The sequence below is a fragment of the Leptospira bouyouniensis genome, from assembly GCF_004769525.1.
Classification (GTDB): Bacteria; Spirochaetota; Leptospiria; order Leptospirales; family Leptospiraceae; genus Leptospira_A; species Leptospira_A bouyouniensis.
This window is the reverse complement of sequence record NZ_RQFT01000012.1, coordinates 553,015-668,357: the sequence shown is the minus strand read 5'-3', so window position 1 is coordinate 668,357 and position 115,343 is coordinate 553,015. Positions and strand designations below refer to the sequence as shown.

At 38.7% G+C, this 115,343-nt stretch carries 109 protein-coding genes, 3 tRNA genes and 2 pseudogenes (2 of these 114 only partly in view); 52 read left to right on the top strand and 62 right to left on the bottom strand.

Annotated elements, in window-relative coordinates; genetic code table 11:
• On the bottom strand, positions 1–90 hold the beginning of the coding sequence (locus EHQ43_RS17305) for a YbjN domain-containing protein (RefSeq protein WP_244242877.1). 399 nt of this gene lie to the left of the window's left edge; only the first 90 of its 489 coding nucleotides appear in the window; its start codon is at positions 88–90; the stop codon falls past the left edge of the window.
• A gap of 209 nt (positions 91–299) precedes the next feature.
• Here EHQ43_RS17305 and EHQ43_RS17300 point away from each other — a divergent pair, with 209 nt between their 5' ends.
• Both EHQ43_RS17300 and EHQ43_RS17295 read left to right on the top strand, forming a co-directional pair.
• Positions 300–1,799: a S41 family peptidase gene (locus EHQ43_RS17300; protein WP_135771829.1), complete on the top strand. Its 1,500-nt coding sequence runs from the start codon at positions 300–302 to the stop codon at positions 1,797–1,799.
• Positions 1,800–2,410: 611 nt separating this feature from the next.
• On the top strand, positions 2,411–3,985 hold the full coding sequence (locus EHQ43_RS17295; protein WP_135771828.1) for a hypothetical protein: 1,575 nt from the start codon (positions 2,411–2,413) through the stop codon (positions 3,983–3,985).
• Here the strand turns inward: EHQ43_RS17295 and EHQ43_RS17290 are convergent.
• From EHQ43_RS17290 to EHQ43_RS19765, 4 genes are read right to left on the bottom strand one after another with little or no spacing between them, the layout of a single operon-like run.
• Positions 3,956–6,709 carry a PAS domain S-box protein gene (locus EHQ43_RS17290; protein WP_135771827.1) on the bottom strand — a complete coding sequence of 918 codons (2,754 nt, stop codon included), beginning with the start codon at positions 6,707–6,709 and terminating at the stop codon, positions 3,956–3,958. The two genes, EHQ43_RS17295 and EHQ43_RS17290, sit on opposite strands and share 30 nt — an antisense overlap.
• 15 nt (positions 6,710–6,724) lie before the next feature.
• Positions 6,725–7,282 (bottom strand): Tll0287-like domain-containing protein, encoded by a 558-nt coding sequence (locus EHQ43_RS17285; RefSeq protein WP_135741783.1) that lies wholly within the window; start codon positions 7,280–7,282, stop codon positions 6,725–6,727.
• A 3-nt stretch (positions 7,283–7,285) separates the two neighbouring features.
• Positions 7,286–8,467 (bottom strand): sensor histidine kinase, encoded by a 1,182-nt coding sequence (locus EHQ43_RS17280; protein ID WP_244242876.1) that lies wholly within the window; start codon positions 8,465–8,467, stop codon positions 7,286–7,288.
• An 11-nt stretch (positions 8,468–8,478) separates the two neighbouring features.
• Entirely contained in the window at positions 8,479–8,877 is a 399-nt protein-coding gene (locus tag EHQ43_RS19765) for a hypothetical protein (protein ID WP_244242875.1), read from the bottom strand.
• A gap of 126 nt (positions 8,878–9,003) precedes the next feature.
• Here EHQ43_RS19765 and argC point away from each other — a divergent pair, with 126 nt between their 5' ends.
• Positions 9,004–10,026, top strand: a complete 1,023-nt coding sequence (argC, locus tag EHQ43_RS17275) for an N-acetyl-gamma-glutamyl-phosphate reductase (RefSeq protein WP_135771826.1) — start codon at positions 9,004–9,006, stop codon at positions 10,024–10,026.
• A complete protein-coding gene (locus EHQ43_RS17270) occupies positions 10,013–10,606 on the top strand; it encodes a phosphorylase (RefSeq protein ID WP_135771825.1) in 594 nt (197 codons plus the stop codon). The genes argC and EHQ43_RS17270 overlap by 14 nt, the downstream gene beginning before the upstream one ends.
• 19 nt (positions 10,607–10,625) lie before the next feature.
• Here the strand turns inward: EHQ43_RS17270 and EHQ43_RS17265 are convergent, their stop codons facing one another.
• Together EHQ43_RS17265 and EHQ43_RS17260 are read right to left on the bottom strand one after the other, a co-directional pair.
• The gene (locus EHQ43_RS17265) at positions 10,626–11,234 is read right to left on the bottom strand and encodes a glutathione S-transferase family protein (RefSeq protein ID WP_135741779.1); all 609 of its coding nucleotides are present in this window, start codon (positions 11,232–11,234) and stop codon (positions 10,626–10,628) included.
• A 36-nt stretch (positions 11,235–11,270) separates the two neighbouring features.
• Entirely contained in the window at positions 11,271–12,440 is a 1,170-nt protein-coding gene (locus EHQ43_RS17260; protein ID WP_135741778.1) for a deoxyguanosinetriphosphate triphosphohydrolase, read from the bottom strand.
• Between the two features lie 49 nt (positions 12,441–12,489).
• Here EHQ43_RS17260 and EHQ43_RS17255 point away from each other — a divergent pair, with 49 nt between their 5' ends.
• The 6 genes from EHQ43_RS17255 (at position 12,490) to EHQ43_RS17230 (ending at position 17,702) form a co-directional block, all read left to right on the top strand.
• Entirely contained in the window at positions 12,490–13,110 is a 621-nt protein-coding gene (locus EHQ43_RS17255) for a DedA family protein (protein WP_135754011.1), read from the top strand.
• Positions 13,107–13,586: an LIC11661 family lipoprotein gene (locus EHQ43_RS17250; protein WP_135771824.1), complete on the top strand. Its 480-nt coding sequence runs from the start codon at positions 13,107–13,109 to the stop codon at positions 13,584–13,586. Before EHQ43_RS17255 ends, EHQ43_RS17250 begins: the two co-directional genes overlap by 4 nt.
• Before the next feature lie 167 nt (positions 13,587–13,753).
• Positions 13,754–14,656: a TRAP transporter TatT component family protein gene (locus tag EHQ43_RS17245; RefSeq protein WP_135771823.1), complete on the top strand. Its 903-nt coding sequence runs from the start codon at positions 13,754–13,756 to the stop codon at positions 14,654–14,656.
• Between the two features lie 20 nt (positions 14,657–14,676).
• Positions 14,677–15,684, top strand: coding sequence for a TRAP transporter substrate-binding protein DctP (gene dctP, locus EHQ43_RS17240; RefSeq protein ID WP_135754008.1), 1,008 nt, complete (start codon positions 14,677–14,679; stop codon positions 15,682–15,684).
• A 21-nt stretch (positions 15,685–15,705) separates the two neighbouring features.
• Positions 15,706–16,401, top strand: coding sequence for a TRAP transporter small permease (locus tag EHQ43_RS17235; RefSeq protein WP_135741773.1), 696 nt, complete (start codon positions 15,706–15,708; stop codon positions 16,399–16,401).
• Positions 16,401–17,702: a TRAP transporter large permease gene (locus tag EHQ43_RS17230; RefSeq protein WP_135771822.1), complete on the top strand. Its 1,302-nt coding sequence runs from the start codon at positions 16,401–16,403 to the stop codon at positions 17,700–17,702. The genes EHQ43_RS17235 and EHQ43_RS17230 overlap by 1 nt, the downstream gene beginning before the upstream one ends.
• 104 nt (positions 17,703–17,806) lie before the next feature.
• On the opposite strand, the gene EHQ43_RS17225 is transcribed toward EHQ43_RS17230, so the two are convergent.
• From EHQ43_RS17225 to fliS, 3 genes are read right to left on the bottom strand one after another with little or no spacing between them, the layout of a single operon-like run.
• Positions 17,807–18,391, bottom strand: a complete 585-nt coding sequence (locus EHQ43_RS17225; protein ID WP_135771821.1) for a DnaJ domain-containing protein — start codon at positions 18,389–18,391, stop codon at positions 17,807–17,809.
• Positions 18,370–18,777 carry a flagellar protein FlgN gene (locus tag EHQ43_RS17220; protein ID WP_208731110.1) on the bottom strand — a complete coding sequence of 136 codons (408 nt, stop codon included), beginning with the start codon at positions 18,775–18,777 and terminating at the stop codon, positions 18,370–18,372. Before EHQ43_RS17220 ends, EHQ43_RS17225 begins: the two co-directional genes overlap by 22 nt.
• 21 nt (positions 18,778–18,798) lie before the next feature.
• Positions 18,799–19,245 (bottom strand): flagellar export chaperone FliS, encoded by a 447-nt coding sequence (gene fliS, locus EHQ43_RS17215; protein ID WP_135754004.1) that lies wholly within the window; start codon positions 19,243–19,245, stop codon positions 18,799–18,801.
• Between the two features lie 77 nt (positions 19,246–19,322).
• Here fliS and purN point away from each other — a divergent pair, with 77 nt between their 5' ends.
• From purN to fsa, 5 genes are read left to right on the top strand one after another with little or no spacing between them, the layout of a single operon-like run.
• Positions 19,323–19,937, top strand: a complete 615-nt coding sequence (purN, locus tag EHQ43_RS17210) for a phosphoribosylglycinamide formyltransferase (protein WP_135771820.1) — start codon at positions 19,323–19,325, stop codon at positions 19,935–19,937.
• Positions 19,934–21,475, top strand: a complete 1,542-nt coding sequence (purH, locus tag EHQ43_RS17205; protein ID WP_135771819.1) for a bifunctional phosphoribosylaminoimidazolecarboxamide formyltransferase/IMP cyclohydrolase — start codon at positions 19,934–19,936, stop codon at positions 21,473–21,475. The genes purN and purH overlap by 4 nt, the downstream gene beginning before the upstream one ends.
• Complete coding sequence (locus tag EHQ43_RS17200) at positions 21,475–22,188, top strand: hypothetical protein (RefSeq protein ID WP_135771818.1); 714 nt, start codon at positions 21,475–21,477, stop codon at positions 22,186–22,188. The genes purH and EHQ43_RS17200 overlap by 1 nt, the downstream gene beginning before the upstream one ends.
• A 43-nt stretch (positions 22,189–22,231) precedes the next feature.
• Positions 22,232–22,903 (top strand): hypothetical protein, encoded by a 672-nt coding sequence (locus tag EHQ43_RS17195; protein WP_135741765.1) that lies wholly within the window; start codon positions 22,232–22,234, stop codon positions 22,901–22,903.
• A 52-nt stretch (positions 22,904–22,955) separates the two neighbouring features.
• Positions 22,956–23,600, top strand: coding sequence for a fructose-6-phosphate aldolase (gene fsa / locus EHQ43_RS17190; protein ID WP_012388452.1), 645 nt, complete (start codon positions 22,956–22,958; stop codon positions 23,598–23,600).
• A gap of 1 nt (position 23,601) precedes the next feature.
• On the opposite strand, the gene EHQ43_RS17185 is transcribed toward fsa, so the two are convergent.
• From EHQ43_RS17185 to EHQ43_RS17175, 3 genes are read right to left on the bottom strand one after another with little or no spacing between them, the layout of a single operon-like run.
• Complete coding sequence (locus EHQ43_RS17185) at positions 23,602–24,081, bottom strand: HPP family protein (RefSeq protein ID WP_425269662.1); 480 nt, start codon at positions 24,079–24,081, stop codon at positions 23,602–23,604.
• A 34-nt stretch (positions 24,082–24,115) separates the two neighbouring features.
• A complete protein-coding gene (locus EHQ43_RS17180; RefSeq protein ID WP_135741763.1) occupies positions 24,116–25,141 on the bottom strand; it encodes a DUF1574 domain-containing protein in 1,026 nt (341 codons plus the stop codon).
• 56 nt (positions 25,142–25,197) lie between these two features.
• Positions 25,198–25,941 (bottom strand): pseudouridine synthase, encoded by a 744-nt coding sequence (locus EHQ43_RS17175; protein ID WP_135771817.1) that lies wholly within the window; start codon positions 25,939–25,941, stop codon positions 25,198–25,200.
• A 49-nt stretch (positions 25,942–25,990) separates the two neighbouring features.
• On the opposite strand from EHQ43_RS17175, the gene lipA reads away from it, so the two are divergent.
• Positions 25,991–26,911, top strand: coding sequence for a lipoyl synthase (gene lipA / locus EHQ43_RS17170; protein WP_167481814.1), 921 nt, complete (start codon positions 25,991–25,993; stop codon positions 26,909–26,911).
• Between the two features lie 2 nt (positions 26,912–26,913).
• A complete protein-coding gene (locus tag EHQ43_RS17165; protein ID WP_135741760.1) occupies positions 26,914–27,210 on the top strand; it encodes a hypothetical protein in 297 nt (98 codons plus the stop codon).
• A gap of 57 nt (positions 27,211–27,267) precedes the next feature.
• Here EHQ43_RS17165 and EHQ43_RS17160 read toward each other — a convergent pair whose 3' ends face one another.
• Complete coding sequence (locus tag EHQ43_RS17160) at positions 27,268–28,449, bottom strand: lipoprotein LipL45 (RefSeq protein WP_135741759.1); 1,182 nt, start codon at positions 28,447–28,449, stop codon at positions 27,268–27,270.
• 258 nt (positions 28,450–28,707) lie between these two features.
• Here EHQ43_RS17160 and EHQ43_RS17155 point away from each other — a divergent pair, with 258 nt between their 5' ends.
• Together EHQ43_RS17155 and EHQ43_RS17150 are read left to right on the top strand one after the other, a co-directional pair.
• Positions 28,708–30,030 carry a radical SAM protein gene (locus tag EHQ43_RS17155; RefSeq protein WP_135771881.1) on the top strand — a complete coding sequence of 441 codons (1,323 nt, stop codon included), beginning with the start codon at positions 28,708–28,710 and terminating at the stop codon, positions 30,028–30,030.
• Between the two features lie 38 nt (positions 30,031–30,068).
• Entirely contained in the window at positions 30,069–32,159 is a 2,091-nt protein-coding gene (locus tag EHQ43_RS17150; RefSeq protein ID WP_135771816.1) for a PP2C family protein-serine/threonine phosphatase, read from the top strand.
• Positions 32,160–32,202: 43 nt separating this feature from the next.
• Here EHQ43_RS17150 and EHQ43_RS17145 read toward each other — a convergent pair whose 3' ends face one another.
• Complete coding sequence (locus EHQ43_RS17145; protein ID WP_135771815.1) at positions 32,203–32,631, bottom strand: hypothetical protein; 429 nt, start codon at positions 32,629–32,631, stop codon at positions 32,203–32,205.
• A gap of 261 nt (positions 32,632–32,892) precedes the next feature.
• Positions 32,893–34,086, bottom strand: coding sequence for an aminotransferase-like domain-containing protein (locus tag EHQ43_RS17135; RefSeq protein ID WP_135771813.1), 1,194 nt, complete (start codon positions 34,084–34,086; stop codon positions 32,893–32,895).
• A 66-nt stretch (positions 34,087–34,152) separates the two neighbouring features.
• Between EHQ43_RS17135 and EHQ43_RS17130 the strand changes: the two genes are divergently transcribed.
• Positions 34,153–35,577 carry an aminotransferase-like domain-containing protein gene (locus EHQ43_RS17130; protein ID WP_135771812.1) on the top strand — a complete coding sequence of 475 codons (1,425 nt, stop codon included), beginning with the start codon at positions 34,153–34,155 and terminating at the stop codon, positions 35,575–35,577.
• A 36-nt stretch (positions 35,578–35,613) separates the two neighbouring features.
• Complete coding sequence (locus EHQ43_RS17125; protein ID WP_135741753.1) at positions 35,614–35,871, top strand: hypothetical protein; 258 nt, start codon at positions 35,614–35,616, stop codon at positions 35,869–35,871.
• A gap of 7 nt (positions 35,872–35,878) precedes the next feature.
• On the opposite strand, the gene EHQ43_RS17120 is transcribed toward EHQ43_RS17125, so the two are convergent.
• Positions 35,879–35,951, bottom strand: a tRNA-Phe gene (locus EHQ43_RS17120).
• A gap of 70 nt (positions 35,952–36,021) precedes the next feature.
• Between EHQ43_RS17120 and EHQ43_RS17115 the strand changes: the two genes are divergently transcribed.
• From EHQ43_RS17115 to EHQ43_RS17100, 4 genes are all read left to right on the top strand, one after another.
• On the top strand, positions 36,022–36,960 hold the full coding sequence (locus EHQ43_RS17115; protein ID WP_135771811.1) for an alpha/beta fold hydrolase: 939 nt from the start codon (positions 36,022–36,024) through the stop codon (positions 36,958–36,960).
• A gap of 82 nt (positions 36,961–37,042) precedes the next feature.
• The gene (gene coaE, locus EHQ43_RS17110) at positions 37,043–37,660 is read left to right on the top strand and encodes a dephospho-CoA kinase (protein WP_135741751.1); all 618 of its coding nucleotides are present in this window, start codon (positions 37,043–37,045) and stop codon (positions 37,658–37,660) included.
• Complete coding sequence (locus tag EHQ43_RS17105) at positions 37,657–38,460, top strand: SPOR domain-containing protein (RefSeq protein ID WP_135771810.1); 804 nt, start codon at positions 37,657–37,659, stop codon at positions 38,458–38,460. The genes coaE and EHQ43_RS17105 overlap by 4 nt, the downstream gene beginning before the upstream one ends.
• A gap of 184 nt (positions 38,461–38,644) precedes the next feature.
• Complete coding sequence (locus EHQ43_RS17100; RefSeq protein WP_135741749.1) at positions 38,645–39,049, top strand: DUF2452 domain-containing protein; 405 nt, start codon at positions 38,645–38,647, stop codon at positions 39,047–39,049.
• 30 nt (positions 39,050–39,079) lie between these two features.
• Here EHQ43_RS17100 and EHQ43_RS17095 read toward each other — a convergent pair whose 3' ends face one another.
• Positions 39,080–39,481 carry a YidB family protein gene (locus EHQ43_RS17095; protein WP_135741748.1) on the bottom strand — a complete coding sequence of 134 codons (402 nt, stop codon included), beginning with the start codon at positions 39,479–39,481 and terminating at the stop codon, positions 39,080–39,082.
• A 145-nt stretch (positions 39,482–39,626) separates the two neighbouring features.
• Here EHQ43_RS17095 and EHQ43_RS17090 point away from each other — a divergent pair, with 145 nt between their 5' ends.
• Positions 39,627–41,507, top strand: a complete 1,881-nt coding sequence (locus EHQ43_RS17090; RefSeq protein WP_135771809.1) for an FG-GAP-like repeat-containing protein — start codon at positions 39,627–39,629, stop codon at positions 41,505–41,507.
• A gap of 143 nt (positions 41,508–41,650) precedes the next feature.
• On the opposite strand, the gene EHQ43_RS17085 is transcribed toward EHQ43_RS17090, so the two are convergent.
• The 6 genes from EHQ43_RS17085 to EHQ43_RS17060 all read right to left on the bottom strand — a co-directional run bounded on the left by EHQ43_RS17085 (position 41,651) and on the right by EHQ43_RS17060 (position 45,831).
• Positions 41,651–42,094, bottom strand: a complete 444-nt coding sequence (locus tag EHQ43_RS17085) for a hypothetical protein (RefSeq protein ID WP_244242872.1) — start codon at positions 42,092–42,094, stop codon at positions 41,651–41,653.
• A gap of 109 nt (positions 42,095–42,203) precedes the next feature.
• A complete protein-coding gene (locus tag EHQ43_RS17080; protein WP_167481813.1) occupies positions 42,204–42,698 on the bottom strand; it encodes a VOC family protein in 495 nt (164 codons plus the stop codon).
• 81 nt (positions 42,699–42,779) lie between these two features.
• The gene (locus tag EHQ43_RS17075; protein WP_244242870.1) at positions 42,780–43,601 is read right to left on the bottom strand and encodes an AraC family transcriptional regulator; all 822 of its coding nucleotides are present in this window, start codon (positions 43,599–43,601) and stop codon (positions 42,780–42,782) included.
• Positions 43,602–43,604: 3 nt separating this feature from the next.
• Positions 43,605–43,988 carry a hypothetical protein gene (locus tag EHQ43_RS17070; RefSeq protein ID WP_135771806.1) on the bottom strand — a complete coding sequence of 128 codons (384 nt, stop codon included), beginning with the start codon at positions 43,986–43,988 and terminating at the stop codon, positions 43,605–43,607.
• Positions 43,985–44,668, bottom strand: a complete 684-nt coding sequence (locus tag EHQ43_RS17065) for a hypothetical protein (protein ID WP_244242869.1) — start codon at positions 44,666–44,668, stop codon at positions 43,985–43,987. Before EHQ43_RS17065 ends, EHQ43_RS17070 begins: the two co-directional genes overlap by 4 nt.
• 1,081 nt (positions 44,669–45,749) lie before the next feature.
• A tRNA-Leu gene (locus EHQ43_RS17060) sits at positions 45,750–45,831 on the bottom strand.
• 118 nt (positions 45,832–45,949) lie between these two features.
• Here EHQ43_RS17060 and EHQ43_RS17055 point away from each other — a divergent pair.
• From EHQ43_RS17055 to EHQ43_RS17045, 3 genes are read left to right on the top strand one after another with little or no spacing between them, the layout of a single operon-like run.
• The gene (locus tag EHQ43_RS17055) at positions 45,950–46,372 is read left to right on the top strand and encodes a cyclic nucleotide-binding domain-containing protein (protein WP_135741743.1); all 423 of its coding nucleotides are present in this window, start codon (positions 45,950–45,952) and stop codon (positions 46,370–46,372) included.
• A complete protein-coding gene (locus EHQ43_RS17050) occupies positions 46,369–46,914 on the top strand; it encodes a Crp/Fnr family transcriptional regulator (RefSeq protein ID WP_135771805.1) in 546 nt (181 codons plus the stop codon). The genes EHQ43_RS17055 and EHQ43_RS17050 overlap by 4 nt, the downstream gene beginning before the upstream one ends.
• 58 nt (positions 46,915–46,972) lie before the next feature.
• The gene (locus EHQ43_RS17045) at positions 46,973–48,067 is read left to right on the top strand and encodes a PilZ domain-containing protein (RefSeq protein ID WP_135741741.1); all 1,095 of its coding nucleotides are present in this window, start codon (positions 46,973–46,975) and stop codon (positions 48,065–48,067) included.
• 1 nt (position 48,068) lies between these two features.
• Here EHQ43_RS17045 and EHQ43_RS17040 read toward each other — a convergent pair whose 3' ends face one another.
• Positions 48,069–48,764: an IspD/TarI family cytidylyltransferase gene (locus tag EHQ43_RS17040; protein WP_135741740.1), complete on the bottom strand. Its 696-nt coding sequence runs from the start codon at positions 48,762–48,764 to the stop codon at positions 48,069–48,071.
• Complete coding sequence (locus EHQ43_RS17035) at positions 48,761–50,029, bottom strand: diaminopimelate decarboxylase (protein WP_135741739.1); 1,269 nt, start codon at positions 50,027–50,029, stop codon at positions 48,761–48,763. Before EHQ43_RS17035 ends, EHQ43_RS17040 begins: the two co-directional genes overlap by 4 nt.
• A gap of 57 nt (positions 50,030–50,086) precedes the next feature.
• Between EHQ43_RS17035 and EHQ43_RS17030 the strand changes: the two genes are divergently transcribed.
• From EHQ43_RS17030 to EHQ43_RS17010, 5 genes are read left to right on the top strand one after another with little or no spacing between them, the layout of a single operon-like run.
• A complete protein-coding gene (locus EHQ43_RS17030) occupies positions 50,087–51,157 on the top strand; it encodes a zinc dependent phospholipase C family protein (RefSeq protein WP_135741738.1) in 1,071 nt (356 codons plus the stop codon).
• Between the two features lie 24 nt (positions 51,158–51,181).
• On the top strand, positions 51,182–53,734 hold the full coding sequence (locus EHQ43_RS17025; protein ID WP_135771804.1) for a penicillin-binding protein 1A: 2,553 nt from the start codon (positions 51,182–51,184) through the stop codon (positions 53,732–53,734).
• 59 nt (positions 53,735–53,793) lie between these two features.
• Positions 53,794–54,198: a bactofilin family protein gene (locus tag EHQ43_RS17020; protein ID WP_012388418.1), complete on the top strand. Its 405-nt coding sequence runs from the start codon at positions 53,794–53,796 to the stop codon at positions 54,196–54,198.
• A gap of 19 nt (positions 54,199–54,217) precedes the next feature.
• The gene (locus EHQ43_RS17015; RefSeq protein WP_167481812.1) at positions 54,218–55,342 is read left to right on the top strand and encodes a M23 family metallopeptidase; all 1,125 of its coding nucleotides are present in this window, start codon (positions 54,218–54,220) and stop codon (positions 55,340–55,342) included.
• The gene (locus EHQ43_RS17010; protein WP_425269654.1) at positions 55,339–56,550 is read left to right on the top strand and encodes an alpha/beta hydrolase; all 1,212 of its coding nucleotides are present in this window, start codon (positions 55,339–55,341) and stop codon (positions 56,548–56,550) included. The genes EHQ43_RS17015 and EHQ43_RS17010 overlap by 4 nt, the downstream gene beginning before the upstream one ends.
• 20 nt (positions 56,551–56,570) lie before the next feature.
• Here EHQ43_RS17010 and EHQ43_RS17005 read toward each other — a convergent pair whose 3' ends face one another.
• Entirely contained in the window at positions 56,571–58,322 is a 1,752-nt protein-coding gene (locus tag EHQ43_RS17005; RefSeq protein WP_135771802.1) for a transglutaminase-like domain-containing protein, read from the bottom strand.
• Positions 58,323–58,371: 49 nt separating this feature from the next.
• On the opposite strand from EHQ43_RS17005, the gene EHQ43_RS17000 reads away from it, so the two are divergent.
• Positions 58,372–59,160 (top strand): helix-turn-helix transcriptional regulator, encoded by a 789-nt coding sequence (locus EHQ43_RS17000; protein ID WP_135771801.1) that lies wholly within the window; start codon positions 58,372–58,374, stop codon positions 59,158–59,160.
• Positions 59,161–59,186: 26 nt separating this feature from the next.
• Here EHQ43_RS17000 and EHQ43_RS16995 read toward each other — a convergent pair whose 3' ends face one another.
• From EHQ43_RS16995 to EHQ43_RS16985, 3 genes are all read right to left on the bottom strand, one after another.
• A complete protein-coding gene (locus EHQ43_RS16995; RefSeq protein ID WP_135771800.1) occupies positions 59,187–59,729 on the bottom strand; it encodes an Mpo1 family 2-hydroxy fatty acid dioxygenase in 543 nt (180 codons plus the stop codon).
• Positions 59,730–59,811: 82 nt separating this feature from the next.
• Positions 59,812–61,533 (bottom strand): 4-alpha-glucanotransferase, encoded by a 1,722-nt coding sequence (locus tag EHQ43_RS16990; RefSeq protein ID WP_135771799.1) that lies wholly within the window; start codon positions 61,531–61,533, stop codon positions 59,812–59,814.
• Positions 61,534–61,542: 9 nt separating this feature from the next.
• A complete protein-coding gene (locus EHQ43_RS16985; protein ID WP_135636627.1) occupies positions 61,543–62,607 on the bottom strand; it encodes a class I fructose-bisphosphate aldolase in 1,065 nt (354 codons plus the stop codon).
• Positions 62,608–62,735: 128 nt separating this feature from the next.
• Between EHQ43_RS16985 and EHQ43_RS16980 the strand changes: the two genes are divergently transcribed.
• The 3 genes from EHQ43_RS16980 to EHQ43_RS16970 are packed head-to-tail and all read left to right on the top strand — an operon-like array spanning position 62,736 to position 65,059.
• Complete coding sequence (locus EHQ43_RS16980) at positions 62,736–63,599, top strand: sensor histidine kinase (RefSeq protein ID WP_135741731.1); 864 nt, start codon at positions 62,736–62,738, stop codon at positions 63,597–63,599.
• Positions 63,596–64,276 (top strand): response regulator transcription factor, encoded by a 681-nt coding sequence (locus tag EHQ43_RS16975; protein ID WP_135741730.1) that lies wholly within the window; start codon positions 63,596–63,598, stop codon positions 64,274–64,276. Before EHQ43_RS16980 ends, EHQ43_RS16975 begins: the two co-directional genes overlap by 4 nt.
• A gap of 51 nt (positions 64,277–64,327) precedes the next feature.
• Entirely contained in the window at positions 64,328–65,059 is a 732-nt protein-coding gene (locus EHQ43_RS16970; protein WP_135741729.1) for a hypothetical protein, read from the top strand.
• 47 nt (positions 65,060–65,106) lie between these two features.
• On the opposite strand, the gene EHQ43_RS16965 is transcribed toward EHQ43_RS16970, so the two are convergent.
• Entirely contained in the window at positions 65,107–66,843 is a 1,737-nt protein-coding gene (locus tag EHQ43_RS16965; protein WP_135754917.1) for a PP2C family protein-serine/threonine phosphatase, read from the bottom strand.
• A gap of 360 nt (positions 66,844–67,203) precedes the next feature.
• Here EHQ43_RS16965 and glnA point away from each other — a divergent pair, with 360 nt between their 5' ends.
• The 3 genes from glnA (at position 67,204) to EHQ43_RS16950 (ending at position 69,163) form a co-directional block, all read left to right on the top strand.
• Positions 67,204–68,664: a type I glutamate--ammonia ligase gene (gene glnA, locus EHQ43_RS16960; RefSeq protein ID WP_135741727.1), complete on the top strand. Its 1,461-nt coding sequence runs from the start codon at positions 67,204–67,206 to the stop codon at positions 68,662–68,664.
• A gap of 112 nt (positions 68,665–68,776) precedes the next feature.
• Positions 68,777–68,853, top strand: a tRNA-Met gene (locus EHQ43_RS16955).
• Between the two features lie 19 nt (positions 68,854–68,872).
• Entirely contained in the window at positions 68,873–69,163 is a 291-nt protein-coding gene (locus tag EHQ43_RS16950) for a Cys-rich protein (RefSeq protein WP_135741726.1), read from the top strand.
• Positions 69,164–69,340: 177 nt separating this feature from the next.
• Here EHQ43_RS16950 and EHQ43_RS16945 read toward each other — a convergent pair whose 3' ends face one another.
• A complete protein-coding gene (locus EHQ43_RS16945; protein WP_135741725.1) occupies positions 69,341–72,124 on the bottom strand; it encodes a chromosome segregation SMC family protein in 2,784 nt (927 codons plus the stop codon).
• 78 nt (positions 72,125–72,202) lie between these two features.
• Between EHQ43_RS16945 and EHQ43_RS16940 the strand changes: the two genes are divergently transcribed.
• Positions 72,203–74,110, top strand: coding sequence for a motility associated factor glycosyltransferase family protein (locus tag EHQ43_RS16940; RefSeq protein ID WP_135771798.1), 1,908 nt, complete (start codon positions 72,203–72,205; stop codon positions 74,108–74,110).
• Here the strand turns inward: EHQ43_RS16940 and EHQ43_RS16935 are convergent.
• Genes EHQ43_RS16935 through EHQ43_RS16915 form a run of 5 tightly spaced genes read right to left on the bottom strand, consistent with a single transcriptional unit; the run spans position 74,074 to position 80,170 of the window.
• Entirely contained in the window at positions 74,074–74,703 is a 630-nt protein-coding gene (locus tag EHQ43_RS16935; RefSeq protein ID WP_135741723.1) for a hypothetical protein, read from the bottom strand. The two genes, EHQ43_RS16940 and EHQ43_RS16935, sit on opposite strands and share 37 nt — an antisense overlap.
• Positions 74,693–75,313 carry a glycerol-3-phosphate 1-O-acyltransferase PlsY gene (plsY, locus tag EHQ43_RS16930; protein WP_135771797.1) on the bottom strand — a complete coding sequence of 207 codons (621 nt, stop codon included), beginning with the start codon at positions 75,311–75,313 and terminating at the stop codon, positions 74,693–74,695. The genes EHQ43_RS16935 and plsY overlap by 11 nt, the downstream gene beginning before the upstream one ends.
• Positions 75,310–76,662 carry a ribosome biogenesis GTPase Der gene (der, locus tag EHQ43_RS16925; RefSeq protein ID WP_135771796.1) on the bottom strand — a complete coding sequence of 451 codons (1,353 nt, stop codon included), beginning with the start codon at positions 76,660–76,662 and terminating at the stop codon, positions 75,310–75,312. The genes plsY and der overlap by 4 nt, the downstream gene beginning before the upstream one ends.
• Positions 76,659–77,147, bottom strand: a complete 489-nt coding sequence (gene smpB, locus EHQ43_RS16920; RefSeq protein WP_002974168.1) for an SsrA-binding protein SmpB — start codon at positions 77,145–77,147, stop codon at positions 76,659–76,661. Before smpB ends, der begins: the two co-directional genes overlap by 4 nt.
• Positions 77,148–77,152: 5 nt before the next feature.
• Complete coding sequence (locus EHQ43_RS16915; RefSeq protein WP_135771795.1) at positions 77,153–80,170, bottom strand: AAA family ATPase; 3,018 nt, start codon at positions 80,168–80,170, stop codon at positions 77,153–77,155.
• An 81-nt stretch (positions 80,171–80,251) separates the two neighbouring features.
• On the opposite strand from EHQ43_RS16915, the gene EHQ43_RS16910 reads away from it, so the two are divergent.
• From EHQ43_RS16910 to pdxH, 3 genes are read left to right on the top strand one after another with little or no spacing between them, the layout of a single operon-like run.
• Complete coding sequence (locus EHQ43_RS16910) at positions 80,252–81,361, top strand: pyridoxal phosphate-dependent aminotransferase (RefSeq protein WP_208731136.1); 1,110 nt, start codon at positions 80,252–80,254, stop codon at positions 81,359–81,361.
• Positions 81,362–81,376: 15 nt separating this feature from the next.
• Positions 81,377–82,234, top strand: a complete 858-nt coding sequence (locus EHQ43_RS16905; protein WP_135771793.1) for a prepilin peptidase — start codon at positions 81,377–81,379, stop codon at positions 82,232–82,234.
• Positions 82,227–82,865: a pyridoxamine 5'-phosphate oxidase gene (gene pdxH, locus EHQ43_RS16900; protein ID WP_208731134.1), complete on the top strand. Its 639-nt coding sequence runs from the start codon at positions 82,227–82,229 to the stop codon at positions 82,863–82,865. Before EHQ43_RS16905 ends, pdxH begins: the two co-directional genes overlap by 8 nt.
• A gap of 41 nt (positions 82,866–82,906) precedes the next feature.
• Here the strand turns inward: pdxH and EHQ43_RS16895 are convergent, their stop codons facing one another.
• Positions 82,907–84,115 carry a bifunctional 3,4-dihydroxy-2-butanone-4-phosphate synthase/GTP cyclohydrolase II gene (locus tag EHQ43_RS16895; protein WP_135741717.1) on the bottom strand — a complete coding sequence of 403 codons (1,209 nt, stop codon included), beginning with the start codon at positions 84,113–84,115 and terminating at the stop codon, positions 82,907–82,909.
• A 118-nt stretch (positions 84,116–84,233) separates the two neighbouring features.
• On the opposite strand from EHQ43_RS16895, the gene EHQ43_RS16890 reads away from it, so the two are divergent.
• Complete coding sequence (locus tag EHQ43_RS16890; protein ID WP_135741716.1) at positions 84,234–84,611, top strand: STAS domain-containing protein; 378 nt, start codon at positions 84,234–84,236, stop codon at positions 84,609–84,611.
• A 6-nt stretch (positions 84,612–84,617) separates the two neighbouring features.
• Here EHQ43_RS16890 and EHQ43_RS16885 read toward each other — a convergent pair whose 3' ends face one another.
• The 18 genes and pseudogenes from EHQ43_RS16885 to rplM form a co-directional block, all read right to left on the bottom strand.
• Positions 84,618–85,223 (bottom strand): riboflavin synthase, encoded by a 606-nt coding sequence (locus EHQ43_RS16885; protein WP_135741715.1) that lies wholly within the window; start codon positions 85,221–85,223, stop codon positions 84,618–84,620.
• Positions 85,224–85,226: 3 nt separating this feature from the next.
• A complete protein-coding gene (locus tag EHQ43_RS16880) occupies positions 85,227–86,576 on the bottom strand; it encodes a bifunctional diaminohydroxyphosphoribosylaminopyrimidine deaminase/5-amino-6-(5-phosphoribosylamino)uracil reductase RibD (RefSeq protein WP_135771792.1) in 1,350 nt (449 codons plus the stop codon).
• A 10-nt stretch (positions 86,577–86,586) separates the two neighbouring features.
• Positions 86,587–87,525: a protein translocase subunit SecF gene (gene secF, locus EHQ43_RS16875; RefSeq protein ID WP_135771791.1), complete on the bottom strand. Its 939-nt coding sequence runs from the start codon at positions 87,523–87,525 to the stop codon at positions 86,587–86,589.
• Positions 87,518–89,452: a protein translocase subunit SecD gene (gene secD, locus EHQ43_RS16870; RefSeq protein WP_135754911.1), complete on the bottom strand. Its 1,935-nt coding sequence runs from the start codon at positions 89,450–89,452 to the stop codon at positions 87,518–87,520. The genes secF and secD overlap by 8 nt, the downstream gene beginning before the upstream one ends.
• 21 nt (positions 89,453–89,473) lie before the next feature.
• Positions 89,474–90,103 (bottom strand): SRP-less Sec system protein, encoded by a 630-nt coding sequence (locus EHQ43_RS16865; protein ID WP_135771790.1) that lies wholly within the window; start codon positions 90,101–90,103, stop codon positions 89,474–89,476.
• A gap of 1 nt (position 90,104) precedes the next feature.
• On the bottom strand, positions 90,105–90,428 hold the full coding sequence (gene yajC / locus EHQ43_RS16860; protein ID WP_135741710.1) for a preprotein translocase subunit YajC: 324 nt from the start codon (positions 90,426–90,428) through the stop codon (positions 90,105–90,107).
• A gap of 17 nt (positions 90,429–90,445) precedes the next feature.
• On the bottom strand, positions 90,446–91,483 hold the full coding sequence (gene trpD, locus EHQ43_RS16855) for an anthranilate phosphoribosyltransferase (protein WP_135754909.1): 1,038 nt from the start codon (positions 91,481–91,483) through the stop codon (positions 90,446–90,448).
• Entirely contained in the window at positions 91,464–92,210 is a 747-nt protein-coding gene (gene pgsA, locus EHQ43_RS16850) for a CDP-diacylglycerol--glycerol-3-phosphate 3-phosphatidyltransferase (RefSeq protein WP_135741708.1), read from the bottom strand. Before pgsA ends, trpD begins: the two co-directional genes overlap by 20 nt.
• On the bottom strand, positions 92,210–93,556 hold the full coding sequence (gene rimO, locus EHQ43_RS16845) for a 30S ribosomal protein S12 methylthiotransferase RimO (protein WP_135771789.1): 1,347 nt from the start codon (positions 93,554–93,556) through the stop codon (positions 92,210–92,212). Before rimO ends, pgsA begins: the two co-directional genes overlap by 1 nt.
• Positions 93,556–94,656, bottom strand: a complete 1,101-nt coding sequence (locus tag EHQ43_RS16840; RefSeq protein WP_135771788.1) for a helix-turn-helix domain-containing protein — start codon at positions 94,654–94,656, stop codon at positions 93,556–93,558. The genes rimO and EHQ43_RS16840 overlap by 1 nt, the downstream gene beginning before the upstream one ends.
• A gap of 18 nt (positions 94,657–94,674) precedes the next feature.
• Positions 94,675–95,376: a LolA family protein gene (locus EHQ43_RS16835; protein WP_135741705.1), complete on the bottom strand. Its 702-nt coding sequence runs from the start codon at positions 95,374–95,376 to the stop codon at positions 94,675–94,677.
• Between the two features lie 40 nt (positions 95,377–95,416).
• A pseudogene (locus tag EHQ43_RS19890) lies at positions 95,417–97,087 on the bottom strand (DNA translocase FtsK); the annotation flags it as partial.
• Positions 97,067–98,464 (bottom strand): annotated as a pseudogene (locus tag EHQ43_RS19905) (DNA translocase FtsK 4TM domain-containing protein); the annotation flags it as partial. The pseudogenes EHQ43_RS19905 and EHQ43_RS19890, both read right to left, overlap by 21 nt.
• A gap of 77 nt (positions 98,465–98,541) precedes the next feature.
• Positions 98,542–99,039, bottom strand: coding sequence for a YajQ family cyclic di-GMP-binding protein (locus EHQ43_RS16825; RefSeq protein ID WP_135641285.1), 498 nt, complete (start codon positions 99,037–99,039; stop codon positions 98,542–98,544).
• 20 nt (positions 99,040–99,059) lie between these two features.
• Entirely contained in the window at positions 99,060–101,819 is a 2,760-nt protein-coding gene (gene alaS / locus EHQ43_RS16820) for an alanine--tRNA ligase (protein WP_135771786.1), read from the bottom strand.
• 49 nt (positions 101,820–101,868) lie between these two features.
• Complete coding sequence (locus EHQ43_RS16815) at positions 101,869–103,122, bottom strand: MFS transporter (RefSeq protein WP_135771785.1); 1,254 nt, start codon at positions 103,120–103,122, stop codon at positions 101,869–101,871.
• Between the two features lie 83 nt (positions 103,123–103,205).
• On the bottom strand, positions 103,206–103,601 hold the full coding sequence (rpsI, locus tag EHQ43_RS16810) for a 30S ribosomal protein S9 (protein ID WP_135741701.1): 396 nt from the start codon (positions 103,599–103,601) through the stop codon (positions 103,206–103,208).
• A gap of 1 nt (position 103,602) precedes the next feature.
• Positions 103,603–104,055, bottom strand: coding sequence for a 50S ribosomal protein L13 (gene rplM, locus EHQ43_RS16805; protein ID WP_015675928.1), 453 nt, complete (start codon positions 104,053–104,055; stop codon positions 103,603–103,605).
• 78 nt (positions 104,056–104,133) lie between these two features.
• Between rplM and thiL the strand changes: the two genes are divergently transcribed.
• Complete coding sequence (thiL, locus tag EHQ43_RS16800) at positions 104,134–105,042, top strand: thiamine-phosphate kinase (protein ID WP_135754903.1); 909 nt, start codon at positions 104,134–104,136, stop codon at positions 105,040–105,042.
• Here the strand turns inward: thiL and EHQ43_RS16795 are convergent.
• Both EHQ43_RS16795 and pcnB read right to left on the bottom strand, forming a co-directional pair.
• A complete protein-coding gene (locus tag EHQ43_RS16795) occupies positions 105,021–106,295 on the bottom strand; it encodes a hybrid sensor histidine kinase/response regulator (RefSeq protein ID WP_135741699.1) in 1,275 nt (424 codons plus the stop codon). The genes thiL and EHQ43_RS16795 overlap by 22 nt on opposite strands.
• A 60-nt stretch (positions 106,296–106,355) precedes the next feature.
• Positions 106,356–107,831 carry a polynucleotide adenylyltransferase PcnB gene (gene pcnB, locus EHQ43_RS16790; RefSeq protein WP_135741698.1) on the bottom strand — a complete coding sequence of 492 codons (1,476 nt, stop codon included), beginning with the start codon at positions 107,829–107,831 and terminating at the stop codon, positions 106,356–106,358.
• A gap of 67 nt (positions 107,832–107,898) precedes the next feature.
• Here pcnB and EHQ43_RS16785 point away from each other — a divergent pair, with 67 nt between their 5' ends.
• On the top strand, positions 107,899–108,900 hold the full coding sequence (locus tag EHQ43_RS16785) for a M23 family metallopeptidase (protein WP_135741697.1): 1,002 nt from the start codon (positions 107,899–107,901) through the stop codon (positions 108,898–108,900).
• 253 nt (positions 108,901–109,153) lie between these two features.
• Here the strand turns inward: EHQ43_RS16785 and EHQ43_RS16780 are convergent, their stop codons facing one another.
• Positions 109,154–109,600, bottom strand: a complete 447-nt coding sequence (locus EHQ43_RS16780) for a DoxX family protein (RefSeq protein WP_015678844.1) — start codon at positions 109,598–109,600, stop codon at positions 109,154–109,156.
• 150 nt (positions 109,601–109,750) lie between these two features.
• On the opposite strand from EHQ43_RS16780, the gene EHQ43_RS16775 reads away from it, so the two are divergent.
• Both EHQ43_RS16775 and EHQ43_RS16770 read left to right on the top strand, forming a co-directional pair.
• Positions 109,751–110,677, top strand: a complete 927-nt coding sequence (locus tag EHQ43_RS16775; RefSeq protein ID WP_135741696.1) for a prolipoprotein diacylglyceryl transferase — start codon at positions 109,751–109,753, stop codon at positions 110,675–110,677.
• Positions 110,674–111,504, top strand: a complete 831-nt coding sequence (locus EHQ43_RS16770; protein ID WP_135771784.1) for a crotonase/enoyl-CoA hydratase family protein — start codon at positions 110,674–110,676, stop codon at positions 111,502–111,504. The genes EHQ43_RS16775 and EHQ43_RS16770 overlap by 4 nt, the downstream gene beginning before the upstream one ends.
• A gap of 17 nt (positions 111,505–111,521) precedes the next feature.
• Here EHQ43_RS16770 and EHQ43_RS19615 read toward each other — a convergent pair whose 3' ends face one another.
• Complete coding sequence (locus tag EHQ43_RS19615; RefSeq protein WP_167481811.1) at positions 111,522–111,677, bottom strand: hypothetical protein; 156 nt, start codon at positions 111,675–111,677, stop codon at positions 111,522–111,524.
• Positions 111,678–111,755: 78 nt separating this feature from the next.
• On the opposite strand from EHQ43_RS19615, the gene EHQ43_RS16765 reads away from it, so the two are divergent.
• Together EHQ43_RS16765 and EHQ43_RS16760 are read left to right on the top strand one after the other, a co-directional pair.
• Positions 111,756–112,607 carry a tetratricopeptide repeat protein gene (locus EHQ43_RS16765; protein ID WP_135771783.1) on the top strand — a complete coding sequence of 284 codons (852 nt, stop codon included), beginning with the start codon at positions 111,756–111,758 and terminating at the stop codon, positions 112,605–112,607.
• Positions 112,592–114,418 (top strand): AAA domain-containing protein, encoded by a 1,827-nt coding sequence (locus EHQ43_RS16760; RefSeq protein ID WP_135771782.1) that lies wholly within the window; start codon positions 112,592–112,594, stop codon positions 114,416–114,418. Before EHQ43_RS16765 ends, EHQ43_RS16760 begins: the two co-directional genes overlap by 16 nt.
• 65 nt (positions 114,419–114,483) lie before the next feature.
• Here EHQ43_RS16760 and EHQ43_RS16755 read toward each other — a convergent pair whose 3' ends face one another.
• Complete coding sequence (locus EHQ43_RS16755; protein WP_135742456.1) at positions 114,484–115,137, bottom strand: adenylate/guanylate cyclase domain-containing protein; 654 nt, start codon at positions 115,135–115,137, stop codon at positions 114,484–114,486.
• Between the two features lie 31 nt (positions 115,138–115,168).
• On the bottom strand, positions 115,169–115,343 hold the 3' portion of the coding sequence (locus EHQ43_RS16750; RefSeq protein ID WP_244242865.1) for a TetR/AcrR family transcriptional regulator. 470 nt of this gene lie beyond the right edge of the window; only the last 175 of its 645 coding nucleotides appear in the window; its start codon lies off the right edge, out of view; the stop codon is at positions 115,169–115,171.

Genomic DNA, 115,343 nt, shown 5'->3' with positions numbered 1-115,343 from the left:
GGATTCTTTTCCTTTGAGGGCCTGCGCGTTGACTGAAAAAACTGTGGAAAATACTACAAAAATTAAAAGAGAAGAAATAAACGATCTCACAAACTACCTCATTGGCACATAAAAATTATACCAGCTGCCACAATGAGAAAATTTCATTCTAACAAACTGTGATTAAGAGAATCTAAAATTCAATCTCTGGGATTTCAATCTATTTCTCCAGGAAAAGATTCGATTGGGAAAAAAAGTAGAAATTTGGACAGAAATTCATTTACTTTTGGCATCACCTAGGAACTGCTAATCCATAATCTATGAAATTTTCCATACCCTCCCTATTTTTATTTTCAATTCTTTCTTTCCAATTAATTTCCTGCAAACCTGCCCAAAACAAAACTTCAAACAAATCAAACCTAAAATTCGATTCGATCGAAACGTTAAAAAGTGAAAGCAAATACCCCTACCTCTATGTTGGGAAAATCAACTTAGAACATTTTATAAAATTAAAAAATGACATTACGATCCTACATCTAACTAGCGATAAAATCAGCGCCTCGGCATCTTTTGGAGGTGCAATCAAAAAAGCATACGAACTGCTCTCTATAGATTTTTATCCAAAAAGTTTTTATGACTTAAACAAAAATAATGGAAAAATAATCAGTCATGGAGTTTTAATCCCGTCCGAAGATACTGTCTTTGTACGCCTAAAACAAGAAAATTACGATCCAAAAGATATTACAGAATGGGAACCGAAAAAAAGAAAGGAACTCTCTCAGCATTTTGCATCTTTAAATCTTGAGTATTCAGACTTAGAAAAACACTTAGACACCGTTTACAATTTAGCAAAAAACGATACAACGATCACCAAGGACTTCAAAGATCAAAATATTTTATTAGAGAAAATCATTTTTAATGCCATGTTAGGATATGCAGAAGAGATCGACCCACACACAAAAGTTTACGATGCAAAAGAAATTAAAACGGAAACATCTTTCAATGTTCTTAATAATATTTCGCACAGAGTCTTTCCTGGTTACCCTGATATTCTCTACATAAAAATAAAAAATTTTTTGCAATTTAATGACAAATTTACAATCGCAAGTGCTGCAAAAAAAATCATTGAACACGAATTAAACGAAAAAAAGAAAAATCAAAATACAGTAGGCGCACTCCTTATAGATTTAAGAGAAAGTGAACAAGCAAATCTCATTGAGCTTCGAAAGTTTTTATCACTTTTAATTTCTTCTAAAAATTTATTTAGCATTAAAAATCGATATGAAGAAAATATATACCCCTCTTTCAAAGGTGATGCAATTGTTTGGGATGGTCCTATCGGAATTTTAGTAGGTCCAAAAACCACTGCAGGAGGAGAACTCGTTGCGGGAAGTCTTCGTGAAAATAAAAATGCCATCATACTTGGATCGAGAACCTTTGGGCAAGGTACGTTCCAAATGTTTTTTGAAGTTGGAACTAAAACAGGATATTTTTATGCTATCACCAATTCAAAAATGTATCTTCCTTCTGGTGAAGAAATCCAAGGATTTGGTATTATTCCCGATATCAATATAGATGATCCAAATAAAGCAAGCAACATCCCCCATGAAACAAAATTTTGGAATTGGATCAAACCAACAAAAGATAAAAATCCATACATTCCCAAAAACATACAATCGAAACTTGATGAACGCCTTAAACAAAACTCCACCTCCAATGGTTTGTTTGCAGAAGAAAACCCACTGGATTTAGATCCAGTTTTAACAGAATCCGTAGATTACTTTAAAACATATCTAAGTATGATGAAAGAATTGAAATAATCAAATGAATCAATGTCTACCTTCACTTACAATTTCGAGCTAAATAATAAAGAGATAGTTCGATTTGCGATTGCATTGATTTATTCATACTGGATTTTGTATTCATTTCCTGATGCAACAACATCGTTATCATCAGGAATTACTTTCCGTGTAATTGGATTTAAAAGTTCTTTCTCTGGACGACCATTACAAACATTGCTTTTTCGAGTTTCTAGTCAAATTCGACATTTTCTTTGATCGCCTCTACATCTTTCGCTGCATTTTGTTTCGTATCGATAACGTTAAGTAAGTGGATTGATGAGTCTTGAATATCAAAGTTAACTTAAATTTGTATGATGATAGATATGTCAGGACTTGATCATTAGAATCTCCTTTCGGTTCAAGAGCCTTTGCCTATCGGATTACATTTTGGTCTGCGGTGATAAGAATTGTTGTTTCCTTTGTACGTTCAAGAATGGAATCAATGGTTACTGATTTAGGTTCTAGAATTTTTACCATACCAAAACTTTTTAATTTTGAATTTGTAAATGTTTTCTTGCTAAAAGTAAAGTTTAAATAGAAGGTGTTCTAACGTTTTTTAGCCCAACACCACGCAAAGGATATATAACAATATGAAACATCTCTTTTTGGGTTTGATTTGTGTGGTTTGTTCTATTGGTTATCGATCAACCTTAATTGCTGAAACCAATTTTAAAGAGGAATCCATTCCAAAGGATGGAACGCCACTTTACCCATCCAAAACGTTTGAAAAAAATCAGGACCATCAAACTGCTCCAGGCGAAATTAAATTTCGCCTTACTGGAATGTTAAAAACGGATTTTGCTTATGCAAACCAATCGGTATTATCCTTTGGATTTGATAATTTAATCGGACCAACCGTTGCCAAAAGACAAATCCAAGCTAGAGATGCAGAACCTCGCTCGGGGATATTCCCTACAAGTTCCTTACTTGGAGCAGAGATCAGTTATGGCCCCAAAGCAAAGGCAATTTTTGAAGCTGACTTTGTTGATGTAACCAAAAGTTCTGTTGGGGCCGAAACAAAACCAAGGGTACGACAAATGTATTTCCAATACAACCCAACTACTCAATTCCAAATTTTTCTGGGTAGGACTTGGGATTTATTTGCAGGTGTTTTTCCTCAATCTTATAATGCTAGTGCCTTTATGTCAGCATCAGGTAACATTGGATGGCAAAGGGAACAAATTGGTTTATGGTATAAGTTAGGTGATTTCAAATTTGGTTCTGCCATCGGAACTACTGGATTTCATAATGACCCCAATGTAAAAACAAATATAGAACGAAACACGATGCCAACAATTGCCGTACGTTTGGATTGGACCCCTTCCACTAATTTATTATTCACTACTTCTGCAATCGGTACCAAACTCAAAGTCAGTGATCCAAATACCGATTCCTCAAGAGATGGTTTACCTTTGCATGCAGATCAGTCTTTGAATCAATTACAAACAAATCAATTAACGTTTTCACAAAAAAACAAAAACCAAAGGAGCACTTTGGATTCAGGAGGGATTTCGTTTGGTTTTGTTTGGAAACAAGGAAATTTTGAATCAAGAGGTGAAATCACCTATGGAACTAACCTAACATCAATTACATCATCAGGGATTGCACCTTTCCAAACGACAACATATGGAGAAGAATTTACTGATAGTAAATTTGGTTTTCTCTCAGGTGGATATGCAACCGACGCAAAAGCCAATTCCAAAAAAAAATTTGAATCCCCAAAAGAAGTTACTGGTTTTTTAAGTTTGAATTATGATTTTTCCAAAGAATTTGGTTTCGGAATCCATGGAGGTATATCAAAGATTACAAATCCAGAAGTACTCGTAGGTGCGGATCATAATTTGTTATCAATCAGTCGTTCTGATCAATTCCAATGGACGTCCAATCCAAAAGTGATGGGTGCCATTAAAGAAAATCTTAATTATGGATTCCGTATGAATTATGACCCAGAAGACCGAATACGTTTTTTTCTACAAACCGATGTATTTCGCACCTATTACAAAGATGTAGAAAGATACCAAGGAATTTCGAGTCATATAGGAAGTTATGATCTAATTTTACAAACGGGTGAATGGAGGGAACCTGGAAATAAATCAGAACGTTCTAGTGCAGTAACGGAATCAATGATGATTCGTCTAGGAGGATTGTTTCGATTTGATGCTTAAGTCTTCAAAATCAATCCATTTTAAAAGTAGTTGTTTTAAATTTTCTTTTTGAACAGGTTTACTCAGATAATCATTCATTCCAACTTCAAAACATTTTTCTTTTTCGCCTGCGATGATACCTGCAGTGACAGCAATGATTGGTATTTTTTTTCCTTTATTTAATTTACGTATCGCAATCGTTGCATCATATCCATTTTTCACAGGCATTTGGATGTCCATCAAAATGACATGTGGTAATTCTTTTTGAAATACTTTCACTGCTTCTTCACCGTTTTCTGCTTCCAAAATGATAACATCAGACAAAATGCGTTTGATGAAATTTTTCATGAGGCCCATATTCACAACATTATCTTCAACGATTAAAATTTTAACAGTTACCTCATTCCGTTTCGATTCTAATTTTTTTTGGTTTGCCAAATCTAGTTCAGCCACATCCGATTGGAGACTCTGATCAAATTCTGGAATACGAAACGGAATTTCAAAATAAAACTCGCTCCCTTCTCCAACCTCACTCTTTAATTTCAATTCAGACTTCATTAAACTAAGCAATTGTTTACAAATGGCAAGACCGAGACCTGTTCCACCAAACCTTCGTGTGGTGGAGAAATCTTCTTGCGTAAAAGAATCAAATATTTTTTTCTGATTTTCCTTTGCAATACCGATTCCCGTATCTTTGACAGAGATTCTAACTTTTACTTCTTTCTCATTTTCAGAATTGATTCGGACCAAGCGGCATTCAATCATTCCCTTTTCCGTAAACTTAATCGCATTTCCGAGTAAATTTAACATCACTTGCCTTAATCGATTGGAATCAAACATTAGAGTTTGTTGGATTGATTCATCAATGGACAAACGGATATCCAACCCTTTGATGATGGCTTGGATATCCATAATTTTGATAGCTTCTTGGATGGATTTTTTAAGATCATTCGGTTCTTCCGCAAGTTGTAATTTTCCTGCTTCCGCTTTCGAAAAATCCAATATATCATTCACAATATTTAGTAATGTGTGAGCCGATTGTTTTACAATTTGGGCATATTCGCTATAAGAAGAATCTAACAAAGTTTCTGCCAGTAAATCTGAATAACCAATGATTCCGTTCAAAGGTGTCCGTATTTCGTGACTCATATTTGCTAAAAATTCAGACTTCGCATTATACGCGTTCTCTGCTAGTTCTTTTGCCAGTTTAAGTTCTAACTTCGTTTCGTACGATTCTGTAATGTCCCTTGTAAACATAAGAATCCCACCGATTCCCCCAGAAAGTAGACTCCAAGGGCGGATTTCCCATTGGATCACTTGGTCTTTATCCCAACCCGGTGGTCTCCAAATATCTTCATCCTTTTTTAAAACTTCACCCTGTAATCCGCGAGAATGTATTTTTTTCCATTCTTCACCAATGTTTGGAAAAATTTCATAATGGCATTTCCCAATGATTTCTTCTTTGGTCATTGGAATTTTATAATCATCGATCCACCTTTGGCTAAGGGCAACATACCTCATCTCTTGGTCTAACATCGCAACGGCTGCTGGTGCGTGTTCAACGAAAGACCATAGAATGGCTGTTTGCGATGCGAGAGCCACTTCCCATTTTTTTCGTTCATTAATATCTTGGATGATGCCATAAATTTTAACTACTTTGTCGTTTTCATATTCTGCTCGACCAATGGTTCTAATCCAAGTTTGGTTCCCTTTGGCTGTCACCATTTCCAATTCTAAATCATATTCCTTTCCTTTCGTGATCAGGTCTTGGACAGCAGCGGTAATTTGTTTTCGAGTCTCTTCGTCATGGTAAAATTGAAGGCCTGTTTCCAAGCTGGGTATATAACTTTCTTCCACTTCATGGATCCGTTTTGTTACATGAGTCCAATTCGCTTGGTTTGTTTTTAAATCCAATTCCCAACCACCAATTTTGGCAAGGTTTGCCATTTGGTCTAACAAACGAGAAATGGATCTTAATTCCATTTCTGATTGGATCGAATCTGTTATATTCAAGATTTGAGATAAATAATAAATTGGATTTCCCAAATTGTCTCGGATAATGGACTTATTTAGGATTGTCCAAATAGATTGATTATTTTTTGTCAGATATCTTTTTTTAATTTGGAAACTGGGAATCAAACCTCTGTTTAATTGTTCCAAATAGGATAATTCCAAATCCAAATCATCTGGATGAGTAAACTCAGACAAAGTTTTTTTCTTTAACTCTTCTCTTTCGTATCCAAGCCATTCACAAAAGATAGGATTTACTTCAATCATCTCTCCATGTGGATTGGAAATTTCCATTCCAATATTGGAATATCGAAATGAGGAAGTAAATAAGTCCCTAGAAATTTCTGCAGATTGTAAAATCGGTGGTAATGATTTTTCTTTACCTTCAAAAAAAACATCTAAAGCAAGTAAGATGTATTTCCTTCCTAATTCAAAAAATTCTTTTGTATGGAATAAAAAAGGAAAACCTGCACTGTTACTAGGATCAAAACAGATTCTACCAAGAATTGAATCGGAATGATTTACCTCTGTATCAAAATTGGACCCAGAGAGTGTGAGAATACATTCAACAGGAAATGGTTGGTCCAATGTTAATCCCATCGACTTTTTTGCCACCGCACTTGGATAAATAATCCCAATACTTGTATCCCAAACCAAATAACCAAAAACACCTTTTTCAAAGACAAAGTCACATAATTCAGGTTTATTTGTGATTAATTTGATTGGATTTAACATATAAGGTTTTTTCTATTACTTTGAGAATGTGACGGAAAAAAGACCTCTCAACTCACCCAACTCATACCCAATCGCTTTGTCATTTGGGTATTGTTTTCTCAATATGGATTTTGTTTCTTCCGTCATTTCGTTTGCTTTTCCATGGCATTGTAAACATTGACCCATCATGATTATTGGGATATAGACAGTGACGTTTTTATCCGACGACAGAACTCGGTTAGGAAATACACCTTCCTTCGATTTCAAGTTTCGAATTTCTGCTAATATTTTTGCTTCATCATCTGTGACAAAATTGGTTTCATTCCGAGGTTTATCTGTGATCCTTTTTAAGATCAAATGGTGCTTTTTTCCCAATTGGTTGGTAAAACCAAGAGCATTATCCTTACAGAATGGAATGGCAACCTTTGTTCCTCCTTCTTTCATTGCAGCCATCAATTTTTGTTGTAAGTTTGTTTTTGCTTCAGTTGTAACAGAAATTGCTTCTGCTTCATAATTGATTAATTCTTTTTGGCAATCAAGTATTCCCATCACCACAAACACTAAAACTATTATTTTTACTTTTACTAAATTCATTACTTAAACCTCATTTTCTGGATTCTTTTCAATGATTGGAAGTGTGACAATGAATTCCGATTTTCCTGGTTCAGAACGAAAGGAAATCGAGCCACCTTGTTCGGTGACAATGGATTTACAAATGGATAAACCAAGACCAATGCCTTCTCCTTTCTCTTTTGTTGTAAAAAAAGGTTGGAATATATTTTTATGTAAGTCTTTTGGAATTCCCACTCCATTATCGATGACTCTGATTTCAATTGAGTTGGCATCATTCATTTTTACTATCACTTTGATTTCCCCCGTTTTCGACTGAGTAGCTTGTATAGAATTAAAAATCAAATGTGACCAAACCAACTTCATGGCAGATTCATTAACATACGTTTTAAGTTGATCATCAATCTCCGTGATTAGGATTCGATTCATTTCCCAATATTGGTTATAAAGGATTAGAATATCTCGTACCCCTTCACCAATTCGCACATATTCTTTTTCTTTAGAGTTAAATGGTTTTGAAAATTGTTGGAATGTGGAGATAACTTTTTCAGTACGGTCAATTGCATTGGCTATGAGTAAATTGGCATTCTCCATTGTTTTGTATTTTAGCCACAAAAAAATAAAATGCCATGCATCCTTATCATCAGATGAGATCTCTTCAAAACTTCGATAATCAATTCCAAGTTCAATACACCGATCTGCAAAATAAAAGAGATCTTTTCTCTCCAGGAATGGAAACAATTGTAATATCATATCCATCTCCTCTCTTTTTTCTTTTTTAGTTCGATGTTTCCATAAAATTCTTTTTTCCTTTTCATACCAAAGTGGTTCTACATTGGATAGATAATTTTTTTCTTCAGATAAAAGGTAAGAAACCATTGATTTTATCCCAGCCAGTGGGTTTTTAATTTCGTGTGCAACATTGGATGCAAGCGAACCTAGTGTTACAATCCTATCATTTTGAATCAAACTTGTTTCTCTTTGGTTCAGTTCTTCTGACAATTTCTGATGATTGTTTTCTAAGATATCTAACAAAAAAGAAACAAGTTTTACAATACAAACCGTCTTTGATACAAGAAGAATTACTTTCAAAATCTCTAATACAACAACGACTCGATTCGGACCTTGGGGAGTTAGTTGGTATCCAAATTCAATCTGAACACCTTCCATTTTTGCGATAAAAATTCCTCCTATGTAACCTATGATCACAACGATTCCCATTAAGGTAGAAAATGTTCTGTGTAAAAAAAAAGAAATGTAAAGTTGGAATAAAAAAACAGCGAGAAAAAAATTGAATTTTGAATCGGGAGGGATTTTAACCCTATTGGATGAGCAATAATTGTGAGGTAAAAAGCAAATAGTAAAACAAAGTAATCAACAACCAAAAAAAACATAATCGTTGGATTAGAATGTTTATTTGGATATTCTTTTTGGATGATTCGTTTTCCAAAAAATGAGGTACTAAGAAAGTAAACCGAAACCAACAGAGCAATGTAAAACGGTGGTTTTCCCAAATTTAGTAATGTGGCAATGACTGCAATCCAACCAATCACAAACCGAATCGAAATCAAAATCAAAAGTCCCTTCGATTTCATTTGGTTCGCAAATTGGGATAACAAAAAGGAAGAGGTCTCCATAACTCGAGTGCAATCATTAGATTGATTGCAATCAGAAAATCAAGCATTTCTCTTGCAGAGCCGTTTGACATCCCAATCCAATCCAAAATTCTTGACCTGGGTTCCTTTATGAAACAAAGCAAAATTGCAATCATCGGTGCAGGTGGTCTTACTGGGAAAGAACTGACAAGTTTACTGGCCCACCACCCTCATTTTCAACTCGTTCATATCACATCCAACCAAGTTGATGGGAAACACATCCGAGAGGTTTTCCCTGAGTTAAGCCATGTGCCCGATTTGGTATTCCAAAAACACGACTCTCCGGTTCCAGAGGATGCACACATTGTCCTTGCTACACCGAATGAAGTATCGTTAGAAAAAGCCCCCTATTATTTAAACGAAGGGAAAAAAGTCATCGATTTGTCCGGAACATTTCGTTTGCACGATAAAACTAAATTTGAAAAAGCTTACCAATTCAATCATTCAAAGTTTGATTTGATGGAAAAGGTTGAATTTGGATTACCTGAATTATTTCGCGAAAAAATAAAGAACGCAAACTTTGTCTCTAACCCAGGATGTTATGCTACATCTGCCATTTTACCCATCGCCATCCTCGGAAATCTAAGAAAAAATATACAAGGACCTGTCATAGTGGATGCAAAGTCTGGAGTGAGCGGGGCTGGCGGAAGGACAGAAGAAATCAAATTTGCTTATACACATGTTTATGAAAACTTTAGAGCCTATAAAATTCTAAGCCACCAACATGAACCTGAAATAGAAGAATATGCATTTGTTGGTTCCGATCCAAAAGAGATATACTTCACACCTCACCTACTTCCTGTTTACCGAGGAATTCTATCAACAATTTACATTACATTTGACAAACCTATCGATTCAAACCAAATCCAAGAAAAACTCCAATCTGTGGCCGATAAAGAACCTTTCCTTCGACTCTATAAATCACCAGAAGAAATTGAGTTAAAAAAAATTCAAAACACCAATTTCTTAGATCTTGGATTTAAAACGAAAGGGAATACACTCGTTCTTGTTTCTGCACTTGATAATTTAGTCAAAGGAGCCGCAGGCCAAGCATTACAAAATCTCAATTTGATGTTTGGATACCCGGAAACCTTAGGTCTTGTTAACCTTTAATTCAGAATTAACGCTCGTTACTTGTGCCTTTGATGGAGAAATCGATCTCCTCAGAGACAACTCAAATTTTCCAAACGTGAAAGCAATGGGAATTGGGAATTTGGAACAAGCGGTACAAGTTTTCGATTATCTAACTCAAAATCCAAACATTAAACAGATTGTGTTTTTAGGTTCTTGTGGAGTTTACCCATGGAGCCAGTTCCAAATAAAGGATATTGTTTCACCTGATGCCGTATATGCAAAAGAAATTGCAGCATCACTTGGATTTGCCAAACAACTTCCAATGGATCCACTTTTTTACTCATTACAAAATGACCCTAATTTTCCCAATGGAGTATGTAATGCACCAACTTGTATCACACTCCATGAACTGAATGACCCACCCGAATCAAGTTGGAAAGAATTTGCCATAGAAAACTTGGAATTATTTGGACTCGCAAAAGTGGCGAATCTTTTTAAGATTCCTATCACTGCCTATTTGGTTGTGACCAATCGTGTTGGTCCGAATGGTTCTTTCGAATGGCAATCAAATTGGCGCGAGTTTTCAAACCACTTACAAAATACCTTTCTAACACTTTAGAACAAAAGATTTTGAAAATTTAACCTTTTAACACAAATTTCACGGATGGTTCTTCCAAAACTCGATGGATCCAATCTTCTACTGCTTGCGGAACCTTAGTATCCATCATTGCAAAATGTTCGATAAACGGGGCATATAAAATCTCTAATAATCCAAACTGATTGGAAAATAGATATTGGTTCACATTTAAAATACCATCCAGTATTTCAAAATGCCTACCAATCCTTTTGGCAGAATCTTTCATTCGTTTGGGTTCCCATTTTTCTTCCGGTACAAATTTTTTAGAAAAATAAATTACACTTCCTGGAAAACAAAACTCAGATTCACATCGGTTCAACATTTGACCAAGGATTGCCCTTTGTTTTAAATCGGTTGGGAACAAAGGATTTGAAAACATATGTTTTTCTTCAAGATAACGTATGATGACAGAGGACTCTGCGAGTAAAAAATCACCATCTTTTAAAACAGGTACTTTACCATAGGGATTGATTGCCAAAAATGGTTTCTTTCGATTTTCCAGTTTATCAAGTGCAACATGAATGGTTTCATATTCTAAATTACGATACTTTAGATAAATATGAACTCGTTTGCTATACGTTGAATTAGGATGTGAATACAGTCCGTACATTTTTATTTAATCCTCAATTTTATTTGATGAAACTTTTTAATAAGGAAACCAAAGGATCCCTTCTCTTTTTAATTTTTCAATAGCATAACGATCTGTCATACCTGCAATATAATCACAAATGATCCGCATCTTTCCATCTTCCTCTTCTCGATTCCGATATGACTCTGGTATGGATTCTGGGTGTGATTCAAAATGTTTAAATAACAAATAAATCGTTTCTTTCCCTCGCTCACTCATCCGAGATACTTCAGAATGTCTGTATAAATTTTGAAATAAATATTGTTTTAATTGTAAAAATTCCTTCTGAAACTCTTCGGAAAATTGAACCAATTTGATTTTTTGATTGTACAAGTCAGAAATATTCTCCCTAGATTTCACAGAATACTTTGTTAACATTCCATATACAGATTCTATCAAATCGGATACCATCAAATTTAGCAAAACTCTACCTATCGATCTAGAAATCGAAAGCGATTCTTTCTTTTGATTTTTTTCAATTTGAGGCAAACTATCATAAATTCGTTTCCAAATCATAAGTCCTTTCACATCATCCAAATGCAGTAAACCACTCTCTAATCCATCTTCTAAATCATGGGCACTATATGTGATTTCATCAGAAGAGTCCACAATCATCGCCTCAAGAGAAGGACCTAAAGTCCTTCTCACCTCAAGTAAGTTTGATGATTCATACCCACCACCGTGTTTCATAATTCCTAGAAGAGTTTCTTCACATAAATTGAGTCCTGGAAAGTCAGGATACCTTCGTTCCAATTTTTGCACAACACGAAGTGATTGTTTATTATGCTCAAATCCACCAATATCTTTCATCAGTTCGGCAAGAGCTTCCTGCCCCGCATGCCCAAAAGGTGAATGGCCCAAATCATGAGCAAGGGCAATGGACTCACTTAAATCTTCATTGAGCCCGAGGACTTTAGATATCGTTTTTGAAATTCCTGCTACTTCTAACGTATGAGTCAAACGATTGCGAAAATGATCTCCTTCTGAATAAACAAACACTTGTGTTTTGTATTCCAATCGTTTGAATGCATGGGAGTGAATGATGCGATCTTTATCTCTTTGGAACGGTAACCGATAAGGATGTTCTGGTTCTTCATATGCACGACCACCAGAATTCCGGCTCCCTACAGCATAGGGTGCAAGGATTTTTTCCTCTTCTAATAGGAGTTCATTTCTCCCTTTCTTCATAAATCTCTTTCCTTTTTCGGCGAAACCATAAAATCAGTATAAATCCCTCATGGACTTTCTACAAACTTTAGTTTCCATTTTTATGCAATACGGTTATTTTGCCGTTTTTGGAATTCTAATCCTCTGTGGGTTTGGACTTCCGGTTCCAGAAGACATCTCACTCACGGCAGGTGGAGTGATTTCAGGCCTTGGTTATGCCAATGTACATATTATGTTTTTTGTGGGTATGGCGGGAGTTCTCATTGGAGATTCGTTTGTATTTTGGCTTGGGAGCCATTATGGAGAAAGAGCACTTACTTTACCTGTGTTACGCACGGTATTACACCCAGAACGTTTTGACAAAGTAAGAGAACAATTTAAAAAATACGGTCGTTGGGTCGTGTTTGTTGGTCGATTTATGCCAGGGCTTCGAATGCCAATTTTTTTTACAGCTGGCACTTCCAAACAAATTAGTTTTTTATTATTTTTACTCACTGATGGCTTTGCAGCCCTGATTTCCGTCCCTATTTGGGTGTATTTAGGTTATTATTTTGCTCATAATTTTGATGAGCTGATGGGTTGGGTGCGCAGTGGCCAAACCTTGATTTTGATCCTCGTGGTTCTTCTTGTGGGAATTTTACTCTTCTTTTGGTGGAGGAAAAAACAAAGAGAAGGAAAAGGGACCAAATGAACCGCAATTTGTTTTTTTGGGCACTGACCTCCGTGTTGCTTTGCCTTTTGGTTGGGAATTGCACAAATTATTCCACGACGGCTTCAGTCCAGGCACCTCCCACACTCATTTCGATCACAAATAATGGAAATTCCAACTTTACGATAAAAGTGAGGGCTCAAAACCCAGAATTCATCTTCCAAGGGTATCGTCTCTACCAAGCTGCCACGGAAAGTTTAGCCCAAAATCCAAACGATACAAATCTCGGAACCGATTGTTTGTTAGCGCAAGCAGCAATTGTCCAACCCATTGAGTATCTTTTTGAGGTAGACCCTTCAACAAACCCCAATACAGCCGGAGTTTCCTGCCGTATTTTTGCCACATTGACCCCAGGGTCGTATATTTCGATGCGGACGTTGGGACTTGCTGTTAATTTGGCAAATAGCACGAGTTCCTACCGCGTTTCCCTCCCTTCCAACACGCTTATTGTCCCATAAAATAAAACTTTCTTGCATTTAAGTCAAATGCGTGTATTTTTTTCCGGAATCATGGGATTTCTTTGCGCTTTTTTTAGAATTTCTCTAAAATTTTGCCCCAAATTGACCTCAAGATGCTACAAATAGAAAGGGAGAAATCCTAAAAATTTTTGGAGGATGATGAAAAAATGAACCAAACGAAACATTGGTCAAAAATCGCACTCGCAACACTAGTGCTCGTATCTGTTGTTGCTTGTGGAAAATCTAGACAAGTGAAAATCTCTGCTTCGGATGTAACTCGAGCAACTACTCCGGCAAAACTTCCAGCTGATATTGAAAAACTCTGGAAGAATCGTCATAACGAGCAAGACCTTCGCCAAGCGCTTGTTAGTTTAGAAAAATTTGCAGTCGAAAACCCGCAATACGCTGACGTAAAAGTGATGTTATGCCGTGGTAATTATTTAATGGGTGATGGACATTTGTGGCTTAAACTCACAGGTGATGCTGATGAAGATGCAAAAGTAAAAGAAGAATCCATTCAATTTTACGATGCAGCAGTTAACTGGTGTGAAGCAGCACTTGCCATGAATCCAAAATTCAGAGACAAAGTCGTAAAAGACGGACTTGAGGTTGAAAAGGCACTTGATGTCCTTGGACCTGAAGACATTGACGCATTGTATTGGAGATATGCATCTCTTGGTAAATGGTCTCGTTTAGTTGGATTCACAACTCTCCTTTCCAATCGTTCAAAATTTTCAGCGATGGTAAATCGTGTGAAAGAAATTGAAAAAGCAATGGGAAAAGAATATTTTTATGCAGCAACTTTAAGATATGATGCCGCAAGTAACGCACTCTCACCAACTGGTGATAAAAAGTTAGCTGACAAATTATTCGAAGAAGCAATTGCAAAACACCCTAATTATTTTGCAGTTCGTGTCCTTTATGCGGAAAGCCGCCTTAAAGGAAACGAAGACAAATTCAAAAAACAATTAGAATTTGTTCTCAAAGGTAAACCATCTTCGTTACCTGAAATTGAAGCTGATCAAATCGTTGAACAACGAAAAGCGAAAAAACTACTCGACGAACTATAAACCATCACTAGGAGAACTAAATGTTTTTAAAGCAGTTAAAATATTTAGTTTGTGTAAGTATGACCCTCACAATCAGTGGGGGTCTTTTTGCCCAAACAACAGTTAAACTCGCTACCGTTGCACCCGAAGGATCTCCTTGGGCTAACGAATTAGCAAAAATCAAAAAGAAAATTGAAGGTGAATCCCAAGGACAAATTAAATTCAAAATTTATCCTGGTGGACAAATGGGTGGGGAGAACGAAATCCTCCAACAGGTCATCCGTGGAAAACTACAAGGTGCTGGTCTGACAGCTGGAGCACTTGCAAACACGGTAAAAGAATTAAACGTTCTTGAGATCCCATATCTATTTAATTCCTACGCACAAGCTGATTGTGTTCTTGACGAACATCTATTAGAAGACTTTAGAAAACTTTTTGAATCCAAAGGACTTATCTTTGTCACTTGGGCAGAAAATGGTTACCGTTCAATCGGTACGAAATCAGCTCCCGTGAAAAAACCTGAGGACCTTAAAGGAATCAAAATCAGAGTCCAAGAATCTCCAGTTCACATTGCGTATTGGAAACAATTAGGTGTGAGTGGGATTCCAATTGCCATTCCAGAAGTACTTCCTTCCTTACAAACTGGTGTGGTTGAAGGGTTTGACAACACTCCACTTTTCACACTTGCAGCAGAATGGCAAACAGCGATCAAATATTTCACTTTGACTCGCCACATTTACCAACCAGCAGCGATCCTCTATTCTAAAAAGTATTGGGATACACTCAATGACGAACAAAAGAAAACCCTGATGGGAGAAGGAAACAAACTGGCTCCAGGTGCTAGACAAGCAGTTCGTTCGATTGAAAAGAACATGATTGCCACTCTTAAAAAAGCAGATGTGCAAGTGTATGAACCTACTGCTGCCGACTTGGCAGGATTCAAATCGGCTGCAAATATTGTGGCAGGACAAGTGATTGGAAAAATTGGTGGTCAATCGAAACAGATTTACGATAAAATCCAAAAAGCCAAAGCAGCTTGTGGTCCATAAAGTAAGGAAGGAAATAGATAAATGAAATTCGTCGAACGAATTCTAAATACTTTGAGTTTCGGCGAGAAATGGGCAGGAGGGATTTGTTTCCTTCTGCTCACTCTTCTCATGATTGCTGACGTCTCCAAACGAGAAGTCATCGATAAAGTTTTAGGTTGGACCTTAGAAGCAACAGAGGCTTATCCAAACACAGGAGTCGCAGGACTTGTTGGTGATTGGAGTGTTTATATTGCTGAGTCCATCCACGGTGGGACCTCTTCCTTTTTGGAATGGTTGGGTCTTGGTGGTATCATTTGGGCACAAAAATTGTCCCTATATTTTATGTTATGGGGTGGACTCTTCGGATCTGCACTTGCCAGCGCGAAAGGTTCTCACCTAAGGCCAGAAATTGCAGACAAAGTTTTACCAAAGGCCATTTTGCATTACGTAAAAATCATCGAACAATGGGTGATTTCCATTTTCTTTTTATTCTTAGCTTACTTATCTGTCATATATGTTTTAGAAAGTATCAGTTTGGATGAAGTGAATCCCGTGACTGAAATCCACTTATGGAAAGTCCAAATGATCTTCCCTTATATTTTTATATCAATGGGATTTAGGCATTTGTGTTATGGAATTTTTCCTTCCTTGATTCCTTCCGACATCAATGAAGCCACAGAGGCTTTGGAACTTGCGGAAAAAGAACTTTCCGAATCTAACTCAGGAGGGAAACACTAATGGGTTCTTGGGGAATACTCATACTCTTACTTGCGCTGATATTACTCAGACAACCACTCATTGTACTCATGGGTGCGATCACTGTTTATTGTTATTACTTTTTACCAGAACCACCACTTGAATCTTTTCATGAGCTCAATAGCATTGTTGGAGATTTATTCTTTGCTGGTGATAAAGAAATCCTTCTTGCGATTCCGCTATTTATCATCGCTGGAAACTTGATGACACATGGGAGTATTGCAAGACGGCTCATTCGTATTGCACAAGCAATGACAGCACCGATCCCTGCAGGACTTGCAATCGCAGGAGTTTTCTCATGTGGTATTTTTGCTGCCATCTCAGGATCCTCTCCTGTCACCCTCATTGCTATTGGTGGACTGATGTACCCATCTCTTACAAAAGCTGGATACCCGACTCAATTTTCAATGGGACTCCTAGCTTCTGGTGGAACCCTTGGGATCATCATCCCCCCTAGTATCCCTATGATTGTGTATGCAATTATGGTAGGTGTTTCCGTAACGGATCTCTTCATTGCAGGGATTGGACCTGGGATTTTACTCATGAGTTTACTGATGATCTATTCTGTGTTCCGTGCAGGAAATGTAGGTCGTGGGAAATGGGACTGGGCTGAAATTCGCATTGCTTGGAAAGAAGGTGTACTTGCCCTTCTTATGCCAGTTGTCATTCTCGGTGGGATTTACTCAGGATTTTTTACAGCAACCGAATCAGCTGCGATTGCCGTTTTTTATGCCATCCTTGTGGAAGTGTTCATCCACAAAGAATTAAGTTTTCCTAAAATTCCGAAAATCATGGCAGAAAGTGCAGAGATGCTTGGGATATTATTCCTCATCCTCATTCTTGCGGTGAGTTTGAATAAGTTCATGATCGAAAATGAAATCCCACAGAACCTAGTGGCGAAAATGTCAGAGCTTATATCAAGTCCTGTCACCTTTCTCATTGGTGTGAACATTCTACTCCTCGTCGTAGGTATGTTCATGGACATTATGAGCGCGATCCTCGTGCTAGCTCCACTACTCGCGCCAATGGCTGTCAATTATGGGATCAATCCAGTTCATTTTGGAATCATCATGATTGTGAACTTAGAAATCGGTTACCTCACACCTCCGGTTGGGGTAAACCTCTTTGTGGCTTCCGGGATCTTCAAACAACCGTTAGGGAAAGTGATCCAATCGGTGGCTCCGATTGTTGGTTTATTTCTTGTTGGCCTGATCCTCATCAGTTGGATTCCAGAAATTTCTATGGGACTCGTTGGAGGAGAAGCAGCAGCACCTAGCCCTTAATATCTTCACAATCAAGTACGATTTTTTGTTTCCTTTGTTTTCATTTTAAACCAAAGGAAACTGTGAAACGAACATTCAAAACAGCTGGAATCCTCCAGCTGTTTTTATTCCTTAGCCCACCAAACACGAAGTCGTTCCAATGAATTCTTTGCATCAAGAGCCCATATGCTTTTCGGGTGTTGTTTTACAATGTTTGCATATACGAGAAGTACTGGCTCAAGATCTTTTTGCAATTGGACTAACTCATGGTTCAGTGAACTAGAAAGTTCAATGGGATGGAGATTTCTATTTTCGTAATAACGTAGGATAGCTTCTGTTTCTTTTTCTTTTGCCAATTTGTATTCTTGGAATATAGGATCTTTGGATGGTTTGTTTTTCCCAGACTCAGTTTGACTGGTTGATTGATTATCCGTTTGTGATTTGTTTTCTGATTTGCTTTGTTTATCTGTGTGAAGTGGTCTAAGACTAGGATCTAATTCAGACTCTTCTGGGTGGATGAGAAGGTATTCTTTTAAAGATTCATAATGTTTGTTCAATTCGACAAACATCACATCACTTGTGTACTCACCAGTATCGGGATGGTATTTTTTCGCTAATTTGTGATAAGACTCTCTTAATTCAGACTCAGTAAATCCAGAATTTAATCCTAAAAATTGAAGAGAGTCATTTAACAGTAATTTTTTGTCCATGAAAGGCCAGAAGAAAATACCAAATGTGATTTAAGTCTACGTTTGATACTAAAATCCCAATACTCTTTTTTACTTTCATTCATTTCAAAAACAAGTAATTCTTGGACCTTTTGTTGTAATGTTCGAGCTTCGTCTAACTTTGAAAAAACAGATTCAGAGAGTGCAATTTCTTCTTCTGTATGTACATCCATTTCCTGGTGTTCTAATAATTGAATGTCCAATTCTTCGAGTTTCCGAACCAATGTTTCATTTTTAAACTCAATTTTAACTGCAGAATCAGCATCACGGTAAGATAATAATTCTTCTTCTCGTTTCAGATTGTTTACTAAGGATTCAAGTAATTGGATTTTTTTTTGCAGTAATTGTTTGAAAGATACTTGTTTCATGGTTTTAATAAAATTCGTAATTTAACCAGTGATGGAAATGCCAGTGGTCCTTTGGTTCGAACTTTGTGAAGGAGCTTGTGGTTCTTTCTTTTCTAAGTCTTCCCAGGAGTTTTTTAATTCCCCTAAGATTTTAATGCATTCATCGATAATCGCTTTGTCCTTACGCATATTGGCTTCCAAAAGCCTTTTTTTGAGGTAAATGTACAAAGACAAAAGGTTATTTGCTACCTCTTTCCCTTCTTCCATATTGAGAGACAAAAGTAGTTCCGTAATGATGTCTTGGGTTTTGATGATATTATTGTTAACAACATCATACTTTCTAGGAGTCATATTGTCTTTTGCAACACCTAAGAAACGAATCGCCCCATCAAATAACATCACAATCAATTTGATTTGGCTAACGGTAGATATCTCATTGGCTTTGTATTCATTGTAAGCAGAGGCACCGGTTTTTCTCGCAAGCGACATTTTTTTCTCCTGTGTATTCCCATCGACCAAAAAGGATACTTGCTTAATGACCGAACCGAATATTCTTAGATTATCACATGGGAAAAACAAAACGTGTTGTTTTTTTGGCTTCGGGTCGGGGGTCCAATTTTTCGGCTTCGGTGGAATCCATCCGAAAAAAGAAGCTAAAACTGGACATCCTTGCCCTGATTTCGGACAATCCGGAAGCAAAAGCCCTCGATCTCGCTAAAAAATTCGGGATTTCCACCAAAGTGATCCCTTATAGCAAATACGCGTCCAAACCAGATTACCACAGGGACTTACTCCACCAAATCGAATCTTACAACCCTGACTTGATCGTGGCTTGTGGTTACATGAGGATCCTAAAACCAGAATTTGTCAGGCGGTTCAAAAACCAAATCATCAATGTCCACCCAAGCCTACTCCCAGCCTTTCCAGGCCTTGATTCCCAAAAACAAGCCCTGGATTATGGTGTAAAAATAGCAGGTTGTACTGTCCATTTTGTATGGGAAGGAGTGGATACAGGTCCAATCATTTTACAAAAAGCGATTGCCATTCGACCTGAATGGAATGAAAAAGAATTATCCTTGGCAATACTAAAGGAAGAACACAAAATCCTTCCACTCGCCATACAACTGTTTTGTGAAGATAAATTAAAAATCAAAGAACGAAAGGTAGAAATCCTAAAATGATCCAAATCAAAAGAGCCCTTGTTTCCGTTTCAGATAAAACGGGAATCACAGAAATCTGTTCCTTCCTTGCCAAAAATGGAGTGGAGATCTTATCCACTGGTGGGACATACGATGCCCTCGCAAAAGCAGGCATTTCTGTGAAAAAAGTAGATGAGTTTACTGGCTTTCCAGAAATTTTACATGGCAGAGTGAAAACTCTCCACCCAAAAATTCACGGTGGTTTACTTGGTGATACCACAAATCCCGACCATGTCAAACAGATGGAATCCAATGGAATCGTTCCAATCACACTTGTCATCGTAAACTTATACCCTTTTGTGAAAACAGTGATGAAACCTGATGTGACTTTAGAAGATGCAATCGAAAACATTGACATCGGCGGGCCGTCTATGCTTCGTTCGGCGGCAAAAAACCATAAAAATGTTGTGGTAATCACAGATCCAAAGGATTACGAATCTTTCCAAAAAGAATTTACAGCCAACCAGGGAAAAATTTCAAGAGAAACTGCTTTTGGTTATGCGGCAAAAGTTTTTTCAGAAACTGCATCATATGATTCTGCGATTTCGACATATTTCAACAAATGTTTGGACATTAAGTACCCTGACAAAATCACTTTCGCCTTCAACAAAAAACAAAAATTAAGATACGGCGAAAATCCTCACCAAGATGCAGCCTTTTACGAACCATTGTTTCTCAAATCTCAATTTGAGGCATTACAAGGAAAGGAACTTTCATTCAATAATATGTTAGATTTTGATGCAGCCTTCCATGTGGCAAGTTTACTCCCGAAAAATGCAGTTTCGATTGTTAAACACTTAAATCCATGTGGGATTGCGTTTGGCGATACTGTCATAGAGTCGTTTGAACTCGCTAGAAAAACTGACCCAATTTCTGCCTTTGGTGGGATCATTGGTATCCATGGTCGAGTGGAGAAGGATGCTGCCGAAGAAATTACCAAAAACTTTGTGGAAGGTGTGATTGCGGAAAGTTTTTCACCTGAAGCCTTAGACATATTTTCAAAGAAACCAAACATCCGTTTGATTCCAATTGCAAAATTTGACGAAGCACTAGATGAATTGGATTTACGTTCACTCCACCATGGACTTCTCATTCAAAATAGAGACTATGATTTGATCACAAAAGACAAACTTAAAATTGTTTCTAAAAAACAGCCAACCGATGATGATTTGGAAGGTTTGATGTTTGCATGGAATTGTGTGAAATTTATCAAATCCAATGCCATTGTCTACACTGATCAAAACTCAACTCTAGGAATTGGTGCAGGCCAAATGTCGCGAGTGGATTCAGTCGAACTTGGAGCCATGAAGGCCCAAAAAGTTGGACTTTCCGTTGTGGGATCCTATGTTGGTAGTGATGCATTTTTTCCATTCCGTGACGGCATTGATGCCATTGCAAAAGTGGGTGCTAAAGCAATCATCCAACCGGGTGGATCTATCCGAGATGAAGAAGTGATCCAAGCCGCAGACGAACATGGACTGATCATGGTTTTCACGGGGATGAGGCATTTCCGTCACTAATGGAATTTTTCCTTTTTTTACTTTTCCTTGCGATATTTGGTTTCATAGCAGCAGTAATCTCGTATTATACGAAGATTTTATTTTTTTCTGCTAAATCAAATTATAGAAGAGAAGAGTTAACAGACATTCGGGGGGATGTATTTCGCATCTTCCTTGATTTGTTAGAATCAAATGGTAACATTTTGTACGGCAGTTTCGTTTTTTTCGGAAGTGCTTTTTTTGTATGGCTTTGGTCACTTCTCGGTACGGTACTCGGAGAAAAAGGGCCTGGTGTGTTTGAACATATTTTCCACATGCCGATTTTCTTTTTGGGTTTGTTTTTTTCCTATCCCGTTCTAAAAGATGCCTACCAAGAAAAAAATATCTTGGGACTAGCAAAACCGATTTTATCTGGGTTTGCACTGGGGAATTTAGCAAGCGGTGCCGTTCATTACGGCCTCGATCGAGATCTGTATTTTTTGATCTACCTCATTCTCTTCTTCTTACAAATGCCAGTCCTTGTTTTCCTTTGGAATCAGGAACCAATTTTGGGTGTTAGTTTTGAACCAACTCCATCTTATGAAGAGGGAGCTGATTGGGGAGATTCTTTTTCCGACGAAAACAGTTTCTCCGAGGAAGTTACTCATGTGGAAAACGAAGATGAGAACCCTTTTGCATCGGAAACAGATTCCTACGGGCTTGGTGACGATCCCTTCTCAGACGATTTTAAGTAAGAAACAAGTTTCCTTTTTTTTGGGTTTTGCCGATAAAAACTATATGAAGAAATATCTGCTGATCCTCCTATTTTGTTTTCCTGGTTATCTATTCTCGCAAACAGAAATACCAAATACTTTGGATGGATTTGCGGAAGCCTCTTGGGGGATGACCTTTGAGTCGATCCGAGAGAAATTCCTTTCCATGGCGACAAACCCTGAATCCAAAGAAAAAATTGAAATCTTAAATGAAAAAAAAGATGTCAGTTTGCTCATCCGACGCAATGGAATTTTGTATTTATATCGTTTTTATAAAACCCCTGAACTTTTAAAAGAAGTCCGCCCCAAACGAGAAGGACAACCAGAAGCGGACCCAACGATCGATGGACAAACTGAATTTAGAGAAAATGGAATCCTCTTTTCTGTGGGAGTAACATTCAACTTAGTTCCTTCTGAAAAAATCAAAGAAAAACTAGAAAAGAAATATGGAAAACCAAGGAAGGAATCCATCGGTGATGACAAAGTGTCTGGAGCAGCCATTTGGGAACTTGTGGAACGTAGGGAGAATCCACCACGTGGTGGTTTTGCTGTTGTTTGGCGTGAAGGTTACAAAAAACTTCCCTACACTCGTCGAATCGATTATTTTTCAGCCAATATCCGTGACGTCATTGCCAAAGATTACGTGGATTTCTTCAGCGTACAAGAAACAAAAACCTTGCGAGATTTAATCCCATAGGTAGCCTGTCTCGTGAGGGCTTGGTTCTTCAACACCAAGCATACGAGGCAAAATGAATTTATTTTTAGACACAGCCAACATAGACGAAATCAAAAAAGTCCATGAATTAGGTTTACTTGACGGGATTACGACAAACCCTTCTATCATCGCGAAATCAGGTCGCAAATTCACAGAAGTCATCAAAGAAATCTGTAGTTTCGTAAAAGGTCCAGTGAGTGCAGAGGTTCTAGCAACAGATGCACCCACCATGATCAAAGAAGGTTTAGAACTTTCTAAAATTGCTGAAAACGTTGTTGTGAAAGTCCCTCTCATCCCTGAAGGCATGAAAGCTGTGAAAGCGTTTGCAGAACAAGGCATTCAAACAAATGTTACACTTTGTTTCACTGCAAACCAAGCATTACTCGCTGCAAAAGCTGGTGCTACGTTTATCTCGCCTTTTGTCGGTCGATTGGATGATGTCGGATATGATGGATTAGAACTTATTTCTGAAATCCGCGAAATTTACGACAACTACGGAATCGAAACTCAAATTCTTGCAGCATCTGTGCGCCATCCGATCCACTTCAAAGAAGTGGCTTTACGAGGAGCCGATTGTGTAACTTTACCTTATTCGGTTTTTGAAATGTTATTCAAACACCCACTGACTGACAGTGGACTTGCTAAATTCGTAGAAGATTCAAAAAAATTAAACTGGTAATCTAAAACCATGCCACCGGATATTTCCGGTGGTGTACCAAATTATTCACAATCAGAGCATTACATAAAAGTACTATTACTCCAACCATAACTGGAAAAAAAATAAAATCCACACCAACCCCACCTATCACACCAATAAGTGCAGTCGCACCACCAGGTGGGTGTAAGGTATGAGTTAAATACATAACAAGAATTGATAATCCAACTGATAAACCAATTGTAAAAAAATTTGTACCGATGGTATAAACTAGGATCACAGCAATACATGCTGAGAGTATATGACCTCCGATAAGATTCCTAGGTTGTGAAAGTGGAGCATCAGGCACAGCAAATAATAAAACGGCGGTGGCTCCGAAGGAACCAATGAGCAAAGTATGACCAGATAAATTTGTAACAATGAGTATCGACCAAATTGATACCGTACTACTGATAAAACTCCAAATGGCAAATCGGTATGAAAGTTTATTTCGTTTTGCAACCAGGGGTGCCTTAATCTTATAGGGAATATTTTTAAATCTATCTTTCAGCGTACTTTATCCAAATCTCTTTCATCTGACCTTCAAAACATAATGCCGATTGGTGGGAAGCATCATTGAACAAATCACAAGTATTTGGAATATTCCAATTGAGAGTATTAGCACCATATTGTTTAGCCAATACTTCTATTGGACTCCACCAAACTTCTTTTATGTGGAATTTTTCATAATATGAGTAATAACCAGGGAAAACCTTAGGCCAAACGACTAAAGTTTTAATTTTTTTATCCTGAGTAATCTTTAGAATTTTCTCTAAATAGGGAATTTGAGACTTACCTAATTCGAAAGATCTCATATACAAATTCCCAATACGAATTGTATCATTTTTTATTTTTTCAATTGGGTTTGCATGTACACCATACATGAGATACTCACCTTTCGTATAATTGATCAGTTGGTATTCCTGATTGTATGCTGATTTGTATTCTCTCATTTTCCCATGTTTGAGTCTGGAAGTAAAAAGTGATAAATTAAACTCGATGCTACGTATCGCAAAAACATGATCTAAAATGTAATACCATTTTTCTTTGAATGGAAGGTCTTCCCAAACGGTATCAATGCAACGTTTGTCACAACCCATCCTTAAAAAAGGAGAAAGGATAAATCCTTTGGAGTCATCAAATGCCTCAGGGCTCAGTGAAAGGATAACAAAATCAGGTGTGATACCTGAATCCAAAATTTGTTGGAATTGGATATAGGAATTCATTGGAATTCCCTGTGGGCTACTGAAATTATATAAGGTCCAATTTTTGTTATGTGGTTCAGGGATCCCTAAGTATGAAAAAGGATAGGACCTAGAGTCGCCAAATACCAGGGAGAGTTTTTTTTCTCTTAATTCTGGGTCTTTGAGAAGACGATCTTTTAAAACCTTTCTTTGGAAATAAAAAACAGAATTACCCGCTTGCAGAAATTCATCATGAAAGATTGGTAATAAAAAAATTTTATCTACTAAGAAGATAAATAAAAAAAGAACAACTGGGTAAAATAAAAATGGTTTTGATTTCAAAAAAACAAATCCCCTAACCTCACCATTTTATGAATCGATTGGATTCTTCAACTAAATTAAGGATGTAAATTTCCTAGAACTTGCTCTTCCGTCACCTCTTTGTATTTTCCTTCCAACAAATCAAAATTTCGTAGATCTAATTTTCCGATACGAATTCGATACAAATCAAGAACAACCAAATCCTTTGTTTTACACATCCTTCGAATTTGTCTTTTTTTCCCTTCCTTTAAGACAATACTGAGGTAACTTGTGAAACCTGGTGCTGTTTTTTCAGGGAATACGTTTGCAGGTTTCACAGAAAGTGCCCTCAGGGTTTCACCACCTTCCCGAACACCTAACATGAATTCTTCGGCAATCTTTTTCCAACTCACAGGTTGTTTCAGACTGATGATATATTCTTTATCAATTTTATTTTTTGGGTGAGTTACTTTTTGGATAAAATTTCCATCGATAGATAATAGGATGAGTCCTCTGGAATCTAAATCAAGACGTCCTGCATAATTGTACTTTTGAAACAACTCAGGCAAAATGGTAAAGATAGTATTTTCATGGTGTTTATCTTCATGCGAAGTAAGAAACCCTGGGGGTTTATTGAAGGCAATGATTTTAGGACGATTTTCAGTCCCATCCTCTTTTGCCACTGGTTTTCCATCAAACAGAATGGAATCCGACTCGTTTACCTGGAAAGACAAATCAGTGATTGTACTTCCGTTGATTTTGACCCTACCTGAGAGGACCAATTCTTCGACCTTTCTACGGGAACCTAAACCTAATTTGGCAAGAAATGCATTGATCCTCATGATTTTCCATTTTACAAAGTGGCCTCATTTCAAAAAGTCTAAAGAAGGTATGAATCCACTAAAAAAGAAACCTCGCTCAAAAAACCTAAATCCTACAGTGCCCCTCCCTGATTGGATGAAAGTGAGAGTGAGTTTTCCCAAAGAATCGGATGCTTTATCAGTTGTTCGAGCCGAGGTGGAAACCAAACAGCTCCATACTGTTTGTGAATCAGCAAGTTGCCCCAATCTCAACCATTGTTGGAATCGGAAAACCGCGACTTATATGCTGGCCGGGGATATCTGCACAAGACGATGCCAGTACTGTGATGTTGCCTTTGGCAAACCAAAATCCCTAGATCCCTTGGAACCAGAACGAGTCGCAAGGTCTGTGGAAGCTCTTGGACTAAGACATGTTGTCCTCACGGCTGTCAACCGCGATGATTTAAAAGATGGTGGTGCAAGCCACTTTGCTGAAACCATTACAAAAATCAAAACTTACAGGCCAGAATGTTCTATTGAAGTTCTCATCCCCGACTTCAAAGCCAAGGAAGAGTCTTTGCAAATTCTCTACGCTGCAAAACCAAATATCATCAATCATAATATAGAAACTGTAGAACGATTGTTTCCGACAATCACTCCCCAAAAAAATTACAAACGTTCCTTAGAGGTTTTATCTCATATCGCCAAACACGGTTTCCTAACCAAAAGTGGGATTATCCTTGGGCTTGGGGAAACAGAAGCGGATGTGAACCAATGTTTAAAGGATTTATATGCAAATGGGGTTCGGATGTTGACAATTGGACAATATTTACAACCCGGACCCACTCATTACCCAGTGCAAAGTTTTATCCGACCAGAAACTTTTGAAATGTGGAAGGAAACTGCCTATCAAATTGGTTTTAAGACGGTTGCCTCAGGGCCTCTCGTTCGGTCGTCCTACCATGCTGATGAATATTTTACTGAGGATTCACAAAATCTACCGAAAGTGTAGATATGACGGAAGAGGAATCAGCGGAGTTTCAAAGAGAACTCGCAAAAACTTTCTTTTTATCCATTTTGAAGGATTTAGGTGAGATTGACGAATCTCTGTCTGATTATGAAATCAAAGTCCTCATCCAAAGGGCTCTTTCCCACCACCCTACATTACAAGTGGAATGGGGACAGATGGATCGATTTGGCCAAAACACCTTACTTGTTCGATACCAAAACAATTTACTCCTCATCGAAGTAAGTCCACTCATCAACACAATTCGAATCCTTTGGAACGAATATAAAAATACGAATGCATAAAAAAAGCCCGAAGGGGAATTCCTCCAGGCTTCTTTTCTACTTAAGGGTGTGGTTCTGTTAGAATTTGGATTTTTGTTGAAGGTCGTAAATGACTTCTTCTACATTGTCCATATCAATTTTTTTGACACCATTTTCAGTGTGAACAATCAATTGACCGTTTTCTTGGTTGATGATCGCTCCAATGACTGTTTTTCCGTCAACTAACACGATTTTTTCAATTCTTTCGTAGTAGTTTACGATATCTTTTTTAGATTTGAAATCTTTTGGTTGGCTAGCTAAAGATTCTTCGAATTTTTTCTTCTCTTCTTCTTGTCGTTTCGCTACTTCTTTTTCAATCGCTTGTTTCTTAGTATCGATTTCTTGTTTTTTCAATTCATCGAGTTTCTCAGTTTGAGCTGATTCACTAAGTTTTACAATCTCTTGTGCAGTTTGTTTGTCAACAGTCACGATTGTTTTGATTTCTTGTTCTTCGTTTTTTGTTAGTTTTGCACTTTCAACAACGAGTTTTTCTTTCTCAGTCGTTTTGAATGCTTTTGATAAATCCAAAGATTGGATATCAGCTGATTTTGCAAGTTCTGCAGATTTTACAGATTGAGTTGAAGCTTGGTCTTTTTCCAAGATTACTTCAGCTTTTGCAATTGATTCTTGTAGTTTCTTTAGATCACCATTTTTAGAAATTTCTTCCTCAGATAGTTTTTCTAGAGCAGGAACACGAGGAGCAAATGCAACCGCACCTTCTACTACTTTTACTTTTGCAGGTTTTCCTTCAGCTGATTCTACGATGAAAGAAGTTCCACGCACACCCGCAATTGCGGTTGGAGTGACAACAGTGAAATTGTCTTCTTTCTTAGCTTTGTTGACTTTCGCGAATACTTTTCCAGAAACTAGAGCAATTTGAGTGTCTGTAGTTCCTGCGTTGTCTTGTGAAAGTTTAGCAAAGTCTACTGCGGACTTTGGAGAGATACGAATGCTCGAGCCATCTGCAAATTGGATGTCTACTTTTCCATTGTCGCCTGTGACTACGTTATCCCCTGTTTTCAAAAGAGCACCTAATTGTGCTTTTTCTTCCGTTTGGTCTGCGTGTTGGATTTTGGAATCTCCTACCGCAAATACGACAACCGCAGATAAATCTGCCGGTTTTTTAGGTGCTTCCGTTACTTCTGCATCTGGTTTCTTACAAACTGTAAGACCAGTGAAAAGAATCGCAAGACCAATGATGGTGAGTTTCGATGCTTTCATATCTTCCTGTCCCTTAGTGAAATACTAATTTACTTACTCTCTAATCAACAAACTGGGATATAGAAAATTCCCAGATTTTTTGTATTTTTTTCTAGAATGAAAAAAATTTCATTAGTTCGGAAAAAAAATAATTTAGCGATTGGATTTGTAAACGAATATTCAAGTTTTTTGGTAAGAACTACTGATTTTCAGGGGTTTTTCGCAGTTCTTTCGGGAAAATCGCTTTGTCTAAGAGAAAGGAAGAAAAAAGCTCCCATTATGGCTGAAACCTCTACATTGAACCAAAGACCTGCCTCCTCCCTCTCTTTATTGGAAGAAATGGAAAGAACATACAAAGATCTACCCATGGAAGCCATTGTCAAACAAGACATTTTAAGGCAAGGGATCCACTTCTTCCCCGAGGCATTCCAAGTCAAAGACCCATATAAATCCAAAGATTATTTTATTTTTTCCTTCGATCATATCCCCTTAGCAGATTTAAAAGATGGCGCAGACACCAAAGCCCCGGAAGAGATCAAAATCAGCGGGGGACATTTTGGGCTCTTAAAAACCGTGATCTCCACACGGAATAATCCAAACTCACCGTACAAAATGAAACTAAGGGAAGGGAAACCAACTTTGTATTTAGAGGAAACAGAGATTGGTACAGCGGAATACCCACCGATCCCTTCTTGGTACAGACACAAAACCAAATCAGGAAAACTTCCTGGTGAAATTGCTCCTGTCATTGAATGGGGATACCTCCTTTATCTGACTGTCTTTCGTAACTGCCAGTATTTTGGAAAAGATGAGGAATGTGCCTACTGCGATATCAACCATAACTACCGACAACAAAAAGGTGCCGGTCGTCCTTATACGGGTGTGAAGGATGTGGAAGACATTTTGGAGGTGTTATCCTGGGTCGATGCAGAAGACCAAATTGCAAAAGTGTACACCATTACGGGTGGGTCAGTTCTCACCAATTTAAAGAAAAAATCGGAAGTGGACTTTTACCTGCAATACCCAGAAGCCATTGAATCACGATTTCCAAATCGATGGATGGGAAAACTTGTCGCACAAGCTTTTGAAAAAGAAGACTGCCAAAAATTCAAAGATGCAGGGATTCAAATTTACCATCCAAATTATGAAGTTTGGGACAAAGACCTTTTTGAAAAAATTTGCCCAGGGAAAGCAAGTTGGATTGGGTATGAAAATTGGATCCGACGTGTTGTCGACTCTGCCGAAGTATTTGGTCCAGAAAACGTAATTCCAAACTTTGTTGGTGGAGTAGAACTTTCCGAACCATGGGGTTTCAAAACTGTTAAAGAAGCCATCACTTCCACAAAACAAGGATTAGACTTTTTTATGTCAAAAGGGATTGTGCCTCGGTTTACTGCATGGTGTCCTGAGCCGTATACGACCTTAGGCCAACAAGCGGGTCCACCACTCGTGTATTTTTGTGAACTTTTACGAGCTTGGAAAGAAACTTTTGAATCCTATGGGTTGCCTACTCCTCCGGGTTATGGGGAACCAGGACCAGGGAAAGCGGTATTCTCCGTTTCTGCTTTTATGGATGTCATTGGATATTCTGGGAGAAATTAGTTCTTTCCAATCTTAACTCAAAAAGAAACTCAAGTACAATGCGAAAACTGATCCTAGGTGTGGTGTATGCCACCATCACCTTCTGTACCATCCAATGCCATAATCCTGATTTAGAGGGAGACCTTCGTTTTCGGCAAGGGGTACTTGATTTAAGTGAAATCACATTCAAAGAAAACACTGCTATCGAATTACAAGGGGAATGGGAATTGTATTTTGGGGAATTCCATTACCCTCCCTTTCACGGCCAAAAGGAACTGACAGGTTACCTTGCCATTCCTAATTCATGGCAAAATGAGGAATATGGCGGCATTGAGTTACCAAGAACCGGTAAAGTCACCTTACGTGCGTTTATCCACACTAACAAACAAACAGTTGGCCAAGAACTAAGGATTTATATTCCAGACATCGCTTCTTCTTATCGTTTTTTTGCCAATGGAGTTCTCATCGGTGGGCAAGGAAAACCTGGGATCAATCAATTTGATGATACTCCTCGGATTAAATCCAAATATTATACTCTGATCCCTGATCAGGAAGTGATCGAACTTGTTTTTCACATTGCCAATTATGAAAACAATTTTGGAGGGTTTTGGGGACATCCTATTATCGGAAACAAATATGCATTGGATCGAGAAAAGATGTTTTCTAATGCAAGAGAGTTATTCCTACTAGGTGCCCTATCTCTCATTGGTTTGTATCATTTTGGATTGTACTTTTACAAACGAAAAGAAAAATCAATTTTTTACTTTGCTATCTTTTGTTTTTTACTCGGGATACGCCTTGCCTTCACTGGGGAGAGGTATGTATTGGAACTTTTTCCACGGTTCCATTGGCCTACTGCTTTTCGGATAGAATTTGCATCCTATTATTTTGCGGTTCCTACTTTTTTACTCTTTATCCATTCCCTTTTTCCAGAAGAATCAAAGTTAAAACATGTTCGTCGTGCTCTTTTTGCCAGTTCCCTTTTTTCACTCACATTGTTTTTACCAATCTCTGTTTTTACCATTTTACTTTATGGATTTCAAATCTTAGCATTTATCATCATAGGTTATGTCATCCATATCAACTTAAAAGCTGTCATCAATAGTCGACCAAACTCAAAACTTTTTTTGATTGGGTTACTGATCTTAGCATTTTCAGTATCATTTGATATTTTAAAACATAGTTTAAATAGCAGAGGGATTGGTCTCACACCTTATGCTCTTCTTTGTTTTATCTTTATCCAATCACTCATTTTATCCAGTAGGATTGCCAATGCATTTGTAAGAGCAGAAGAACTTGCAGAAAGTTTAAAAATAAGCAACGAATCATTGTTAGCAGTAACTGAAAATTTGGAACAAATTGTTTCCGACAGAACTTACCAATTGAATTATTCATTGAATCGGATCAAAAAAGACCTACTCCTTGCTAAAAAAATCCAACAAAAAATCTTACCAGAAGATGGAATCAAATTTGATCCTTTAAAAATTCATTTATATTTCCAACCCCAAGAAGAAGTGGGAGGAGACTTTTATGATATTTTTGAATTGGATAATGGAACTGTACGATTTTTTGTCGCTGATGCAACAGGGCATGGAATCCAAGCAGCACTTTATACAATGGCAATCAAATCAGAATACGAAGCGATCAAACGATTCATTACCAAAACCGATGATTTGATGAACCACCTCAATCAAAAAATTCAAAATAAGTTTTCTGGTTTGAAAATAGTTTTTTCTGGATTTTTATTGGACATTGATACCAAAACAAAAACGGTTTATTATTCTTCAGCAGGTCACCCTAACCAGATTTTTCAATCGCAAGGAAATCAAATTATTTTGAATCGAACTGGTAATATCATTGGATTAAAAAAGGACCAACCCTACACCCAAAAACAATTCCAGATTTTAGAAGGGGATCGAATTTTACTTTTTACTGATGGAATGTTAGAACAAAAAAATGAATCGAGAGAAGAGTTTGGAATGGATCGTATCCAGAAGATTCTCTCCGAATTTCAAAACAAAGAATCGGAGAGAGTTCTTGCGGAACTTGTCATCCAATTGTTTTTATTCCAAGGGAAGGAAGAACAAGAAGATGACCAAACGATGGTACTTGTGGAATGGGAAAAAAATGAATCTGTGTTTGAAAATTAAGATCCAAAGAGAGTTACATTTCCTAAATCCAAATTGATTTGTATTATTTTTTTAAAAATAAATGATCCACTCCATTTTTTTCAAATTCGGAATCATACTTTTCCGCTTCTTTTGCCACTTTTGTTTCGTAAACTTCAGGTGCTAAGGCTTCCAATTCTTTTTCGGACATCGAAAGTTCCAAATCTCTTTGCGCAAGTTCTGTAGTGAGTTCTGTCCAAAACACATCATCGTTATATGGCTCAATATAAGATTCGAATACTTCTTGGAAGTATTCTTCTGCGACAGTGTACATTCCATTCTCAGAAACTATTGGACTGTTTTCCATGGTTTTGGAAAGTTTGCCGAGTAAGGATTGTAGAAATCCATCGACACTCGGATCTGATTCTTCATGGGGAGCATTACTCACCCATTCAAACACAGTGAGAGCATCTAAAAGTTGTTTTGTTTCTTGTGGTGTAAGATCTAAATTCATAATTACCTACTTTCCTTCCATAGAAACTTGTGTGGGAAAGAGAAGCAAATCAAAGAATCACAGTAGACCTGTTTTCCTTGTAGTTTTGATAGATTTGTTCCACAAGCATACGAAAGTTTGGATCCTCTTTTAGGATCTCCAATTTTTGTTCCAAACTCAGGATTGAAAATTGAGGATGCAATGCTTTTGAGATAGCAGGCTTCATATTTAGTAAGTAAACATACGAATAGTATTTGTCAAACAAATTTTACTAAACGTATGTTACGTAATTATGTCGCGATAGACAGAATGGATCCGTTTTACTCCTTCTTCCATGTCCGAACCCTGCAAAAAACTAAAGTTCATCCGAAAGAATGCTGAATCGGATTCCTTAAGTCGGAATTCATTCCCAGGAACCATCACCACTTTTTTTTCCATGATCCTTTCCATCAGTTCATTTTCCCTCACATCAGGGTATTCAACCCAAAGGAACATTCCCCCTTGCGGGTCTTGGAATTTCACTTCTGGTAAATAATGGTTCAGTAATTCCACTAACTGATTTTTTTGATTCCGATAATGAGTTTGAATTTTCGAAAAATGTTCGTTTATATCCATTAAGGATAAGAGTTTTGTGAGTATAATTTGCGAAAATTGATTGGTATTCAAATCAATCCCTTGTTTGATCCGATTGAATGAATCTTTATAAACTTCTGGAACAATCACCCATCCAATTCGAAAACCAGGTGAAATGATTTTTGAGAAACTTCCCAAAACAAAAGTTAGATCTTTTTCTTTTCGAAATGAGAAGATGGATGGATATATGATTCCCGAAAAATCTAAATATTTATAGGCTTCATCTTCAATTAAGATCACCCCGAACTCATCAAGTAGGTTTGCAACTGCTCTCCTTTTTTCCAATGACCACGTGATGGTCGATGGATTTTGATAATTTGGATTGGTATAAAAACAATGGATTTTCTTCTCACTCAAAATTTTTTTCAATTCAGATACATTGGGTCCATCAAACTCCATCGGTAGAGAAATCAAATTTGGTCCATACGGTGAAAATGCTTGGAGTGCACCTAAATATACTGGATCCTCAACTAACACATTGGTATTGTCATCCATCAAAAGTTTCCCGAGGATATCTAAACCTTGTTGGGAACCATGAGTGATCATAATAGAATCTAACTTCACTCCATCATCTAAGACAAACTTTTCCAAAATTATTTTTTTAAGATCTGTATAACCAGACGAATCACCATATTGTAAGGCAACTTCACTGGAAAATAGAATGGTTTCCTCCATAGATTGGTTTAAAAGCTCTTTGTTTAATAAATTAGGATTGGGCAATCCACCTGCAAATGAAAGAAAATTGGAATCTTTTACGGTGATTTTTAAGATTTCACGAATGGCGGATGATCGAATATTTTTGCTTCGATTCGCCAAAAATATGTTTGAAACAGTTGATTCCATACAAATACAATATCAAATAAAGAAAAATCTGTCCATATACAGATGATAACTTCTATACGTATACAGATGGAAAAAACAAAATACCAACAACTTGCAATTGATTTAAAGAAGGATATTCAATCTGGTTATTATTCCGAGAATGAAAAAATCCCTTCTTTAAGAGAAATCCAATCTATCAAATCCTGTAGTTTAACAACTGCGAAAGAAGCATATCGCATCTTAGAAGAAGAAGGGTATATCTATGTGCAAAACAAATCTGGGTATTATGTACAAAACCAAATTAAATCCATCATCCTTGGACCTCAAAATGAATTTTATGAATCAGTAGAAGCAGATGACCGTATCCAACAAATCATGAATACCGTGATGGATCCGAAATTATTGTCATTTGGAGCTGCCATCCCATCTGAAGAGTATTTACCGATTCAGGAACTGAATCTAACTTTTAAAAAAGCATATTTACATAAGGAAATTTTTACGTATGGAGACTTACAAGGGAATCCTAATTTAAGAGAATGGCTGGCAAAACGGATTTCAATGTTTGGATACCGAGTGAATTCAAAACAAATCCAAATCACATCTGGTTGTACGGAAGCTATCACCTATTCCTTATACGCTGTGACAGAACCAGGTGATACTGTCATTGTTCCCTCTCCTATTTATGTTGGTTTATTCCAAATTTTAGAAACGCTCAAACTAAAAGTAGTAGAGATCCCTTATCGTAGTGGCGAAGGGATCAACATTTCAGAATTTGAAAAACTCATCAAACGTCATAAACCAAAAGTATTTTTATTTGCTGCCAATTTTAATAATCCTAATGGAATTTTATTCAATGATCAAACTAAACAAAGTTTGGCAAATCTTTCATATGAGTTCGGAATTCATCTTGTAGAAGATGATATTTATGGCGATTTGTATTACGAAGGAACTCGACCAAAACCATTGGTGAGTTTTTTCCAACATTCAAATAATGGTCCAAAAACTTTTTTATGTTCTTCTTTTTCTAAAACCCTTTCACCAGGTCTACGAATGGGTTGGGTGGCAACTAAAACAGGGATCCAATCTGTTTCTAAAATCAGCAGAGCATTTAAAATATCAGAAAACCATCCTACACAGATTCTTGTTTTGGAATATCTGAAACGACAAACCTATGAAAGGCATTTGAAACACTTACGATCTGAATACAAATCACTTAGCAGTGAATATATCAAATTATTAATCGAAGAAAGTGAAGGGAATCTTAAAATCACAAAACCTGATGGAGGATTTGTTCTTTGGATTGAATCGGCGTTAGATGGTGATAAACTTCTTTTGGAAGCAAAAAAATTAGGTATGGCAATTGCTCCAGGTTCTTTATTTGGACTCTCCAAACATTGGAATCATTTTTTTAGATTGAATGTGTCCGTAGGAAGAACTCCGAAAATACGTGAGAAACTCATATTGTTTGCAAAACGTTTTTTAAAAAATAGAAATTTAAAAAAAACTTTTTAGTTGCTCCGAAACGAAACCCGATACAACTTTAGGATTATGTCTGACACCACTCGTAAGTATTTGGAAACCTCCCAAATCATTCCTTCCAAAGGTATGTCTTATACCATGTATGAAATTGAAGGCCAAGATACAATTTTAAGGATGTTAACCTTTATCCCTGATAATGATGAAATCCATATCTACCCGAAACCACCCGTCAAAAAGTTATACAAACCTGAACTTTGTAAAAAAGTAGAGGAAAACGAATTTTTGGGACTTTGGTCGATGGGAGAAGAGAGAAAGGTAGGAAAATAGGTAACCTTGGCCCCGGACAGAATCGAACTGCCGACACGAGGATTTTCAGTCCTCTGCTCTACCGACTGAGCTACAGGGCCTCGGTTACGACCAAAGTATTTTTTCATAGCCCTCTGTCAACGAACCTTTGCATTTTTTGTAAGGACAAAAATGAAATCAAAATTAAAATCAATTCTTAACACCCTTCTTATACTCGTAACCGTATTTGGTTGTGCTTCTGGGCTTCACAAAACAGGCATTAGTATTGAAAGATACCGGTCAAATCTAGAAACAAAGTCAGTTGTGGTCGAAGATTTGGTATGGAAGTATACAGAAAAACCAGGTGATGGCGAAACGCTACTCGTCGTACACGGCTTTGGTGGTGATAAAGACCATTGGACAAGGTTTTCAAGACACCTCCCAAAAAATATACGAGTGATCGCACCAGACCTCCCCGGTTTTGGGGAATCGAGTAAACCGGAAGGGATTTCTTATACTCAAGAATCACAAGCTATCCGTTTACAAAAATTTACCGAAACACTGGGTCTCACTAAATTTCACATCGCTGGGAATTCAATGGGTGGTGGGATTGCAGGAATCTTTGCTGCGAAATTTCGAAAACAAGTAAAGTCTCTTATCCTTTTTGATAATGCAGGGATTAAAAGTCCAGTTCCAAGTGAAATGCAAACCATTGAACTTTCTGGGAAGGAAAGCCCACTCCTTGTCAAAGACACAGAAGACTTTGATCGCCTCCTTCGATTTACATTTGTAAAACCACCTTACCTACCTTCGTTTTTAAAATCCTATTTTGCAGAAAAGTCTGTCGCCAATCGAGAATGGAATGCCCATATCTTAAAACAAATTAGGAAAGAAGGCTATGTACTCGAATCAAAGTTGGACCAAATCGAAGCACCTTGTCTGACCATTTGGGGAAAAGAAGACAAGGTCATCCACTATTCGGTAATGGAAGTTCTAAAAAATAAACTAAAAACAAAACTAGAAACGGTTTTATTAGAAAACATGGGCCATGCACCCATGATTGAGGATCCCCAACTATCCGCCAAACTAGTACAAGACTGGATACACAACGAAACACTTAACAAAAACTAAGTACAAAATACTTTAGTATTTTTTTTCTCAAATGATCTAAAAAAATACTTGTACTTTCACGGGTTTTTTATGTTATAAACCCGTGGCACTTGCACCCAACAAAACTTTAATTGGTATCACTGGATCGATTGGTTCCGGGAAATCCACTGCGCTTTCCATCTTTGGAGAATTAGGCGCAGTGACGATTAGTTCAGATTCAATTGCCCGCACTTTTACAGAACCAAATAGCCCTGTAAAAAATGAACTTATTTCCATCTTTGGCGATTCTATCATCGAAGAAGGTGGCACTATCAATCGGACAAAAATTGCCGAACTTGCCTTTAGCAACGAATCAAAATTAAAAGCACTAAACGAACTTCTACACCCACTCGTGAGAAAACAATTCCTAGAGTTTTACAATGACACCAAGGATGGAAGTATTGTGGCATGGGAAGTACCTCTTTTATTTGAAACGGATGCCCACACCATTTGTGATTATACAGTTACTGTATATCTCCCCAAAGACCAAAACTGGGAACGGGTAAAAACCAGAGGTGGAATGGAAAAAGTTGACTTTGAAAGAAGAATAACTTCGCAAATGGACATCGAGAAAAAAAAGTTCCTCTCTGATTTTGTCGTAACGAACGATACTGATAGAGAAGGATTAAAAGAACAAATCGTTATTATCTATAAAGAAATTCAAAAAAGGATTCAAAAATGAAAGAGAGAGTTTTTTACGTAATCAATTTAGACAAACAAAGGATTGGAGTTTTATCACTCTTTCTTTTTGCATTATTCTTTTCGATTTTCTTTTTGGGAGTATCGGTTGGGAAAGGTAAATCAGAGGGTACAGAAAATTTACAAAAAGCTAACCTTGCCGCCTTGAATTCCGAGACAAATGGAACAAACCTTCCTTCCCCAGAATCTCTGTCGAAAAAAGTAGAAGAAACAACAGCAGCGAATCAACAAGGAACTCAAGTTGCATCTTCCCTTGTGCAAGGAACGAAACCAAAAGAATCCGTTTCTTCCCAAGAGATACCTATGGCTGATATAGGAAACCACCCTTATTACATGGAAACTTCTACTGCAAAAGATGAAGAAGAAGAAAAAAAACAACAAATTGTCGATTTGACCAAATCGAAAGAACAAAGAACAAACTATGTTCCTAAAGAAGAAAAATTAAAAAACATTTCTTCAAGTTCTAAATCGAAATTAAAACAAAAACATGTAAGTGCAAGTAACACAAAATCTGTTTCCCAAAATGAAGGAAATTACCTGACGATCCAACTTGCTGCGTTTACAAATCGAAAATCGGCAGAAACATTTTTATCACAATTACATTCTGATAACCAGGGTAAACTGAAAACAAAATCCTTTATCATGGTCAAAAATGGATTCTTTGTGGTGCAACTTGGTAAATCAAAGGATAAAGATTCCTTACAACGAATTTTATCCAAAACTGTGATGCCAAAAGAAATCAAAGCAAAAGCAATGATCATCCAATACCAACCATTGTCATAAAAACAAAAATCGTCTATCCTTGGCAACTTGGCTTTCCTGATTAAATTGGGAGGGCCTTTTTCTTATCTTAATCTTGTGTGGATTAATCATATGGAAATCAAATTAAGTAAAAAAATAATTTGCCAAAGAAGATTTTCATTTTGAATTCGAAGGTATCGATTTCAAAATTTGTCTAAATAGTAAGATGGAAGAAACGGCAATCCCCCACCACAGTCTCACTTATGGAACAAGTCGCTTAGCGCCAGCTATAAGTCTCGTTGACCGCGCAAAAGAAATCGAATTAGCTGAAGAGTCTGTGAAACTCCATGTACACGGAAAACTCGAAGTCATTGCGAAACAAATTCGAGCATTAAAAGAAGAAGCTGAACTCATCCTACAACAAGCAGAAAAAGATATCGAACTCCACAAAGCAAAATGCCAATTTGAGAAGAAGGCAGGTCAGTTAATTTACCTATATGCGAAGAGTGAGGGAGATTATTTTTCTCTGCTTTCTCCAAAAGAATGGGGAGGAAATCCGCCTCATCCTTTTAAAGGAGCCTATACGATGAATCCTGATCGGAGTTTTACAGAAATGAAAGATAAGGACTGATGTTTGTCGAACAACTTTCCCTTCAATTGATTACTTTGTAAACAATGAAGCTAAACTCGAAAGTTGAGATGTGATATCTCCGCTTGGTTCTTTTCCGTCAGGTGAAAGTTTATCGATGACAATTGGCAATAAATTTCCGACAAGTCCTGCTGTTGCCTCCTTATCGAGTCCAACTTTGCTTGCAAGTTCCTTTACGGAATCATTTCCTAAAACGTTTAAAACATCGTCGGCACCAATGCTTAAGTTGTCTCCCGTTCCTACCCATGAGGAAGCAGCATCTGCAAAACCTTTCTCTTTGAATTTTTGCACAATCCCAGAAACTCCACCATTTTCTTCGATGATCTTTTGGATCCCAGAAACCACTTGTGGATTGTTTTGCACTAGCTCTACTGCCTGAGCTGCGACGGCTTTTAAACTTTCAAAAAAACTCATGCGGAGTATGGTCCTTGAATCAAAAAGAAAAGGAAAGAAATTTTTTTCTTAAATTCCAACTTTATCTTAACTAAAAAAGACAATAAGTGATTGCTTTCCAAAACCTGAAACCAAAACATCAATGCATTGTTAGTTGTATAAATCCATGGCACAGAATCCAAAATTTCAAAAATTTATCCATTTCATTTTAGCCATCGGAATGACTCTATTTTCATCCAATTGTTGGACAAATCCCCTCACCCACCCTCCACTAGAATGTTTGATGAAGTTAAATAATTTTCTTTGTCCCGATAACGACTTACTAAAAAAATATTCTCTAGGAATCTATCTTTTATTCCTACCAGAATCACGTGCTACAATTTCGAACCTCACAAATCACTCAATCGTGGAAACTGGATTTGTTGTGGGAACAGCACCCACTGATGTTAGTTTTGTGAATGTCGGATTTGATGACGCCCAACCTTCAAGGATTCCTGTGATCAATGGTAGTTGGCGTGCTCAGTTACCGACAAAAGCAGTGACAAATAGTTTTTGGACTTATGGAAGTTTGCATACAATTTATGTACACATCCCATTTGAAAAATCAAATACCATCCTTGTTCGGAAAGGAATCAATAAAGATACTGATGGAGATGGGTATCCGGATTTGATTGTATCGGCAAACGTAGGTGCAGGAAGCCAAGGTTATGGGTATGTATTTTCAACAAACCCAATTACAAAAACACTAAATTCAACACCAATTACAAGTTTAACGGACGGAATTACACAAACATTTTTCGGCTCGCGAATAACATCTGGAGACTTCAATGGAGATGGATTTGCTGATGTGTTTATTGGTGCACAAGCTTTCACTCCAGGCACTAATTATTTAGGGAAATCTTATCTTTTTCTTAGCCGAGGCCAATCCGGGATTCCATCACAAAATCTAAATTCAGGTGGAGCCGCGGATGCCATTCTTGATGGAATATCTGGTACAGGAAGATTTGGAACCAATATCATCGGAGCTGATATCAATGGCGATGGTTATGATGATGGAATCTTCGCTTCTCCATGGAATGATGAAGTCTTTATTTTTTATAGCCAAGGAACTGCTGCTATCAATTCACAAAATACCAATACTGCCAATGTTGTCTACAAACCAGGAGTAAATGATAATTTCGGATCGTATGCACAAGCAGGTGATATCAATGGAGATGGCTATATAGACCTTTTAGTTAGTGCTGCCACATATTCCTCTAGTTTAGGGAGAATGTATATCTATATTTCGAATCAAGGAATATTGCCAGAGGCTCCACAACAAATGTTAGTAGCTCCTACACCGGGTTGCGCTATCGGAGTTGGCTGCCAATTTGGAGCCAGTTTTGTTTTGGATTATTTTAATTCAGATCGTTGTATCGATCTTGCTGTTGGTGGACCCACCTTTAATTCCAATCAGGGAATTGTTTTTGTTTACCATTCTACCTGTGATGCCACAAACCCCTTTCAAAACGCACCTGTGTCAACTCTCATTGGACCACCTAATTTAAGTTGTAATGGATCTAATTGTTTCTTTGGAGGTAGCTTAGCTTCTGGGGATACCAATGGTGACGGACTCTCTGATTTACTGATTGGAGCCACAGGTGCCAGTTCTGGTATCGGCGACGTTTATTTAGTGTTAAATGACCCAATCACAGGGTTTCCCAATATGAATTTAAGTGCAGGGGGATCTCCCAATAGTCTCTTCGCTGGTTTGAATACTGGAGGAAATTTTTCACAAGGCCTTAAGTTCCAAGACACAAATGCAGATGGGCTCCAAGACATCGTGGTCTCTGAACCAATAACTACCAATCGAGTGTATACATTTCATAGCATTCGAGGAGGAGTCCCTGCAAACCAAAATATAAATGGGGGTGGCGTTACGAGCCAAACACTCATTCCTCCTGCAGGGAATTCGTTTGGGAATACAATTGCATTCTGGAAACAAACCGTAGAAAACTATTTTACCATAGTTCTGAATCGGACTAAAAAAATCTTGAAATTGGGATAAAGCATAAAATCCATACTTTCAAAAGTTGATACGTATTTTCCGAACTTAAGAATTCATACCGATCATAAAGTTATCATCATAGGAAAGTTCCATACAAAATGTTAACTTTGAATTTTTGTCCAAAGACAAATAAATTTCCACACTCACTCCATCACAGCGTGTGGGAAAACCAACCCCTGGAATTGTAAAGATATAACGTTTTGTTTATTCACTTCCATGTATTGGAAGGTGGTCTCTTTTACTTGTTTCACTCGGTAGTAGGTTTTGTTCCCAATAAAATCGCTATCAAGTAAGATTGGATCGGTAATTTCTAAAGTGACGAGTTCGAATTCGCAGTCTTTAGTCCAATTGATTTCATTCTTCACATAATATTTATCAATGATTCGATGAAAGGTGGCAAATTCATTTGTGATTTCGACGTGGATTTTTAACTCACCATCCTCCAGAGGAATGGATTCTATATAATAACCAGGTTTAAATCGACAATCATTGTTTGTGGAAGGAAAAGTAAATAACCTTGCTGAATGTATTTCATAACCAAATCCAAGAACTAACACCAAACAAAATATAGATATTTTTTTAATCATAAGCGAAAGATCCAACCTTCTTCTAATCATTCAAAAAAGGTTAGATCCATTGAAAGAGATTTTTGAAAATTTTTTGCAAAAAAATTCAATCGTTCCACATTACAATTGTTTAGTTTTTAGAATGAAGCCCTATGCGATTGCCTTCTGTGTCTAGAAAAATGGCAAAATATCCCATTTCTGGACTGATTTCTGTTTTCGGAAGGAGGACCTTTCCACCATTCAGAGATACCAAACTTAAAATCGGTTGGAGGTCGTCGCCACCATCCAAATAAACTAAAACTCCTTCAGACTTTGGTTTGTAGTCTTTTCCTTTCGTGAGAACAATGTTCGCACCGTTCCCATTCGAAGGAAACACTCCAAGTTCGGTATCCTCCATGGTCATTCTTTCAATTTTAGTCTGGAAAACTTTTTCATAAAAAGTAATGGATCGAACAACTTCTGTCATCGGAATTTCAACAATTGATACCTTTACATCCATTTGGTTCCCCGCTCCTTGTTTGCTTTTTGTTTCAAGTTCCGATTGTGATTTGTCTTTGCAGTGTACGACAACTGTCAAAAAAAGCAAAAAAGACAGAATCTTACTTACATTTAAATAAAAATTCATTTCATTTCCTCAACAAAATTATTAAACTCAGAAAGGAGTATACCTTGTTACCGTTGGCTCCAATTGTAAAAAATCGACAAATTATTCTTTTTGATAAAAAATTGTGGATAATAAAAAACTTTTATCACCAAAAAAATCACTTGGATTCAAACCCGTCACTTGTTTGAAATCTTTAATAAAATGAGACTGGTCATAATAATCCGAATCGTAAGCAATTTGTGTCAAAGATTTATCTTTTTCATCTAACATAAGCTTAATTGCCGTTTGCAAACGAATGATTTTTCCTAATTGTTTTGGCGAAACTCCCACCTGCTTTAAAAACTTTCGTTCTAAATCTCGAATCTTATTGGAATTTAATTTCCCTATCGAACGAATGGAAGCTGAACCTTGGCTTTTGAGCAAAGTATCAATTGCCATTTGAACCACTCGTTCTTGGTTGGATTTCTCTTTGATTAAACCGAACAAAAAGTTTTCTATTGAATGAATTCTTTCTTTTGTATCTTTCGCCGCTCGAATTTGATTAGTTAATTCACTTACAACACGACTTCCGAAAAGTTCCGACAAGTCAGTTTCTTTGTCTTTTAATTTGTCCATACCAGCGGAATGGACCGCTGAAAATCCAAAGGGATAGAATCTTACTGCAAAGGTATTTACATACCCTAAAGGTTCTATTGTAAATGGTTTCGTTATTTGGCCTATGACCATAGTACTTGGTTGTAAAACAAAACAATCGTCATTTGTAAAACGTTTAATTCCATCACCTAGCAAAAATGCCATTTCAATACAACCATCTGGGACAATGATTTGTTTGCCTTTACTTTCAGATGGTTCTACTTTTAAAGTCCAATAACATTTGACGATAGAACTTAAATCTTTGTGAGGTGGATATGTTTGGTATTCCATCAGTTATTGTAATTCGCGAATGATCAAATAATCTGCAAAATTTGAATTTGCATTTTCTGGAAAATGGATTTCTTTAGAACTTTGGATTCCACCAGTGCATTCAATTTCCTTTATGTAGACTTTTGAAAATGGAGATACCGTGAAAAAGTATTCTAAATTTCCCTTCTTTACCTTGACTCCGGTTTGATGAAGAGACTTACCTTTTCCATGGGAAGACTTTGAAAATAGAGAGACAAGGCAATCCCCTTCATATTCTTTTAGAAGACCTGACTTTTCACGAATTAATATCTTTTTTTCACCGCGGATCACTCCATCACATCCGAAACAAAAGAAACTTAAAATAAAATACAATCTTAAATTGATATGGAAAAACCTCAACCGCTTCAATTGATCTCCTCTTCCGTAAATCTGACAAATTCTTTTTCCATTTCGTATTCATAATATAAATATTGATTACGCGGTGTTATTACCTCAAAATGATTATAACCTCGTTTTTCAATGGACGGATCAAAACGAAGGAGAGTCCTAACACAATACAGTTGGTCGTATCCAGTTGTGATTAATATATGTTCCCGTGGATATGCCAACCTTTCATAAAATGGGAATCTTCGTCTAAATGTTTTCCCTTTTTTGAAATATGAATACGGATAAAGATAAACCAACTTTTCAGATGGATCAACACCATTCAATTGAAAACGATAATTTTCCATATCCTTTTCAATATCAATCTGCTTTGATTTATCATAACAAAACTCAAATAATAAATGAAGTTGTGAATCATCACCTTTTTTCAAAATAAACTTTTCTTTGGGTTGGAATACAGTATTATTAGGATCTTCTAAAACTTTCGGTAATTGTGATTTCTCGATATAGAATGTAGTATGGGAGTAAAACCATGGTCCATAAAAGGATGCTTCTTCCATTCGCAAATCTGTTTGTTTCTTGAGTCTTACATCAGAGGTAATTCCTGGTGAAATCAAAGTTAGGTAGTATTGGGAAGTACATGTGATAAAAAATAATCCCAAAAAAAACGGAACCAATCGAATTAAATATTTCTCTACTATCATTTGTTAACAAATCACATCATCCCACAAGAATAAACCACCTGAGCCCACTGTGTATCACAGGCACGTATGTAACTATCACCACCATTCCTACAATATAAACTTATCGGAGTGATTCATAAAATTGATAAACATCTCTCAACCGACCACAAGTGTCGTTGTCATTCATATAGGCTGCCATTCAATTCGTTTCTCCGAATCTTTCGATCATATCTTTTGTAATGATCTTTGGACTTACCCTACTAAAAACATCCGATTCGGCTATGTAAATCCTTTTTAGGAAACTTTCATTTGTAACCAAAGGTAGGTTTAGGAAAGAGTAAACTAACTCGATTAGAAAGGAAGTCATGCATACCAAATTCCATCACCTGACAAGTGAATGTCGAAACATTTTTTGATTTCAAAAAACCAGTGTAAGTTTCCTTGGGCGCCTCGGATTTGTTAGAGGAGCAGACTCGTCATTTAGCACGACCGCGCTTTCCGCTCCAATCTTTCGCTCTGCGAAAGGATTTCCGCTGCAATCGCTGGCGCGAGGGTGGGATGATAAAGATACTCACCATAAAGTAGAAGAAATAAGTGTAATGTGATCAGGAATTGAATCTCCACAAAGATTTATTTGATTTTTCGTTTTAAGCCAAGCTCTATTGACAAACGGTTCTGCTTCGGGACTTGCCTCTTTCGCTGCAAACACTTCGTGTGTTTGCTACGCTTCGAGGCACGGCGTCGCTCGACGTTTGCCTTCCTGGCAAACTTGCAGAAACTATGACTCCCTATGGGTAGGAAGAGACATTGATGTTTACATATCTAAGATCATATCGTTAACTAAGATTAGTTTGTTCTTTCGTACTAAGCCAAGTTCTATTTACAATCTGTTCTGCTTCGGGACTTGCCTCTTTCGCTGCAAACACTTCGTGTGTTTGCTACGCTTCGAGGCACGGCGTCGCTCGACGTTTGCCTTCCTGGCAAACTTGCAGAAACTATGACTCCCTATGGGTCGTCACAGTTTCTGGTCGCGCCACTGTTCAAGCCCCTCCGGGTGTGGTGGTCCATTTGAATGTTTGGAATGAGTAAGAAAGTTTTGTTTTGCGGGCGGAGGGACTTGAACCCCCACGCCTCACGGCGCCAGAACCTAAATCTGGTGCGTCTGCCAATTTCGCCACGCCCGCATTGTGGTTGTATAAGCAGGTTTTTGTACTAGGGAATTCTGTCTAGTGAGATTTTATGATTCACTTGCCTTTGTTTTGGAATTTTATATGACTGTCAGATACCTATAGGATAAGTCCGATGAACATACTGGAATTTATGCAAAACATCTCTACACAAGTGTATCTTCGTGGGGATGTGATTTTTCGAGAAGGTGATCCACATGATGGCAGTATGTATTGTATCATGAGTGGGATGTTTGCTGTCACCAAACGGATGCCAGATGGATCTCAAGAGGTGATTAAAGGACTTGGACCGGGTGAATTTTTTGGTGAACTTTCCCTCATCACACGAAGACCACGTGCCATGACAATCAGTGTTGTCTCTGCAAATGCACGTGTTGGAATATTACGCGAAGACCAATTTGAAAAATTAGCTAGAATCAACACACATTTTTTATTCCAACTCACAAAGAGTACAGTGGAAAAACTCCATCGGGCGGAAGCAAGGCTTGCTGAACTCGACAAAATGATCGAAGAAATCCAAAAGGATGAAACCAAATGAATGTAGAACATTTACGAAAGTATATAACCGAAGTTCGTATCGACCATTTTGCCCAAGGCACAAAAGTATTTTCAGAAGGGGAAGAATGTAATGGCAAGATGTACTTTGTGTTTTCAGGTTTATTACAGGTATTCAAACGGAAAACTTCTGGCGAAGACCAGTATGTGAGAGACATCAAACCCGGAGAATTTTTCGGAGAAATGGCACTTGTATTCCCTTCTCCTCGTGCCGCAACAATTGTCGCAGCTGCGGAAGATACAAAGGTTGGGATCATCACGAAAGATATTTTTTTAGGAATGGGAAAGGAAAGTCCCGGGTTTTTATCGGTGATTTTGCATAGTATCATCAACCGACTAACGGCCGTAGAAGATAACATCTCAGAAAAACAAAAAGAATTGCATATTCTAATCAACGGGATTCCGACTAAGGAACCCAATGCCGGAAGCACAGATTCTGTCACAATGACTGAGGAGAACACACAAGATTCGCCCAAAGATGAACCGTCTCAAGCCACAGAACAAGAACCAAGTTCCAATGATTAAAGAAACCAAAGTTCAAAAATAAGTTGACTAAAAGCAAAAAAAGCAGTTTTATTTTCGGGTGACTTTTCGTTTCTTCAATTATCCAATTCCTGTTCTACTAGTAACGCTTGGTTTTTTTGCGGTACCATTTATTATCTTTTTTGCCATTGCATCCTTGTATGACTTGGATTTTGACCATGTTGGAATGATCCTCACAAGGATCCAACCTTGGCAGTATGTGTTTTCTTTTCTAAGTGCCATTATCGCTTACGGACTGATCAGCAAAAAAAAGTTTGGGTATTATCTATTCCTTTGTTTTACATTCCTTATCCTAACATACAATATATGGATGGTCTTTTCTGTATCGCTTGGGAAAAAATTTTTCCTCGCAGGCATTCGCATTAAAACCACTGACATTGTTTGGAATTTGGGGATCACAACAGTCTTACTTGCGATTGCTTTTTATTTTCTAAGAAGAGAAATTGCCGCACCGTATCTGAGTCCTACTCGTCGCGGGTGGCGTTCCAAGTACCGAGAGACTCATCCCATCCCTTTCCATTGGACCAATGCTGATGGAGAAAGAGAGGGAGATGGACTAACCATTAACATCTCGAAAAACGGAGTATTACTCCCCCTAACCAAACACCATTTCTTAAAACCTGGGGATCCAATCAATTTACTCCTTACCTTGGAAAAAGAAAACAGAGAACCAGCTTCAATTTCTGTCGAAGGCAAGGTGGTACGGATTGATAAAGAAGCCGACGGAACTGAAATTGCAGGTGTGCAGTTATTATTCCTCATTGCCCAAAAGGAAGAGAAACAAATCTATGAATCATTTTTACACCGAGTTTTCGCACCGCGTTACCCCGTTTCCAATCCGGTAACCTTCCAAAATAAAAAAAACGAATCAACCAATGCAACCTTACTCAATGTTTCTTTGGAAGGAATGTACATTGAATCAGAAACGGTACTCAATGAAAACGAACCTTGTCGTGTGAAAATCCAAACTCGATCTGGGGAAATTTCGGTTGCAGGTGTTGTCAGGTGGTCAAACCCACAAGGAAAATATGGAAAACCAAGAGGTTTTGGCATCCAAATTGATACGATCGATAATAAAAATCTTTTTCGAGTTTGGATTTGGAAACAGAGATTTAAATTATTTCACGGAAGATAAGTTAGGTAAGATCTTCTATATAAAGTGAATCTGCAAGGGTAATATCCCCGGGGCTTGTTACTTTTGTATTATGAAAATCTGTTTCAACCATTCCTACTTTGCGTTTCCCCATCCAAGTACAAAGATCTGTGGGATGAAGTTTTGGATTGGAAGGCAATGCTTCTAACAATAGTTCGTTTATCATAAAACCTGCCACTGATTGTGGGGTTTTCACAGCATATACTTCCTCTCGTTTTAATGGTTCTTCAGTGTAGTTTTGGTGGAGTTTCACTCGCACTAAACTTTCAGTCACAGGACAAACAATAGAAGCAGCTCCAAAAATTTTAGTTTGTTCCACCAGTTGGAAGAGTTCGTTTTGTTTAAAACTAGGCCTTGCAACATCATGGATGAAAAAAATATCTTTTTCATCATATGTTAAAGATTTAATTCCCTGTAAGGTAGAAAGATGACGAGTCTCACCACCTTCCACAATTCGATCGTTAGGTGCAAGTAAATCTTCCAACTCTTTTTCCGTTTCCAAAATCCAATCAGGATGAGAAACAACAACCATTGATTTTAATAGTCCAAACCTTTGGAATCGTTTGACTGAATGCCGAAGAAGAGACTCTCCTCTTAAGTGTAAAAATTGTTTTGGAATCTCAAGACCCATCCTACTCCCCGTTCCACCGGCAAGTAGGATTGCATATAGATTGTTCATTCCACTACTAGAATTTCGTTTCGGAAAATTTCCATCACTGGTTCTTTTTTACGGATGAGTTTAGTTGTTCCATCTTTACGAAGTAATACTTCTGCTGTTTCAGGAAAACTATTGTAATTCTTTGTAGACATACTAGAACAATATGCTCCCACAGCTTCCATCACCACATAGTCTCCAATTTCTGCTTCTCCCATAAGCCTTGTGATGGGTTCTCCCCCTTCTTTTTGGGTGAACACATCGCCTGACTCACAACAATGGCCGACAACCACATACTCTTTGTTAGATGAAGGTGAGCCACCATCTTTTTTCACAGTGACAAGGGGATGGCGTGCTCCGTAAAGTGAAGGCCTTGTGTTCGAATCCATACCTGTATCCAATTTCAAAAATTGAAATCCATTTTTACCTGTGTCTACTTTATCATCCACTGTCGTGAGTAGAGCCCCACATAACGCAATGAGGTAAGTACCTGGTTCAATCTCTAAGATGAGTTTTCTTCCATGTTTTTCGGCAAATTCTTCAAATTGAATTTTGACCGGAGCACCTATCGTTTGCAAGTTGGTCGATTTTTCATCTTCCATACGACCCACTTTATAACCACCACCAAGGCTCACAACCGTGACCGAAGGGAAACTTTCTGCATATTCCAGTGTGTATTTTGCCACAGCCTTCCATACTTCAGGGTCACTACCTGATCCGATATGTGTATGGACTTTTTCCACAACTAGGTTGTATTTGCTGACGATAGCTTTTACTTCATCCAGTTTTTCATGCCAAATCCCAAAGGAAGATGTCACACCACCCACATCAGTTTTTTTCGTATGGCCAGATCCAAGGCCAGGGTTAAAACGAATGGATACAGATTTACCAGGAAACGATTGTCCAAAAAGTTCCAATTGACGGAGGGAACAAGCATTGAACTTAACACCCTTTCCAATGAGTTCCACAAATGCCTTTGGGAATTCTTGAGAAGTGAGCATAATGGATTCGGGAGAAAATCCAAAATGCAAAGCCCGAACCACTTCGTGTTCCGACGATGCATCAATCAGGATGCCCTTTTTTTTCATGATTTGTAAGATATTGGAATTGGGATTTGCCTTCATAGCATAACGGACTTGTAACCCAAATGCATTGGGAAAAGCCAACGTATCGTCACATTTTTGTTCAATTTCTTTCTCAGAATAGACAAAGAGAGGGGTTCCGAATTCTTTAGCCAAAGTTCGCACTTGGTCTTCTTTCAAAAACTTTAGTTTTTCGATTGATGTCATAGGATTTAAGATAAACCTTTCAATAGGTTCCAATCCATAAAGTCAAAAAAGTAGAAAATGGCAGGAAAGATCACACATATTGAAGCACTCTCCCAAGTAAAAAAACACTTGGAACATGGCAATGCCACCCACAGGAAAATTGCGAATTTACTGGCAAGGCCAGATGTTGCCTCCTATGCCAACTTAGGTGCTGTTGCTCCTGATATCTTTTATTTTTACCATGTACTACAACCCAAACGAACAAAGAAGGCCGCATTTTTTGGAGACCTTGCTCATCACCATAAAGTGGCAGAACTGATTTTGAGTTTTCTTGACCAAGTGTATGACACTGAGATGGGACTCTACCGCGACCGTTTCCTTGCCTTCACACTGGGTTATATCTGCCACTGTGTGGTCGATATCCAAACCCACCCTTATATTTTTTATATCTCTGGTGACTATTATAACGACGATAAAAAGATTTCCTACCAAGCCCAAGTGAACCATATGAAGGTAGAGTTTGGACTTGATACCCTGCTCATCAACCACAGGTGGGGAATGAATGCCAGAGAATATGATTTCCCTCAATACATTGATATCCGCCACCGTACAGTTGGGATCAAAAACAAAATGGACCCAGTACTTTGGAACTTTTGGTTACAATCATTAAAGGAAACTTTCCCAAAAGAATTCCAATCCTCATACATTGGCTCTGAAAAAAAAATCATCCCAGGGGATATCTTAAATGAATCCTACCTTGGGTTTTATCGGTTCACTTCTACTTTGGATTCAAGGAGTGCTTTCATGCGTGGCTTAGTCAATGTAGTGGATACTTTGACCTTTCATAGATACAATGCAAGTGTTCTCATGTTACCAACAATTGAGACTATCAATCCCAAGATCATGAATGATGAAAAACGAGAATGGTTTTACCCGGCAGACCCAAACCGCAAGTTCAACGATTCTTTCATCGAACTCCTAAACCAAGCAAGCCAAGCTTGCAAAGAAATTTTAACCAGAGCTTATGAATATAGTTTTTCACCAGAGAGCCGATCCAAGATTCTGGACTCTCTTGGTGGGTATAATTTGGATACGGGCCTTCGTTACCATGGCATTGACCATATGAAGGAATTTTCACCGCTCGTTTAGTAGGAATTTGAAAAAGGAAATTGTATGAAACAAGAACCCGTTGGGCTCTTTGAAAAGTATTTTATCATTTGGTTTCGGATCGTCACAGAAAGGATTTGGACTGGAGACAAAAAAGTTAGAAACACCTTCCTTGCCATTTTAGGATTTGGAGTTTTAAACGGTTTTTTGCTTACAGGTTCGGTAAAAGATTTTTTCCGATTAGGGGAAGCTGCCGTTTATGATATCCCATCCACCTTATACGGATTAAATGACAAAGGGGAATACGAACCCATCGCCGAATATTATAAATTTTCTCGTATTCCCGTTAAGTTAGAACAACTAAAGTCAGAAGAAACCAACTATTCCGCTGACAATCGCCACAAAGTGATCCAATGTTTTTTATCAACAGAGGATAATTCGTTTTATTCACATAATGGAATTGATCTCAAAGGGATTGCACGTGCGTTTGTAGTGAACCTAATGGCAGGCCGAGTGAAAGAAGGTGCTTCCACAATCACACAACAGGTTGCAAGGTTAAAGTTTTTATCCATCGAACGTTCCATTGCAAGGAAAGCGAGAGAAGCATGGCTTGCCATTTTACTCGAACTTGTGTATCCAAAAGACAAAATCCTAGAAGTATATTTGAACGAAATCCCACTTGGGCACGGAACGATTGGTGTAGGTGCTGCGTCTCGGTTTTACTTTCGAAAAGAAGTCCAAGATTTATCTTGGGGCGAAGCGGCAATCCTTGCAAGCCTTACCACAAGACCCACTCAATTTAGCCCAATTGTAAACCCAGTTTCTAGCATGAACAAAGTGAGAGTTGTATTTCGTAAACTCGTGGAAAATGGAAGGATGACTGTTGCCGATGCAGAAAAGGAATTTGGAATTTTAGAAGAATATTATACAAACCTCAATCGTTCTCCAAATGATTCTGCTTTTTCTGATAGACTAAATAGGTTTCCCTATGTCACAGAATACATTCGTAAAAATTTAATCCGTTCGATTGGTTCCAGTCGTTTGTATAATGGTGGACTTAAAATTTATTCGACCATCCAAATCCGCCACCAAGAAGAAGCAGAAAAAGCACTCCTTCCCGCCTTACAAAGACAAACGATAGAGTCAAATCAACGTGCGTTTCGTAACATTGATGCCTTTGATGATTTGTATGGCAGTGGCTATTCCTTAATCGCTGATTTGTATGACTTACCAGAATTTAAATTTAAAATTTCAAAAATTGAACGAACTTTCTCATCTGCTTACCAAGAAGATATTCGCGATGAGTTTTATGCCTTAAACTTACTTACAGGAGACGATTATCTAGGTGACACTCTCGATAAAAACTATACGTCCCAAATTACAAAAGACCACCTACTCCCAGTGGAAGGTTCGCTTATTGCCATTCGCCCAGAAACAGGTTATATCACAGCGCTCGTAGGTGGATCAGGATTTCGTTCCGATAACCAACAAATTCGTCCCTTCCAAGCCTTCCGCCAACCTGGTTCAGCTTTTAAACCCGTCTTGTATGCGGCTGCAATGGATTATTCTGGAAAAAACCCAGACCCTGAAAAAAACGTAACGCCTGCTACATTATTTGCCGACTCTCCACTCCAATACCTGATGGAGGATGGAGATGAATGGGCACCTGAAAACTACAGTAGCGAATACTCTGGGTTTATCTTGTTACGAAAGGCTCTCGAACAATCTAAAAACTCAGTGGCGGTTCGAGTCCTCGAACAAGTGGGACTTTCCAATTTGATGGAGAGCCTACGTGGTTTGTTGCAATTGCAAGGAAGAGATATTCCTTATAACTTTAGTGTTTCGCTTGGTTCTTTTGAACTCACTCCTTACGAACTCACACGTGCCTATGCGGCACTCGCCTCCGGGGGAAAAACAGTAAACCCGATCTCAGTTCTGTATGTGGAAGACAACGCAGGTAATGTCATCAAAGACTTTCGTAAAGATTACGAAGATGTAGAGCGTAAACAGATCATCTCAAAAGAGGCAGCCTTTCTCATCACTTCGATGATGAAAGATGTGGTAGAAGAAGGTACGGGACGAGGTGTACTTTCCTATGGATTGAATCGGAAGGCTTATGGCAAAACAGGGACTACTAATAATTTCCGTGACGCATGGTTTGTGGGTTATACCCCTGAACTTGTCACCTCGGTATGGTTTGGTTATGATGTAGGAACTATTTCCCTCGGGCGAGGGATGACAGGAGGGAAACTTTCTGCACCAGTTTGGGGCCGATTTATGGCTCGTGCCCTCGAAAAAGAACCCGCAAAAGAATTCCCTTGGCTGGCTGATGTCAAAATCACCAAACGAACCGTGTGTCGCATGTCAGGCAAACTCCCAAGTAACCAATGCCATGACCTTTTGGAAGAATACTTCATCCCACAAACCGTACCAAAAGACATCTGTAACGACCATGGTTCGGCTTGGAATGTGGTAGAATCTAAACCACAAAGCCCAGTCATACAAAAACCCGTAGAACCTAAAAAACAAGACACAAAAGTAGAGAAAAAACCCACTGAATCCAAACCACCGAAACGAAAAAAGTCGGTCTTTAGCGGAGATGAGGAAATTGACTACTAAAAAGGCTTGTCAGATAGACCGAAAATTTTGATTCTCACAGAAGGGGAAAAGGAGCAGGAATGGCAATAGGTAAGGATTCCATCAACAGCGTTATCGGACCAGGGTCGATATTTGAAGGTAAATTTTATATCGCAGGTTCACTTAGAATCGATGGAAAATTCGAAGGTGATATCAAAACAGAAGACGCACTTGTCATTGGAGAAACCGGTAAGGTTAAAACCAATATCAGTGCCAGAGAAGTCATTGTCTCCGGAACCCTCATAGGTAACATCAAAGCCGAAAACGAAGTCAAGTTAGAAGGAACTGGGCGTATGTTAGGTGACATCACTGCTCCTTATTTGGAACTTCAAAAAGGTGTCGTAGCAAAAGGAAATATCACAATCACTGGCGGTCAGAAAAAAGACGTTCGTAAGATTGTAGAAGAATCCTTTGGCGGAATCAAATCATTAGATTCAAAGGACTAACTTAATTTCCATTTAACACATGCTACTTCGTTCACCTGAAAAGTCTACGATCGGCAAGCATGTGTTACGTTGGGGAAACATTAACGTCATCCAAGTTTCCCCAGGTAAGTATTTTTATAATCTACAATCACAATCAAGTGTTCTACACGGAACCATCGATCTCAATCGTAAACGGTATCGGATTTTACCACTCCTAACCTTTTCGTTTATCATCGCATTTTTACTTTCTATCATCGTCGACAAACAAACCTACGAAGAAAGTTTGATGGAAAAAGAATTCTTAAGTATGTCCACTGAGGTGGAAGAGAACGATACGAAGGACAAAGAAGCAAAACTTGCCGATGCCAAATACTTACAAGAAACCGAAGACAAAAAAATGGCAATCCTTCGTTCAGCAGAACTAGACAAACTTGCTGAAAATAAAAACAAAAAGCTAAAAGTCACACAATACAAAGTGAAAAAAAATGAAAGCTTATCTGACATTGCCCGTCGATTTAAGGTTTCCGTTGAATCTATTGCAGGGAGTTCCGGAATCAATCCCGAAGTATCTCTTATCTCAGGCCAAATTCTAAACATTCCCAATAAACAAGGGTTAATGTATAAACTCAAAAAAGGGGAAACTCTCGCAAAGGTTGCAGATTATTATAAAGTCAAAATCGACGACATCTACGCAGAAAACCAATTGGAAGATTATGATTTATTTAAATCAGGACAAAAGGTCTTTTTACCGGGTGCTGTGATCCCTGAAACTGGCCCTGTTTGGAGGATCCCAGTCGCTTCCAAAGTCATTACGTCTGGTTGGGGAACTCGTTCATACCCCCAATACAAATTTCATATGGCACTCGACCTACGTGCCAATTACGAATCTGTCTATGCGGCAAGGAAAGGAAAGGTCACATTCTCTGGTTGGATGGGAGGGTATGGTAATGCAATCATATTGTCTCATGATGACAATTACCAAACCCTTTATGCTCACAACTCAAAACTCTATGTCAAAGAAGGTGATTATGTAAGTGCCGGAAAGATTATCTCTCGTTCGGGTTGTACCGGCTACTGTTTTGGACCTCACTTACATTTTGAAGTCATTAAAGATGGCAAAAACATCAATCCCACAAAACTCATCAAAGGATTTTCTTATAAATGAAATACAAACCATCACAATCTGAAACCGCATCGCAAAAAACGGATACCCCTTCTAATTCCCAACCTGACAAACATTCTACCAATCTTTCCAATTCTGTAGTATCCTATAGTGCAGGAATATCAGTTTCAAAATGGTTTTTTTTGGTTCCGATTTTCTTTTTTGTCGTTTTGATCACAGCCTGTACTCCTACTAAAATTGGAGAACAAATCAACAAACGAATTACTGATCCTTTTGATGAAACCAAAAACCTAAACGTACATTTTGTCACAACAAGAAGGGAGATGGGAGCAAAAGACAGTTGTGAAGGGAATAGTTTTGGTTTTATCACAGACATTAACCCTCATTATGGGATTTGTATCGTGAATGTTCCCGCAAAACATATCATTGGTGATATTTCATCCGACAATAACCAAGACAAACATTCCTTTTTCCAATTCAAAGGCCGAGTGAATACGGATGAAAAAGAATTTTTATCCAAAATCAAAACTTCTGGGAGTGAAGAGGTTTTGGTATTTGTCCATGGCTTCAATGTGAATTTTGATGAAGCCGTACTCCGTGCAGGCCAAATCAAATACGATCTTAAATTTCCTGGAGAAGTGGTTGTGTATTCTTGGCCCGCTGGGGCAGATGCGGGTTTACTTGGGCAAGTGATGGTAAAATCAACGTATGATTTGAATTTTACTGAAGCAAAAATCAACCGTGAACCATTCGCTAATTTTCTAAAAGAAATCTCGTCCACAGGGAAAAAAATCCAACTTGTTGTTCACAGTATGGGACATCAAGTGGTGTTACCTTCCATTGCTTCCCTTGCTAAATCGGGAAAATCAAAATTCATTTCGGAACTCATTTTAAATGCACCTGACTTTGATAAAAATGAATTTGAACTATTGCTGAGTGACCTCACTAAATCTTCTGAACGAATCACCTTATATTGTTCACCAGGTGACAATGCTCTCATCGCTTCTCAAAAAGTAAACGGGGCACCACGGGCCGGAATGTGTTTTAAGTATTCTGGTGTGGATGTGATCAATGTAAACGAAGTAGATGATCCAGTACTTGGAGTTGGTGGCCTTGGTCATGGGTATTATTCATCAAGGCCCATCTTAACAGACATTTATCAAGTGTTACTCGGTGTTTCAGTCGACAAACGCCTTTTCATTCGTAAATCCGGCCCTAAAAATGGCGAAAACTTTGTCTTACGGAAGTAAGACAATAAAGGAAATGGAGCTTAAGGTACAACCATTTCTTCACCAGACAAAATTGACCGATTGTTTTTGAGAACAGGAAGGACACCCTCCTCCTCTTCCCCCGTTTCACCTTTTTCTTTTTTCAGGATGGAGAGTTTCATCTTAACCTTTTTCCCATAGGAAAGATGCTCTTTTGTGAGTTGGACCAAACGGTCTCCACCAGAAATTTTTGGATGTACTGGAGTTGGCAAAACAGAAAAAACCAAATGCCTTGCATGGGTCACACCCGGTTTTGATTTCGGTGGAACAAGTGGTTCCATAGGAATCCATCCCAAACCGGCGACCCAAACTTCAACATATTTATGGTTAAAGTACATCTCACTCGAAGTTTCAGTGGGGAGGTAGTTCCATACAAGTCGAGCTGGGATTCCAACGCCACGTAACAAAGACATGGTGACATAGGAATGTTCTGTGCAACCACCATTGTTTTTTTCGATGACATTCGGTGCTGCTTCAAATTTACCAGACTTGTAAGGAATGGAAGAAACATACTTTGCCGTTTCAGAAAGGATTTCGTGAATTGTCGTTTTTCCTTGGAATAACTCCTCCCGTTTTCCAACCACAACTGGGTCTTCAAGTTTCACAAACCAATCATCCCGGAGTTCATTGGGGAATTTAGATTCAGATTCTTCTCGTTTCACAATAAGGTTCGGATCAAATTTCCAATGGATTTTGAAACGAGTGAGTTTTCCATAATAAATAGGAATGCTCTTTGATTCTCCCTCTTTCATACTTGGTATGGTGACTGTTAAAGTTCGATTCCCTGTTTCATCCAAACTAAAAACACTTGGTGAATAAAATGTTTCTTCACGTAACTCTTGTGCATAGGTATCTTTTTTCGGAAGGATGACATTGTAATCAGTTTCAGGAAGATCACCCGTAGAGGTAAGGTCCAATTGGTATTGGAGGTTTGACGAAATCGGAGAAAATCGTATCACGTTACCGTCAGAACGTTTGGAGAGGCCAACCAATGGAAAAAAATGATCATCAAACAAAAGCCATTCCCCATAAATTTTCGTAATCGGATCAAAAACCAAAAATCGATCAGGACTGATTTGAGTCATTTTGAAGAGAGCTCTGTGGTTTGTAGGGAACTTCCACTCTCTTTTTGTTTGTGTATCCAAAAGTGAAAATGACTGGATGGTATTACCAGAAAACGATGAGATCAGTAGAATTTCGTCTTTTGAACCTTTGACAATCCTTTGCACCGATTTCATAGGAAGACGAATCTTCGGTTTTTCTTCCAAAGTTTCCAAATCAAAGACTTCCAAGTCGTCTTTGTCCAATCGCACCAATCGTCCCTCGGAACAAAGAATGTCTTTCCAATTGGAAGAATTGGCTGGGAGGTCCAAATCTTTTTTGATTTCCCATGTATGTGGATTCACTCCATATAACTTCCGTTTGGTTTGAATTAAAAAATCTCCCTTACATTCCGTCCAACCTAGGACCTTTCCTTTGTCCCAAGGTTTGATTTGAAACTTGGCCGTTTCCAAATTGTATTCGTAAATTGAGAATTGTTTGTCTTTGTTTTTGGTTTGGAAATACAAATGAGTTTGAAAGTATAAAAAGGATTCAAAAAGTTCCACCGATTCCGATTCGGGGAAGGAAAAATCGGTAGGAGTGGAAAATGTGGGAGAGACTGGGATCCAGTCTGAAACAAATTCTCCTTTTTCTTTGGCAGAGACAACACCTCCAACCACAAGTAGGAAGAAACCCAAAATCCATTGTTTCATTCGATAATCCTTGCCTTTTTCGAAACCTTCGATAAGATTTTTTTAGTATATGGATGGCAAAAGAAAAGGAAGTCTTTTTTACTTTGGAGAACGAATCTTACTCGGAACCCAAGGTCTCGTCACAGAACCACACTCTCACTATGCAGTTTCGATTTTAGTTTCAAAACAATCACCATTTCAGTTGGTCACAAAAGAGAAAGAAACCATTGAAACCGAAGGGATCATCATCCCTCCTAATTTTTTCCACCGATTGGAAGCAAGCCATACAGAAATCGTTGTGATCCAATTGGATCCAAAATCGGAGGAGTATAAAAAAATTGAAATGAAGGATCGTTATGTTTTACTCGATAAAGTTTCGATCAAAAAAATCCAACAGTTGGCAGAACCACTATTTACAAATACTCTGAATTGCCAAACCGCAAGAAAGGTGTATGAAGAAATTTTAGAAGTTCTTGGTTCCACAAAATCAAATATGGAGTGGGACCATAGGATAAATGTTGCCATCAAAAGAATCAAAGAGACTCTTCCAAATCCAATCAGCTTAAGCATACTATCAAAAGAAACAGGTATTTCAAAAGATCGTTTTATGCATTTATTCAAAGAGAATATGGGAATTCCACTCCGACAGTATTTGTTATGGCAAAGGTTACACATTGCGGCAAGATTACTTCAAAATGGCGAGAACCTAACAACCGCATCTCATGCGGCAGGGTTTAGTGACCAAGCACATCTTTCACGGACATTTAAGAAGATGTTTGGTGTGAAACCCTCCTTATTTTTAGGAGGGACTCATCTATCGAATGTTTGTTTTTGTGAAACTAGTCCTAACTTGGAATAAAGCAAAAGTTAGGACTAGTAAAAAGTTTAAGCTGTTTTTTGAACGCTAAAGTCTTTCCAAACTCCTTTTTGTTTTAACTCATCATCGACTGCTATTTTTAGATCTAAACGGTAACCCAATTCAAAAAATACATCGGCAACGACAAAGAGTGGGGCCGATACAAGCGCTTGGAACAAATTGTCAAAAAGGGCTGGCCTACTTTTTTCAAACACAAAGTGCCCATAAAACTGGGAACCCCAACCAATCACTTGCCCAAGTCCAAAGATGGTCCATGCTGTTTGGGAAGGGAGCTGTGCTGTGATCCTCTCAGCTGTCACAAAAAGTCCACCAAACAATAGTGTAGCGACTAAAGCGAACACAACGTCTAATGTAAAATAATAACCTAGGATCGCTAGGGTAAAAACAAGGGATGCGGAAACATTAAATCCATTCCATTCAAACAATGAAAAACGGCTGAGTACTACAAACAAAGTAAAGGTAATGGTGGGCACACCTAAAACATGAATCCAAACATTTCGTTTTTCTTGGTGGTAGGCAGAATAAAATGCCATTTCTTTTGCAAATCTCAATGGGAACCTCCAGAGTAGACTTACACTTTACCAAAGATTGGTAGGATCCACTTGAACGAATCTGTCAAAATTTAAAAAAATTCTAATTTCTTCCCGAAGAATGCACGAGTTTTCGAAGCGTAAAATTCCTTTGGAAGTCTAAGGCAAACTCTTCAATGAGGATCGGAAAGCGGTATGTCCAATTGGAATGGTCAGGGGTTCCTGGGTAATTGATGCGGTGTTTTTCCGGATTTTGTAATACGTCAGGAACTCCAAGAGCCAGATCCTGGAATAGTTGGATACAAAAGATACTTTTGGTTTGGAATACAAATTCCAAGAGGCCTTCCAAGATTTGGTTTTCGGATTCTGGTCTTGGTTTACCGACTCGATCAAAGAAAAACTGTAAATTGGATTCCAAATCTCCTTCGTTTTTCCACCAATCCATCACCAAACTTGTGTCATGTGTGGATAAAACTGATATTGCATTTTCACGGTAATGGTCTTCATCAATGTATTCCCCTGTGGCAAATGACCTTGTCCATCGCACCACATCAATTCCAATCATTTGCCTTTCAAACAAAGAATCACGAATGAAACTTGGCACAGAACCCAAATCTTCTGCACACGGAACCATTGAAGAAAACGATTCGAAAATTTCTAAAATCGCTTCACCAGCTTCTCTCCAATGTTTTTCTTCCTCTGTGATGTGTAGTTGCGAGAGAGGGAACAATTTTGTTTTGGTTTCTTCAGGTAGGGACTGGTAACTCTCCTCTTTCCAAAAATCCCAATAGAAGATATAATGATTGGGTTTGAATTCATGGATAAGACCTTTCGCCTCCATGGACTTAGGATCAATTCCTGCCTTTAAAAATTCACTGGTTTCAATTCCAAATTGAGGGTGGAACCAACCTTTGAGTGCCGTTTTGTCTTCACGAGGAATCGCCCAAATCCGGTACATGCCAATTACATGGTCAATGCGATAAAGATGGAAAAAATGTTCTAAATACGTGAGACGATCTTTCCACCAGCTGTAATGATTTTTTTGTAATACATCCCAGTTGAGAACAGGGAATCCCCATGTTTGCCCTGATTGGGAAAAATGGTCAGGAGGTGCTCCTGCTTGTAAGTCCATATAAAAATATTCAGGGTGTTCCCAAACATCGCAGGAATTACGAGCCGTAAGGATTGGCATATCACCTTTTAAATAAATTCCTTTATCTTCTAAATGCACCTTTACTGCAGATAACTGGTCATAGGCGATCTTTTGCAAATACACCCAAAACATAACCTCTTCTCGCCTTTCTGAAAAAATAAAATCTTTGGCAGCTAAAGGATTTTGAAATTCTTTTGGCCATTCCCACCAATTTTTCCCTTCGTAGGTTTCATACAATACGCGGAAAGTTCCATACGAATAACACCAAGGTTGTTTATCTAAAAAGTCGACTGCCTCTTTTAAGGCAGCTTTTTGATGTGAATCATAGTATTCACGGATACATTTAATTTTCTCATTCCGGATACGATTCGGATGGTTGTGTAATGTTCGAATTTCTTTTTTTCGAGACTGGTTTGGGAGACCTAATTTGTATAAGGATATATATAGCGGATCAATGGCAAATGCAGAAATGGCACTATAAGGTGAGTAACCGTATCCCGTATCGTTTAATGGTAATAATTGGATGATACTGAAGCCAATGTCTCTGGCCCAATCACATAAAGGATATAAACTATAGATGTCACCACATTCAAAGGAATGTTCAGAAACAATTGAGGGCAGAGATACTAGTACCCCTGCCCTTCTTTGTTTGACACGAATCAAAGATCCCAATGCTTTCGATTAAGCCACTGTGATTTCTTTAGATAAGTATACGTCTTGGATGGCATGAAGTAAAGCCACTCCATCTTTCATCGGTTTTTGGAAGGCTTTTCTTCCGGAAATAAGACCCATTCCACCAGCACGTTTGTTAATGACAGCTGTTTTCAAAGCATCTTGTAAATCGTTTTCACCAGATGCTCCACCAGAATTGATTAACCCTGCTCTTCCCATATAACAATTCGCTACTTGGTAACGAGTGAGATCAATTGGGTGGTCAGAAGTTAGATCAGAATAGATACGTTTGTCTGTTTTACCATAAGACGACTCTTGGTTGAGGACATTGTATCCACCATTGTTTTCAGGTAACTTTTGTTTGATGATGTCCGCTTGGATGGTCACACCTAAGTGGTTTGCTTGTCCCGTTAAGTCAGCAGAAACATGGTAATCTTTGTCTTTTTTGAACGCATTGTTTCTGATGTAACACCAAAGGATGGTTGCCATTCCCAATTCATGTGCCATTTGGAACACTTTTGAAATTTCAACAATCTCACGACCTGCATCTGCAGAACCAAAGTAAATCGTTGCTCCAATTGCCACACAACCTTGGTCATATGCTTGTTTCACTGTTGCAAAGAGAATTTGTTCACTCTTATTCGGGTAAGTAAGAAGTTCGTTGTGGTTGATCTTCAAAATGAAAGGAATTTTGTGAGCATACTTACGCGCCACTGATCCAAGCACACCTAATGTAGTTGCCACACCATTACAGCCACCTTCCATTGCGAGTTTGATGATGTTTTCGCCATCAAAGTAAATTGGGTTTTTCGCAAACGAAGCACCTGCGGAGTGTTCGATTCCTTGGTCTACTGGAAGAATGGATACATACCCTGTTCCACCAAGTCGGCCATGGCCAAGTAAAGTTTGAATGCTTCTGAGAACAGGGATGGACCTGTCTGTGGGTGCAAAAATTCTGTCTACCCAATCGCTACCAGGTACGTGAATGAGTTCTTTTGCTATTTTTGGTGATTTGAATCCAAGGAGGGATTCCGCGTCGTTTCCAAGATGTTTCGAGATTTCGTCGAAGTTCAAAGTTGTTCTCCTTAAAAATAAATTCTTGGGTTGGGCCAATGTGACAACATCTTTTTTTGCTCGTCGTCCTTCCCCATACCCTTATCTTGTTTTGAGAGGCAAAATTGAGAGGATCAGCACAATTTCGTATGTTTTTTTCTCTGGCATGGCTTTCCCTCACTCTTTCACTAGGAGTCTGGTGGTGGATTTTAGGGTTTCGCCAAGCCAAAACCATTTCTGAAATATCCATTAGCCAGGAAAGGCAATTGGAACTGAATCGTGTGAACCGTATGTTACAACTGGAAGGTTCATTTTTCCTTTCCATGTTAACGCTGGGTGGGGTGACCTTAGCGGTACTTTCTTACAGAGACCACAAACGATCTAAACTTATCTCCGATTTTTTTTCTACTGTCACACATGAAATGAAAACACCGATCGCCAGCTTACAGCTGCAAATCGAAGTTTTATTAGAAGACACAAAAAATCCCGAACTCAAACGCAAACTGCAAAAAATTTGGAAAGAAAACCAAAGGATTGAATCCCAAATGGGAAATGCATTTTACCTTGCAAGTCTCATGCAAGGAGAAGTTTTGTATTTGGAAAACCTCACCTTACAAGAATTAAAAGATTCTTATTCTCACCATGAACCAGACCTAGTTTGGGAGGTTAAGGTACCATTGCAAAAAAAAGTGTATATAGACAAAAAAGCTTTTTTTGCTATGTTAAAAAATCTTACTGAGAATGCCAAACGGCATGGGAAAGCAGAACAAATCAAACTACACATCTTCCAAGAAAAAAACAAAATTTGTTTTTTACTCGAAGACAATGGGTTAGGATTTAATGGTAACAAAAAACAATTAACCCTTCCCTTTTTACGCCATTCGAAGACCAGTGGGAGTGGGATCGGGCTCTATATTGTGAAAAAATTAATGGAAAAGATGAAAGGGAAACTAGAATTTCCAAGTTCGACAAAAGGTTTTCAAGTCAAACTTTGTTTCCACGAGGTGTTATGAAACCAAGAATTTTACTAGTCGAAGACGATGAAGGCCTTGGTGAAACATTAAAAGAACGTTTGGAACAGGATAAGTACCGCGTGCAATGGGTAAAATCAGTTTCTGATGCAAGAGATGTATACAAACCAAATCTTTTTGATTTGGTGGTTCTCGACTTACGCCTGCCAGATGGTAATGGATTTGATCTTGCTGAGATGATCGTCGCAAAGGAAAAAGACCTACCTTTTTTATTCCTGACGGCACAAGCGGGAGCACAAGAGCGACTCCGCGGTTTTGAACTAGGTGCTTCCGAATTTATCCCAAAACCGTTTCATCTAAAAGAATTCCTGATCCGTTTGGAGCGAGTGGTTTCTCTCACCCGCCCTCACTTCGGTCAAAAATGGAAAATGAATTCAAAGGAAATCCATTTGGACTCCTTCCTTGTCAAAAACGAAGATGGGCAGGTAACTCTTCTTTCCAAACGGGATTGTTCCCTCCTTGCCTTACTCCTAAGTGATCCCACAAAAGTCTTCAGCCGTTCAGAAATTCTAGACTACATTGTGGGCGAAGACAGTTTCCCAACAGAACGAACCATAGACAATGCGATTGTACGCTTGAGGGATGCCCTAGGGGAAGAATCCATTCGAAATGTAAGGGGTGTCGGCTACCAATGGATGGGCCCCCTCCAACCTTTATAATCACCAACATCTTCCTTATGAAAAATGGAAATTACACCGATACTTGGAAAGATGAAACAAGGCATTCCGATTTATCTCTATTTTTTCTTTGCCTTATTTTCCCTTTCCCTCGGAGCTTGGGAAACGGACATCGATTACAATTATGAATATCAAAAAAATGGTCCCTATACCAAATTTTCGGACTGGGTTCCTTACAAATTACACAAATGGGAACCAAAATACTTAGAAGATTTTTATGAATTATACAATTTAAAACAACATTACAATGATAATGAACTTCGTAAAAATATCTACTGGTTAAAAATTGCATTAAACAAACGATTCCGTCATCCAAAGCACGCGTTATGTGAGACAAAAACCGAACAAGAATACTATAAATATCGGAATCTGATGTTTATGCACATCAATATCCAAATCATGCGCTCATATATGCGAATTGCCTCCAAATTTGACAAACGGCATGTGTATTTTTACAACCTTGACTTTGCCCATGAGTTGAAGGAAAGTTTTGGAGTGGCAGAAAGTTTTTACAAAGAAGCCATTCCTTATTGGGAAAAAGCGAAAGAATATGCAGACAAAGCCAATGAAGTCCCTGTGGATTTGGACCTTGGAACGATTGAAACGGAAAGGTATGAAATCGTAACAGGGAAATTAGATTTTGGCCATATCATTGAAAACCATTTGGACCTTTTGGATGGGAAAAAGAAGATTGTTTCGGAATACTTAGCAAAATACCCAGAAGCAGATGCCAAAGCTCTTGATTTAATCGACCGCCAAAATTAAAATCCCAGTAGTCACTAGAAAACCTGCGATCTCAAATCAAATTCGAATTAAAATTCTAAAAACAAAACTGCAATATCATCGTGGATGATTCTATCTTTTTCGACGAGACAATTGGCGATCATCTTTTTGACGAGACTATCCGTGTCATCGGAAACGGAAATCATTTCCGATAGTTCTTGTAAAAATACATCGAGGCCAATGTAACCCCCAGCCTCTTCTTCCAATTCATAAATTCCATCGGAATATAATAACAAACGATCTCCAGGCGCAAAGGTCTTTTCTATATTCTTTCCTTTCCAATCTTCAAGAAGTAAAATCGGATACATCTCATCTTTTACAAATTTCATGACCCGTTCATTCTCATTCCAAAACACAACGGGAGGGTGGCCTGCAAAACTAAATTCAATCCTACGTTCCAAAGGAAATATCCTCATCACACAAGCAGAAATATGGTGTTTGAAGATAATGGTTTTTAATTCCAAATGCATAGCTTCCAAAATGGCAGCCGGAGAAGATTCTAAATATGAATGTTTTTTAAATGAAACCGCAGCAATCCCTGAAACCAATGCCGATGAAATTCCGTGACCAGAGATATCGCCAAAAAATATATCAATACAATTAGGTTTTGGTTTTTCATATAAAATCAAGTCCCCACCAATATCATCATACGGTAAAAAACGAGATTCCATTCTTAGATTTGGTATTTGACCAAAATCTTTTGCGACCCATGCTTCTTGTGTCATTTTAGCAAGCGCCATATCTTCTTTTACATCGGAATAAAATCTTTGTAAGATTTTTTCCTTTTTCATTAGTTTGATTTCATTTTTGGCACGTACTAAACCTTGGGAAACAAAACCAGCGACAAGACCTAACATTTGCTTAGTTTCATCTGTCCAATCACCTAAATCTTGATAGGTAGTCACACCGAGAATTCCAATTAAATTCCCTTCATCTCGAAGTCCAATCACAAGAATGGAACGAACTTCTGCCGATTTGAAAAGTTGTAAGTGCCAAGGTTCATCATGTAATGCAGTTGTGTCGGGTATATAAATCAGACCATCTCCTGCAAGAACTCCCAATCGTTCGGGATTCATTTTGGCAATGGGAAGTTTTGTTCCGACTTCAAATAATGAAGGAATTCCATCTAACAACCATTCATGACTCACTGACAAAAATTGTTTATCTGAAGAAATCTCAGCAACAAAAACCCTATCTGCTTTTGCGTATTTTCCCAATTCTTCTAACGCAAACTGAATTGCATCTGATACAAATTCTGCTTTCGTATGGACAAACATTTTTGAGATCTCTGTCACAATTTGGGAAAACTGGAGTAACCCAGAAAGTTTTGTCTCTGACTCTCTGATATTTGAGATTTCAATTTGTTGACCCCAAATGCGAATCAGATGGCCGTCAACAACCTGACCATGAGTATTTAGGAGAAACACTTTTGGAAGAATAGAATTCTGTTGTTTGTATTCAAAATCTTCTAATAGGTAGGAATTTTCGATGAATTTCCGTAAGAGGTATACACTTTCTAACGTAACAATGTCTTTTACAAACTTTCCGCTGACGTCTTCCAAATTTTGGAAGCCATATAACTTGACCATCGCCAAATTACATTCTTTGACGACTGAGTGATTCCAAATGTATTCCATTTGTTCTTCTTTGGAAAGAGAGATGGGCATGGGAACATCCAATTCATAACACCAGATGGCATCCTTAGACAAATGGATAAAACTCTCCAAGTGCTGGTAGTGACCGAAGTCAGGTTTACGAGAGCTCATCCCTTCTACAGTTTCTCGGGTGGGGATGAATGCCACAAAAAAAACATACATTGCTAGGAATTTGAAAATTTTTAGTTTTTGCTCAAAAAAAATCCGGATTCCATTGACCGAACAAAGCCCATTTCTTACAATACTTCGGAATGGCGGAGGCTTAACTACCATGTAATATGCATGTGTTTTAAGCATTTATCCTTTTTAAACAGCAATACGTTTCGTGATTAAGCACTAGTTTCAAAACAATCTGCTTAGAAACTCCACGAAACCCTTATATTTCGGTCGAAATGCCTTGGTATAAATCTTGCATTTAAAAAGATAACAGATTACAACAATCAGACCGACCTCTGAACGAAGGAGAATCAAATGCAGTTCGCAACCCCAAAATTTACTTCCGGAAAGGAAGTGGTTGAGTATGCCAAAAAAAATGGAGTCCTTTTCTATGACTTCCGATTTACGGATATCAAAGGAATGTGGCACCACGTATCGTATTATGTGAATTCCGTAAATGAAGATACATTCAAAGGAATTCCTTTTGATGGATCTTCGATTGCTCGTTGGCAGCCAATCAATGCTTCCGATATGCAATTACATCCAGAAATTTCTACGGCGTTTTTAGATCCGTTCACTGCAGACAAAACACTCGTTATGTTTTGTGATGTTTGGGACATCTATAAAAACCAATACTATGAAAAATGCCCTAGATCCATTGCAAAAAAAGCATTAGAATTCATGAACAAGTCAGGCATTGCAGATACTGCATACTTTGGTCCTGAAAATGAATTTTTCGTTTTTGATAGTTTAAAAGTACGCGATGAAATCAATTGCCAATACTATGAATTGGATTCAAACGAAGGGATCTGGAATACTCACTCCGAAATTCCAGGAACAAATAACACTGGAAAAATCAACTTTAACTCAGGACACCGACCTGGAACAAAGGGTGGTTACTTTCCTGTAGCTCCAATTGACTCCCAAGTTGACCTTCGCGCAGAGTTTGTGAAAACTCTCGAATCCATCGGAATGGAAACATTTGTTGTCCACCACGAAGTTGCCCAAGCACAAGGTGAGATCGGCGTTAAATTTGGAACACTCATTGAAGCGGCTGACAATGTTCAAAAATTAAAATACATCGTGAAGATGGTTGCCCACAAACACGGAAAAACTGCTACTTTTATGCCAAAACCACTTTTTGGTGATAATGGTAACGGTATGCACGTTCATATCTCTCTTTGGAAAGGTGGAAAAAACCTTTTTGCTGGAGACAAATACCAAGGATTGTCTGACTTTGCTTTCAATTATGTAGGTGGAGTATTAAAATATGCAAGAGCTTGTGCTGCGTTTACAAATGCATCGACTAACTCTTACAAACGACTTATCCCAGGATTTGAAGCTCCTTCAATTTTAGCTTATTCTGCACAAAACCGTTCTGCATCTTGCCGTATTCCTTTCGTAAATGGTGAAAAAGCAAAACGTGTAGAATTTAGATTTCCTGATTCAACAGCTAACCCTTATTTGGCGTTCGCTTCTCTACTGATGGCTGGTTTGGCTGGAGTTACAGAAAAAATCGATCCAGGTCCTGCTCGTGAAGAAGATCTATTTGAGCTTTCTCTTGATGAAATCCGTGAAAAAGGAATTCGTCAAATGCCTCACACACTCCGTGAAGCAATGGAAGAGATGCTTGCTCAAAGAGCAATCTTCAAACAAGGAGATGTTTTCTCTGAAAACTTTTTGCAAACTTACCAACACTATAAGTTTGAAACAGAAATTTGGCCATGGGAAGGTCGCCCTCACCCATACGAATTCCTCACTACTTACTCTTGCTAAGAGAAAAAGCCCCGGCAACCGTCGGGGCTTTTTTTTGTTTACCATTCCCCAACCATTCAAAAAATGACAAAAGAACTAAAGTTTTAGTTCTACCAAACGATCTAACGGTTAGGGCGAGGTAGCTCAGATGGTTAGAGCACAGGATTCATAACCCTGAGGTCACGGGTTCGACTCCCGTCTTCGCTACCAAAGATCGAGAGGATAAGGTATGAAAAAAACAAACCGTTTCTTTTCAATGTTGGTTCTAGTGTTATTTACTGGATCCATCCAAGCAGCCGATTTTCCAAAGTGTAAAGAAGCTTGTGATAAGTTTTACAATTGTTCGGTCCAAGTGAATCCGAATGCAACAGAAGAACAAAAATCAACACTCCGTAGAGGTTGTGAGTTTAATTGTAATCGTCCCAAATACTACAACAAAATTGCAAGTTGCCTTACCGCTGGGGATACATGCAAAGCTTTCTCTAGCTGCATCATGAAAGAGATGCAAGCAAATAAATAAACATTTAGTTTAAGAGAAAAAAGTTACCAAATTGATAGGGAAAACCTAGGGGATCACACTCCTAGGTTTTTAATTTCTATAACCGCAAATCCACCCGTTAAAATCTTGTGAGTCTAACCTAAACTAACGCGGAGTGTTTCCGAAAGAAGATACCCTTACCTTCTGTCGGATTAAATCTTAATTTTCTGTTCCAGTCTTTTGTGAAATCTGTTTAGAGAACGATTTTGCTTCATCGAGTCGTAAGGAAAGGATTTTCGATATCCCTGGCTCCTCGTTTGTGACACCAAAGATCGCATTGGCTCTCGAGATAGTTGACTGCGCGTGTGAAACAACAATAAACTGGGTTTTGTCTTTGAACCTGTCCAAAATTTGACAAAACCGAAGTTTGTTTGCTTCATCAAGGGCTGCATCAATTTCATCTAAGAAACAAAATGGACTAGGTTTCACCATATAAATCGCAAACAGCAGGGCAATCGCAGTGAGTGACTTTTCCCCACCAGATAACAAACGTAAGTTTTGAACATGTTTGCCTGGAGGTTCCGCCATAATTTCTACACCCGAGTTCAATGAGTCTTCTTTTTCAGTCAATTCTAGAGTGGCACGACCCCCATTGAATAAGGTAGAAAACGTCTCTTGGAAGTTCTCTTTGATCTTTTCAAAGGTCATTTGGAAAAGTTTTTCTGACTCTTCATTGATTCGTTTTAAAACTTCTTCGATATCCTTTTTGGAACTTTCGATGTCTTGTTTTTGTTTTTGGTTGTGTTCGTAAATTTCTTTGATGTTACGATACTCTTCAATCGCAAGTGGATTGATGGAACCTAAGAGTTGGATCTCTGACTTTGCAGACCGTAATCGTCTTTCTTCTGCTTTTTGGTCGAGCTCTAATCCCCCACGTTCTGTTTCGAGTTCTGAATCCGTTAAGGAATAATCATTATACAACTCTTCCACAAGGGAATCTATTTGTACTTTTAGAGCGGAACTGGTTCTTTCTTTTTCTGAAAGTAAAGGCAAAAGGTTTTGGAACACCTCTTGGTTTTTAGAAATATTCGATTTGATACCGGAAATCTCTTCAACCAAAGTTTGTAAGGTTTCTTTTTCTGATTCCAAAATGCGACTCATGGATAGGAATTCTTGGTAAGCTTCTTCGATTTCTTTTTCAAGAAACTCTACTTCCTTTTCCAATGTTTCTTTTTTCTCACGAATGACTGCTTCTTGTTCTTTAGCTCCATTGATACGCAATTGGATCTCACCAATACGTTCTTCCAAAACAACAATGTCTTTTTGTTGGTTTTCTAATCGAGAATTGGATTCGAGGAGTTTTTTCTCTAACTCAACGATATGATTGCGAGTCTCTTCCCAATGGTTTCTGTGAAGGATGATATTACTTTGGTTGTCCCGAATCCCACGAGTTAGGTTTTCGTTTTCCAGGATGATGTCCTCAATCTCTTGGTCGATGGATTCTTTTTTAGATAAAATTCCATCTTTATCAAAGAGTAAATTGCGGAAGTCATCTTCCTTTTTCAAAAATGCGATGAGTTTTTCGGAATACACATCCATTCGGATTTCTTTCAGCGATTCCTTTGTTTCTATCAGTTTGGAATTTTCTAATAGAGAAAGTGCAGTTTGTAACTTGGTTTGGAAACCTTCTGCCAGGGAAACAAGTTCATTTTTATTTTGGTTTCGGATTTCTTCCCCTTCTTTGGATTCTCTTTTTTTATTCTCTAACTCTTGGATGAGTTCGAGAATGACAGTTTTTTGTTTTTCGCGAAGGGTGATATGGCGTTTTTCATTTTCCCCGATGCGAACTTCTTTTTCCTCAATGGATTTTTCTTCTTCTTTGATGGATAGTTCCAAGGAAACACGTTTGGATTCTAATTCTGTGATTTCGTCTTGGAGGGTGGTTTGGATTTCCCTTTGGCGTTCGTTTTCAAGTTCGATTGCTTTTTTTTCTACTTCGAGTTTGATTGTGGCCTGGTTTTCCAATTCTAAGGAAGAAAGGATTTCTCCAATGCGTAACTCATATTCCTGGATAAAGGTTTTGTTTTTGGCAATTTTTTCTTTTTGGATTTGGCTTTTGGAAAGATGATCAAATAGTTTTTTATCAATCTCTGCAATCTCTCTTTCTTTTGCTTCCTTAGTCGTTTCCTTTTCGGAAATCAAGTTGGTTTCGTTTTGGATAAGAGATAAAATGGATTTGTTTTTTTCTCGGATCTCGAGTAGTTCTTCATCCGATTTTTTCATCCTACGTTTAAAATCTCTTAACTTAAGGTAACGTAAGTTTTTATCCGATTCATCTAAATCAGATTTGAGTTTAAAATACTGTTCTGCTTTTTCGGATTGTTTTTCTTTGACTTCCAAATCCTTTTGCATGGAACTCATGATGTCATGGATACGGAGTAGGTTTTGGTTTGTATCTTCTAGTTTTTTTGTGGCTTCTTTGCGGTCGAGTTTGAATCGACTGACACCGGCTGCTTCTTCAAAGATGGCTCTTCTTTCTTCAGGTTTGGAATTAAGGATTTGGTCCACTCGTCCTTGTTCCAAAATGCTATAACTGGATTTACCAATCCCTGTATCGAGTAAGGTTTTTTCGATGTCCTTTCTTGTGGTGCGGATATCATTTAAGTAATATTCATTTTCGCCATCAGGGTAAAGCCTACGAGTGATTTTAACTGAAGGGTAATCAATATTGAAAAAACGGTCATCATTATCAAATAAAATGGATACTTCCGAAAATCCAGCAGCTCGCCTACTCTCTGTTCCATGGAAAATGACATCGTCCATCTTTTCCCCACGGAGTCCCTTGGCACTTTTTTCACCAAAAACCCATTTTACGGAATCGACAATATTTGATTTTCCGGAACCATTAGGTCCGACGACTGCGGTAAATCCTGGATCAAAATTGATCTCGGTCTCATCTGCAAATGTTTTGAATCCAACAATGTTTAGGCTTTTTAAATGCATATCTGTTTTGCCGTTTGATTTCCCTGTTTCCCAGTTGACACCTCCTGAGAGACATAAGAAAAAACCTTAGATAGTATTATGTCCCAAATGATCGATCCGATTTCCAGTGAAATTTTTGAACGGAAGCCCTACTTACAAAATTATTTCAAAAACTTCCAATCGGAATATCGATGGGAACTGTTACCGGCAAAGAAAACTGGGGAATATTATGTCTCATTAGATGGGAATCCTCTCTCCTCCTCCTTCTCTCCACTAACACAGGCTACTCGACTTGTCGATTCGTATTCATTAAAACCAACCGATGTTGTGATCCTACTCGGTTTAGGTAATCCTCATTTAATTTCACTAGTAAGTGAGGCACTGGCTCCAGGACAAATTCTAATCATCATCGGAGAAGACGAAACACTAATTCCTGTTATGTGGGATCAATTTTTAAAACCCGTCTTACAAGTTCCTGGCCGCCATCTTTTTAGTGGCGAAATGTTTTATCCTTTATTTTTTAATTATTTAGAATCGCTTCCCATCGAAAGGGTGAGTGGACTAAAGGTCATACGGAATCCTACAGATACAAATAGAAACCCGATCTACAAAGAATTAGAAGAAAAAACACAAAATGTATTTTCAGCGAAGATGAGTGATTTACTCACAAAGTTTGAATTTGAAAGGTTATGGATTAAAAATAGTATTTTTAACCTAGTCCATGCGGAAAAAAAACCACCGGTAAAGAAACCCATTTCCCTGTTACGGGACAAATTCCAAGGACTTACCGCCGTTCTTGTGTCAGCTGGTCCAAGTTTACGTAAAAACCTTTCTTGGTTACAGGATGTTCGCGATAAGGTATTTGTTTTTTCCTGTGATACTTCTTTGAAAGTTCTTATCAAAGCAGGGATCAGAGCGGATGGTGTGGTGACTTTAGATGCCCAAACCAATTCCTTTTTCCATTTTATGGGTGAGTCATTGGAAAAAATCCCACTCTTTGCAGACCTTGTTAGCTCCCCCACACTTCTGCGTGAACCAATGTTCCAAACTGTTGTGCACTCGGTCACGGCCAAATACCAAGTGGATGCAGAAGGCTCACTAGTTCGGGAAGTGACTGCTGGAGGAGAACTCGCCGAACAAGTATTTGCTGATATTGGTGACATCCAATCTGGTGGATCTGTGGCAACCACTGCCTTTGATATGTTACGGTTTATGGGTTTTGGAACGATTTATTTTCTTGGCCAAGACTTAGCCTATTCAGGGAGGGAGATTCATTCCACAGGGACCCATCACAATGAAAAATGGCTAACCCAAGTGAACCGAAAAAATAGCCTCGAACGTACAAATGAAGTGATCATTCGCAAACGGGAAACTCGGTTTGTTCCATCTGCAAGTGGCAAAACAGTGTTAACCGACTATGTACTCGATTTATACAGGCACTGGTTTGAAGAGTCAGCGACGAGTGTGAAAGAAATGACTCTTTGGAATGTGAACGAGGATGGAGCAGAAATCAATGGTATCCCTTCCCTAACACCGGCTGCCGCCAAAGAGAAATTAAACTCAGTCCCAAACCACAACTACCCATGGCGAGAGTTATCCATTTGGTCTGAAAAAATCTCAAACATAAACAATCCAAAAAAAGAAAAAAAGACAACTGATAAAGTAGACGCACTCATCCAAAATGGGAGCGAAAGGTTATTCTATAAAATCAAAACAGATTTAGATTTTATGGAATCAAAGCTAAAAGAATTTGAAGTGAATTTGGATGGAATCAATGAATCGAATTCAAGTTCCCCATCTTTCCAAGAATCTGAGATTTGGCTTTGGATGCAAAGTGAATCGTATTTACGAAGGCTCGTCCGAAAAACCGAAATTTATTTATTACGCCATAAGGACTTAGATACAAAACGAAAAAACCAAATTATGTTTCAATCTATCCGAAAAGAAATCCGTTATTTAAAACGTAGCCTTTATCCAATGATGGATGCATTCCCTGAAAAAGGGTGAAACACAGTATTGTCTTCAAATTCAGGAAAATAATCAAAAAATAATTTTTGTGATACAACTCTGTATGCGAAGGGATTTTTTTCCACATAACCGTCTGTATGTGGTAGAGCAGGTAATTGGTGGAAATTAATCCTTTCTTCAAAATTGATAAAATCGCGGCGAGTCAACTCTGGTCTCAGTTCCAAAACAGTTTCTTTTAATAAGTTCCAATCCAGTTTGAAACTCATCCTTGCTCCGCGAAATGCTGGAGAACGTTCCAGTAAATTCACAATCCGTTTCACTGGGCAGTCCATATGTGAATATTTCGTGAGATACACTTTGACATACCTCGCAGCAAGGCCCACAGGTTCCCAAACAAATTCAGATTCGATGTTTTGTTCTTCTTCTTTTTTGATTTCCCCAAGAACTAAATGGAGTTCAGGGATAGACAGTTTCCCTGTCATGATGAGAGTGGATTCTTCCATTCCAAACTCACCATAGTATAACCATTTATAAAAATCTTGGATTTCGGCTTCGGGATGGTCTTCTACAAACTTGGTGATGAGAAAGAGTTTTTCTTTCTGCGTAAGTGTGGATTCCCTTTCATTTTGCATCTTCAGAAGCTCTTAGTTCTTTTCCTGAAACGAGACGTTTGATGTTCTCCCTATGCGAATAGGTGATGAGAAAAAAAGTAGCAACTAACACAAAAAAGATGACAGGTTGGTATTCAGTACTTGGTAAAACTTTCGAAGATCCAAAGTACCATAGTGGCATAGATAAAGTCGCAAGGATGGACCCAAGGGAAACAAATCCAGAAATCTTATACACGATAAAAAAGATCACAATGGCACAAACAGTCACAATTGGCACAAGGGTCATGTATACTCCGAGAGCAGTCGCCACACCCTTCCCCCCTTTGAATTGGAGAAACGGTGTAAAGGTATGCCCAAGGATGGCAACCGAACCAAGCAAAATTTCTGTTGTGGTAAGTGTATAAGGAGAATCAATGTAGGAGGCAGAGATCACAGGGATAGCACCTTTTAGTGCATCAAGGAGAAGGGCTAAAAATCCATATTTCCAACCAATCACACGGCCCACGTTTGTGGCACCGATATTACGGCTACCGTATTCGCGGACATCAATCCCACGCACTTGTTTGGCAAGGATATACCCCACCGGAATGCCACCAAAAAGGTAGCTGAATAGGACTGCGGCAAGAATCATTCCCTGCCCTCCTTTCCTTCGTTTCGGTTCCGGAGTTCGATCTCAACAGCAAGGCCGTCCAGTCCAAATTCCTTTACTATACTCTTTCGGTAGAAACTCAAAATATTTGAGGGAAAGAGTTTTGTGTCGTTCACGAAGAACAATATTTTAAAAGGGATCTGAGAGACCTGGGTGGCGTAATACACCTTCGGAGGTCGGTTCGATGCCTTCTGTACCTTATTTTTTCCCCCCCACTTGCTTAACCAGTCATTTAATTGGCGAGTCGTTAGCTTTTTTTGGGACTTTTCAAAGAGGGAAACCACAGATTCCAGAAGTTTATGGGTGCGGAGTTTCTCTTTTGCCGAAAGTGAAAGCAGGGGTCGCTCTTTTAGGATGGAGAGTTTTGCTTCCATGCGGTCTTTGTAAACTTTCCATGAATTGGATTCTTTTTCGGGAACTAGGTCCCATTTGTTCACCGCAACGATCATGGGTTTTCCAAGTTCTTGGATTTCACCAAAGATTTTTTTGTCAAATTCACCCAATCCTTTCATGGCGTCCACGAGGAGAACCACGACATCGGCTTCACCCAAACTATGGAGGGTTCGTTTGTAAGAGTAGAATTCTAAACTTTCACCCGTTTTCGATTTCCTCCGGATCCCCGCAGTATCAATGATTTCCAATTTATGGTTTTGGAAGTAAAACTGATCCGATACGGAATCTCTAGTCGTTCCAGGCACATCACTCACCACTGCTCGTTTGTAGCCAAGAAAGGTATTGAGAAGTGACGACTTACCAGCATTAGGTTTTCCGATAATCGCTATTTTGCAATACGGATCCTCTTGGGTTTTGATTTTATCTGGAAGGAAAAAATTAATTTTTTGGTAGAGGAGGTCAAAGTTCCGACGGCCAAGAGCCGAGATGGGAAGGAGTTCGTTTAACCCTAGTTTGTAAAAAGGTTCTAAATCATACTCATCTTGTTCTGTATCCACTTTGTTGATGAGAGTGAGGACATTTTTTTCTTTTAAGATTTCATCCTTTTTGAAAAGATCGATGAGTTTGTGATCATACTTTCGTAAGTCTTTATGATCAATTACATGTAAGATGAGGTCTGAATGACGAAGGTGTTCAAAAGCTATCTCAATGATTTCCTTTGAAATTTCGTCGATGTTCTCAATATCAAGACCTGGAGTGTCGGACAAAGTGAACGGAATTTTGAACTCAGCTCGTTCTACTGTTTTTTGTAACACATCCCGGGTGACTCCCGCTGTGTTTTCTGTGATGGCACTTTGTGCCCGGAGAATGGCATTAAATAATGTAGATTTACCGACATTTTGTCTACCAACAATGGTGACCACTGGAAGTCCCTTCATTTGCGTAAGTGTTCCTTCATGGCTCTTTCCATATCGATTTTGGCTTCCTTCTTTTGGATATCATCTCGTTTGTCGTATAATTTCTTAGGTTTGGCTAAAGCGACATCTATCTTCACCAAACGATTGTTCTTAAAGAAACAACGAGTGGCAACAAGCACAAGCCCCTTCTCTTTGATGGAACGATCAATTTTTTCAATTTCTTTTGCTTTGAGTAAGAGTTTACGAGGGCGTATTTCAGGATGGTTCGCATAACCTCCGTTTTTATAAGGAGGAATTTGAAAGTTTTCTAAAAATACTTCCCCGTTTCTCACTTTCGCAAAACAATCGGTCAGGTTTCCTTTTTTTTCCCTTAGAGATTTCACTTCCGATCCAGTGAGAACAACACCAGCCTCAAACGAATCTAATAGTTCGAAATTGAACTTTGCCTTTTTATTGATTAAAGGATCAGTTCCGCGTGGTTTATCGTCTTTTTTTGTTTTGCCCATACTGGTTACTGTCTTAAGGAATGGTGGATTTGCACGAGTCTTGCAATTTCTGCCCCAATCAAATTCGGCATGGAATAAAAATTATCTGCCGTGATTTGAAGAGAATCGTGGAAAACATGTTCGGCAATGAAACGCGAACCAAGTCCCACCCCTAAAAATACATAGTTTTTCTCTTCGTTTTTCAGTACAGCTTCTTTCATCTTTCGCGTATCAAAAGATGCAAGTTCGTCTTCGATATAGGTTTTTGCCCGCTGCCCTCGGAAGTCCGATAGAATGACGATGATTTTGGTTTGAGCATCTGGCGAAAAATAACGTTCACAATTTGAAAGGACTTGGTATTCAGGGATGCTATCCCCATGCCAATTTTTGCAAAGTGCGTTGAATACTTCTTCTTCTTTCTCCGCGGTATAGTCTTCTTCGGCAGATTTGAGATTAAAAATATCAACTGTGTCTTTTGAATTTTTGATATCACAGAAAGTATGGACACTCGTTTTGATATCATGTTCATTTAAGATATGTAAACTCACAAGGAGAGCAGACAACATCGCAATCGAATATTCAAAGTTAAAGATCCTTCTGCACTTTGATACGAGAAATGTTACCTCAACCCCTTTTAGCTTTTCATCATTTTTTTCGATGGTAGTTTTATCAAAAATTTTAGTATCACCCCTTCCACTTTTGTAAGAGATGTATTTGCGTGCATCCACCCGCGAACCTTCGTTTTTGTACATCCGGTGGATGTCAATTTCAGGATCAAAGAGTTGTTCGAGGTTTAACTCCACTTCTTCTAGTTCTTTCCCAAACACCGATTTAAACTCAGTGAGCCCCACCAAAATGGAATAATCCCAAAGCAAGCGGCGTTTTTTTAAGAATTGTTTGTAGAGTTCTTCTGTTCTATACCCCCAAGCACCACCACCACCCTGTGGTTCTCCCTGGCCTTGGTTTCCTTGTGTGTCTTGCCCATACCAAGCATCGGGTCCTTCCTTGGTGCCACCACCTGTTTCGGGAGTATTGATCTCAATTCCCCGCTTTGTTTCCTCACCGGAATTGAGTTTTTTAGCAACACCTGTGAGTGGGTCTCGTTTATGGAGTTCTGGGTCCCACCAATTTTTACGATTTAGTCCAGACTCAGTGGTAAATGTTTTTTTTTTCTCTTCGATTTCCTCGAAGAGTGTTGAGACCACTTCTACTCCTGAAAGAAAACCTTCTAACAGACGTTCCAATTCTTTTCGTTCCTTCGGATCTGCAATTTGGTTCGTATAATAAATCTTTCCCCCACGGATCGCAATGTCTTTTACGTCTGTTTGGTTGTAACGGTAGATATGGTTTTTCCATTTGAGAAGGTTTGCGATTCCAAATCTGTAAGGCATAAGATTTGCCGAACCTATCGTACGTTTTTCTGAAAGTTCTTTTGCCTTCAGATGGAAACGTGCGAGGGATCTTGGCAACACACCTTCTGGTAGAAAGAATTCTAAAATCTCTTGTAACACGTTTACATCTTCGAGTTCTGGAAAGAGGATGGGCGTGAATCGGTTACGGAAGGCACGAGAGATGGTTGTGACAGATTTTGAAGCTCGGAAAGACTTCATCCCGAACACAACAGAGGTATCTGTGAGTTTGATCGGAAGGTATTCCCCTGACTCTGGCGGGAGAGTGAGGGAGCGGGCATCATCTGTTAACATATTCATTTTTTCAACGAGTTCGGCACCCGCTGATTCAAGTCCTGAGATGAGGATAATATTCCCTTTTCGGATGGCACGTGTGAGTGGGCCGTCAACCCAAGTCACACTTTCAATATTCCCTTCTTCTGTAGGTTTTAAGGCACCGACTACATCCGATGTGTGCATGCCTTTGGATAACATCACAGATTCAATTTCAATCCCTGTGAGTTCCGTAAATAGTGGTAAAAATTCTTGTGGGTCTTGGTCTTCTCGGTATTCGATGAGGATGTTTTCTTTGGCTTGGATAGCGGTAAAGACCTGGTCGAGAAAATGTAAGATAGGTTCTGGGGTTGGGTATTTGGAAAGTAGAGAAATCGTTTGTTTCTCGTCCCAAGTTTTGATTTCCTTGTCATTCCAAAAAATGGTAGAATTTTGCACATACCCTTTAGTAGGAACTAGTTTGACAGCACCACCAAACTCTGCTTCAATGAGCTCTCGTTGTTTTTCTTTGTCCTCTTTTTTGCGGAATGGTTCCTCAAACAAATACAGGGCTTCTCTGACCGAAACGGTTTTGTCTTTTGCACCAAACAATACCAAACGGTTACAATACTTTTGAAGGGTTCGCAAATTAAAATGGTATTTTTCTAAATCCCCTTTTCCAATCTCACCCGACTTTATTCTTTTTTCTGATTCTAAACTGATGCGGATGATTTGTTGTAATACTTCTTCCGAAAGCATTGGATAAATTTTTTTTAGGATAAAAAACATCTCATCGGGAGAATAAGGATCCACATAAACAACAGCAAAATGTTTTGTGATGTCAAAAGGCAAAGGTTTACGACCTTCAAAGCCTTCACTCGGGTTTTGGGTTCCAATGAACCAAAATCCAGTTTTCCCCTTCACACGTTCCCCACTGCCTTCGAGAAGGTCGAGATAATTGGATTCGTAGACAGATGAAAAACGTTTGATGATGTTTGGTGCACAAAGGTTCATTTCGTCTGCAACAAAACTGAGTCCCTCTGACAATGCGTTCGTAAGCGGTCCATTGGACCATGTGAATCCTTTCCCATCGAGTAAGATGCGATACGATCCAATTAAATCTTCAGGGAGAGTGTCCTCATTAAAACTGAATCGAAGCGTAGGTTGTTTTCTAAGTGAATTGATATAATAAATAAGAGCGTTTTTTCCGACACCAGCATCACCGACGAGTAGGACTGGCATCCCTTCGAGCATCGGGTAAAGGATTTTTTGTAAGGTTTGTTTCACCGAATCAGTTTCAACTAGGCTAGAAGGGAAAACGGGAAATTTTTCTGAATGAGGAAGGACAGGCACTTTTACGCCGGCGATGGTTACAAATTCCATATCCTTCAGATTTCTACTCATTTGTAGGCTGTAAACCAAATTCTATTGACCCGTACCTACCCTAAAAACCATGATGATTCCATGGAATTTGCCAATAGAATGAATGGGATCGACTCCTCTCCCATCCGAAAAGCCTTTGAACTTGCACGTAGCATCCAAAACCCTATCAATTTGAGTATCGGCCAACCCCACTTCCCTTGCCCACCTAACATCATTGAAGCGATGAATCGGGCAGCCATTGAAGGGAAAACATCTTACACACTCACAGCTGGGATTCCTGAATTAAAATCAGCAATGGCTGAAAAGTACAGAACCCAAAACCATATGAAATATGCCCATGAAGATAGAATCCTTGTGACTTCGGGAATTTCTTCTGCTCTCTTTTTACTTTTTAATGCTCTCGTGAATGAAGGTGATGAATGTCTCGTCATCTCTCCTTATTTTTTAATGTATCCAGCCATGTTAAAGTTTTATGGAGGAAAAGTGGTTCCCCTTTCCGAAAACTTTGAACCCAAGGATTTGGAAACGTTGAAGAACCGAAAATTCAAACTCATTATTTTTTCCAATCCATCGAATCCCACAGGAAAGGTTTTGTCAAAAGAACAACTCCGTGCCATTGCGAACTTTGCAGAAAACACAGGAGCATATCTCATCAGTGATGAAATTTATGAACTCTTTGATTATGACGGAAAGTTTTTTTCCATTGGGAGTGAATATGAAAAAACAATTACCCTCACTGGTTTCTCGAAAACGTATAACATGACAGGCCTTAGGTTAGCCACAATCCTTGCCGAAGACAAAGTAATCAAGGCGCTCACCACCTTACAGCAGTATACGGTTGTGTGCGCACCTTCCATCACACAGTGGGCAGGTATCGAAGCTCTAAAAACAGATATGTCAACTTATATCCAGGATTACAAAGAAAAACGTGATTTTGTATATGAGTCCTTAAAAGACTACTACCCCATCCAAAAATCAGGTGGAGCCTTTTATGCATTTTTCCAAGTTCCTTGCGAAGATGAAGAATTCATCAAACGTGCTGTAAAAAAAGATCTCATCCTTGTTCCTGGGTTTATCTTCTGTGATGCAAAAAATTATGTAAGGCTTTCGTTTGCTACTGAATGGGAAACTCTAAAACGTGGAATGAAGGCATTACAGGAACTTTCGAAAGAACGTGAATCCATTCTGTAGAACCAACTAAAAAACATGGAATCACTAATAGAATCTAACTGGTATTTTCTTTCCACTGGACTTTCCTATATGATTCTATTTTTTTTTGCAGCTTCTCTTGCTAGTTTTTATACTACACTTGGTGATAGGATCTTGTATTACTGTTATGAACAAGGTCGTAAAAAATTCCAAGGGTTTAAACGATGGAACATCATTTTTTCTAAACCAAGCCACTGCCCAAGTTGCAAGACCAATGTAAACAAACTCTATTTGGTTCCGATATTTGGATGGTTATTAACCAAAGGAAAATGTAATCGTTGCCAGGTGGAGATTGCCAAACTATACCCTTTAACAGAATTCTTATTCGGACTCATAGCGATACTTGTTTATTTTGTTTCTGAATCCTTACCTGGGACATTTTGTCTCTTATTTTTTTTAGGTCACCTACTCATTGCGATGTTGACTGATGCAAAAAAACTGTCTCTGGATTATGAAAACCTTCCCTTCCTCATTGGATTTGGTTTTGGATCCAATTATTTTTTATTCGAAGAGACGCCAGGTTTCACACACCTGTATGTGTATTTAGGTTTTTTACTCTTTTATCTTATCATCTATCTTTTGTTTCGTGGAGGAACTGGACTTGGTGATGTAATATTTTCTCCTGTCCTTGCGGCCATTGCAGGAAATCCTTTTTGGATGGTTTATTTCAATTCTTCATACCTACTTGCTGTCGGCTTTAGTTTCTTACTTAGAAAAAAAGGAGAGTCTCTCAAAGGAAAAAAAATCCCAATGGGACTCTATTTTTCCATTGGAATCTTTTTTACTTTTTTTTTCAAACTCATCGTCCACTATTATGAATGGGAGGGATACTTAAATTATGGAAACATTGAATGATTTAGCCAATATGCGAAACAGTTACGAACGTTCTGTACTTTCAGAACAAACTGCAGGGACCGACCCTTTGGCACTTTTTTCTTTATGGTTTACCGAAGCCAAAGAAGAAAAAGAACTGGAACCCAATGCAATGAGTCTTGCGACCGTAAACAAGGAAGGGCAACCAAGCGTACGAATTGTACTATTAAAAGGTCTTATCCGAAATGAATTCCAATTTTTTACAAATTATCTATCGGACAAAGGAAAAGACATTGCGGAAAACAATCGTGTTGCTTTGAATTTTTTTTGGCCAAAATTAGAACGCCAAATCCGAATTGAAGGGACCGTCTCCAAAATCACTAAAGAAGAATCAGAAGCCTACTTTAAAATTCGCCCAAGAGAATCTCAAATTGGTGCCCATACATCAAATCAGAGTTCGGTGGTATCATCGAGAGAAAAACTAGAATCCAAATTCAAATCCCTTTCCAAAGAATGGGAAGGGAAAGAGATACCAATGCCAGAGTTTTGGGGCGGGTATTCGGTTTATCCAACCAAAATCGAATTTTGGCAAGGACGAGTGGGCCGACTTCATGATCGGATTTTATTTGAAAGGAAAAACTCGAGTTGGGAAAGGACTCGATTATCACCTTAGATGATTTGTATACTTTATAACCCTGCGAAAGTCAAAAACAACTAACCGTGTAAGTTTAATAGGTGCCCAAGTTTCGTTTTTTTCGTTTGAAGGTACTTTTGATTTTCTTCCACAGGATCGATTTCAATGGGAACCCTTTCTGTCACATGGAGGTTGTATCCCTCAAGACCCACAATCTTACGAGGGTTATTCGTGATTAGCTTCATTTGTTTAACACCAATGTCTCGGAGGATCTGAGCCCCGATTCCATATTCACGTAAATCTGGAGCAAATCCTAATTTTTCATTGGCTTCCACAGTATCAAGCCCACCTTCTTGTAAAGAATAGGCTTTGAGTTTGTTAATGATCCCAATCCCTCTCCCTTCTTGGCGCATATAAAGTAAAACTCCCCGCCCTTCTTTTTCAATCATTCGGAGAGCGTTGTGGAGTTGAGGTCCACAATCACAACGTTGTGAAGAAAAGATATCTCCCGTCAAACACTCGCTATGAACTCGAACGAGCACTGGTTTGTCAGGTTCGATATCTCCTTTCACGAGTGCCATGTGAATTTTATCATCAATTTGAGTCGAATAGGCTTTGATTTTAAAATCACCAAACTCTGTTGGAAGATTTGCTTCCACTTCTAAGTGGATGAGTTTTTCTTTATGTCTACGGTATCGGATCAGGTCTTCTATCGTATAAATATTGAGTCCGTGGGTTTTGGCAAATTTTTCTAAATCAGGGATCCTTGCCATGGAACCATCATCATTCATGATTTCACAGATGACACCACTTGGGTATAAGCCAGCTAACTTAGATAAGTCGACAGCTGCTTCAGTATGACCTGCCCGACGTAACACTCCACCTGTCACTGCTTGCAGAGGAAACAAGTGACCTGGTCGCATGAGATCATCTGGTTTTGTTTTGGGATCGAGTAAGACTTCTACTGTTTTGGCTCTGTCGTGGGCCGAAATTCCCGTACTAGTTCCAAATTTTGCATCCACTGAAACGGTAAATGCAGTCCCATGTTTGTCACCAAGTGTAAGGTCATCTACCATTTTGCCGAGACCCAAACTTTGTAACCTTTCCCGCTCCATTGGGACACAAATGAGTCCACGTCCATGGGTCGCCATAAAATTGATTTTGTCTTTGTCTGCAAACTGGGACGCGCAGACCAAATCACCTTCGTTTTCTCTGTCTTCAGAATCGACGAGGATGATCATTTTGCCTTGGCGGATTTCTTCGATTGCTTCTTCGATCGGACGTATCATTGGGAAAGGCCTCTATATACTAAAACTCTGAAAGCCGTTCCGAATTAAAGAAGATTCCCAAAGAAATTCATTGATTTTTCCTATTTCTTTTGTCTAAATGTTCCGGATCGGAGGACTTGTGGAGCTGAAATTAAACACAATAGGAAAGATCAAAACCATCGAAATCGCTGGGAAATTTGATATTGAGTCCACAGAAGAGTTTGAATCCATTTTCAACAAATTGATTGAATCAAGTCCAAACCTCGTTTCCATCGAAATGAGTCGGCTCGATTACATTGATTCATCTGGGATTGGGTCTCTTATCAAAAGCCTTAATTCTCTTAAAAACAAAAAGGGAAAACTTTTACTTGTTGGTATGAAACCGATGATCCAAAATGTATTTAAATTAGCAAAGCTTGATATGTTTTTCGAAATCATGAATAGCTCTGACTTTCAATCCAAGTACATTGATGCAGATTCTGATTCCGATATTGATGATTTATTAAAAAGAAATTAATTCCATTTAAAGTTGTCTGCCTGCCAAATAATTTTCAATGTATTTGGCTAGGACATCCACCTCGACATTCAGTCGTTGATCCTTTTTCCAAGAGTTTGCATTGGTTTTTTGTATGGTTTCTGGAATAAGAATCAGTTGGATATTCCCATCTTTTACATCGACTACGGTGAGACTGATTCCATCTAAAGTAACAGATCCTTTTTTTACAAAAAAACGTCTTAAATCTTCTGGAATTTCCACCCAAAACTCTTCCACTTCATTTTCAATTTGTTTGCGACTGATTACTATTGCCATGCCATCCACATGACCTTGGACCATATGACCACCAAACCTTTGCCCTAGTGCCATGGCACGTTCCAAATTCACGAGGGATCCTTCCCCTAACCGAGACAAGTTGGTTAACTCCAATGATTTAAACGAAGCATAAAATTGGAATAAATTCCCCAAGTCAGAAAATTTTGTAACGGTCATACAAGCACCGTTTATGGCAATTGAGTCACCAAGTTTGATATCTGGATTTTCCCATTCCGTTTGGATGGTAAATTGAATTCCAGAATCAATAGGTTCGATTTGAACGACTTTCCCTAAAGTTTCAACAAGTCCAGTAAACATATTCTATGTACTCCTTTTTGGTTTTCGTATGAATACAGAATTGGAACCAATTTTAAATTCAGAAAGGATGTGCTCATTTTGGTAAACAAATGGAATCCCATGAGGAATTGATTTTTCAAAATTTCGAATTTCTAATATACAATCTTCATCTGACAAATTTTCGTTTAAAAAGTTAGGAAAAAAACTACCTGCTTCGCATAACAAAGAATTAATTCCAAATTTTCCCAGGGTTTTTAAAAATAGGTCCCCGTCATTTTTCCCTATAGGAAAAATAGGATGTAGGGAAAGTGTTTCCATTTGGTTTCTGATTTCGAAAGGCAAATCAAATATTTCTGCTTCAACATTAATAGTATCCACAATTACAAAAAAAATACATTTTTTTTCACCGTAACGATCATTAAGTTCCATTTGTTTGGAGAAAAAATTCTCACTAGGTAGACGTTTTGGATCCAAAACAAAGACTCGATAGGGTTGGTATTTTCCTTCTTCTAATTGGTGGAGTAAAGTTGTGTCCCTTGCCCATTTTGTAAGTGAAGTAAACAAATTTGTTGCTGCTTCAAAAAAAGGAATTAGTTCTGTTTGACGTTTTGGTAACCCCGCCAAACGGATCATTTCCTCAGTGATCCGAAAGTGTAACGATGGTTCATCGATAAAGATTGTATTCGGACCACATGCCACAGCATCAAATTTTGCTCGTAAGATTTGTAAGTAGAGATCGATTTCAACCGAACTCACTCGCTCTTTTTTAAGAGATGAATCAGCGTAATTTCCTTCTTTGGAAGTCGCAGATTTGATCCAAACCCAAGGTAATCCCGTTTGTATACGTTTTATAAAACCTTGCAAATATGGAATAGATGTATTGGCAAGCATTGGATCCAAACGAACGGTAATGCCCTTTTCCTGATAGGATTCCCAGTCTCCTGATATAACCAATGGATTTGGATCTTTCCAACCAATCAAAAGTTCTTTTGGTTTGGATTCGAGCACCAAATCACGGCAAGGTGGTGTTTTTCCAAAATGGGTACAAGGTTCAAGGCTTACCGATAAAATGAAGTCAGAAAGAAAAACTCCCGAATTCGTATTCTTCTGACTCGTATCTGCTTCGTTAGTTTCCGATAATGGACTTTCTTTTGGAATGATTTGATTTAAAGAATGTTGTTTTTGAAGTAATGAAAAAAGTTCCCTTTCAGCATGGTTTCCACCATACTCTTGGGTGTGAGCTTTTTCTATAACATTGCCATTTAAATCTGTGAGAACGGCTGAGACAGGAGGGTTTCCACCAGTTTTTCCCATGGCAAGAAACCCAAGCAGGGAATGCAGAGAATAAAGTTCTTTCCTTTTCTCTACATTCATCTAATCCCTATTAAGTGAATCTTTTTTTCCTGAGCCTATCATAAATCTCAGAAATAGGAGCCGCAATGTAGATGGAAGAATAGGTTCCGACAATCACACCAAATAGTAAAACAAATGCAAAATCATACAATTCGGCTGCACCACCAACAATGATTGCTACTACCGAAATCATTGTTGTAAAGGATGTATTGATCGTCCTTCCCAATGTTTGCGAAATAGATACGTTGATGATGTTGGAAAGTGCTAAATTGTCTTTACCATGAGCATTCTCACGGATCCGGTCAAATACAACAATTTTATCGTTTATGGAGTAACCAAGTAACGTAAGGAGGGCTGCGATGATCGGAACACTAGGTTTGATTTGTAAAAATCCAATGAGAGCAAGAGTCATGAGAATGTCATGCACAAGAGCAATTGCAGATGCGAGGGCAAACTTAAATTGAGATCGAATACTTAAATACAATAGGATAATCCCAAGTGTTGTTAGGAGTAATGTGATACCCACTTCTGTGAGTTCCCCACCTACTACAGCGCCCACTTGGTCTGCAGATAATACCTTTTCTTTCGGTAAGTTAAATTCAAATCGAAGTAGTTGCACAAACCTGTCAATTGCAGATGTAGAAGATTCCCTTTTGTCTTCGGGAATTTCTTTAAACAACTCTTCAATCGTAGAAAGTGAGCCAAGTCCGATGTCCAATTGAAAAATGTTTTTTTCTTTTTCGAGTAAGATGACAACCGCTTCAATTTTTTTCGTTTGGAAATAGGATTCTAAGTCCGCACGAGTTTTATCCTTGGGTAATTCTACAACTGTCCTTAGTCCACCATTAAAATCGAGTGAGTGAGCAAACCCACCATACTTAGCGAAGGTGATGACAAATCCTAAAACTATGGCCAAAAAAGAAATACTCAGAGTGAAATATTTATACTTCGTGAAATTGATATTATACATGTTTTACCTCTTTTTTTCCAAAGAAAAAAGGTCTTAGGTTCAAATGATGGATTCCGAATCGATTAACGGAAAGTTCCATAAACAAACGAGACAAAAATAAGGATGTGAAAAGTGTTGTGACAATTCCCCAACAAAGAGTGATCGCAAAACCTTTGATAGGTCCATTTCCGAGACGGATCATTAAAATCCCTGCAATGAGAGTGGTTACGTTTGCATCCATAATGGTCCAGAAAGCATTTTCAAAACCTCTTGTGACGGCAATCGAAAGTGCACGCCCTTCTTCGATTTCCTCACGAATCCTCTCATAAATAATCACGTTTGCATCTACTGCCATACCTGCAGTTAAGATAATCCCCGCAATCCCTGGCAAAGTAAGTGTAAAGTCCATTAAAGTAAGGAGAGCCGCAAGAATAATGATATTTACAAGTAACGATAAGTCTGCTATAAATCCACCTAACCGGTAGTAGAAGATCATATATACCATTACGAGAAAAAATCCAATCGCAACAGCTTTTACACCAACTTCAATCGATTCAATCCCGAGAGTTGGTCCAATAAAACGCATCTCAAGAACAGAAAGAGGAATCGGCAGGGCGCCTTCAGAAATGACATTCGCCAATCGAATTGCTTCTTGTTCTGAAAAACTTCCTGAAATCTCAGCTCTTCCGCCAGCAATCGGGTCATTGATCACAGGATTGGAGATAACTTTATCTCCCCAAACAATTGCTAGGTTACGGCCCCGATTTTCCGAAGTTAAATCAAAAAATTTCTCAGCCCCATTTGGAGTCAGCGTAAAACTTACCATCCATCCATATGAGTTGGAATTATATGACGGTTGTGCATTGGTCATATCATTTCCAGAAAGAGCAATTTTTCTTTCTAATACAACAAAACTCCTAGGAAGTAAAGTGGACTTTGCAGAATTACCGCGAGCCCACATTGCATATACCTTATAATCTTTTGGAATATTGTATTTTTTTTCAAGGCCTGCAAGAAACTCATCTTGGGCTTTTTTCCCTGCTTTGTTTTTAACAAGTTCTTGGAAAAGATAAATGTCAGTTTTTTCTCTTTGTCCAAGCTCCATAAGTCGACTTTCACTATCACTTATGATTTTTTTATATGTAAAAGAATTTGGTTCTTCTAATCGGTATTCGACTGTTTCAGTATTTTGTAAAATCTCTAAGATCGCTGCAGAATTGGAAACTCCTGGAAGTGATACTTCAATCGCATCTTGTTCCTTTTGGATCCTAACTTGTGGTTCTGTTAAGTTTTGTGTTGTTAAACGATTGTCGATGATCATCTTTGCTTTTTCTAGTTCGACAATTTTACGCATTGGCGATAAATCAAAACTGGATTCTATTTCTGCGAGACGATTTTTTGCCTTTTCGATGTCATCTGGTTTTGCAAGTGAATTATTAAGAGTAACATTCAATTCGGTGATTTCCTTTGCATAAAGGTCTCTTAATTTCGAAGTATAATCTTCAAAATCACCTTTTAAAACCACTCGCATTCCACCTTGTAAATCCAGACCAAGTTTGATAGACAAAGACTTACCGCCACGGATCATGTTCTCGATCCAAGTAGGTTCTAATTTGTTTTTGCCTTCATTCACCAAACTTTGGTTCTCTTGTGATATTTGATTGATTTTGGCAGAAGTAATAAATCTGCCATTCACAGTATAAAAAGGATTTTCTTTAGGAGGGAGTGTCCCTTTTGGCTCAATAGTCCAACCTGAACTTTTTCCATAATCCTTCTCCCACCTTTCAAACAATCCATTAACAAGTGTTTTTTGATCTTCTTCAGGAAGGGAATAAACATCCTCTCTCACCACCAGTTTCAAAGTTCGGTCGGCAAAGTTTGGATACAAAATGGTAAATGATACCACTAAAATGAAAAATGGTAGAAGTAAGAGTCGATACGATTGCAAGTTGATTTGCTCCTAAAAATTTTATCTTCTATAAGAACGACTGCTAGAGCCTGGACGTGCGGATCTAAGTCTGTAAAAAGCAAAGAGGATAATAATCCCAAGGATCATCATCGCTTTTTTGTATTTGGCAAAAAATTCGGAAAAATTAAAAAAAGATTTTCCTGGATCTTTTACACCATTTGTTTCCGAACCAGCATTAGTAATTTCTTTATTACTAAGTTTTACTTCTCCACTGAAGCCAGGAAGTCCCACTGGTTCTGCTGACACTGGTGAATCCATCCACAATGCATTGGAAACTACTTCTTCTTCTTCAATCACTGCTGGTTGTTTTTCAACAGGATTCAAAGTTTTTTCATTCACAATTGGATTCGCATTTTGGTTTGTCACCAAATTGTTGTTTTGTGGAAGTGCTTCAGTTGTCAGTTGTGTTTGTTTTGATTTCTTTTTAGATTTCTTCTTTTTCCCTGTAGTTGTTCCTGCCGTAGAAACAACATTGTTTTGCTTTTTTGTTGAGGTTTGGACAGAGTCTTCTTTGGGTTTTGTGGTAGTTTTCGGTTTATCGTTTACTTTATCCAAAAAATCCAAACCCTCTTGTGAAAAAAGAGAAGTAGAAAACAAAACAATAAGGAGTATACAGAAGAAATGTTTCATCTTATGCTTTTTTCTTTAGAATGGCACTAGTATCAAACGTTACATTCGTATTGGCTGAGATACTAAGAACAACAGTTTCGTTATTGTCTTTGAATTCTACGATTTTGCCGTGAAGCCCGCTACTTGTGACCACTGTATCACCTTTTTGTAAGTTACCGATCATTTCTTTTCTTTTTTTCTCTTCTTTTTTGTTCGGAAGGATCACAAGAAAGTACATTGCGACGAGCATTATCGGAATGATGATGAGGGACTGAAGGGAAGACTTTGCTCCCTCTTCTTGGGCAAGGATTAGGAATTGTGATGTTAAAAAATCTAAATTGAACATAGCTATTTATCCAATGTTTACAGGGCTGATCTTAAATTCAATGTTTCACGAACGAATCGGAGAACTTTTTTCGAGAGTAAGGCATCTCTTGCGATTTCATACCCTGTCTTTACATCTTTCACTGCACCAAGTAAAAATAGGGAAACACCTGCGTTCAAAGAGACCATGGCAGTCCCTCCCGTTGCCGAACTTGGGTCCAAAACGGCACGGAATAGCGCTTCCGCTCCTTCTTTAGAGGAAGAGAACACTGTATTTCGATCAAGTTCACTCTCAGTCAAACGAAGTTCCTTCGGGTCAAAACGAAGTTCTTGTGTGTCCTTTCCATCAAAAAAGGCATAGTCAGTTGGTTCGAAAATGGAAAACTCATCCAATCCATCCTGAGAATGGCAAACAATCGCTTGCTTCAAACCCAGTTTCCCCAAAATTTCCGCCATCGGTAGGCAAAGTGATCGGTCATAAACCCCAACAATTTGGTGGGTAGGTGAAAACGGATTGGAAAGTGGTCCTATCAGATTGAAAAATGTCCGAAACCCAAGTGCGGCTCTCACTGGACCTGCATACTTCATTGCAGGGTGCCAAGCCGGTGCAAATAAAAACACAAACCCTGTGCGGAGGAATTCGTTTTCACATTCTTCGTGGGTTCGTTCCAAAGGATACCCTAGTCCCGATAGGATATCGGAGCTCCCTGATAACGAAGAGACAGAACGGTTTCCATGTTTTGCCACTTTATGGCCAAGACTTGCGAGTGTGAGTGCAGAAAGAGTGGAAACATTGAGTGTTCCCTTTCCATCCCCACCTGTCCCACATGTATCTAAAAAATCAAAACCAAAGTTAGTTTTAGGTTTAATTGCATGGTGGCGCATAGCTCGCACAAAACCAAAAAGTTCGTCCGTTGTTTCTCCTTTCATTTTCATAGCAGTGAGAAAGGAAGCAAGCATAGGTTCGGGAACTTTCCCATCCATGACTTCGTTTAAAAAGAATTCAGCATGGGTATCCACCAAATGGTGTCCAGACACCACTTGGCCAAGTATATCTTTAATTGTGGGAGCGGTCATAAAAAATCCTTTTGAGATTTGAAAAGGTTAACAGTTGATAATTGGTAACAATGTAACGAAGGCCCGAGATCACAGTGATAAAAGTAGTGAATAACATTCCGAAATAAGGAACAAAGGAAGCAATGGAATCAAAAAAATCTTTGAACGTTAAATTCTCCGACGTTTTCACCATTGTATAAAACTCGTTGGCATGTTGCGATGCGACTTCAAAAGTAGAATACCCAGCCAATTTTCCCATCGCATAGGTTTCGTTGATCATGGCACGGCGTTTTCCAGAGATGAGCATAAACACAACGAGAATGATAAGGATTGCACCCATTTGGAAAGCAGTTTTGACCTTTCCCATCATGGTCGTACGCAAACTATTTCCCGAACGAACCGCAATATAACGAAGGAAAGTGATGAGCATGTCCCGCCCTACAATGAGAACCACCATCCAAACTTCAATGGGTTCATGGATGAATAAAAAAGTAACAAAACAACCAATGACTAAAAATTTATCAGCAAGTGGGTCTAAAAATTTTCCAAATTCAGTTTGTTGGTTCCATTTTCGTGCCAGATACCCATCAACCAAATCAGTTAGGGATGCAAGTGCAAAAATGACAAAGGCAAAGATCTGGTATTCCCATTCTTTTTGGAATAGGGCAAAAATAAAAAACGGTAAAGCAAGAACCCTAAGGACCGTTAGTAGGTTTGGGATATTGGCAATGGTTTTCCAATCTTCCACTAAACCACCCAAGTCCCTGACATATCCAGTTCGTAAAAAGAATCCACTCTGACCTTTCCAAATTGGCCGACTTTTAATCCTTTTTCTTCCACATACACAACTTCATCAATTTCTGGCGCATCTTGTAGGCGTCGGACAATGGCTCCTTCGTCTAACACTTCATCTACGACACAAGAGTATACTTTGCCTATTCGGTTTTGGTGGATGGATTTTAAGGTTCCAAGATAGGCATCACGGACTAGATTCACACGGCGTGCAATCTCTTTGTCTTTCAGTTGTCCTTCCATCGTTGCCCCTTTGGTTCCGTCTTGTGGTGAATAAGGAAAAAGATTTACCTTTTCCGGTTTCACATCTTCCACAAAACGAATGATCTCTTCGACATCTTCCATGGTTTCTCCAGGAAACCCAAGGATGAAGGAAGTGCGGATTTCTAAATCAGGTCGGATGTCCCTTGCTTTTTGGAAAAGAGATTTAAAGAATTCATAATCGCCCGTGCGGTTCATAGATTTTAAAACGGATTTGGAAACATGTTGCAATGGGCTTTCCAAATACGGGGCAATTTTAGGAATTTCTCGGTACAGATCGAGTAACTTTTCAGTTTTTTTATCTGGATACAAATAGAGGAGTCTCAATATTTCAAGTCCCTCGACCGCCGCCACAGAGCGAACCAAGTCCATGAGTTTGTCTGTGTCCTTGCCATAAAAAACAGTGTCTTGGGAAACAAGGCAGATTTCTTTCGAACCAGCTTTGATCGCAAGTTTCGTTTGTTCTAAGACATCATTGATGTCTGTGTCCCTGTACTTCCCACGTAAATTGGGAATGATACAAAAATGGCAACCTCGGTTACATCCATCAGAGATTTTCACGTAGGAATATGGTTTGGAATAGTTTTCAATGCCTTTCGAAGTTTTTAATCTTTCCAAAAGGTCTTCATTGAATTCTGTTAAGTCTTTGAAGTCGAGTGGGAAGGTGTTTCGAAGGATTTCCCCTGCTTTGTCATACTTTCCTGTACCAAAATGAAGGTCCACTTCTGGAAGGTCAGCAGAGATTTCCTTTCCTGCACGTTCCGCAAAACAGCCAACGACAACTAACTTTTGTTTGTTTTTCTTTTTGATATCAATGGAATCAAGGATGGTTTGGATGGTTTCTTTTGTAGCATCTTGGATAAAGGTACAAGTATTCACTAAGTGAAAATCACTGGCTTCTGGGTCTGCAGCTGGGAGTAGTCCTTCTTTTAATAAGGACTGGTGCATTGCCATTGAGTCCACCGTGTTTTTCGGACAACCTAAGGTTGTAATGAAAAACGACTTTGGTGTCACTTCCGTTTTGTCCTTTTGTTTTGGCATTATTCGCCTAACTCTCCAATAATGGACTGAGTGGAGTCGTATGGATTTGGTTTGCGAATAAAGATTTTTTTCACAAGTTTTCCTGGTTTCCCGAGAACCACTCGTTCTTTTCCATTTTGCACCATCTCCACTGCCCCACCATCCCCAACTTTGATTTCGAGTCTATCACGGGCTTCTAAGTGTTTTACTTCACCCGCAGAAACAAGTCCTCGTTCGCCCATTTGACCATCTAATACAAATTCAACGTAACTTGGTTTAGAGAAAAACAGTGTTACTTGGATAGGAACATCTCCTACAGGAGATTTCACAGCAACCCCTTCCCTTTCTTCTTTTAAAGTCACAAGGACTTTCGCTGATTTTTCTGTCACAGCTTGTGTCACCACTCGGATATCACGACGAAGTGAGGAAAGTTCTTCTATTTTATAAGAAAGGATGGTTTCTTCCCCTTCTGCCGTTTGGAAAAAATATACATTTTTTTCAGGGAAAATATTGAATCCGAGGTTTGCTTTTCCATTGGAAACACCTTTGATAAACATCTTACACTGTTGGTTGTTCACACTAAAACTCACACCACGGTCTTCCGTGAGGATAAACGGTACACTTGCATTTTCAGGAACACTTTGGGATACAAAATTGATACCAGAAGGAATGTCTGAACTACTCGTCGGTTCAACACTTTGGCTCACCTCAGTGTTGTCTTCATCCATGGAAACAGAACCTGAATCTTCAAAACTGATGTAGATGATATACGCCGAGATCACAAACAAAAAGAGGGAAACAAGGCTTATGATTTTATTGCGGTCTAAACTAAATGGAGTGGTTGTCGGACGAGTGAGTTCTTCAAGAGGTGCTTGTGATTCTTCAATTTGTTCCCCGCGATATAAATTGAGTAACATCGCAGTATCCAATTTTAAATAACTGGCATAATTTTTTAAAAAACCAAGAGCAAAGGTTTCGGCTGGGAACTGAGAATAATCTTCCGTTTCCAAAGCGATGATGTATTTGGCCGCAATGTTTGTTTCTTTTGCGACATCTTTCACAGAAAGTTTTTTGTCTTCTCTTGCTTCTCTTAGGATCTGACCAACTCGTTTTGTATTCAAAATGAACTCCTCTTAGGTTTAGTTCTCAGAGACAAGTGGGTTGTTGACAATCTTCGCGTTCCCGCTCATATGAAAATTGAAAACTCCATCTTGGATTTCTTCCGAAAAATTGATATTTGAAAATGTTATCGTTGTGACTTTGCCACGACCATCGGTCGCCACTGCTTTTTTAATTAAGTAAGATTCTGAATCCACGAAGAGTTTCATCTTTTCAAACCCACCAATTTTTTCCCTTTGGTCGAGATCGAGAACGAAGTATTTTGTAGCATCACCGACAGAACGAGGCTGTTCGATGGTATCAAATTTATAATGGTATTTTCGAAAGAGACGGTTTAGACCATCGGGACTGTTTGTCGTAAAGATAGGACCTGAGGAATTTTTACGATCAAGGGTAAGGTCTTGTTTGCCAACTGCACCTAAACGTTTGATAAAGATATGGAGGGTTTTTCCATCGGAAACAATTTCGTCACCTTCTGGCTCAGCAAAGTTATAACGAATTTTTCCGGGGCGTTTGTAGAAACATTTCCCACGCATCTGTTTTTCTTTTTTGTTGTCTTCCGTTTTGATGAGAAAATCAGCCGAATACGAATTGATTTCGCTGAAGTTTTTTTTGATCTTTTTGACTACTTCCGAAGGGGAATGCCAATTGTGAGCCGGACTTGTTTGGGCCTCCAAAGAAACTCCCAAAACAAGTAACAAAAATCCGATCCATACTTTCATAGATTCCCAGTTTTTCAGACAAACTTCTCTTGTCGATGATTTACGCTGAACGTAAGATTTCCCGAGGTTTTGCCCCGACTTGCGGAGAAACATAACCCCTCATTTCCATGAGTTCCATAAGCCTTGCCGCTTTGTTGTATCCAATCCTCATCCTACGTTGCAAATAACTCGCACTGGCTTTTTTTTCGGTCACGACAATATTCCAAGCTTCATCGAAGAGTTCTTCATCTTCATCAGAGGCCATTTCGATATTCGTTTCATCGTCCCAGTTCATTTCCACATATGCGGGAGCCCCTTGCTTTTTCGCCTCTTCGACAATGGAATCAATTTCCTTCTCTTCAATGTAAGGAGCTTGGATCCGCATGAGGTCACTCGATGTCGGCGAACGGTATAAAAAGTCCCCTTTTCCCAGTAAGGTTTCGGCCCCACTGGTATCAAGGATCGTACGTGAATCTGTTTTTTGAGCCACTTGGAAGGCAACACGAGCTGGGCAGTTTGCTTTGATGACCCCAGTGATTACATCCACCGATGGCCTTTGTGTTGCCATGACCAAATGGATTCCCACTGCCCTTGCTTTTTGGGAAATACGTTGGATTTGTTCTTCTAAATCTTTCCCAGAAACCATCATGAGGTCCGCAAGCTCATCAATGAAGATCACGATGTATGGGAGTTTTTGGAACCCTTTGGCATGGGCATATTCCTCTACCTTTTCATTGAAACTTTTAAAGTCCCGACTTTTCAATTGGGAAATCATTTGGTAACGACTCTCCATCTCTTGGATGGCCCATGACAATGCCTTTGTTGCTTTTTTTGGATCGGTGATGACAGGCATCAGTAGATGAGGGATTCCTTCGTAAAGGGTCATCTCCACCATCTTTGGATCGATCATGATAAATCTCACTTCTTCAGGAGAACGAGTACAGATCAGGCTTGTGATCATTGCATTGATACTCACCGACTTTCCTGATCCCGTTGTCCCTGCGACAAGTAAGTGTGGAAGTTTGGCGATATCAATCATCACTAGTTTTCCAGAAATATCCTTACCAATACAAATCGAAAGGTCTTTCGCTTTTTGTTGGAGGATGGTGTCTTTTAAGATTTCTGATAAAAACACATCTTCTCGCACTCGGTTTGGAACTTCAATTCCAATGGACGCCTTACCAGGGATAGGTGCTACAATCCGGATATTTTTCACTTCGAGGTAGGCTCTGATCTCATCGGATAAGGAAACAATTCGGTTCAATTTGATTCCGTTTGGAATAGTGATTTCGTAACGAGTGATGATTGGTCCTCGTTCTTTGGTGATGACCTTTGATTCAATGCCGAAGTGACCTGTGGACTCTTCGATTTTTTTGGCGATCAGGTCGAGTTCTGAATCATTTTTTAAAATATTGGCGACAGGCACTTGGTGGGACGCAAGTAACCTAGGAGAAATATAATATTTCCCTTTTTTCAATTTGGGTTTTGGTACCATGGAACCAAACATGAGTTCTTGCTGTTCTTTCGTGTCTTTTGGAGGTTGTTTTTTCTTACCGAAATTGCCAGCGCTTAAATTGGAACGAACCATCGGAGATGATTCTTCCACTGCTAATGTTTCCAATGTTTCTTCTTCAAACTCAAATTCATTTCCCTCTAACGAAGAGGAGTCTGTTTCTTCATCATCGGAAAGATCGAATGTATCTGTTTCAAAACCAGTTTCTTCCACTAGTGACAAACGTACCGATTCTGGGATCGGGATGGTAATTGTTGGAGAATTTTCTTCTGCTTCCGTCTCCTCCTCAAACTCACTTTCGATATATATTTTTTGCGTTTCTTTGAGTTCGTATCCATCGGGATTCACTTCAGAATCTACCCAATCAGACGTGTCAGCTGCAAGGGGAAACGAATCCAAATTACGTTTTGCAAAAGGAAATGGATTTTCACCTAACGCGGATTTAATTGGATTTAGTTTGGGAAGTTCCAATTCATCAAGAGCCAAAGTAGGTTCGAGTTTTGGTTTCCATTTTGCTTCGGGGAATTGGAAAATGATTTTGGATTCTCGGTCCTCTTCTTTTCCTTCATCAAAGGATTGGAAACCTTCGTTTCCCGATTCCACCTCTTTGCGTTTGTCTGTGAGTTGGACGCGGGGTTTGGATTCTTTTTGTCCTGACTCCACAAAGGGATGGCTTCCATTTTGTTTTTGGAAACGAAATACAGTTTCTGATGCATCAAAAAAACCGCCAAAATGATTTGTATTTTGGAAGCGAACCGATGTTAAATTTTGTTTTGCCGATTGAGCCAACTTGTGTGTATCGGACAGAGCAGATTCTTTGTCCCAAACTCCATTGGATGAAAAAGACGAGGTAGTTTTTGTACCTTCTGGGTTTTTCAAATTTTCCTTTGCGACTACATTCCAAAAATGATGAGCCAAATCTTCTTTGGACTCTTCTTCTGTTTGCACTTGGAACCAATTTTTTTGTTTCACGTCCGCTTCAGGCGCACGGCGTGTGGACACAACTGATTCCATAAAGGAAGGTAGTTTGAGATGAGGGAACTCTTTCCTTCCTCCCATGAGGTGATATAATTTTTCAGAAACGGAATGGATGGTAGAAAAGGTATAAGACCAAGCCCCGTCTTCCAACCAAATCACGGCAAAGTATAAATACAGAAAAAAAACAACAAGGACACGCCCTGTCTCTCCAAAGAGATAAGAAAAAATCCAAGAAAAAAATTGGCCGAGGATCCCACCACTATCTCCGACATGGCCCATCGGAGTTTCCAGTAAGTTCAAACTCACAGTGGTAGCGATGAGAAATAGAGGAAAAAATAATGCCTTACTCAAACTATCAAATTCAGGGTTTCTAAGAGAAAGGACACCCAAAAGCAAAACGAACCCAGCGAGTAAAAAGGAAGCTTTTCCAAGTAAGTAAAAAAGGGTGAGAGCGATATAATGCCCAAGCCTTCCAAACCAATTGAAAAGTGACCCATCCTCTCCTTCTTGGAAGGAAAAAAGGGATAACAGTAAAAATACTCCAGAAAATACGAATAAATACGGGAGGAAATCTTTTCTAGGCAAAGTCCATCCCCATACGGATTTTTTAGGGTCCATACGGGAAATATCGGAAGGTTTCGAGACATAGACAGAAAAAAATTGGAAGCGAGAGAAGCTTTCTATTCTGTCAGAAATTATCCTTTAAAGTTCGTAAAATTGGCATCAAAATTAAAATTTGCATTGCGGATCGCTGCCATCACTTCCTGCAAATCGTCCTTCTTTTTGCCCACCACTCGCACCGAATCCCCTTGGATCGTTGCTTGCACTTTTAATTTTTGGTCTTTGATGAGGGTTGTGATTTGTTTGGTTTGTTCTTTGTCCAATCCATTCTGGATTTTCACCTTCATCCGAACCGTTTGCCCTGTGGCCGCTTCTATTTTGGAATCAAAATCAAAGGCTTTGAGGCTGATCCCCCGTTTTGCCATTTTGGTCGTAAGGACATCAATCACTTGTTTAAGTTTGATTTCGTTTTCAGAAGTTAATACCAACTGATCGTCTGTGATTTTAATTTCGGAATTGGATCCTTTAAAATCAAAACGTGTTTGGATCTCCGTCATTGCTTGGGAGACCGCGTTTTGTAATTCAGGTCGATCGAGTTTCGATACAATGTCAAAGGAAGGGTCTTGTGCCATTTTGATTCTCCAAATTCTTATTACGATAATTTTGTTTTTGCAAGGGAAAGGGCAAACTCCAATGACTTGGCAACGGATTCAGGTTTTTTACCACCACCTTGAGCCATATCTGGTCGTCCGCCACCTTTCCCATCTAACATAACTAAGGTTTCTTTGAGCATATCTCCACAGTGGATCCCACGTTCATTCAAAACCTTATTACACATAAATACAAGGGTAGATGTTTCCCCTTCCGTTGTTCCAAACAAACATAGTATTTCTGGTTCCTTGGCTTTGAGTGAGTCCGCTAAATCTTTAAGAGACTTTGCATCTACAGAAGGAAACAATTCTGTCACCACCTTGCCTTTCGGGAACTTGTGTGCTTTTTGTAACAATCCATCCACAAGTTCAGGATTCATTTGAAAATTTTCTTGTTCCCTCTTCTTTTTGGCTTTGAAAAGAGCACTGGACTTCTCGTCCAATTCATTCTCTAATTCTTCCCGAAGTTTGCGAAGCCGAGTTACGATCCCTTTACCCTCTCGAAGAAACATCGATTGTAATGATTCTGGAGACGGAACCTCTTTTGTAATTCCATATTCTTTTAGGTCACCAAACGTTTCTTTTGTGGTTAAGTTATGGGTTTCAATTTTGGATGCCAAGGTTTGGAATTGGTGTAAAAAATAACTCACAACAGATTCACCACAAATTGCTTCAATCCTTCTGTTACCTGCTCCAGGGCTTCCTTCTTTCACGATGGCAAAAAATCCAATCTCTTTGGTATTGGATACATGAGTCCCCCCGCAAAATTCTTTGGATTTATCACCCATTGAAATCACTCGGACAACACTTCCATATTTTTCATCAAACATAGAAAGGGCACCCGACCCTTTGGCCTCGTCAAGACTCAATACTTCAGTTTTGACTGGGATCTCTTGGTTTACAGCTTCGTTGACATCTGTTTCTATTTGGATGATTTCTTCCTTGGAGAGAGCTTTCGGATGAGAAAAATCAAATCGTAAGTAATCAGATGATACGATGGATCCTTTTTGAGACACATGAGTTCCAAGAATCCTTCGGAGTGCACCATTTAACAAATGTGTGCCGGAGTGATGGTTTGCTAGATTTTGTCTACGTTCCACTTCAATTTCAGAATCGACGACCTCACCCACAGAAAGATTTCCTTTTAAAATCATTCCCATATGTAAGAATGTATCATTTTCTTTTTGAGTATCTTGGACCTGGAATTGGAAACCTTCTTTTTTTAAGTAACCAGTGTCACCAATCTGACCACCGCCTTCTGCATAAAAAGGAGTTTTGTCGAGAACAATCACGGCCTCTTCCCCTTGTTTGGCAGACGGAACGGATTTTCCATCCACAAACAAATAAAGGACCTTTGATTTCGATTTTGATTCCGTATAACCTAAAAATTCTGTTTTTAATTCAGGAGAAACGGTAAGACCAGTCAGGTATTGGATTTTTTTTCCTTTCCAACTTGCACGTGACAAGTCTCGGTCTTTTTCCAATTCCTCTTCAAATCCTTTGTCGTCAAAAGAAAACCCTCGTTCTTCGACAAGTTCCTTTGTCATCTCTCTTGGGAACCCATAAGTAGAATATAAACGGAACCCTTCTTTTCCTGTAACAACTGTTTGTTTTTCTTTTTTCAGATGGTCTAAAACCGATTCTAATTCCTCAAGGCCCACTTCAAGTGTATGAAGGAATAGTTCTTCTTCTTTTTTGAAGATAGATTCGATGTCTTTTGCTTTGTCTTTTAATTCGGGGTAACGGACCGAATACAAATCCTTTAATGTGCTAACCAATTTGTATAAAAATGGTTCGTGGATTCCAAGTTTTCTGGCAAAAAGGGAAGCACGCCTAATGAGACGGCGGATCACATACCCACGCCCCGTACGGTCTGGGTAAATCCCATCACCAAGTGAAAAAAATACAGAACGAGAATGGTCAGTAATCACACGAAACGATTGTTTGGTGGTTTCGTCATATTTATAACCAGAAAGGGTTTCAATTTGTTTGATGATGGACTTTAACTCATCGGTATCATACACCGAGTCTACTTCTTGTAATAACATGGCCACACGTTCAAGACCGGAACCTGTATCAATCCCAGTTTGTTTCAAAGGGAGTAATTCCCCCGAAACCGTTTGGTTGAATTGGTTAAAAACTAAATTCCAATACTCTAAGTAACGATCACAATCACAACCAGGTTTGCAATTGGGGTTGTTGCCACAATTAGGGCCTCCTTTTTCTGGCCCCCTATCCAAATACAATTCCGAACAAGGACCACAGGCACCACTGTCACCAGCAGGGCCCCAAAAATTATCTTTTTTTCCAAGCCTTACAATTCGTTCTTCAGGAATCCCGGCATCCATCCAAATCTTTTTAGCTTCATCATCATCTAAGTAAATTGTGACCCAAATTTTATCTTTTGGAATTTCTAATTTGTTTAAGGAAAAATCTAACGCGTATTCGATGGCTTCTTTTTTAAAATAATCACCAAAGGAAAAATTTCCTAACATTTCAAAAAATGTACAATGCCTTTCTGTTTTACCGACAACTTCCAAATCAGTGGTACGAACACATTTTTGAATGGAGGCAGCCCTTGTGTATGGTAATTCTACAGCCCCAGTGAAGAGTGGTTTGAACTGCACCATACCTGCAGTGGTAAATAATAATGTGGGATCCCCTTTTGGGATGAGGCTAGAAGATGGCACAATTGTGTGCCCTTTCTCTTGGAAATAGTTCGTGTACAACCTTGCGATTTCTTGGACCGATTTGAACTTCATACACTTACACGGAAATCGGATTTGCCTCCTAGGGCAAGGAAATTCGAAATTAACTTTGACGTAATTCCGTATACCTCAGGAAGGAAAACAAAGAAATCAAAAGAAAACTTAGTCCAAAACCAATGAAGGTCCAAAAACTTCCCGCATGGTCACTCATGACACTTGCAAAAAAACCAGAAACTGCTGGAGTGAATTGGAAACACACGGTATATAGGGAAAGGATCCTACCTCGGAGTCCATCTTCTGCGCGTTTTTGTAAAATGGCAGGCATAAGGCTAGAAAGGATTCCACCGGATACTCCAAAACAAAACAAAAAAAACGAAGTCGCCCTTGCATCATAAAAAGGGATAAATCCCAAAAAGAAAACAGAAGAACATGCAAACACGGATAGTAAAACCAAACCCTTTCGTTCGAGGTGATGGAAGAGGATTGTGAGGATTCCGCCAAGGAATAAACCTGGACCGAGGAATACAAGGACCGACCCACGTGCAAGTTCCCCAAGACCCAGTTCTTGTTTCACATACTGAGGGAGAACAACTTGGATTGGACCAAGGGCAAGCATACTAAACACAGCAACCCACATCACTTGTCTTGAAACTCTGTCTTCTTTTAAAAAATGTAATACCAATTTGAGACTACCAGAAAGAGAAGGTATCTCCGAAGTTTGGATTCCTTTGTTTTCTTCTCTACTCGTCGGATCGTTTGCATTTGATTTAAAATTTACTGCTTGAGTTGTGGAAAAACTTTCCTTATGTTTAGAACTTAACAATGTAAAGGCGACCATGGAAACGGCATGTAATCCCGCTAGAACAAGAAACAATTGGGAATAGGATTCAAATTCCCGATACCATCCAACGGCAAGTGGACTCATCCCAAAGGAAAAAATTAGGAGTAAATTGCCGGCGATGGTATGAAAGACAAGTTTATGGGATTCCATTACCTCACGAAGCAGTGCCATTCGTCCCGGTAATACCGTTGTCATTCCGATCCCGTTGATAAATGCGAGAGGTAATAGTAAATAGGGATAGGCTTCAAATATCCAAATCCCTCCTCCAAGAAGCAGTGCTGATAAAAATAAAAAAAACTGAAAACACACAACTACCCATTTTTTGGAATACCGATCGAGTAAATACCCAGTATACAAAAAGAATAAAGGAAACGGTAAAAACAAAAAGAAAAATACAATCCCAGAAAATCCCTTAACCACCGTTAGTGTCTGAGAAAAAATCACAATCGAGTATAAAAAACAACTGCTAGCAAAGGTTCCAAAGGCGAAGGCAAGGTAAAAGATGATTTTGTTCATAGATGGTAAGTGTTAGACGGAGAAGAAAAAAAAAGCCTCCCGAAGGAGGCTTCTCGTATCGGAAAAAAAGAGGAGATTTCCGATTAACGTTTTGAGAACTGAGTTCCCCGGCGTGCTTTGTGTAGACCGTATTTTTTACGTTCCACCATACGGCTATCACGAGTGAGAAATCCTTCTTTTTTCAAAGTCGGTTTGAGTGACTCATTGAAAGCAACAAGTGCGCGCGCTACAGCGTGACGAATCGCTCCGACTTGTCCAATCACTCCACCACCTGTTACGTTGAGAGCAATGTCGTATTTGTCACGAGCTTCTAAAACAAGTAGAGGCTCAAGTGCACGGCGAACTAAATGTTCTCCGTTTTTAATGTAATCGTTTACATCTTTATGATTCACTGTGATTTTTCCTGTTCCCGATGCGATTTTCGCACGTGCAACAGATGTTTTGCGTCGGCCTACAGCCCAAACTGCTTTTTGCGCCATCTTATTTTAACTCCAGTTTTAGGGGCTTTTGTGCACCTAGGTTGTGGTCATTACCTGCGAATACGCGGCAATTTTTTAACATTTGGTCACCTAACTTAGATTTAGGTAACATTCCTTTCACTGCTTCCATGATCACTCTTTCTGGGTTCTCTTGGATGAGTTTGTGGAAAGCGATGGCAGTCATACCACCTGGGTATCTTGAGTGGTGGTAATAAATTTTTTGTTCTCTTTTGCGACCAGTAACAGCCACTTTAGAAGCATTAACGATGATGATGTTATCTCCACAATCCTGGTTTGGAGTGAATGTAGATTTGTGTTTTCCGCGCAGCCTGGAAGCGACTTGACTTGCCAATCTTCCGAGAGTTTTATCAGTTGCGTCCACAACAAACCACTGTTTTTGTACGGCTTCTTTTGCAATAGAAGGGGTCTTGTGGGCTTTAGACAATAGTTCCATAAGTACGAGATTTTCCTCTTTTATGTCAGGATTTTCGGTTTTCACAACGGGTCAAACAAATTTATTGGAAACGAAGCTTTGAAAGAATCAGACATTATACGCAGTTTATTTGGGCATATCCCTCCCCCAGAAGACGATTGTTATTTTCTGGCACCGGACCGCCTTGTGACAACGGATTCGCTTTCGGAGGGAACCCATTTCCTTCACAAATGGTCAAGTCCAGAGGTTCTTGCAGGAAAACTTGTCGAAGTGAATGTATCCGACATCACAGCTTCGGGTGGAGTTCCCAAAGAGTGTTTTTTAAACTTAGGCCTCTCGCCCACATCTCGAAAAAAAGAATGGGTATTGGCATTTTCCAAAGCTTTACGCAATTCACTCCACCAATATGGAATGAAACTAGCCGGTGGCGACACCTTTTCCTCTCCCACCACCCAATTGACTCTTACGGTTGTAGGGACTGTTAAAAAACCTTGGCTTCGTTCTGGGGGAAAACCAGGAGATTACCTTTATATCACGGGGGATTTGGGACAAAGCTTACTCGGTTACCAAAGTTTGAAAAAAAAATGGCAGGGCAGAGGTTTCAAAGAATCAATTGAAAAACACCTTTTGCCAAAATCGAGACATATCCTACAAAAACCACTCTCTAAGTATACAATCCATGCTTGTATGGACATTACTGATGGACTGATCCAAGATTCCGAGAGGTTGGCACTTGCCTCTAAAGGAAAACTCATCATCCAGATAGAATCTGTCCCCTTACACTCATTAGCTGTTAAAAAACTTGGATTAGACGCTTGTCTTGGTTCTGGTGAAGAACTAGAACTTTTGTTTTTATCACCAGACATCCTACCGAATCAAATCGCTTCCCTTCCCGTGACAATGATTGGTCGGTTTGTAAAAGGAAAACCAGGGACAAAATTCTTAAATGAAGGAAAAACCTATGTTCCCAAAAACAAAGGTTTCCTTCATTTCAGTGAAGAAGAATAAGGTAAGAAAATTTTGAATTCAATTTTGGTTTCCTTTGAATCGTTTGTATGGTCTACCAAATTAAGAGCAGTGATTGTGCCGCCAAATTTTTCAATCGTTTGTTTGACGAAACTTAATCCAATTCCAAAATCTAAAGAACCGTGCTTTTCATAAATATTCTTTGTAATTCTAAAAAATGGTTCAAAGATTAATTCTAAATAATCATTTGATATTCCCTTCTCTGAGAATTCTTCTTCTGCATATGAATTTATAGTCGATAGGTAAATCCCATCAGAATTAAAATTAAAGAGGAAATAGATCTTACTAGAATTTTTAGAAAATCTCATTGCATTCAATAGTAGCTCTAATAAAATATTTTTGAAATATTTTGCATTCCATTTAATCATTTTTGAATTTTGATTTGATCCTTTGTATTCAGGAATTAACAGAATTTGATCTTTTAATTGCAATAGAGGTTGAATTTCCTCTTTTAATTTTATTATTTCATTGAATAATTGAATCGGTGATACTTCCTCAATCTCTACCCTATCAAAAATGACATCTTCAATTTCAGCAAATCGATCCAATACTTTCTTCGAATAAATGGCGTTTTCATCTAAAATATTCAAAATTTCTAAATCTAAGATAACTCCACCATTTTCGGCCTTTGGCATAGCTTTGATGAGATCTATCAACTGAGTTAATACTCCAAAACCAGCACCTTGCGCTAAACTTGTCCTAAGTCCATAAAAAAGGTTTTTGTGTAATTCATTCGTATTCAAATCTCCTTTTTTAATTCGTGTATTTTTGTAACTATACCATTCCAATAATTTTTCTAAAGATATGATTTTTTCCCTTTCATAATCAGAATAAACATACACATCTTCTTTATTTGATAATTGGTATTGAATTCGTGAGAGTAATTCACTGGGTATCACAGGTTTGATTAGGTATTCCTGCACATGTTCCTTCATGACTTCTATGATCTGTTTTGGATCTTCCGTTGAGGTAATCACCAAAATTGGAATGTGTTTATTCACTTTTCGAATTTCTCTAACAAAATCCAAACCATTCCCACTGGGAAGTTGTAAGTCAGTTATGACAATATTTTGATTTTGTAAGTGATTTTCAGTTAAGAATTGGATGGCTGGTTCTATATCAGAAAAACAAGTTACTTCCATACCTTGCTTTCGTAAAATACCATCGTACAATAAAGAAATTGTTGGATCATCTTCGAGTAGAATGACTCTTGCTAATGAAGAATGTGTTCCCATCTAATCATATCAGACGATGGAAACACTTTTTCTACAAGCAGTTGTTTTAATTTTTATGAACTAATTGTCCCCTGGATTCGCATCTTCGATTTTTTTCTCCGAAACGAAACCTTTTGGTTCCTCTAATTCACTAGAATTGGGTTCCTGGGTTGTGTTTTGGTTAGGATTCCCTCCACCCCTTCGGTCCCTGTGTTTTTTTCTTGGTGGGCGCTTTTTGTTCCCTTCTTTTTTACGATTCTGTTGGCCAAATTGATGGCTATCCGGTTTTGGTCTTTGCCTGAGTGAGATTTCCCAAAAGAATGCAGTTTGAACGGCAGATTCATTGTTTTCGGAAATGGCAACAATCTTATACACCATAAACGCATCGTAAAAATAGTCCTTCTTTTTGAAGAAAGAATTTTGCCTTTCTTTTTCGTCGTCTGTGACTTGGAAACGAGGTTGGCTGATAAAAATTTTAACTAAATTATCTTGTTCACGTTTCGGAATTCCCATACGCTCAAATACAGGCATCAAACTCTCTTTGATGTTATGCGCTAGGTGACCACGATCATTTTCATAGAGGTCTTTTACGATATCGTAAAAAATTAATGAATAAAAGATCGCGGGTGTCATTTCTTCCCTTGCAGAAAGAAGTTTATCAGTCACAGCGAGTCTTTTACCGAGTGGTGTGTCCATAAAATGTTCACGCCATTCTGGATCTGTTTTCCTTAATTTATCAGCAGGTTCTTTGAATAAAACATCGAGTAGATGGTTTTCAGCTAACCCTTCAAAGATGATGGAAGTTTTCCATGTACGAAACATTTTGTTGTACTCTTCCAATAACCTTGCTGTGGACGATTTTTCGAGTTCCAAACGGTTCTTTTTAATTGCTAGTTTGGTTTTTTTCTCGATGTCGAGTCCTAGTAATACAGAAAATTTAACGGCTCGTAACATACGAACTGGATCTTCTTTAAAGGAAATGTCTGGATCACCGATGACCCTAACAATTTTCTTTTGAATGTCTTCAAACCCACCAACGTAATCCAAAATGGAATCGTTTTTAGGATCGTAAAACAGCGAATTGATGGTAAAGTCGCGTCTTGCCGCGTCTTCCTTTGCTGTACCGAAGGAATTGTCCCGCTTGATGAGATAATCGTTTTCTGCTTTGTGTTTTTCCAAACGATGTTCCGGTAATGATCGGAACGTAGAGACTTCAATAATTTTGCCTTTAAAAATGATGTGTACAATTTTAAATCGTTTACCGATGATCCGGCAGTTATTGAAGATCCTTTTGATTTGGTTTGGTGTCGCACTAGTGACAATGTCAAAATCTTTTGGGCGTTTGCCCATCAGCAGATCTCTGACTCCTCCACCGACTAAATAGGCCTTGTAACGAAACTTGTTCAATCGATTGATGATTTTAATCGCATCTTCATCGATATTGGCCCTGCGTATGGAGTGAGTTTCTCGATAGTATCTCTTTCCCTCGGGGTACATCAAAAAGGAATCGACAGAGTCGGCTTTCTTTCTGAAAAGAGAAGTGAGAAATTTAAACATATTGGATTCATCCACTTTCCCCTGAAAAATGGCATGGGCAAGGAAAAAATTGGCTGGATAACGAACATTGGCAGAAACTTACGTCACAACCGCCTACGAAAGGCTCCAAATTGCGCATTTAAGGTGGAAAAAACGCTTACAAAAGTGGATTTCCCGAAGCCGAGAAAAGGTGAGTTTTGTCCTCATCCCCAATGATGAAAAACCTTTGGCACAAATTGAAATTTCAGTGGGAATGCTCGGCTTTCTCTTTGGGCTTTCTATCTCACTTGTCTTATTATCCTTTGGCCTTCTCCTTTATTTTTCGTTTTTTTTTGAACGGAATCTTTCCTTAGAGAAAAAAACAGAAACCCAACTTGTTTCCTTTCTGTTCTATGACCTACTCTCCAAAGACCTCCGCGAATCTGTGGAAGAATTGGAATCTATGACTGAATCTCTCAATTTGCTTGCCTGGGAAGAAATCCCAGAAAAGGAAATGATCACACAAGATTATCTTCTCAAAGAAGAGTTTCGAAAAGATGCAAGCGAACTTGATTCGAATCTTTTACTTTTCCAACAAGTTGTTACCACCTACACCCAATTTGGTGTAAGACTCGGTAACCTTGTACCCAATTTTCAGAATGCCATTGATTACCTTTCCATGAGAGAGAGCATTTTTTATTCGATGCCAAGGGGTCGACCTCTAAAACCTGGTGTTGGTGTTGTCACTTCTACTTTTGGGTATCGCAGTGATCCATTTGGAATTTTGCCTGTGGGAGAATACCACTCAGGGATTGACTTTGCCGCTGGAGAAGGAACACCCATTTATGCGACGGGTCCTGGGATCATTGCAGTGGATACGGCTGTTGGTGGTCTTGGAAAATCAGTTCGGATCAACCATGAAAATGGATTTTTTACTTTGTATGGACACTGCTCCCTCATCCTCGTGAACCCAGGTGACCGTGTGAAACGTGGGGATAAAATTGCCCTTGTAGGACAAACGGGAAAGGCAACGGGGGCACATGTTCACTACGAAGTACGCATTGGTCTCGATGCTCCACTTGACCCGGAAGAATACATTAACTTAGATTAATTGGCCAAAACCACTTTTTAAATTTGAATCACCAACAGCGAATGCACCGAGGATATACTGATCTTGATACCATTCAATCAGTAGTCGTTCCAAAAAATTTCAAAGTCAATATGGTGATCTCGAAACATCCACAAAAGATTCGTTCCAATAAAAAAACCAACCTTCGCAGGATTCCTCTAGGAAAAGGTTGGTATCGTTTAAAATGATTGAAACTGACTCAATTCAGAGCCAGCGAAATTGAAATCTATTTTGATTAGAACTTTCCGATCAAATTAAAATCAACGGAATACACACCCGCTCCGCCTACAATGAGAGCCAGTAAAAGTCCGATGGCAAGAATATGGAATTCATATCCTTCTCCTTTTTGGTTTCCATTCCAATTGATGAAAAAACCGTTTTGTCTGTGTGCAAGGAAAGCAGCACCGAACATGATGATCGCAATCGAGAGAGCTGCAAATTTTGTTAAAAATCCAACGAGTAACAAAACAGATCCAAACGATTCACCGAGGATGATGAGAACAGCAAGGAAACCAGGGAATTTCATGGTCCCTGTAAAAAAACCATAAGTTCCTTTGAATCCGTATCCTCCAAACCAACCGAGAAGTTTTTGGGCACCGTGTGGGAAAATCACAACAAACGCTGTGATGCGTAAAATAAGTGGGATAATGTCCCCTGAAGTAGAAAATAGAATATCAAACATAGTTATATCTCCTTAGATCGATATTTGATAGTTTAATATTAAACTATCTAGAGTCAAGACAATTTTCATCATTTTTTGCCTCCCTTTTTCTCCCTTATTTTGCTTTAAATTCTCCTTTCCCCTGTAAGCGAAGATTTTACCCTTTCCCCTATGTTAGATCGAATTCCGATTCCCAATCCTTTTGGCTGGGAGGGTCTCTCCACCTTCAGCCTACTTATGATGTTAGCTTTCCTTGTTGGTTCCTACCTCCTCCCAAAGGAGCTAGAACGTAAAAAATTAGATCCCATCCACTCCGACTGGTTGATTTTTCTTGGGATTTTAGGCACACTCATTGGGGCAAAAATTTTCTTTATCTTTGAAATATGGGACCAAGTGTTCATTGATGTTCCAGGTTACGATGGAAAATACAGTTACCCTCTCACCCATTGGAACGGATTCCCGGGCCATCCTGGACTATGGTCTTCTCTCTTTAGCGGTGGTGGACTTGTGTTTTTTGGTGGCCTTCTTTTTGGTTGGTTATTTATCACTTTATACTTTCGTTACCATAAGCTCGATATTGGCGCCTATTATGATGCAGTGATACCAGCAATTAGCATGGGTTATGCGATCGGTAGACTTGGTTGTTTTGTGAGTGGGGATGGTTGTTACGGATTTGCCACAGACGAAAGGATTCCTTTTTTTGTATTTGAATTCCACGGAGCACATCCATCCGGAGTTCCTGTTTGGAATACTCCTGTGATGGAATCCATCATGGCCTTCGGTTATTTTTCCTATTTTCAATTTTGGGCAAGATACCAAAATTTTCGGAAATGGAGTATTGGTGCCCAGTTTCTCATCATCCATGGGTTTGCAAGACTCATCATTGAATTTTTGCGCGTGAACAAAGCGGTGATTCCTTTTTTTGACCCACCCACTCTCGTCAATATCCCAGATGCGAATGGTAACCCAACCTTTCTCACTGGATACTACTGGCATGGATTTTCTCAGTCACAGTATATCTCGATTGCCCTTATCCTCTTTGGTGTATATCTCATGATCTCCAAAAAACTTTGGTTAAAGGAAGAAGTTAACGTATGAACCCATCTCCTTTTTTTACAATCGAAAGAAAAAAGAATATTGGAATCCTTTGGCTAAATCGTCCGGAAAAACGGAATGCCATGAACTGGCCTTTTTGGCGGGACCTTCCCGATATAGTGGATGAAATCAATGCCGATCCCAAAATCCATGCATTTGTGATCGCCGCAAAAGGGAAATCCTTCTCAACAGGTCTTGATTTGGAAGAGTTTTTCCAAGAATTTAAACCGGTTGTGCAAGGGGAATTAGCAGATGGTAGAGAAAAACTCTACCAACTCATCCTCACGATGCAAAAAGGAATCAATGCCGTTTATAATTCTAAAAAACCTTCCATTGCGCTCGTACAAAAACATTGTATTGGCGGTGGACTTGATTTGGTTTCTGCATGTGACATACGTTATGCGTCTGAAGATGCCGTTTTTTCCTTACGTGAGTCCAAAGTTGCAATCGTCGCAGATATGGGTTCTTTGCAAAGACTCCCACACCTCATAGGTAATGCCCATACGAGGGAACTTGCCCTCACGGGAAAAGACATCTCAGCGAGTGAAGCCTTTCAGATGGGTCTTGTCACAAAGGTAACCAAAGACTTCGATTCATTATTGGAAGCTGGACTAAAAACGGCTGAGGAAATTGCAGAAAATCCAACCATCGTGATCCGTGGGGTCAAACAAGTGCTAAATCATGGGATTGGAAAATCCATTGAAGAAGGTTTAGACTACGTGGCTGTTTGGAATGCAAGTATGCTTGATTCCAAAGATTTCCGAAGTGCAATTGGTGGGTTTATGGAAAGAAAACGACCAGTCTTCAATCCAGAAACCCGAGTGGATTAAACATCCTAAATCAATACTTAGCAGTAGATGTCGAGTAACCTTTCGCTTTTTGCCACTGGACCCAGTTTTTCTTCCACGGCCAACTTCATGAGTTTTTCCGTGAGTTGGTTTTGTACCTGGAAAATTTCCTTTGGCAAATTGACGATTGGATTAATAGGTGTAGATGGAACCATAATCGGACCTCCTTTTACAATCTTTACTCCCTATTCTACCCATCGGCGAATCAGTGATTTCCTGAAGTAAAAAAATCGATGAATCCTTTTTTTTCTCTGATCCGTGAAGCGAAACAATTGGAAGAGGAAAAGGATTTCACTCGTGCTTTTAATTTATACGCACAGAGTGAAGCATACACACAAGACGAATCAACTCTCATCAAAATCAAAGCGAAAAAAGCATGGTGTTTGTACTCTGTTGGTAATCCAAAAGAAACAGAATCTGTTTTCCAAGACATTGTCCAAAACTATCCTTCTCACCCTTTGAGTATCACTGTATACTCTCGTTATTTGATTAAACTTAAAAAATTTAAATCCGCAAAAGTCCTTCTTCAAAAAAGTATCATCCAATTCCCTTCTTACTTAGAAAACTATCTCTTACTTGCTTCCCTCTTAAAGGATATGGAACGATCCGAAGAAGCAATCGAAGTACTAAAAAAAGCACTTTCTCAAGAACATTTGAGTAATGGGCGTGGTATTGACAGGAAAGACATTTGGGCAGAACTTGGGTCTTTATATTTTTCAAGAGGAGATTTTAACTCAGCCCTTGCCTCTCTAAAAAAATCCCTTAAGATGGTGGCACCTGAGGAATTCCTCCACTACGATTTACTTGCACTTTGTTATTTAGATGCAGAAGATCCAGAAAATGCACTGAGTGCAATCCTTACGCATATCGAATATTGTAAAGAAATTGATCCAGAAACTTTGATTATTTTAGCAAGAGCCCATTGCCGCTTGGGAAAAGTAGATGAAGCTGCAAATAATCTCATCCAAGCGTATTCCATTGAAGATTCCTTGTTTCTGAAAGCTGCCGATTTTATTGATTTTGCACCACTTCTTCGGAATGGTTTTTTTACTACTTTGGAGAATATTGAATGGGAAGAGCCATAAAACAAACATTTGGTTCACTGGAAGAAGAATTAAATTATATCGAGTCCCTTTTAGGAAAAGAAAGGGAAATGGAACGAAATCTTTTTTTAGAAAAGGAATCGGAATCCGGATCCATCAAATCAGCAGAGTTAGTTGACCTTCGTTTTCTTGTTGGAAATACCTGGCGAGCTGAATTCCAAGTGATTGTCTCTAACAAATCTAAACTTTGGTTGAAACCAGGAGTGCCCGTCCTCCTACAAAACCAAAACGAATCCATCTATGGGAATGTTTACCAATGGAGGGATTCAAAACTCATCATCCAAGTGCGGGGTGATTACGATTGGGAAAATGAAAACTACACGATCTCAAAATGGTTTTCGGAAACTACTTATGATTTGTACAATGAAATCATTGGAAAGGTAAGAAATGAAACAGAAAGTGAATCTTACAAAAAACTCAAATGGTGTTTAGGGTATGCGAAGGGAGATAAACCTTCTCCACCAAAAAAAACAATGGAGTTACCTCCATTAGAAAGGATTTTTTCCATTGCCGATTATGGGATGGTGTTTGGACCACCAGGTACAGGAAAGACCACCTTACTGATGCAAGCTGTAAAGGAGATCCAAAGTAAAAAATTGTCTGTCCTAACACTTTGTCCGACTAACTTTGCTTGTGATTACATTGTAGAGCTTGCGATCCGAAATGGAATCCGGGTGATTCGACTTGGGAATTCCACAAAAATCAAGGAGGAAGTGTTGGATTATCATTTAGACCACCTCATCCAAACCCATCCCGACCAAAAACAAATCCAAAATTGGCTAACGGAACTGAAAGCCATTCAGAAAAAAATCAATTCTTGGAAACGTAATTTTGGCAAGGAAGAAAGAGAAGAACGAAATCAATTGCGAAAAGAAGCAAAGTTTTTACTCCAAACCATTCGAGAAGCAGAATCCAATATTAGAACAAAATTACTTGATACAAGCGAACTCATCGTATCTACCTTTTCTGGATTTGGAACTGAATTTAAAAAAGGCCGGAAATTTGATTTTGTGTTTGTAGATGAAGCAACTCAAAGTGTGGATCCAGGTTGTTATATGGCAATTTTCTCTGGGAAAAAAACTTTTTTCTTCGGCGATCCAAAACAATTGGCAGTGAACTACAACCACCCAGACCATGAATCAGTGAATAGTTTTTTAGAAAAAACAATCGAAGAAGATTCAGGAGAACGAATTATCTTTTTAGACAAACAGTTTCGAATGAAACCAGAAATCCTTGGTTTTCCGAATGCCAAGTATTATGATCAGAAAGTATTCACTCACCCAGATTTAAAAATTTTACCTTCTTCAGAATTTACTGAAATTTTCGGATCCGATTCCCCTATTCTTTGGATCGATACTGCTGGCAGTGATTCTATGGAAGAGACTGATGGTGAGGAGCTCAGTTTTTTCAATGAAATAGAAGTGGATTTGATCCAAAGTTTTTTTGAAAAAGGATTACCGAAAGATTCTACCGTCGTCATATCACCTTACAGAGGACAGGTTGAAAAATTAACGAAGAAGGCAAATGGAAACTTTTATACACAAACTATCGACTCCTTTCAAGGAAGGGAATCTGAAATTGTGATCTTAAGTTTTGTTCGTTCTAACCCAGATGGAGACATTGGATTTTTAATGAACCCAAAACGATTGAATGTGGCTCTCACACGTGCGAAATCACATTTGATTCTCATAGGTGATTCTTCAACTCTTTGTGGACATAAAGAATTCCAAGACCTTTACCATTACATTGAAACGAATGGAGAAATTCGATCCATTTATGAATTTATGGATTAAATGTAATTTCTTTTTGTTAAAATGTTGGCCGTTTCATTTAATTATCTCATGAAACTCATTGCAAGTTACAATACGACCCACTTTGGTTCATCCAAGGTATATAGAAGTTTAAATGCACCATCGGAACCAGGTGGAATTTCTGTGATCGGTTCAAAATCAAAATCGGTTGTTTCATCTGCATTTTCTTTTACAGCACTAGTCACAAGGATCTCCCAAGCTTTCGCCGTGTCTTCACCTAACTTGGAAGCTGCGTTCACTTCCGAGCCAAACACATCAGTATCCCCAATTTTTAAGATTTTCCCATACCCAAGACCAACACATAAAAGGATTTGTTCTTCCAAAACTCTTCCTTCATTGTAACGTTTGCATGCTTTTTGCATTTGGATGGCGCACTGAATTGCTTTATTGGTATTCCTAAAGAGAACCATAAGGCTATCGCCTTCATCTTTCATGAGGATACCATCAAACTCATCTAGGACAGGGATCAGGATACGTTGGGATTCATAAATAGTTTGTAAAAAATGAATGATCCCAAATTTGGCAACTCCCCTAGAAAAGCCAGATAGGTCAGTAAACATCACACACCAAGTTTCCCCAAACAAATCCCAAATTCGTTTGTCTATGATTTCATGATTTGAACCTTCAGTCAGTCTTTCTTCTAAAAGTTTTTCTAATCGTTCTTCTGAGGCGGAGGTTGCGATGGTACGTTTTTGACCCATGCAAGCGAGTATAATGTCTTTTAGCGGAATGTCAATGGCAATGCGAACGAAGATGGTCTCGAAACGAAAGATACAAAGAATCATACACACTACGATCATTCATTACCTTACCCATTGCGAATGTAGCTTCTTGGAAGGTTACGATAAACTCTGCAAGTTTGAATGTATCTGTATTTGGCTTTAGGATTTTTTTCTTTCTGGCTATA

Bases quoted from the DNA above. Each gene is read 5' to 3' on its own strand.
- fsa (WP_012388452.1), top strand. From the start codon at position 22,956: ATGAATTTATTTTTAGACACAGCCAACATAGACGAAATCAAAAAAGTC.
- EHQ43_RS17175 (WP_135771817.1), bottom strand. From the start codon at position 25,941: ATGAGGATCAATGCATTTCTTGCCAAATTAGGTTTAGGTTCCCGTAGA.
- EHQ43_RS17075 (WP_244242870.1), bottom strand. From the start codon at position 43,601: ATGGAATACCAAACATATCCACCTCACAAAGATTTAAGTTCTATCGTC.
- EHQ43_RS17010 (WP_425269654.1), top strand. From the start codon at position 55,339: ATGAAATACAAACCATCACAATCTGAAACCGCATCGCAAAAAACGGAT.
- EHQ43_RS17255 (WP_135754011.1), top strand. From the start codon at position 12,490: ATGGACTTTCTACAAACTTTAGTTTCCATTTTTATGCAATACGGTTAT.
- dctP (WP_135754008.1), top strand. From the start codon at position 14,677: ATGTTTTTAAAGCAGTTAAAATATTTAGTTTGTGTAAGTATGACCCTC.
- glnA (WP_135741727.1), top strand. From the start codon at position 67,204: ATGCAGTTCGCAACCCCAAAATTTACTTCCGGAAAGGAAGTGGTTGAG.
- EHQ43_RS17260 (WP_135741778.1), bottom strand. From the start codon at position 12,440: ATGAAGAAAGGGAGAAATGAACTCCTATTAGAAGAGGAAAAAATCCTT.
- EHQ43_RS17155 (WP_135771881.1), top strand. From the start codon at position 28,708: ATGGCTGAAACCTCTACATTGAACCAAAGACCTGCCTCCTCCCTCTCT.
- EHQ43_RS17080 (WP_167481813.1), bottom strand. From the start codon at position 42,698: ATGAATTTTTATTTAAATGTAAGTAAGATTCTGTCTTTTTTGCTTTTT.
- argC (WP_135771826.1), top strand. From the start codon at position 9,004: ATGAAACAAAGCAAAATTGCAATCATCGGTGCAGGTGGTCTTACTGGG.
- EHQ43_RS17225 (WP_135771821.1), bottom strand. From the start codon at position 18,391: ATGGACAAAAAATTACTGTTAAATGACTCTCTTCAATTTTTAGGATTA.
- EHQ43_RS16835 (WP_135741705.1), bottom strand. From the start codon at position 95,376: ATGAAAGTATGGATCGGATTTTTGTTACTTGTTTTGGGAGTTTCTTTG.
- EHQ43_RS16950 (WP_135741726.1), top strand. From the start codon at position 68,873: ATGAAAAAAACAAACCGTTTCTTTTCAATGTTGGTTCTAGTGTTATTT.
- EHQ43_RS16910 (WP_208731136.1), top strand. From the start codon at position 80,252: ATGGAATTTGCCAATAGAATGAATGGGATCGACTCCTCTCCCATCCGA.
- EHQ43_RS17200 (WP_135771818.1), top strand. From the start codon at position 21,475: ATGGAATTTTTCCTTTTTTTACTTTTCCTTGCGATATTTGGTTTCATA.
- EHQ43_RS17030 (WP_135741738.1), top strand. From the start codon at position 50,087: ATGGCAGGAAAGATCACACATATTGAAGCACTCTCCCAAGTAAAAAAA.
- pcnB (WP_135741698.1), bottom strand. From the start codon at position 107,831: ATGTTTAAATTTCTCACTTCTCTTTTCAGAAAGAAAGCCGACTCTGTC.
- smpB (WP_002974168.1), bottom strand. From the start codon at position 77,147: ATGGGCAAAACAAAAAAAGACGATAAACCACGCGGAACTGATCCTTTA.
- fliS (WP_135754004.1), bottom strand. From the start codon at position 19,245: ATGTCGCTTGCGAGAAAAACCGGTGCCTCTGCTTACAATGAATACAAA.
- EHQ43_RS17230 (WP_135771822.1), top strand. From the start codon at position 16,401: ATGGGTTCTTGGGGAATACTCATACTCTTACTTGCGCTGATATTACTC.
- EHQ43_RS17020 (WP_012388418.1), top strand. From the start codon at position 53,794: ATGGCAATAGGTAAGGATTCCATCAACAGCGTTATCGGACCAGGGTCG.
- EHQ43_RS16935 (WP_135741723.1), bottom strand. From the start codon at position 74,703: ATGCAAAATGAAAGGGAATCCACACTTACGCAGAAAGAAAAACTCTTT.
- yajC (WP_135741710.1), bottom strand. From the start codon at position 90,428: ATGTTCAATTTAGATTTTTTAACATCACAATTCCTAATCCTTGCCCAA.
- trpD (WP_135754909.1), bottom strand. From the start codon at position 91,483: ATGACCGCTCCCACAATTAAAGATATACTTGGCCAAGTGGTGTCTGGA.
- plsY (WP_135771797.1), bottom strand. From the start codon at position 75,313: ATGATTCTTGCCGCAGTCCTATTCAGCTACCTTTTTGGTGGCATTCCG.
- EHQ43_RS16880 (WP_135771792.1), bottom strand. From the start codon at position 86,576: ATGAATGTAGAGAAAAGGAAAGAACTTTATTCTCTGCATTCCCTGCTT.
- EHQ43_RS17165 (WP_135741760.1), top strand. From the start codon at position 26,914: ATGACGGAAGAGGAATCAGCGGAGTTTCAAAGAGAACTCGCAAAAACT.
- rimO (WP_135771789.1), bottom strand. From the start codon at position 93,556: ATGCCAAAACAAAAGGACAAAACGGAAGTGACACCAAAGTCGTTTTTC.
- EHQ43_RS16975 (WP_135741730.1), top strand. From the start codon at position 63,596: ATGAAACCAAGAATTTTACTAGTCGAAGACGATGAAGGCCTTGGTGAA.
- EHQ43_RS17050 (WP_135771805.1), top strand. From the start codon at position 46,369: ATGAATGTAGAACATTTACGAAAGTATATAACCGAAGTTCGTATCGAC.
- EHQ43_RS17025 (WP_135771804.1), top strand. From the start codon at position 51,182: ATGAAACAAGAACCCGTTGGGCTCTTTGAAAAGTATTTTATCATTTGG.
- EHQ43_RS17145 (WP_135771815.1), bottom strand. From the start codon at position 32,631: ATGAATTTAGATCTTACACCACAAGAAACAAAACAACTTTTAGATGCT.
- der (WP_135771796.1), bottom strand. From the start codon at position 76,662: ATGAAGGGACTTCCAGTGGTCACCATTGTTGGTAGACAAAATGTCGGT.
- EHQ43_RS16895 (WP_135741717.1), bottom strand. From the start codon at position 84,115: ATGATACGTCCGATCGAAGAAGCAATCGAAGAAATCCGCCAAGGCAAA.
- EHQ43_RS17245 (WP_135771823.1), top strand. From the start codon at position 13,754: ATGAACCAAACGAAACATTGGTCAAAAATCGCACTCGCAACACTAGTG.
- EHQ43_RS16775 (WP_135741696.1), top strand. From the start codon at position 109,751: ATGTTAGATCGAATTCCGATTCCCAATCCTTTTGGCTGGGAGGGTCTC.
- EHQ43_RS16795 (WP_135741699.1), bottom strand. From the start codon at position 106,295: ATGGGAACACATTCTTCATTAGCAAGAGTCATTCTACTCGAAGATGAT.
- EHQ43_RS16755 (WP_135742456.1), bottom strand. From the start codon at position 115,137: ATGGGTCAAAAACGTACCATCGCAACCTCCGCCTCAGAAGAACGATTA.
- EHQ43_RS16780 (WP_015678844.1), bottom strand. From the start codon at position 109,600: ATGTTTGATATTCTATTTTCTACTTCAGGGGACATTATCCCACTTATT.
- EHQ43_RS16965 (WP_135754917.1), bottom strand. From the start codon at position 66,843: ATGAGCTCTCGTAAACCTGACTTCGGTCACTACCAGCACTTGGAGAGT.
- purH (WP_135771819.1), top strand. From the start codon at position 19,934: ATGATCCAAATCAAAAGAGCCCTTGTTTCCGTTTCAGATAAAACGGGA.
- rpsI (WP_135741701.1), bottom strand. From the start codon at position 103,601: ATGGCGCAAAAAGCAGTTTGGGCTGTAGGCCGACGCAAAACATCTGTT.
- EHQ43_RS16915 (WP_135771795.1), bottom strand. From the start codon at position 80,170: ATGGAATTTGTAACCATCGCCGGCGTAAAAGTGCCTGTCCTTCCTCAT.
- EHQ43_RS16760 (WP_135771782.1), top strand. From the start codon at position 112,592: ATGGGAAGAGCCATAAAACAAACATTTGGTTCACTGGAAGAAGAATTA.
- EHQ43_RS17055 (WP_135741743.1), top strand. From the start codon at position 45,950: ATGAACATACTGGAATTTATGCAAAACATCTCTACACAAGTGTATCTT.
- EHQ43_RS17265 (WP_135741779.1), bottom strand. From the start codon at position 11,234: ATGTACGGACTGTATTCACATCCTAATTCAACGTATAGCAAACGAGTT.
- EHQ43_RS19615 (WP_167481811.1), bottom strand. From the start codon at position 111,677: ATGGTTCCATCTACACCTATTAATCCAATCGTCAATTTGCCAAAGGAA.
- EHQ43_RS17235 (WP_135741773.1), top strand. From the start codon at position 15,706: ATGAAATTCGTCGAACGAATTCTAAATACTTTGAGTTTCGGCGAGAAA.
- EHQ43_RS16885 (WP_135741715.1), bottom strand. From the start codon at position 85,223: ATGTTTACTGGACTTGTTGAAACTTTAGGGAAAGTCGTTCAAATCGAA.
- alaS (WP_135771786.1), bottom strand. From the start codon at position 101,819: ATGAAGTTCAAATCGGTCCAAGAAATCGCAAGGTTGTACACGAACTAT.
- purN (WP_135771820.1), top strand. From the start codon at position 19,323: ATGGGAAAAACAAAACGTGTTGTTTTTTTGGCTTCGGGTCGGGGGTCC.
- EHQ43_RS17290 (WP_135771827.1), bottom strand. From the start codon at position 6,709: ATGTTAAATCCAATCAAATTAATCACAAATAAACCTGAATTATGTGAC.
- EHQ43_RS17295 (WP_135771828.1), top strand. From the start codon at position 2,411: ATGAAACATCTCTTTTTGGGTTTGATTTGTGTGGTTTGTTCTATTGGT.
- EHQ43_RS17035 (WP_135741739.1), bottom strand. From the start codon at position 50,029: ATGACATCAATCGAAAAACTAAAGTTTTTGAAAGAAGACCAAGTGCGA.
- rplM (WP_015675928.1), bottom strand. From the start codon at position 104,055: ATGGAACTATTGTCTAAAGCCCACAAGACCCCTTCTATTGCAAAAGAA.
- EHQ43_RS17285 (WP_135741783.1), bottom strand. From the start codon at position 7,282: ATGAATTTAGTAAAAGTAAAAATAATAGTTTTAGTGTTTGTGGTGATG.
- EHQ43_RS17000 (WP_135771801.1), top strand. From the start codon at position 58,372: ATGGATGGCAAAAGAAAAGGAAGTCTTTTTTACTTTGGAGAACGAATC.
- EHQ43_RS17065 (WP_244242869.1), bottom strand. From the start codon at position 44,668: ATGATAGTAGAGAAATATTTAATTCGATTGGTTCCGTTTTTTTTGGGA.
- EHQ43_RS17160 (WP_135741759.1), bottom strand. From the start codon at position 28,449: ATGAAAGCATCGAAACTCACCATCATTGGTCTTGCGATTCTTTTCACT.
- EHQ43_RS16945 (WP_135741725.1), bottom strand. From the start codon at position 72,124: ATGCATTTAAAAAGCCTAAACATTGTTGGATTCAAAACATTTGCAGAT.
- EHQ43_RS16980 (WP_135741731.1), top strand. From the start codon at position 62,736: ATGTTTTTTTCTCTGGCATGGCTTTCCCTCACTCTTTCACTAGGAGTC.
- EHQ43_RS17220 (WP_208731110.1), bottom strand. From the start codon at position 18,777: ATGAAACAAGTATCTTTCAAACAATTACTGCAAAAAAAAATCCAATTA.
- EHQ43_RS16770 (WP_135771784.1), top strand. From the start codon at position 110,674: ATGAACCCATCTCCTTTTTTTACAATCGAAAGAAAAAAGAATATTGGA.
- EHQ43_RS17100 (WP_135741749.1), top strand. From the start codon at position 38,645: ATGGAAGAAACGGCAATCCCCCACCACAGTCTCACTTATGGAACAAGT.
- EHQ43_RS17115 (WP_135771811.1), top strand. From the start codon at position 36,022: ATGAAATCAAAATTAAAATCAATTCTTAACACCCTTCTTATACTCGTA.
- EHQ43_RS17085 (WP_244242872.1), bottom strand. From the start codon at position 42,094: ATGATTAAAAAAATATCTATATTTTGTTTGGTGTTAGTTCTTGGATTT.
- EHQ43_RS16940 (WP_135771798.1), top strand. From the start codon at position 72,203: ATGTCCCAAATGATCGATCCGATTTCCAGTGAAATTTTTGAACGGAAG.
- EHQ43_RS17015 (WP_167481812.1), top strand. From the start codon at position 54,218: ATGCTACTTCGTTCACCTGAAAAGTCTACGATCGGCAAGCATGTGTTA.
- EHQ43_RS17135 (WP_135771813.1), bottom strand. From the start codon at position 34,086: ATGGAATCAACTGTTTCAAACATATTTTTGGCGAATCGAAGCAAAAAT.
- EHQ43_RS17300 (WP_135771829.1), top strand. From the start codon at position 300: ATGAAATTTTCCATACCCTCCCTATTTTTATTTTCAATTCTTTCTTTC.
- EHQ43_RS17250 (WP_135771824.1), top strand. From the start codon at position 13,107: ATGAACCGCAATTTGTTTTTTTGGGCACTGACCTCCGTGTTGCTTTGC.
- EHQ43_RS16825 (WP_135641285.1), bottom strand. From the start codon at position 99,039: ATGGCACAAGACCCTTCCTTTGACATTGTATCGAAACTCGATCGACCT.
- EHQ43_RS16765 (WP_135771783.1), top strand. From the start codon at position 111,756: ATGAATCCTTTTTTTTCTCTGATCCGTGAAGCGAAACAATTGGAAGAG.
- EHQ43_RS17130 (WP_135771812.1), top strand. From the start codon at position 34,153: ATGGAAAAAACAAAATACCAACAACTTGCAATTGATTTAAAGAAGGAT.
- EHQ43_RS16865 (WP_135771790.1), bottom strand. From the start codon at position 90,103: ATGAAACATTTCTTCTGTATACTCCTTATTGTTTTGTTTTCTACTTCT.
- secF (WP_135771791.1), bottom strand. From the start codon at position 87,525: ATGTATAATATCAATTTCACGAAGTATAAATATTTCACTCTGAGTATT.
- EHQ43_RS17195 (WP_135741765.1), top strand. From the start codon at position 22,232: ATGAAGAAATATCTGCTGATCCTCCTATTTTGTTTTCCTGGTTATCTA.
- EHQ43_RS17090 (WP_135771809.1), top strand. From the start codon at position 39,627: ATGGCACAGAATCCAAAATTTCAAAAATTTATCCATTTCATTTTAGCC.
- lipA (WP_167481814.1), top strand. From the start codon at position 25,991: ATGAATCCACTAAAAAAGAAACCTCGCTCAAAAAACCTAAATCCTACA.
- EHQ43_RS16905 (WP_135771793.1), top strand. From the start codon at position 81,377: ATGGAATCACTAATAGAATCTAACTGGTATTTTCTTTCCACTGGACTT.
- EHQ43_RS17005 (WP_135771802.1), bottom strand. From the start codon at position 58,322: ATGAAACAATGGATTTTGGGTTTCTTCCTACTTGTGGTTGGAGGTGTT.
- EHQ43_RS16970 (WP_135741729.1), top strand. From the start codon at position 64,328: ATGAAACAAGGCATTCCGATTTATCTCTATTTTTTCTTTGCCTTATTT.
- EHQ43_RS17150 (WP_135771816.1), top strand. From the start codon at position 30,069: ATGCGAAAACTGATCCTAGGTGTGGTGTATGCCACCATCACCTTCTGT.
- EHQ43_RS16815 (WP_135771785.1), bottom strand. From the start codon at position 103,122: ATGAACAAAATCATCTTTTACCTTGCCTTCGCCTTTGGAACCTTTGCT.
- EHQ43_RS17040 (WP_135741740.1), bottom strand. From the start codon at position 48,764: ATGAACAATCTATATGCAATCCTACTTGCCGGTGGAACGGGGAGTAGG.
- EHQ43_RS17105 (WP_135771810.1), top strand. From the start codon at position 37,657: ATGAAAGAGAGAGTTTTTTACGTAATCAATTTAGACAAACAAAGGATT.
- EHQ43_RS17125 (WP_135741753.1), top strand. From the start codon at position 35,614: ATGTCTGACACCACTCGTAAGTATTTGGAAACCTCCCAAATCATTCCT.
- EHQ43_RS17095 (WP_135741748.1), bottom strand. From the start codon at position 39,481: ATGAGTTTTTTTGAAAGTTTAAAAGCCGTCGCAGCTCAGGCAGTAGAG.